Source organism: Streptomyces exfoliatus, assembly GCF_000725545.1.
Lineage (GTDB): Bacteria > Actinomycetota > Actinomycetes > Streptomycetales > Streptomycetaceae > Streptomyces > Streptomyces exfoliatus.
Window position 1 is genome coordinate 1 of record NZ_JNZP01000026.1, and the last position, 82730, is coordinate 82730.

At 73.2% G+C, this 82730-nt stretch carries 75 protein-coding genes, 1 tRNA gene and 2 pseudogenes; 49 read left to right on the forward strand and 29 right to left on the reverse strand.

Features of this window, described 5'->3' with window-relative positions:
• A pseudogene (locus tag IO20_RS39920) lies at positions 1-141 on the reverse strand (mandelate racemase/muconate lactonizing enzyme family protein); the annotation flags it as partial.
• Positions 142-387: 246 nt separating this feature from the next.
• Between IO20_RS39920 and IO20_RS0127055 the strand changes: the two are divergent.
• Entirely contained in the window at positions 388-1158 is a 771-nt protein-coding gene (locus IO20_RS0127055) for an IclR family transcriptional regulator (RefSeq protein ID WP_030552806.1), read from the forward strand.
• Between the two features lie 36 nt (positions 1159-1194).
• Here the strand turns inward: IO20_RS0127055 and IO20_RS0127060 are convergent, their stop codons facing one another.
• A complete protein-coding gene (locus IO20_RS0127060) occupies positions 1195-2472 on the reverse strand; it encodes an ROK family protein (RefSeq protein ID WP_031127719.1) in 1278 nt (425 codons plus the stop codon).
• A gap of 141 nt (positions 2473-2613) precedes the next feature.
• Here IO20_RS0127060 and IO20_RS0127065 point away from each other — a divergent pair, with 141 nt between their 5' ends.
• The 5 genes from IO20_RS0127065 (at position 2614) to dgoD (ending at position 7258) form a co-directional block, all read left to right on the forward strand.
• Entirely contained in the window at positions 2614-3519 is a 906-nt protein-coding gene (locus tag IO20_RS0127065) for an SMP-30/gluconolactonase/LRE family protein (protein ID WP_030552802.1), read from the forward strand.
• A gap of 93 nt (positions 3520-3612) precedes the next feature.
• Positions 3613-4329, forward strand: a complete 717-nt coding sequence (locus IO20_RS0127070; RefSeq protein ID WP_051874603.1) for a bifunctional 4-hydroxy-2-oxoglutarate aldolase/2-dehydro-3-deoxy-phosphogluconate aldolase — start codon at positions 3613-3615, stop codon at positions 4327-4329.
• Positions 4326-5294 carry a sugar kinase gene (locus IO20_RS0127075; RefSeq protein ID WP_030552798.1) on the forward strand — a complete coding sequence of 323 codons (969 nt, stop codon included), beginning with the start codon at positions 4326-4328 and terminating at the stop codon, positions 5292-5294. Before IO20_RS0127070 ends, IO20_RS0127075 begins: the two co-directional genes overlap by 4 nt.
• Positions 5295-5363: 69 nt before the next feature.
• Positions 5364-6116, forward strand: a complete 753-nt coding sequence (locus IO20_RS0127080) for an SDR family NAD(P)-dependent oxidoreductase (protein WP_030552797.1) — start codon at positions 5364-5366, stop codon at positions 6114-6116.
• The gene (dgoD, locus tag IO20_RS0127085; protein WP_030552795.1) at positions 6113-7258 is read left to right on the forward strand and encodes a galactonate dehydratase; all 1146 of its coding nucleotides are present in this window, start codon (positions 6113-6115) and stop codon (positions 7256-7258) included. The genes IO20_RS0127080 and dgoD overlap by 4 nt, the downstream gene beginning before the upstream one ends.
• Positions 7259-7318: 60 nt before the next feature.
• Here the strand turns inward: dgoD and IO20_RS0127090 are convergent, their stop codons facing one another.
• Positions 7319-8926 carry a glycoside hydrolase family 53 protein gene (locus IO20_RS0127090; RefSeq protein WP_078946100.1) on the reverse strand — a complete coding sequence of 536 codons (1608 nt, stop codon included), beginning with the start codon at positions 8924-8926 and terminating at the stop codon, positions 7319-7321.
• A 134-nt stretch (positions 8927-9060) separates the two neighbouring features.
• On the reverse strand, positions 9061-11082 hold the full coding sequence (locus IO20_RS0127095; protein WP_030552791.1) for a beta-galactosidase: 2022 nt from the start codon (positions 11080-11082) through the stop codon (positions 9061-9063).
• Between the two features lie 206 nt (positions 11083-11288).
• On the opposite strand from IO20_RS0127095, the gene IO20_RS0127100 reads away from it, so the two are divergent.
• The 6 genes from IO20_RS0127100 (at position 11289) to IO20_RS0127125 (ending at position 17201) form a co-directional block, all read left to right on the forward strand.
• Entirely contained in the window at positions 11289-12602 is a 1314-nt protein-coding gene (locus IO20_RS0127100; RefSeq protein WP_030552789.1) for an ABC transporter substrate-binding protein, read from the forward strand.
• Positions 12599-13531 (forward strand): carbohydrate ABC transporter permease, encoded by a 933-nt coding sequence (locus tag IO20_RS0127105; RefSeq protein ID WP_030552787.1) that lies wholly within the window; start codon positions 12599-12601, stop codon positions 13529-13531. Before IO20_RS0127100 ends, IO20_RS0127105 begins: the two co-directional genes overlap by 4 nt.
• Positions 13528-14442, forward strand: coding sequence for a carbohydrate ABC transporter permease (locus IO20_RS0127110; protein ID WP_030552785.1), 915 nt, complete (start codon positions 13528-13530; stop codon positions 14440-14442). Before IO20_RS0127105 ends, IO20_RS0127110 begins: the two co-directional genes overlap by 4 nt.
• Before the next feature lie 29 nt (positions 14443-14471).
• Complete coding sequence (locus IO20_RS0127115) at positions 14472-15497, forward strand: LacI family DNA-binding transcriptional regulator (protein WP_030552784.1); 1026 nt, start codon at positions 14472-14474, stop codon at positions 15495-15497.
• Positions 15498-15713: 216 nt separating this feature from the next.
• Positions 15714-16034, forward strand: a complete 321-nt coding sequence (locus IO20_RS0127120) for an L-rhamnose mutarotase (RefSeq protein WP_030552782.1) — start codon at positions 15714-15716, stop codon at positions 16032-16034.
• A 102-nt stretch (positions 16035-16136) separates the two neighbouring features.
• On the forward strand, positions 16137-17201 hold the full coding sequence (locus tag IO20_RS0127125; RefSeq protein WP_051874602.1) for a LacI family DNA-binding transcriptional regulator: 1065 nt from the start codon (positions 16137-16139) through the stop codon (positions 17199-17201).
• Between the two features lie 43 nt (positions 17202-17244).
• On the opposite strand, the gene xylA is transcribed toward IO20_RS0127125, so the two are convergent.
• Positions 17245-18414, reverse strand: coding sequence for a xylose isomerase (gene xylA, locus IO20_RS0127130; RefSeq protein WP_030552778.1), 1170 nt, complete (start codon positions 18412-18414; stop codon positions 17245-17247).
• A 163-nt stretch (positions 18415-18577) separates the two neighbouring features.
• Here xylA and xylB point away from each other — a divergent pair, with 163 nt between their 5' ends.
• On the forward strand, positions 18578-20071 hold the full coding sequence (gene xylB, locus IO20_RS0127135) for a xylulokinase (protein WP_030552776.1): 1494 nt from the start codon (positions 18578-18580) through the stop codon (positions 20069-20071).
• Positions 20072-20077: 6 nt separating this feature from the next.
• On the opposite strand, the gene IO20_RS0127140 is transcribed toward xylB, so the two are convergent.
• Complete coding sequence (locus tag IO20_RS0127140) at positions 20078-20674, reverse strand: DUF1349 domain-containing protein (protein ID WP_245685061.1); 597 nt, start codon at positions 20672-20674, stop codon at positions 20078-20080.
• A 265-nt stretch (positions 20675-20939) separates the two neighbouring features.
• Between IO20_RS0127140 and IO20_RS0127145 the strand changes: the two genes are divergently transcribed.
• Positions 20940-22148: an ROK family transcriptional regulator gene (locus IO20_RS0127145; protein WP_030552772.1), complete on the forward strand. Its 1209-nt coding sequence runs from the start codon at positions 20940-20942 to the stop codon at positions 22146-22148.
• Between the two features lie 16 nt (positions 22149-22164).
• Here the strand turns inward: IO20_RS0127145 and IO20_RS0127150 are convergent, their stop codons facing one another.
• Entirely contained in the window at positions 22165-23001 is an 837-nt protein-coding gene (locus IO20_RS0127150) for an MBL fold metallo-hydrolase (RefSeq protein ID WP_051874601.1), read from the reverse strand.
• A 178-nt stretch (positions 23002-23179) separates the two neighbouring features.
• On the opposite strand from IO20_RS0127150, the gene IO20_RS0127155 reads away from it, so the two are divergent.
• From IO20_RS0127155 to IO20_RS0127170, 4 genes are all read left to right on the forward strand, one after another.
• A complete protein-coding gene (locus tag IO20_RS0127155) occupies positions 23180-24664 on the forward strand; it encodes an ABC transporter permease (protein ID WP_030552768.1) in 1485 nt (494 codons plus the stop codon).
• A gap of 37 nt (positions 24665-24701) precedes the next feature.
• Entirely contained in the window at positions 24702-25427 is a 726-nt protein-coding gene (locus IO20_RS0127160) for an ABC transporter ATP-binding protein (protein ID WP_030552766.1), read from the forward strand.
• A gap of 113 nt (positions 25428-25540) precedes the next feature.
• Entirely contained in the window at positions 25541-26974 is a 1434-nt protein-coding gene (locus IO20_RS0127165) for a WGR domain-containing protein (RefSeq protein ID WP_030552765.1), read from the forward strand.
• Positions 26971-27444 (forward strand): hypothetical protein, encoded by a 474-nt coding sequence (locus IO20_RS0127170; protein ID WP_030552763.1) that lies wholly within the window; start codon positions 26971-26973, stop codon positions 27442-27444. The genes IO20_RS0127165 and IO20_RS0127170 overlap by 4 nt, the downstream gene beginning before the upstream one ends.
• Positions 27445-27495: 51 nt before the next feature.
• Here the strand turns inward: IO20_RS0127170 and IO20_RS0127175 are convergent, their stop codons facing one another.
• The 3 genes from IO20_RS0127175 to IO20_RS0127185 form a co-directional block, all read right to left on the reverse strand.
• A complete protein-coding gene (locus IO20_RS0127175; protein WP_030212520.1) occupies positions 27496-27918 on the reverse strand; it encodes a DUF350 domain-containing protein in 423 nt (140 codons plus the stop codon).
• Between the two features lie 135 nt (positions 27919-28053).
• A complete protein-coding gene (locus IO20_RS0127180; RefSeq protein ID WP_030552761.1) occupies positions 28054-28656 on the reverse strand; it encodes an HdeD family acid-resistance protein in 603 nt (200 codons plus the stop codon).
• Between the two features lie 57 nt (positions 28657-28713).
• The gene (locus IO20_RS0127185) at positions 28714-30093 is read right to left on the reverse strand and encodes a dipeptidase (protein WP_030552759.1); all 1380 of its coding nucleotides are present in this window, start codon (positions 30091-30093) and stop codon (positions 28714-28716) included.
• 223 nt (positions 30094-30316) lie between these two features.
• On the opposite strand from IO20_RS0127185, the gene IO20_RS0127190 reads away from it, so the two are divergent.
• Positions 30317-30859: a DoxX family membrane protein gene (locus tag IO20_RS0127190; RefSeq protein ID WP_030552757.1), complete on the forward strand. Its 543-nt coding sequence runs from the start codon at positions 30317-30319 to the stop codon at positions 30857-30859.
• A gap of 57 nt (positions 30860-30916) precedes the next feature.
• Positions 30917-31828: a glucose-6-phosphate dehydrogenase assembly protein OpcA gene (gene opcA / locus IO20_RS0127195; RefSeq protein ID WP_030552755.1), complete on the forward strand. Its 912-nt coding sequence runs from the start codon at positions 30917-30919 to the stop codon at positions 31826-31828.
• A 58-nt stretch (positions 31829-31886) separates the two neighbouring features.
• On the opposite strand, the gene IO20_RS0127200 is transcribed toward opcA, so the two are convergent.
• Complete coding sequence (locus tag IO20_RS0127200; RefSeq protein WP_030552753.1) at positions 31887-32861, reverse strand: acetylxylan esterase; 975 nt, start codon at positions 32859-32861, stop codon at positions 31887-31889.
• A 247-nt stretch (positions 32862-33108) separates the two neighbouring features.
• Here IO20_RS0127200 and IO20_RS0127205 point away from each other — a divergent pair, with 247 nt between their 5' ends.
• From IO20_RS0127205 to IO20_RS0127225, 5 genes are all read left to right on the forward strand, one after another.
• Entirely contained in the window at positions 33109-33390 is a 282-nt protein-coding gene (locus tag IO20_RS0127205) for a hypothetical protein (protein WP_030552751.1), read from the forward strand.
• 72 nt (positions 33391-33462) lie between these two features.
• Complete coding sequence (locus tag IO20_RS36915; RefSeq protein ID WP_031127722.1) at positions 33463-35187, forward strand: PP2C family protein-serine/threonine phosphatase; 1725 nt, start codon at positions 33463-33465, stop codon at positions 35185-35187.
• 210 nt (positions 35188-35397) lie between these two features.
• A complete protein-coding gene (locus IO20_RS0127215) occupies positions 35398-35940 on the forward strand; it encodes a hypothetical protein (RefSeq protein WP_030552747.1) in 543 nt (180 codons plus the stop codon).
• A 54-nt stretch (positions 35941-35994) separates the two neighbouring features.
• Positions 35995-37530, forward strand: coding sequence for an outer membrane protein assembly factor BamB family protein (locus IO20_RS0127220; protein ID WP_030552745.1), 1536 nt, complete (start codon positions 35995-35997; stop codon positions 37528-37530).
• Between the two features lie 79 nt (positions 37531-37609).
• Positions 37610-38428, forward strand: coding sequence for an isocitrate lyase/PEP mutase family protein (locus IO20_RS0127225; protein ID WP_030552743.1), 819 nt, complete (start codon positions 37610-37612; stop codon positions 38426-38428).
• Between the two features lie 124 nt (positions 38429-38552).
• Here the strand turns inward: IO20_RS0127225 and IO20_RS38925 are convergent, their stop codons facing one another.
• Positions 38553-38972 carry a PIN domain-containing protein gene (locus tag IO20_RS38925; protein WP_078946099.1) on the reverse strand — a complete coding sequence of 140 codons (420 nt, stop codon included), beginning with the start codon at positions 38970-38972 and terminating at the stop codon, positions 38553-38555.
• Positions 38973-39377: 405 nt separating this feature from the next.
• Between IO20_RS38925 and IO20_RS41570 the strand changes: the two are divergent.
• From IO20_RS41570 to IO20_RS37770, 4 genes and pseudogenes are all read left to right on the forward strand, one after another.
• Positions 39378-39532 (forward strand): annotated as a pseudogene (locus IO20_RS41570) (glutathione S-transferase family protein); the annotation flags it as partial.
• Between the two features lie 357 nt (positions 39533-39889).
• The gene (locus IO20_RS0127235) at positions 39890-40150 is read left to right on the forward strand and encodes a GlsB/YeaQ/YmgE family stress response membrane protein (protein ID WP_030552740.1); all 261 of its coding nucleotides are present in this window, start codon (positions 39890-39892) and stop codon (positions 40148-40150) included.
• 319 nt (positions 40151-40469) lie between these two features.
• A complete protein-coding gene (locus IO20_RS0127240; RefSeq protein WP_030552738.1) occupies positions 40470-41024 on the forward strand; it encodes a hypothetical protein in 555 nt (184 codons plus the stop codon).
• A 505-nt stretch (positions 41025-41529) separates the two neighbouring features.
• Entirely contained in the window at positions 41530-41967 is a 438-nt protein-coding gene (locus IO20_RS37770) for a hypothetical protein (protein ID WP_051894195.1), read from the forward strand.
• Positions 41968-42211: 244 nt separating this feature from the next.
• On the opposite strand, the gene IO20_RS40855 is transcribed toward IO20_RS37770, so the two are convergent.
• Entirely contained in the window at positions 42212-42355 is a 144-nt protein-coding gene (locus IO20_RS40855; RefSeq protein WP_169749533.1) for a hypothetical protein, read from the reverse strand.
• A gap of 125 nt (positions 42356-42480) precedes the next feature.
• The gene (locus IO20_RS0127255; RefSeq protein WP_245685062.1) at positions 42481-43551 is read right to left on the reverse strand and encodes a serine/threonine-protein kinase; all 1071 of its coding nucleotides are present in this window, start codon (positions 43549-43551) and stop codon (positions 42481-42483) included.
• A gap of 306 nt (positions 43552-43857) precedes the next feature.
• On the opposite strand from IO20_RS0127255, the gene IO20_RS0127260 reads away from it, so the two are divergent.
• Positions 43858-44082: a DUF6458 family protein gene (locus tag IO20_RS0127260; RefSeq protein ID WP_030552731.1), complete on the forward strand. Its 225-nt coding sequence runs from the start codon at positions 43858-43860 to the stop codon at positions 44080-44082.
• Between the two features lie 60 nt (positions 44083-44142).
• Positions 44143-44517 (forward strand): PRC-barrel domain-containing protein, encoded by a 375-nt coding sequence (locus IO20_RS0127265; protein WP_030552729.1) that lies wholly within the window; start codon positions 44143-44145, stop codon positions 44515-44517.
• Between the two features lie 108 nt (positions 44518-44625).
• Here the strand turns inward: IO20_RS0127265 and IO20_RS0127275 are convergent.
• A tRNA-Trp gene (locus IO20_RS0127275) sits at positions 44626-44702 on the reverse strand.
• Between the two features lie 1227 nt (positions 44703-45929).
• Here IO20_RS0127275 and IO20_RS0127280 point away from each other — a divergent pair.
• Complete coding sequence (locus IO20_RS0127280; RefSeq protein WP_031127723.1) at positions 45930-46508, forward strand: DUF6328 family protein; 579 nt, start codon at positions 45930-45932, stop codon at positions 46506-46508.
• Positions 46509-46621: 113 nt separating this feature from the next.
• Here IO20_RS0127280 and IO20_RS38935 read toward each other — a convergent pair whose 3' ends face one another.
• From IO20_RS38935 to IO20_RS0127295, 3 genes are all read right to left on the reverse strand, one after another.
• Positions 46622-46795: a CsbD family protein gene (locus IO20_RS38935; protein WP_078946097.1), complete on the reverse strand. Its 174-nt coding sequence runs from the start codon at positions 46793-46795 to the stop codon at positions 46622-46624.
• Positions 46796-46890: 95 nt separating this feature from the next.
• Complete coding sequence (locus tag IO20_RS0127290; protein WP_030552725.1) at positions 46891-48621, reverse strand: thiamine pyrophosphate-dependent enzyme; 1731 nt, start codon at positions 48619-48621, stop codon at positions 46891-46893.
• 32 nt (positions 48622-48653) lie between these two features.
• Entirely contained in the window at positions 48654-50246 is a 1593-nt protein-coding gene (locus tag IO20_RS0127295; protein WP_030552723.1) for an FMN-binding glutamate synthase family protein, read from the reverse strand.
• Between the two features lie 117 nt (positions 50247-50363).
• Here IO20_RS0127295 and IO20_RS0127300 point away from each other — a divergent pair, with 117 nt between their 5' ends.
• Together IO20_RS0127300 and IO20_RS0127305 are read left to right on the forward strand one after the other, a co-directional pair.
• Positions 50364-50735 carry a hypothetical protein gene (locus IO20_RS0127300; protein WP_031127724.1) on the forward strand — a complete coding sequence of 124 codons (372 nt, stop codon included), beginning with the start codon at positions 50364-50366 and terminating at the stop codon, positions 50733-50735.
• Positions 50736-50833: 98 nt separating this feature from the next.
• The gene (locus tag IO20_RS0127305) at positions 50834-50995 is read left to right on the forward strand and encodes a DUF5670 family protein (RefSeq protein ID WP_030552721.1); all 162 of its coding nucleotides are present in this window, start codon (positions 50834-50836) and stop codon (positions 50993-50995) included.
• Between the two features lie 135 nt (positions 50996-51130).
• Here IO20_RS0127305 and IO20_RS0127310 read toward each other — a convergent pair whose 3' ends face one another.
• Complete coding sequence (locus tag IO20_RS0127310) at positions 51131-51358, reverse strand: DUF5133 domain-containing protein (protein WP_030552720.1); 228 nt, start codon at positions 51356-51358, stop codon at positions 51131-51133.
• 283 nt (positions 51359-51641) lie between these two features.
• Between IO20_RS0127310 and IO20_RS0127315 the strand changes: the two genes are divergently transcribed.
• From IO20_RS0127315 to IO20_RS0127330, 4 genes are all read left to right on the forward strand, one after another.
• Complete coding sequence (locus IO20_RS0127315) at positions 51642-55394, forward strand: HAMP domain-containing protein (RefSeq protein ID WP_030552719.1); 3753 nt, start codon at positions 51642-51644, stop codon at positions 55392-55394.
• 115 nt (positions 55395-55509) lie between these two features.
• On the forward strand, positions 55510-57990 hold the full coding sequence (locus tag IO20_RS0127320) for a SpoIIE family protein phosphatase (RefSeq protein ID WP_030552718.1): 2481 nt from the start codon (positions 55510-55512) through the stop codon (positions 57988-57990).
• A 52-nt stretch (positions 57991-58042) separates the two neighbouring features.
• Complete coding sequence (locus IO20_RS0127325; RefSeq protein ID WP_030552717.1) at positions 58043-58411, forward strand: STAS domain-containing protein; 369 nt, start codon at positions 58043-58045, stop codon at positions 58409-58411.
• A 58-nt stretch (positions 58412-58469) separates the two neighbouring features.
• Positions 58470-59645 (forward strand): PP2C family protein-serine/threonine phosphatase, encoded by a 1176-nt coding sequence (locus IO20_RS0127330; protein WP_030552716.1) that lies wholly within the window; start codon positions 58470-58472, stop codon positions 59643-59645.
• Positions 59646-59763: 118 nt separating this feature from the next.
• Here IO20_RS0127330 and IO20_RS0127335 read toward each other — a convergent pair whose 3' ends face one another.
• Entirely contained in the window at positions 59764-60276 is a 513-nt protein-coding gene (locus IO20_RS0127335; protein WP_030552715.1) for a MarR family winged helix-turn-helix transcriptional regulator, read from the reverse strand.
• 113 nt (positions 60277-60389) lie between these two features.
• Here IO20_RS0127335 and IO20_RS0127340 point away from each other — a divergent pair, with 113 nt between their 5' ends.
• Entirely contained in the window at positions 60390-61595 is a 1206-nt protein-coding gene (locus IO20_RS0127340) for a PP2C family protein-serine/threonine phosphatase (protein WP_245685063.1), read from the forward strand.
• A 112-nt stretch (positions 61596-61707) separates the two neighbouring features.
• A complete protein-coding gene (locus IO20_RS0127345; protein ID WP_030552713.1) occupies positions 61708-62193 on the forward strand; it encodes an ATP-binding protein in 486 nt (161 codons plus the stop codon).
• 113 nt (positions 62194-62306) lie between these two features.
• Here IO20_RS0127345 and IO20_RS0127350 read toward each other — a convergent pair whose 3' ends face one another.
• Complete coding sequence (locus tag IO20_RS0127350) at positions 62307-62564, reverse strand: WhiB family transcriptional regulator (protein WP_030552711.1); 258 nt, start codon at positions 62562-62564, stop codon at positions 62307-62309.
• 535 nt (positions 62565-63099) lie between these two features.
• Between IO20_RS0127350 and IO20_RS0127360 the strand changes: the two genes are divergently transcribed.
• The 5 genes from IO20_RS0127360 to IO20_RS0127380 all read left to right on the forward strand — a co-directional run bounded on the left by IO20_RS0127360 (position 63100) and on the right by IO20_RS0127380 (position 67849).
• A complete protein-coding gene (locus IO20_RS0127360) occupies positions 63100-64782 on the forward strand; it encodes a PP2C family protein-serine/threonine phosphatase (protein ID WP_030552709.1) in 1683 nt (560 codons plus the stop codon).
• Entirely contained in the window at positions 64779-65882 is a 1104-nt protein-coding gene (locus IO20_RS0127365) for a cobalamin B12-binding domain-containing protein (protein ID WP_030552706.1), read from the forward strand. The genes IO20_RS0127360 and IO20_RS0127365 overlap by 4 nt, the downstream gene beginning before the upstream one ends.
• Positions 65879-66280: an STAS domain-containing protein gene (locus IO20_RS0127370; protein WP_078946095.1), complete on the forward strand. Its 402-nt coding sequence runs from the start codon at positions 65879-65881 to the stop codon at positions 66278-66280. The genes IO20_RS0127365 and IO20_RS0127370 overlap by 4 nt, the downstream gene beginning before the upstream one ends.
• Before the next feature lie 134 nt (positions 66281-66414).
• Positions 66415-66840: an SsgA family sporulation/cell division regulator gene (locus tag IO20_RS0127375; RefSeq protein ID WP_051874598.1), complete on the forward strand. Its 426-nt coding sequence runs from the start codon at positions 66415-66417 to the stop codon at positions 66838-66840.
• A 151-nt stretch (positions 66841-66991) separates the two neighbouring features.
• Positions 66992-67849: an RNA polymerase sigma factor SigF gene (locus tag IO20_RS0127380; RefSeq protein WP_030552701.1), complete on the forward strand. Its 858-nt coding sequence runs from the start codon at positions 66992-66994 to the stop codon at positions 67847-67849.
• A 72-nt stretch (positions 67850-67921) separates the two neighbouring features.
• Here the strand turns inward: IO20_RS0127380 and ppk2 are convergent, their stop codons facing one another.
• The 3 genes from ppk2 to IO20_RS0127395 form a co-directional block, all read right to left on the reverse strand.
• Positions 67922-68905: a polyphosphate kinase 2 gene (gene ppk2 / locus IO20_RS0127385; RefSeq protein WP_030552699.1), complete on the reverse strand. Its 984-nt coding sequence runs from the start codon at positions 68903-68905 to the stop codon at positions 67922-67924.
• Positions 68902-69345 carry a hypothetical protein gene (locus IO20_RS0127390; protein WP_030552697.1) on the reverse strand — a complete coding sequence of 148 codons (444 nt, stop codon included), beginning with the start codon at positions 69343-69345 and terminating at the stop codon, positions 68902-68904. Before IO20_RS0127390 ends, ppk2 begins: the two co-directional genes overlap by 4 nt.
• Before the next feature lie 124 nt (positions 69346-69469).
• Complete coding sequence (locus tag IO20_RS0127395) at positions 69470-70150, reverse strand: DUF4230 domain-containing protein (RefSeq protein ID WP_030552695.1); 681 nt, start codon at positions 70148-70150, stop codon at positions 69470-69472.
• A gap of 271 nt (positions 70151-70421) precedes the next feature.
• Between IO20_RS0127395 and IO20_RS0127400 the strand changes: the two genes are divergently transcribed.
• The 3 genes from IO20_RS0127400 (at position 70422) to IO20_RS0127410 (ending at position 74401) form a co-directional block, all read left to right on the forward strand.
• Positions 70422-70997: a VanZ family protein gene (locus tag IO20_RS0127400; protein ID WP_211270432.1), complete on the forward strand. Its 576-nt coding sequence runs from the start codon at positions 70422-70424 to the stop codon at positions 70995-70997.
• A gap of 632 nt (positions 70998-71629) precedes the next feature.
• The gene (locus tag IO20_RS0127405) at positions 71630-72799 is read left to right on the forward strand and encodes a lycopene cyclase family protein (protein WP_030552691.1); all 1170 of its coding nucleotides are present in this window, start codon (positions 71630-71632) and stop codon (positions 72797-72799) included.
• Between the two features lie 33 nt (positions 72800-72832).
• Positions 72833-74401: an FAD-dependent oxidoreductase gene (locus IO20_RS0127410; RefSeq protein WP_030552689.1), complete on the forward strand. Its 1569-nt coding sequence runs from the start codon at positions 72833-72835 to the stop codon at positions 74399-74401.
• A gap of 55 nt (positions 74402-74456) precedes the next feature.
• On the opposite strand, the gene IO20_RS0127415 is transcribed toward IO20_RS0127410, so the two are convergent.
• From IO20_RS0127415 to IO20_RS0127430, 4 genes are read right to left on the reverse strand one after another with little or no spacing between them, the layout of a single operon-like run.
• Positions 74457-75479, reverse strand: coding sequence for a Rieske (2Fe-2S) protein (locus IO20_RS0127415; protein WP_030552687.1), 1023 nt, complete (start codon positions 75477-75479; stop codon positions 74457-74459).
• Positions 75480-75492: 13 nt separating this feature from the next.
• Entirely contained in the window at positions 75493-76509 is a 1017-nt protein-coding gene (locus IO20_RS39925) for a phytoene/squalene synthase family protein (protein WP_030552686.1), read from the reverse strand.
• Positions 76506-78041 (reverse strand): phytoene desaturase family protein, encoded by a 1536-nt coding sequence (crtI, locus tag IO20_RS0127425; protein ID WP_030552684.1) that lies wholly within the window; start codon positions 78039-78041, stop codon positions 76506-76508. The genes IO20_RS39925 and crtI overlap by 4 nt, the downstream gene beginning before the upstream one ends.
• Positions 78038-79225, reverse strand: coding sequence for a polyprenyl synthetase family protein (locus IO20_RS0127430; RefSeq protein WP_051874597.1), 1188 nt, complete (start codon positions 79223-79225; stop codon positions 78038-78040). Before IO20_RS0127430 ends, crtI begins: the two co-directional genes overlap by 4 nt.
• Positions 79226-79427: 202 nt before the next feature.
• Between IO20_RS0127430 and IO20_RS0127435 the strand changes: the two genes are divergently transcribed.
• Positions 79428-80165, forward strand: coding sequence for a class I SAM-dependent methyltransferase (locus tag IO20_RS0127435; RefSeq protein ID WP_030552680.1), 738 nt, complete (start codon positions 79428-79430; stop codon positions 80163-80165).
• A gap of 252 nt (positions 80166-80417) precedes the next feature.
• Here the strand turns inward: IO20_RS0127435 and IO20_RS37775 are convergent.
• Positions 80418-82730 (reverse strand): FkbM family methyltransferase (locus IO20_RS37775; RefSeq protein WP_157850809.1); only part of this gene is annotated, 2313 nt, incomplete at its 5' end.

The following is an 82730-nucleotide window of genomic DNA, read 5'->3' on the forward strand; positions in this document are numbered from 1 at the left end:
ATAGCCCACCAACGCGTCGGTGTGCCCGAGCATCCGCGTCTCACCGACACCGGTCAGACCCTCGTCGGTATGGACCAGGACATAGGTCAGGTTGCGCCACGGCGTCCCGACGACGTGCGTGCTGATTCCCGTGATGCGCACGGTGGTTGCTCCCGGGGCTCGGAGGGGATGTTCGATATGCCGAATGGCGTTCGGTGGATCGGCGAGACCGTAGGCAGCGGTCCGCCGGGGTGTCAATGGGAGCGCGTCCAGTCGACCCGGCCCCGGCGCTGCCGTCGCTCCGCTCCTGTCGAAGCCGTTGCCCGTCCCGGGGTGCGCCGCTAGTCTCTGTTCGCGATTTCGATCGCGGTACGGGATTTCGAACAGGCGGAAGCGAGGTGGGGACCCATGGGACGACTCGTTCCTGCGGTGACCAGGGCATTCGACATACTGGAGCTCTTCCTTGAGGGCGACGGGACGCTGTCCTCGCCCGAGATCACCCGCAGGCTCCAGCTGCCCCGCACGACCACGCACGAACTGGTCAGCACACTGACCGCCCGCAACTACCTCGTACCGGCCCCGGACCAGCCAGGCCGCTACCGGCTCGGCGTCCGCGCCTACCAGCTCGGCAGCCGGTACGCCGAGCAGCTCGACCTCGCGGCCGAGGGCCACCAGGTCGCCCGCGAACTGGTCGACACCTGCGGCGAGACGGTCCACGTGGCCGTCCTCGAGGACGCGGACGTCATCTACATCGCCAAGGTCGACTCCACCCGCGCCGTACGGATGGTCTCCGCGACCGGGCGCCGACTGCCCGCCCACTGCACCGCCGTCGGCAAGATGCTGCTCGCCGCCCTCCCGGAGTACGAACTCGACGAACGGCTCGAAGGCCGCGAGCTCACCGCCATGACACCCGGCAGCCTCTCCGACCCGGACGCCCTGCGCGCCGCGCTCGCGGAGATCAGGATCCTCGGGGTCGCCGTGGAGCAGCAGGAGTCCAACCCCGACGTCAGCTGTGTCGCCGCGCCCGTCCGCGACCGCTCCGGCCGGGTGGTCGCCGCCCTCTCCGTCTCGGTGCCGGCGCACCGCTGGACGGAGGACCGGGAGAACGAACTCACCGCCCTCGCCGTGAAGGGCGCGAACCAGCTGTCGGTACGCCTCGGCCACCGGTTCGTACGCTGAGCCGGGGCCGCCGATGAGGGGCCGGGTCGCCAAGGGTCAGGACCCCGCGTCGGTGGACCCGACCCGTCCGGCGTCCCTCCGCTCGCGCGGCCGGCGCATCCGGCTGACCGGGCCGAAGACCTCCCGGTCGTCGAGGAAGCCCTCCAGGGCGAAGGCGGCCGCGCCCCGGGTGACCGCGTTGTGCGGCACCGCGCTGCGCCGCAGGGTCGCGGCCCGGTGCGGCAGCGGCAGCGCGTGCCGGGTGACCGCCTCGTAGGTGGCGGTCAGCAGGCGCTCGCCGAGCAGGTCCGCGACCTGGTTGCCGAGGACGAGGACCTGGGGGTTGAGCAGATTGACCAGGTTCGCCACCGCCGCGCCCAGATAGCGCCCCGTCCGGTCGACGGCCTCGGCGGCCACCGGATCCCCGGCCGCCTCGGCGCGGGCGAGCGCGGCGACCGTGACCGCGTCGTCGGGGTCCGTCGCCCGTTCGTCGCCGGGTGCCAGCTCGCGCCAGGTCACGGCGATGCCCCGGGTGCTGACGTACGCCTCCACGCAGCCCCGGTTGCCGCAGGTGCAGAGCCGGCCGTCGATCGCGAGACAGGTGTGGCCCCATTCGCCCGCGCTGTTGGTGAACCCCCGGTAGAGCTGCCCGTCGACGGCGATCCCGGCGCCGACGCCGGCCCGCAGGGTGAGGACCACCAGGTCGTCCACCTCCCGCCCGGCGCCGAACCACAGCTCGGCGACCGTGCTGGCCCGCAGCGGGTTGTCGAGCCAGAGGGGCAGCCCGAGGCGCTCGGCCAGCAGGGCGCGCAGCGGCACCTCGTGCCAGGACCAGTACGGGGAGAAGGAGGAGACCCCGCCCTCGCGCTCCACCATGCCCGGCACGCTGACGCCCACCCCGAGCACGCGCGCGCGGGACACGCCGGAGCCGCGCAGCAGTTCCTCGACGCAGCCGACGAGCCGCTCGACCACGTCGGCGGGCCGGACGTCGCCCGGGGGCAGCGGGCGCTCGACGGAGTGCCGGACGTCGAGGGCCAGATCGAAGAGCTCGGCGTGGACGGAGGTCTCGGCGATGTCGACGCCGATGAGCGCGCCGCGTTCGGCGTTGACCGCGAGCCGCGCGCGGGGCCGGCCGCCGCTGGAGTCCTCGTGGCCCGCCTCGACGAGGACGCCCGCCTCCAGCAGCTCCGCGGTCAGATTGGCGACGGTGGCGAAGGAGAGTCCGGTCGCCGCCGCGAGGTCCTGCCGGCTCATGGCGCCGGAGCCCGAGTAGAAGCGGCGCAGGACCTCGAAGCGGTTGAGGCGGCGAATGTCCTGCGACGTCCGCTTGATCATGACTGCTGTCCTCCGCGCTCGTACGGCCCCGTTCGCGGAATCTTATTCAAAGGGTTGGAAGAAGCGGGCGGCGGGATATTTACAACCGTTAGACGAACCCGTAATTTTTCTTCGACCCACTCGCACGACAGAGGAGGCCGGATGCAGCACCTCAGGGCCGAACCCTGCTCCCCTCAGCCCGGACGCCTGACGGAAGGACCCGTCTGGGACCCCCGGCGCCAGGAACTGCTCTGGGTGGACATACCCGAGGGGCTCGTCCACCGTGCCGCGCTCGCCCACGAGCGGGCCCGCCCCGACCTGACGCCCCTGGCCACCCTCCGGTTCGACCGCCCCGTCGGCGCCGTCCTGCCCTGCGCCTCCGGAGCCCTCCTCGCCGCGGCGGGCACCTCGTTCCTCCGCCTGGAGGAGGACCGGCCGGTCGCCGAGGCCGTCGAGGTCGCCGCGCCCGCGCTCCCCGACGACGGCCGGCCGCGCCGTATGAACGACGCCGCCGTCGACCCCGCGGGCCGGCTGCTCGCCGGGACCATGGCGTACGACGAGAGCCCCGGCGCGGGCGCGCTCTACCGCCTCGACGCGGCGGGCCTCGTCACGCTCCTCGGCTCCGTCACCATCTCCAACGGCCTCGGCTGGAGCCCCGACGGCACCCGCCTCTACTACGCCGACAGCCCCACCGGCCGGGTCGACGTCTTCGCCTACGACCCGCTGACGGGCGCTCTGAGCGACCGCCGCCCCTTCGCCGTCCTGGACAGGGGCGTCGCCGACGGCCTCACCGTCGACAGCGAGGGGCGCGTCTGGGTGGCCGTGTGGGGAGGCGGCGAAGTCCTCGCGTTCACCCCCGAAGGCGCCCTCCACGCGCGCGTGGAGGTGCCCGCCTCGCACGTGACGAGCTGCGCCTTCGCCGGACCGGACCTCGACGTCCTCGTCATCACCACCGCGAGCGAGGGCCTCGACGAGCAGCGCCGCGCGGCCGAGCCCCACGCGGGACGGCTCTTCGTCTGCCGCCCCGGCGCCACCGGTCTGCCCCAGCCCCCGTACGCCGACCGCTGAGCCGTACCGCCGCGCCCTCCCCCCACCCACACCGCGCCCTCCCCGTACCAAGGCCGCGCCCTCCCCGTACCGAGGAAGAAGCAGCAACACGCCATGACCGCCCCGCACCCGACAGCCGCCGCGCCCGACGGACTCCGGGCCGCGCTCGCCGCCGCCCCCGTCATCGCGATCCTCCGCGCCACCTCCGCCACCCGGCTCGCCGAGGTCACCGACACCCTCCTCGCGTCCGGCGTCCGCGCCGCCGAGTTCACCCTCACCACCCCCGGGGTGCTCGACGCGCTCCGCGAGTACGCCGCCGACGCCCCGCCCGGACTCGCCCTCGGCGCCGGCACCGTGACCACGCCCGCCGAGGCACAGGCGGCCGTCGAGGCGGGCGCCACCTACCTCATCACCCCGACCACCTCCGTCGAGGTCATCAAGGAGGCCGTACGCCTGGGCGTCCCGGTGCTCCCCGGCGCGTACACCCCCACCGAGATCCTCACCGCCTGGCGGGCGGGCGCCACCATGGTGAAGCTGTTCCCCGCCGCCACCGGCGGACCGGAGTACCTCCGCGCCGTCCGCGCCCCGCTGCCCGACGTGCCGCTCGTGCCGACCGGCGGCATCGGCGCCGCGGACGCCCCCGCCTACCTCGCCGCCGGAGCCACCGCGCTCGGCATCGGCAGCCCCCTCGTCGGCGACGCCTGCGAGGGCGGCTCCCTCGCGGCCCTCGCCGACCGCGCGGCCGCCTTCCTCGAAGGGATACGCCAGGACGGGATACGCCGCAACGGAACACGCCAGGACGGGATACGCCGAGACGGAGCGGGTCGATGAAGCGCGGGAGCCCGGCGGCCCTCGTCACGCTCGGCGAGGCCATGGCGGTGGCCGCCGCGACCGAGCCCGGTCCGCTCGCCACCGGCACCCCCCTCCGCCTCGGCTGGGCCGGCGCCGAGGCGACCGTCGCCATCGGCGTCAGCCGCCTCGGCCATACGGCCGCCTGGACCGGCCGCGTCGGCGACGACGCCGCCGGAGCCATGATCCTCGCGGGGCTCCGCGCCGAGGGCGTCGACGTGTCCGCCGCCCGTACCGACCCGGCCGCGCCCACCGGCCTGACGCTCCGTGAGCGCCGCACCGCCGACCGGCTCCGCGTCAGCTACTACCGCGCCGGGCTCGCGGGCTCCCGGCTCGCCCCCGAGGACCTCGACGAAGAGCGGATCACCGGCGCGCGGATCCTCCATGTCACCGGCATCACCCCGGCGTTGAGCGCCACCGCGCGTGCCGCCGTCGAGCACGCCGTCTCGCTCGCCCGCGCCGCCGGGGTCACCGTCTCCTTCGACGTCAACCACCGCGAACGCCTCTGGAGCCGCGCCGAGGCCGCCGAGGTGCTCGCCCGCCTCCTCCCGTACACCGACATCGTCTTCGCGGGACCCGAGGAGGCCGCCCTCTTCGTGCCCGACGTGCCCGAGGACGAACCCGGCCGGATGGCCCGCGCCCTCACCCGGCTCGGCCCCGCGCAGGCCGTGCTCAAACTCGGCGGGCGGGGTGCCCTCGTGGCCACCGCCGACGACGCCCTGCACGTCCGGCCCGCCGTCCCCGTCACCGCCGTCGACCCCGTCGGCGCGGGCGACGCCTTCGTCTCCGGCTACCTCGCCGCCCTCCTCGACGGCTCGCCCGTGGAGGAGCGCCTGCGCCTCGCCGCGCTCAGCGGGGCCTTCGCGGTCTCGGTCCCCGGCGACTGGGAAGGCCTCCCGCGCCGCGCCGAACTCGGCCTGCTCACGGCCCAGGACATCACCCGCTGACGCGCGGCCCCCTCCGTCTCCGAACGAAAGACCCCAGTCCGCACCCCGGAAACACCAGGAACCCACACCATGAACCGCTTCTCCGGACAGACCGCCGTCGTCACCGGTGCGGCCTCCGGCATCGGCGCCGCGAGCGCCGCCCGGCTCGCCGCCGAGGGCGCGTCGGTCCTCGTCTCCGACATCGCCGACGAGGCGGGCGAGGCCGTAGCCGCCGCGATCCGCGCCGACGGGGGCCGCGCCGCCTACGTACGCTGTGACGTCTCCTCCGAGGAGGACTGGACAGCCCTGCGCGCCGAGGCCCACGCACGCTTCGGCCCCGTGAGCATCCTCCACAGCAACGCCTTCACCCACACCGCCGCCGCCGCCCACGAACTTCCCGTCGCCGTCTGGGACCGGGAGATGGCCGTCAACCTGCGGGCCCTCTACCTCGCCACCCGCACCTTCCTCGACGACCTGCGCGCCGAGCGCGGCACCCTCGTCGCCACCTCCAGCGTCCACGCCGACTTCGGCCTGCCCGGCTACCCCGCCTACGCCGCCGCGAAGGGCGGCATGTGCGCCCTCGTCCGCCAGTTCGCCGTCGAATACGGGCCCGAGGTGCGCTTCAACTCCGTCCTGCCCGGGCCGATCCTCACCGACGTCTGGAACGACGTCGACGAGGAGGGACGCCGGCTCTCCGCCGACGCCACCGCGCTCGCCCGGCTCGGCCGTCCCGAGGAGGTCGCCTCCGCCGTCGCCTTCCTCGCCTCAGCCGACGCCACCTACATCACCGGAACCAACCTGGTCGTCGACGGCGGCTGGACCGTGAAGAAGGACTCGAAGTGAAGATCACCTCCCTGCGTACCTACCTCGTCGCCCCGCGCTGGTGCTTCCTGCGCGTCGACACCGACGAGGGCGTCACCGGATGGGGCGAGCCCGTCGTCGAGGGCCGCGCGCACACCGTCGCCGCCGCCGTCGAGGAGCTCTCCGACTACCTGGTCGGCCAGGACCCCATGAAGATCGAGGACCACTGGCAGGTCCTCACCAAGGGCGGCTTCTACCGGGGCGGCCCGGTCCTCTCCAGCGCCGTCGCCGGCATCGACCAGGCGCTGTGGGACATCACGGGCAAGGCCCTCGGCGTCCCCGTGTGGCAGCTCCTCGGCGGCAACGTCCGCGACCGCGCCCGCGTCTACAGCTGGATCGGCGGCGACCGCCCCGACGAGGTCGCCTCCGAGGCCCTGGCCCGCAAGGACGAGGGCTTCACCGCGATCAAGATGAACGCCTCGGCGCAGCTGCGGCTCATCGACACCCCCGCCGCCACCCAGGCCATCGTGGACCGGGTCGCCTCGATCCGGGAGGCCGTCGGCGACGAGTTCGACATCGCCGTCGACTTCCACGGCCGACTCACCGCCCCGATGGCCCGCCGGGTCCTGCCGCTCCTGGAGCCGTACCTGCCCTTCTTCGTGGAGGAGCCGGTCGTCCCGGAGATGAGCGACCACATCGGCGACATCGTCCGCTCCACGTCCATCCCCATCGCGACCGGCGAACGCCTCTACTCCCGCTGGGACTTCAAGAAGGTCCTCGCCCAGGGCATCGCCGTCGCCCAGCCGGACCTCTCGCACGCCGGCGGCATCTCGGAGGTGCGCAGGATCGCCGCCATGGCGGAGGCGTACGACGTGTCGCTCGCCCCGCACTGCCCGCTGGGACCGATCGCGCTCGCCTCCTGCCTCCAGGTCGGCTTCGCGGCGCCGAACCTGCTGATCCAGGAACAGAGTCTCGGCATCCACTACAACACCGGCTCCGACCTGCTCGACTATCTGGTCGACCCCTCGGTCTTCCGGTACGAGGACGGGAACGTGGGCCTGCCGACCGGGCCCGGCCTCGGCATCGAGGTCGACGCGAAGGCCGTCGAGCGGGCGGCCGAGGTGGGGCACCGCTGGCGCAACCCGGCCTGGCGGCGGGACGACGGCTCGCTCGCCGAGTGGTAGTCACGACATGAGGAAGGGCGGGCCCGCGAACGGGTCCGCCCCTTCCTCATGTGCGCCGCGTCAGCGGTGGGCGAGCCAGTTCGCCGCCGGGAGCAGCCTGTTGTCGTAGTCGAACAGGGCCTGGTTCTCCCAGGCGTTGCCCGACGAGGGGTCCGTCGGGTCCCAGCCGTTGCCCGTGACGGCGGTCCAGGCCGGCTCCCAGTAGACGACGCCGAGCCCGCGGCCGTTCGGCACGGCCTCGACGACGTTCATGATGTCCCGCAGCCAGGCCGACTGGCCGGCGCTGCTCGCCGGGTAGCCGGGGATGAGCTCGGACGACAGGTCGATGATGTTCTCGTGCGAGTCCTTGCTGTCGAGCCGGAACGGGTACGCGGTCTCGACGACCATGACCTTCTTGCCGTAACGGGCCGAGATGTCGTCCAGGTTGGTCTGGAGCGCGGACAGCGCGCCGTGCCAGTAGCCGTAGAAGGAGAGGGCGATGACGTCGTAACTCACGCCCTGCGCCGTCGCGTTGTCGAACCAGGTCCGGTAGAGGGCGTTGTCGCCGCCGTGGGCGAGGTGCAGCGCGATCTGCGTGGTCGACGAGACCGCCTTGGCCGCCGAGATGCCGGACTTGAGCAGCCCGCCGAGCTGGGACCAGTTGGACGTGGAGCCCTCGGGCCACAGCATGCCGGTGTTGATCTCGTTGCCGATCTGCACCATGTCGGCCGTGGTGCCCTGCGCCTTCAGGGCGTTCAGGACGTCGTACGTGTGGTTGTAGACGTCCGTGGTCAGCTGGGAGTACGAGTGCCCCGCCCACGCGGCGGGCTTGCTCTGGGCGCCCGGGTCGGCCCAGACGTCCGAGTAGTGGAAGTCGACGAGCAGCTTCATGCCCTGGGCCTTGATGCGCTGGGCGGTGGCGAGGACGCGCGCCTTGTCGTTGTAGCCGTCGGCGGGGTTCACCCACACCTTGAGGCGGCCGTAGGTGGCGCCCGCGTTCTTCAGGATCGTGACCGGGTCGCCGGTGACGCCCGCGGCGGTGCGGTAGGTGCCGCCGAGGTCCTCGTTCTTCTTGAGGCCCGAGAGGTCGACGCCCTTGACGGCGAGCCCGGTCGTGCCGGAGGTGAAGGTGAGGTCGTCGACGTTCAGCCAGTTCCCGGCTTTGGCGTCGGAGTTGACGCTGACGGTGCAGCCGCCGCCGGTCACCCTGACGGAGGCGACGAGCCGTATCCAGGCGCCGTTCGAGGTCACGGGCAGGTCGGTGCGCTGTTCGGCCGAGCCGCAGTTCCGCAGGGCCAGGTAGGCCGCGTTCTGCCCGCCGCCCGAGCGGACCCAGGCGCTCAGCGTGTACGTGCCGTCGGTGAGCCCGGAGAGGTACTGGTACGTCTCCACCTTGTACGCGGACGCCGACCAGTGGCTGAGCCGGTAGCCGCCGCTGTGGCCGCCGGCCTCGGTGAACGAGGCGGCGTTCTGTCCCGCCGCGGAGTACGTGGACCAGCCGGCCGGGGTGGCGGTCCCGGCGCCGCCGCTCTCGAACCCCGCGTTGGTGAGGGTGGCGGCGGCCTCGGCCTGCTGCGCGGCGGGCAGCGGGGCCAGGAGCAGGGCGCCGAGCGCGGCGGCGACGGCCGCGGCGCGCAGTCGTACGCGGCTTCTGAGGGTGGGGTGCGTGGTGGGGGTGCGGGGGTGCATCGTCGAGTCCCTTCGACGGTGGCGGACAGGTGAGTGGTGCGTTTCCTTACGGTGGGTGGTACGGCTCGCCCGGGGGCGGCGCAGCGGGTGCGGGCCGCCCCCGGGGAGTTCGAGGGCCCCGGAAGGGGGAGGCGTCAGGGAGTGAGGCGTACGACCCTGACGGCGCCGGCCGGGACGGTGAGCTTGCCGTCGGCGGGAGTGCCGCCGAGCAGCTCGGTGCCGGAGCCGTCGAGCGGCACCTCGGCGTCCTCGGCGGAGTGGTTGAGCGCGAAGAGGTAGAGGCCGTTCTCGCCGGCGCGGCGCACGACCTCCACGTCGTGCGGCAGCGCGGAGCGGGTGGCGACCCCGGCGTCCTCGCAGGCGGCGGCGACGATCGTGTCGAGCGAGGCCGCGTCGAGCCGGGTGGAGACGTACCAGGCGGTGCCCCGGCCGAGCCGGTGCCGGGTGACGGCGGGCCCGCCGGCGGCGGGCCCGTCCGCGTACGTCCACACCGTCTCGGCGCCGCGCGGCCGGACGAACTCCGTCCACACGTCACCGGTGAGGGAGGCGCCGCCGGGGCCGGCGATCGTGACGCGCTGGTCGTCGAGGAGCGGCGACCACTCGTCCACGGTGAGGCCGAGGACGTCGCGCAGGGCGCCGGGGTAGGCGCCGGGGTGGACGGCGTCGTGCTCGTCGACGATCCCGGAGAAGTACGAGACGACGAGCGTGCCGCCGTTCTCGACGTACTCGCGCAGGTTCCGTCCGGCGGCCTCGGTCATGAGGTAGAGGGCGGGGACGACGACCAGCGGATAGGCCGACAGGTCGGACTCGGGGTGGGCGAAGTCGACGGTGAGGTGCCGGTCGTAGAGCGTCTCGTAGAAGCTGTCGGCGCGCTCGCGGGCGTCGTGGGCCTCGTTCGGGCGCCATTCCAGGCCCTGGGCCCACCAGGAGTGCCAGTCCCAGAGCATGGCGACGTCCGGGACGGTCCGGGTGCCGCGGAGTTCGGTCAGGGCCTCCAGGTCGGCGCCGAGGGCGACGACCTCGCGCCAGATCCGGGTGTCGGTGCCGCCGTGCGGGACCATCGCGGAGTGGAACTTCTCGGCGCCGCGCCGGGACTGGCGCCACTGGAAGAACATGGCGCCCTCGGAACCGCGGGCGACGTGGGCGAGGGAGTTGCGGGCCATCTCGCCGGGGCGCTTGGCAGGGTTGCGGGCCTGCCAGTTCACCCCTGACGTGGAGTGCTCCAGGAGCAGCCAGGGGGCGCCGCCGGCGACGGAGCGGGTGAGGTCGGCGGCCATCGCCAGGTTGACGTGGGTGCGGCGGCCGTCGGTGATCAGGTAGTGGTCGTTGGTGACGAGGTCGACCTCGCGGCCCCAGGCCCAGTAGTCGATGGAGTCGCACTGGCTGAGCGCCGTCATGAAGTTGGTGGTGACGGGGATGCCGGGGGCGAGTCCGTGCAGGATGTCCCGTTCCATCCGGAAGTTCTCGAGGATGGTGGCGTCGGCGAAGCGGCGGTAGTCGAGCTGCTGGGCCGGGTTGCCGACGGTCGGGGTGACCCGGGGCGGGTCGATCTCCTCGTACGAGGAGTAGCGCTGGCCCCAGAAGGCGGTGCCCCAGGCCTCGTTCACGGCCTCGACCGAGCCGTACGTCCGGTCCAGCCAGCGGCGGAAGTGGGCGGCGCAGCCGTCGCAGTAGCAGGCGCTGACGGGCACGCCGTACTCGTTGTGGACGTGCCAGAGCGCGAGCGCCGGGTGGGTGCCGTAGCGGCGGGCCAGCTCGGTGGTGATGCCGGCGGCGGCCGCGCGGTAGGCGGAGGAGCTGTGACAGATCGCCCCGCGTGAGCCGTAGGAGTGGCGGACCCCCTCGGCGGTGACGGGCAGGGCCTCCGGGTGGGCGCGGTAGAACCAGGCGGGCGGCGCCACGGTCGGCGTGCCCAGGTCGACGCGGACGCCGTGCTCGTGGAGCAGGTCGAGGAGCCGGTCGAGCCAGCCGAAGTCGTACCGGCCGGGCTCCGGTTCGAGGAGGGCCCAGGAGAAGATCCCGACGCTCACCATGGTGACGCCCGCCTCCTGCATGAGCCGGACGTCCTCCTGCCAGACGCTTTCCGGCCACTGTTCGGGGTTGTAGTCCCCGCCGAACGCGAGCCGGTGCAGGCCCTTGGGAGTGGTCTGCGACATGAGTGTCTCCTGAAACGTCGGGCGATGAAAGCTTTGTTCGGTTGGGAACGTGCACACACTCGATCTCGATGTGGCAACGCAACATAACCGCACAGGAACAACCATTGACAAGTGTCCGGAACGTTTCTCTACTGTGAACGCTCACAGATGCATGGCCGGCCTCTCCGTCCGAGGGAGAGGCCCCTTTCGGTCAGGGAGAAGTACCCATGCCCCACATCACGCGCCGCAGCCTCGCCGCCGCCACCGCCGTCCTCCTGGGCGCCACCGCGCTCACCGCCTGTGGCTCCTCCGACTCCGGCGACGAGGGCGGCGCCGCCTCCGGCCCGGTCTCGCTCACCTACTGGGCCTGGGCGCCCGGCATGGACAAGGTCGCGGCCCTCTGGAACGCCGAACACCCCGACATCCAGGTCACGGTGCAGAAGCAGGCCTCCGGAGACGACCTCGTCACCAAGATCATCACCGCCACGAAGGCACACAAGGGCCCCGACCTGGTGCAGGCCGAGTACCAGGCGCTGCCGACCCTGGTCTCCAACGACGCCCTCGCGGACATCGCCCCCGAGGTCCAGGGCGCCAAGGACAAGTTCGCCCCGGGCATCTGGCAGCAGACCACCTTCGGCGGCGAGGCCGTCTACGCCCTGCCGCAGGACTCCGGCCCGCTGATGTTCTTCTACCGCGAGGACCTCTTCAAGCAGTACGGCCTGACCGTCCCCACCACCTGGGACGAGTTCGCCGAGACCGCCCGCGCCCTCAAGAAGAAGGCACCGAAGAAGGCCCTGACCACCTTCTCCGCCAACGACGCCGGCCTCTTCGCCGGCCTCTCCCAGCAGGCCGGCGCCAAGTGGTGGACCTTCGAGGGCGACACCTGGAAGGTCGGCATCGAGGACGCCGCCACCAAGAAGGTCACCGACTTCTGGGGCGGCCTGGTCGCCGAGGGCGCCGTCGACAACCAGCCGATGTACACGCCCGCCTGGAACAAGGCCCTCAACACCGGCGAACAGCTCGCCTGGGTCAGCGCCGTGTGGGCCCCCGGCACCCTGACCACCGCCGCCCCCGACACCAAGGGCAAGTGGGCCATGGCCCCGCTCCCGCAGTGGAACAAGGGCGAGACCGCCACCGGCAGCTGGGGCGGCTCCTCCACCGCCGTCACCACCGACTCCAAGCACAAGGCGGCCGCCGCGAAGTTCGCCACCTGGCTGAACACCGACCCCAAGGCCCTGGAGGCCCTGGTGAAGGAGAGCGGCATCTACCCGGCCGCCACCGCGGCACAGACCAGCGGCGCCCTCGCGCAGGCCCCCGCGTTCTTCCCGAACCAGGCCGACTTCTACACCCGCGCCGCCGAGATAGCGAAGACCACCGCACCGGCCGCCTGGGGTCCGAACGTGAACGTCGCCTACACGTCCTTCAAGGACGAGTTCGGCAAGGCCGCCAAGGCCAAGTCCGGCTTCGACGCCGCCCTCGCCAAGGTCCAGACGACCACGGTCGCCGACCTGTCGAAGCAGGGCTTCGAGGTCGCCAAGTGACACAGCCCCCCAAGGGCGCACGCAGGTCGTACGGGGTCAAGGCGGCCCCGTACGGCTTCCTCCTCCCCGCCGGCGTCCTCTTCGTCCTCTTCTTCGCCCTGCCCATCGGCTACGCCCTCTGGCTCAGCTTCCACAAGGTCCAGATCAAGGGACTCGGCCTCGGTAAGGGCGCCAAGACCGAGGTGTGGGCCGGCCTGGAGAACTACACCTCCGCCCTCACCGACTCCGAACTCCTCGGCAGCGCCCTGCGCGTCCTCGGCTACGGCGCGATCGTCGTCCCCGTGATGCTCGGCCTGGCCCTGTTCTTCGCGCTCCTGCTCGACTCCGAGCGTGTCAGGGCCCGCTCCTTCGCGCGGCTCGCGATCTTCCTGCCGTACGCCGTGCCCGGCGTCATCGCGGCCGTCCTCTGGGGCTTCCTCTACCTCCCGGACGTCAGCCCGTTCCTCTTCCTCCTGGACAAGTTCGGACTGCCGCAGCCCGACCTCATGGACGGCGGACCGCTCTACCTCGCGATGTCCAACATCGCCGTCTGGGGCGGCACCGGCTTCAACATGATCGTCATCTACACCGCGCTGCGCTCCCTGCCCGCCGAGGTGTACGAGGCCGCCAAGCTCGACGGCTGCTCCGAGCTCCAGATCGCGCTCCGCATCAAGATCCCGATGGTGGTCCCCTCGCTGGTGCTCACCTTCTTCTTCTCGATCATCGCCACCCTCCAGGTCTTCAACGAGCCCATGACGCTCAAGCCGCTCACCAACGGCATCCCCAGCACCTGGAGCCCCCTCATGAAGGTCTACAGCGACGCGTTCACCGGGGGGAACATCTACGCCGCGTCGGCCACCGCCGTCGTGCTCGCCCTCGCCACCTTCGCGCTCTCCTTCGCCCTCCTCAGGATCTCCAACCGCCGCACCACACAAGGAGCAACCCGATGACCGGGCTCGCCTCCCCGGCCGTCCGCAAGGGCGCCCCGGCCGCCGGCACCACCCCCGGCGTCCCGCAGGGCCCTCCCGCCCCGCGCCGCACCGCCCTGCTGCCCACGGCAGCCCTCGTCCTGGGCGCGCTGTACTGCCTGCTGCCGGTCGCCTGGGTCCTGGTCGCCGCCACCAAGCCGGCCTCCGACCTCTTCTCCACCTTCACCTTCCTCCCCGGCGACGGCCTCGGCGACAACGTCTCCGACCTCACCGCCTACCGGGAGGGCATCTACTGGCGCTGGATGGGCAACTCGGTCCTCTACGCGGGGCTCGGCGCCGTCCTGTCCACCGTCGTCTCCGCGTTCGCCGGATACGCCCTCGCCGTCTACCGGTTCCGGGGCCGCGAGGCCTTCTTCAACATCATGCTGACCGGCGTCCTCATGCCCCCGGTCATCCTCGCCATCCCGCAGTACCTGCTCATGGCCGAGGCCGACCTGACGGACACGTACGCCTCCGTGCTGCTGCCGCTGGTCCTCTCCCCGTACGGCGTCTACCTCGGCCGCATCTACGCCGAGGCCGCCATCCCGATGGAGCTCGTCGAGGCGGGCCGCGTGGACGGCGCGGGGGAGTGGCGGATCTTCCTCCGCATCGCCGTCCCGATGATGTCCCCCGGCCTGGTGACGATCTTCCTCTTCCAGTTCGTCGCCATCTGGAACAATTTCCTGCTGCCGTTCATCATGCTCGGCGACGACGAGAAGTTCCCCATGACCGTCGGCCTGTTCACCCTGCTCAAGCAGGGCGCGAGCCAGCCCTCCCTCTACAACCTCGTGATCACCGGCGCGCTGCTCGCCATCGTCCCGCTCATCGCCCTGTTCCTGGTCATCCAGCGCTTCTGGAGCCTCGACCTGCTCTCCGGCGCCGTAAAGTCCTGAACACAGGGGATCGAGGGGAATCACACAGCATGAGCACAGCAGCGAGCAGGCGCCGCCCGGCGACCATCCACGACGTGGCCCGCGAGGCCGGGGTCTCGCGCGGCACCGTCTCCCGAGTCCTCAACGGCGGCCACTACGTCAGCCCGACGGCGAAGGCGGCCGTCGACGCCGCGATCCGAAGAACCGGATACGTGGTCAACCGGCACGCCCGCTCGCTGATCACCGGCAAGTCCGACTCGGTCGCCTTCCTCCTGACCGAACCCCAGGAGCGGTTCTTCGAGGACCCCAACTTCAACGTGCTGCTCCGCGCCTGCACCCAGGCGCTCGCGGCCCAGGACATCCCGCTCCTCCTGATGATCGCCGGCACCGAGGACGAACGCCGCCGCAACCTCCGCTACATCGAGGCCGGTCACGTCGACGGCGTCCTCCTCGTCTCCAGCCACTCCGGCGACCCCGTGGTGGCCCGGCTGCACGAGGCCGGCGTCCCCGTCGTCGCCTGCGGCAAGCCGCTCGGCCAGACCGCCAAGATCGGCTACGTCGCCGCCGACGACCGCGACGGAGCCCGCGACATGGTCCGCCATCTGTACGCCTCCGGACGGCGCCGGATCGCCACGGTCACCGGACCGCTCGACACCCCCGGCGGGGTGGAGCGCCTCGCCGGATACCGCGAGACGCTCGCCGAGTGCGGCCTGCCCGCCGACGAGACGCTGATCGCCCCGGGCGACTACAGCAGGGCCAGCGGCGAGGACGCGGCCCGCGCCCTCCTGGAGCGCGCCCCCGACATCGACGCCGTGTTCGTCGCCTCCGACCTGATGGCGCAGGGCGCCCTCGACGCGTTCGCCCGCGCGGGCCGCAGGGTCCCCGAGGACATCGCCGTCGGCGGATTCGACGACTCCCCGGCGGCCCTGTCCACCCGCCCCTCGCTGACCACCATCCGCCAGCCCTGGGACCGGATCAGCACCGAGATGGTGCGGACGCTGCTCGCCCGGATCGCGGGCGAGGAACCGGCGGCGGTCATCCTGCCGACGGAGCTGGTACGCCGCGAATCGGCGTGACCGCGAGGAAGCGGAGCGGCCGGACCCCGGTGGGTCCGGCCGCTCCTTCGTCGTTCCGGGAGGGCGTTTTCGGGTGCCGTCGTGAATCGATTCATTGCGTGGCGGAAGACCGCCGTTCTCCGAGGTGTCGTCAAGAGTCTTGACCCCAGCCCCGATCCCGTCCTAGCGTCCTGCTCAAGGAAATGAAACATTTCACTGAGGGGCGCCATGGCGAACATGCAGCGGGTCTGTTTCCTGCTGAAGGTCCGGGCCGGGCGCGTGGACGAGTACCGCGCGCGTCACGAGCACGTCTGGGCCGACATGCTCGCGGCGCTCTCCGCCGCCGGCTGGCACAACTACTCCCTGTTCCTCCGCGAGGACGGGCTCCTCGTCGGCTATCTGGAGACGCCGGACTTCGACCGTGCGCGCGCCGCGATGGAGGCCGCAGAGGTCAACGCCCGCTGGCAGGCCGAGATGGCGGAGTTCTTCGAGGAGCTCGACGGGCGGGCGCCCGACGCGGCCATGCGCCCGCTGACCGAGGTCTTCCACCTCGCGTGAGGTGAGGCGGGCGGACGCGTGGGGCCGCTTAGGATGAAACGAGGGGCGGGGACCCCACCCGGACAGGGTGGTGACAGGGGCAGGACGGACCAGGTGGGACGGATGACGGACACCGCGCGGACGGTCGGGAACGGCGGGAGCGGCGGGCCCGTGGGGAACGTCGGCATCAAGGACGTGGCACGGGAGGCGGGAGTCTCCGTCGGCACCGTCTCCAACGTGATCAACCAGCCCGACCGGGTCTCGCCCGCGACGCTGCAGCACGTACGGGGGGTCATCTCCCGCCTCGGCTACGTGCGCAGCGAATCCGCCCGTCAGCTGCGGGCGGGCCGCAGCCGGATCATGGCGCTGCTCGTCCTCGACATGGGCAACCCGTTCTTCGTCGACATCGCCCGGGGCGCCGAGCGCACCGCCAAGGCGGCCGGCCTGGGCGTCATGGTCTGCAACAGCGACCAGAGCGTCCGGGACGAGGCCGACTACCTCGGTCTCTTCGCCGAGCAGCGCGTCCGGGGTGTCCTGCTCACTCCCGCCGACCCCAGCGGCGCCAACCTGCGGGAGTTCCGCCGGCACGGCATCCCCTCGGTGCTCGTCGACCGGGTGGCGGGCGACGACGCCGGCTGCTCGGTCTCCGTCGACGACGTCGTCGGAGGATCCCTGGCGATCCGGCACCTCACCGCGACGGGGCACCGGTCCTTCGCGTACGTCAGCGGACCCTCGCACCTCCAGCAGGTCCGCGACCGGCGCGAGGGTGCCCTGCTCGCGCTCGCCGAGGCGGGGCTGCCCGCGTCGGCGCTCCGCGAACTCCCGGCGGACCGCCTCGACGTCGCCTCCGGGCGTGACGCCGGGTCCCGGCTGCTCGGCCTTCCCGACCGCCCGACCGCCGTCTTCTGCGCGAACGACCTGCTGGCCCTCGGCGTTCTCCAGGCGCTCTACGCGGCGGGAGTGCGGGTCCCGGAGGACATGGCCATCGTCGGCTACGACGACATCGAGTTCGCGGCGGCGGCGACCGTACCCCTGACCTCCGTACGGCAGCCGGCGCTGACGCTCGGGGCGAAGGCCGCCGAACTGCTCCTGGAGGAGACCGGCGAGCAGGCGGCCGACCACCGGCACGAGCACGTCGTGCTCCAGCCGGAACTGGTCGTCCGCCGCTCGACGCTCGCCGGGCACTGACCTCCGTGCGCGCAGCCCGCGTACGGGCCCTCCGTACGCGGGGTCAGCGCACGCCGAGCAGGTGTTCCAGGGCCAGCTGGTCCAGGTGCTCGAAGGCCATCGAGCGCGCGGCCGCCGCGTCCGGGTCGAAGGTCTCGTACGCCGTGGGGTCGGCGAGCAGACCCGCGAGGCCGTCGGCGGCCGTGGGGACGGCGAGTTCGGGCAGCCGGGAGGCGGCGAGGGCCGCGACGACGTCCGGATCGGCGCGGAAGGCGGCGGCGCGCTCCTTGAGGATCAGGTAGTTGCGCATGCAGTTCTTCGCGGACTCCCACACGCCGTCGAAGCCGTCCGTACGCACCGGCTTGAAGTCGAAGTGGCGCGGCCCCGCGTACCCGGCCGTCTCGAGGAGGTCCACCAGCCAGAACGCCTGGCGCAGATCGCCCGCCCCGAAGCGGAAGTCCTGGTCGTACTTGATGCCGGACTGGCCGTTCAGGTCGATGTGGAAGAGCTTGCCCGCCCACAGGGCCTGCGCGATGCCGTGCGGGAAGTTGAGGCCCGCCATCTGCTCGTGGCCCGTCTCCGGGTTCACGCCGACGAGTTCGGGGCGCTCCAGGCGCTCGATGAACGCCAGGGCGTGGCCGATGGTGGGCAGCAGGATGTCGCCGCGCGGCTCGTTCGGCTTGGGCTCGATCGCGAAGCGCAGGTCGTAGCCCTGCTCGGTGACGTACTGGCCGAGCAGGTCGAACGCCTCCTTCATCCGGTCGAGCGCCACCTGTACGTCCTTGGCGGCCCCGGACTCGGCGCCCTCGCGGCCGCCCCAGGCCACGTACACCGTGGCGCCGAGCTCGACGGCCAGGTCGATGTTGCGGAGCGTCTTGCGCAGGGCGAACCGGCGGACGTCCCGGTCGTTGGCGGTGAAGGCGCCGTCCTTGAAGACGGGGTGGCTGAAGAGGTTCGTAGTGGCCATCGGCACCGCGAGACCGGTGCGGTCGAGGGCCGCGCGGAAGCGCTTGACGATCGCGTCGCGCTCGGACTCCGGGGCGCCGAAGGGGATGAGGTCGTCGTCGTGGAACGTGACGCCGTACGCGCCGAGCCCGGCGAGGCGCTCGACCGACTCGACGGGGTCGAGGGCGGGGCGGGTGGCCTCGCCGAAGGGGTCGCGGCCCTGCCACCCGACGGTCCACAGGCCGAAGGTGAAGCGGTCCTCGGGGGTAGGCGACAAGCGGTCCGTCATGGTGTCTCCCTGGTACGGGCAGCCGTACGGGCAGCGGTACTGGCAGCCGGATTTGTTTTCTGAGATAACTAATACGGGACGGACGCCCCCGGGCGCCAGTCCCGGTCGCGAATCGACCCCATGTGAACCAGCCGACGACCCCGCACAGGAATGAGGTGAGGGCGTGCCCACCAGCCGCTCGATCGTGATCGGCGTGGACAGCTCCACGCAGTCCACCAAGGCCGCCGCCGTCGACGCGGACACCGGCGAACTCCTCGGCACCGGCCGCGCCCCGCACACCGTCACCGGAGCCGGCGGGGCCCGTGAGTCCGACCCCGAGGAGTGGTGGACCGCCCTCGTCACGGCGGTCCGCGCCGCCGTACGGGACGCCGGCGTCCCGTACGCCTCCGTCACCGGCATCGCGGTCGCCGGACAGCAGCACGGCCTCGTCACCCTCGGCGCCGACGGCCGCCCCCTGCGCCCCGCGCTGCTCTGGAACGACACCCGCTCCGCGCCCCAGGCGGCCGCCCTCGCCGCCCGCCTCGGCGGCCCCGCCTCCTGGACGGCCCGCACCGGATCCGTCCCCGTAGCCTCCATGACCGCCGCCAAATGGCAGTGGCTGCGGGAGAACGAACCGGAGCGGACCACGGCCGCCACAGGGGTCCGCCTCCCGCACGACTTCCTCACCGAGCGCCTCACCGGTCAGGCCGTGACCGACCCCGGCGACGCCTCGGGAACCTGCTGGTACGGCACCGCCACCGGCGCCTACGACCCCGACGTCCTGGACCTCGTCGGCCTGGACAAGGCCCTGCTGCCCACGGTCGCCCCGAGCGGCGCCACCCGCGTCGGCACCCTCACGGAGGCCGCCGCCGAGGCCCTCGGGCTGCCCCGTACCGTCGCCGTCGCCGCCGGAACCGGCGACAACATGGCCGCCGCCGTCGGCCTCGGCCTGGGCGGCGCGGGACTCCTCGACCACCCGGTCGTCAGCCTCGGCACCTCCGGCACCGTCTTCGCCGCGACCCTCGCCCGCCCCGCCGACCCGGGACTCGCGGGCTTCGCCGCGACCGACGGCACCCACCTCCCGCTCGGCTGCACCCTCAACTGCACCCTCGCCGTCGACCGGTTCGCCACCCTCCTCGGCCTCGACCGTGAGGACGTCATGCCGGGGGGCGAGGTGGTCGTCCTGCCGTACCTCGACGGCGAACGCACCCCCGACCTCCCGCACGCCGCGGGGCTCGTCACCGGCCTCCGGCACGGCACCGACCCCCGGGCGCTGCTCGGCGCCGCCTACGAGGGCGCGGCCTTCACCGTGCTGCACGCCCTCGACCGGCTGCTCGCCGCCTGCGGCCTCGACCCGGCCGATCCCGCCGTACGGGACCGGCCGCTGCGGCTCATCGGGGGCGGCGCGAAGGGCCGGGCCTGGACCGAGACCGTCCGCAGGCTCTCCGGCAGGCCCCTGGTCGTGCCCGCCGCCACCGAACTCGTCGCGCTCGGCGCCGCGGCGCTCGCGGCCGGTGCGGTGACGGGGGCCGACCCGGTGGCCCTGGCCACCGCCTGGGGCACGGGGAAGGGCGACGTCCTGTCTCCGGTCACCCGTGACGAGGCGGCCTGGGACCGGATCGCGGGAGTCCTCTCGGCCGCCACGCCGACCCTGCTGGGCGGTCCGGCACCGTCGTGAGGACGCTCAGCCGCCGTCGAAGAGGTCGGCCAGCCGCGTGGGCGCCAGGCGGAGGGTGTCGAAGTCGACCCGGCACCCCTCGCCGACGGGCGACTGCACCTCGATGCCGACCCGTGGGGCGTCGGCGCAGTCCAGGGCGAACTGCCGCACAAGCCGCCAGGTCGCGCCGTCCTCCGACACGTGGAAGGCGAACGCCCCCTCGATCCGGCTGACGCGCAGCCACAGCGCGTCCGCCGCGACGGGGCCCGCGAGCGCGTCGTCGGACCGTCCGCGGGTCACGACCGAGTAGACGCTCGGGGCCCCGTCGGGTGCCTGCTCGAAGTTGAGCTTGGCCCAGTGGTCGTCGTCTGCCCAGACGATGAGGGCGCCCGCGTCCCAGGCGGACCGGAAGCCGACGCGGAGTCGGGCCGAGAACTGCCAGTCGCCGTCCGGCGGAGTGGTCAGGGCCACGGCGGCGTCGCGTCGCCGGGCCCCGCCGACGGGGGCCGTGAAGATGTCCGTGTGCGGGGCGGCGGTGACGGTCAGGACGCCGTCGGAGAGGGACCACTCCGCCGGGGCGGTCACCCAGCGCAGCGCGAGAGGAAGCGCGATGTCGATGTTCACACCCGTCATGATCGCGAGCCGGCCGGGGGCCCGCCACGGGATCGCGCAAGGATCCACGGACCGGGACGAAAGTCCAAGCCGACGGAGGCCGGCCGCCGCCACGGGCCGTTGCTTCGACCGTGTCGGCGGTCTGACCGCGACGGCGACCCGGCCGCGTCGGCGACCCGGCCGTGTCGGACGAGGACGGCCCCGGGCCACACGCGCACGTCGCCCGCTCGACAGTTTTTTCGGATGAGCGAAAGGGACGACTAGGCTCTGGCCCACCATGAACCAGCCCACGGAACCCAAGGCCGACAAGTCGGGAGTGCGCCGGCACAACCTGAGCCTCGTCCTGCGGACCGTCCACGACGCGGGGGAGACCACGCGGGCCGCCGTCGCCGCCCGCGTCGGCCTCACCCGGCCCGCCGTCTCCTCCCTCGTCGAGCAGCTCCTCGACCTCGGCTTCCTCGTCGAGTCGGGCAAGACGTTCAGCGGGCAGGCGGGACGGCCGGGCACCGTCCTGAAACCCGCGGACACCGGACCGGCCGGGATCGGCGTCGAGATCAACGTCGACTACGTGACGGTCTGCGTCGTCGACCTGACCGGCACCGACCGCGTCCGCCGCACCGAACGCCTCGACAACCGCGCGGCCGGCGCCCCCGAGGTCCTGGCCAGGGCCGCCCGTATCACCGCCGAAGCCCTGGAGGAGGCCGCCGCGCACCGGCTCGCCCCGGCGGCGGCCGGGCTCGCCCTGCCCGGTCTGGTCTCCGGCGGAACCGTCCGGCAGGCCCCCAACCTCGGCTGGCACGAGGCCGACGCGGAGCGCCTCTTCGGCGAGGCCCTCACGGCGCTGCGGCCCGGCACCGCGGGCCTCGCCCTGACCTCCGACAACGAGGCCAACATGGCGGCCCTCGCCGAGCTGTGGTTCGGCACCCACGGCGACCTCCGCACGTTTCTGCACCTGACGGGGGAGATCGGCGTCGGCGGCGCGATCGTCGTCCATGGCGAACTCCTGCGCGGCGCCCACGGATTCGCCGGCGAGATCGGCCACCTCGTCGTCGACGCGGAGGGCCGCCGCTGCCGCTGCGGCTCCCGAGGCTGTCTTGAGCAGTACGCCGGACAGGCCGCCCTTCTGCGGTCGGCGGAGGCGACCGGGGTCCCGGACCTCGCGCGCCGCGCCGGGACGGGTGACCCGCTCGCCCTCGCCGCGCTCGCCGAGGCGGGCCGGATGCTCGGGCGCGCCCTGTCGGGAGCCGTGAACCTGCTCGATCCCGAGGCGGTCGTCCTCGGCGGCATCTACCCGCGGTTGATGCCGTGGCTGGCACCCGCCCTCGCGGAGGAGCTGTCCGCCCGGGTGGTCTCCGGTCTCTGGACCCCGGACGCGGGCCGCCTGCGGGCGGCGTCCGCCGCCACCGACGCGTCCCGGGGCGCGGCGGCGCTCGTCCTCCACGACGTCCTGGCCGACCCGCTGGCGTACGCCGCGTCGGGGAGCTGACGAGGCGCCGGCGGCGTCACCTCCGTCGCGCGGAAGCCCCCGGAGGTTCGACGAACGGCCGGGTGAGATGCGCCGTCGCGAGCAGCGCCCCGCTGTCGACGGCTCGGGCGAGCAGCTCCTCGCGGGAGGCGCGGGCCGCGTCCCGGTCGCGTTCGTGGGAGTAGGCCACGCCCGGAGCGGCGAGCTGGACGGCGTGCACGAGGAGGTCGCCGGTGACGAGGACGTCCCGGCCGTCCGGCCGTTCGACCAGGACGGACTGATGGCCGGGGGTGTGCCCGGGGGTCGGCAGGAGCGTGAGGCCGGGGCGCAGCCGGTGCCGGCCGTCGACCTCGTGCAGCTGTCCCGCGGTACGGAGCGGCTCCACCACCCAGTCCCACACGGGGTCCCGCCGGTCGAGGGCGGCGGTCTCCGCGCGCTGGACGACGTACCGGGCATCGGGGAAGAAGGGCCGCCCGGCGGCGTCGGCGGCCCAGCCGGTGTGGTCCTCGTGCAGATGCGTCAGGACCACGGTGTGGACGTCGGACCGGTCGATCCCGGCCGCCGTGAGCAGTTCGGGCAGCCGGCCGGGCACGGGGCACCAGGGCGCCCCGGGTCCCTCGGCGGGTCCGACGCCCGCGTCGATGAGGGTCCAGCCGCCCGTACCGCCGGGGTCGGCGACGGCGAAGCAGCGGAAGTCGAGCCGCCAGGCGTCGCCGGGGCCGAACGCGTCGGGGTCGAGTGCGGCGGCCTCCGCCCAGTCCGCCGCGCCCGCCCCGGGGAAGGCGTCGCGAGCCGACTTGAAGAACACCCCGGTGGCGTCGAGAAGCGCCGTCACCGGACCCATCCGTGAGATCCCGCCGTCGTTGTCGGACATGACGCCGACTCTGCCATCAGGGGGCTCCCCGGGGCCAGGGCGGCGACCGTTCCCGCGGCCGGGCCGGCCACCGCTCCCGTCCCGCTCTGCCGGGTTTCGGCCAGGACTCCCACCGCTCTCATCCCGCTCTCACGCGGGCCTTATCCCGTCATCACGCACGGCCCCTAGCTTCACGCCCATGTTCTTCACCTACCTCCGGCGCGAACTGCGCCGCCGCCGAAAGGCGGCGCTCGTCGTCGCCTCCGGGCTCGCGCTCGGGATCGCGCTGGTCATCGTCGTCAACTCCGTCTCCTCCGGCATGAACCAGGCCCAGGGCAAGGTCCTCGAGTCCCTCTACGGACTCGGGACGGACCTGACGGTGACCAAGGCCCAGGAACGGCCCGAGGACGGCGCGGCGCCGCAGCGGCCCCGGTTCGAGTTCAAGGGCAAGGAGGAGGGCGAGGAACAGAGCAGCGACCGGCTGATGGTCCAGGGCTTCCAGACCCTCGCGGACTCCACCGTCGCCACGGTCGGCCGACAGCCCGGCGTCGACCGGGCGGTGGGCGGCCTCAGCCTCGTCAACCTGAAGATCAACGGTGAGTTCGCGCGGGGCAAGATCCAGCGCGCCCAGCCCCAGCCGGCCCAGCCGGGCACCGGGAACGGCGGCACCGGGAACGGCGGCAGCGGAGGCGGCTCAGGGCCCGGCGACACCGTCACCGGCGGCGGCGCGGCCTTCGACGTCGACTCCTTCACGCTCTACGGCACCGACGTCACCGCGCCCGACCTCGGCCCCCTCACCACCTCCACGGTCTCCCAGGGCCGTACCTTCAAGACGACGGAGACCGACGCGAAGGTCGCCGTCGTCGACAGCGCCTACGCCCAGAAGCAGGGACTGGCCCTCGGCGACGAACTGACCGTCAAGGGCGTGAAATTCGAGGTCATCGGCATCGCGACCGCCGACCGCGGACAGGCCGCCGCCCAGGTGTACCTGCCGCTGAAGCAGGCGCAGACGCTCTCCGCCTCCGCGGCCGAGATCACCACGATCTATGTGAAGGCGACCGACTCGACGCGCATCGACGCGGTCAAGACCGCCATCCAGAAGAACGTCACCGGCACCACCGTCACCACGTCCGCCGACCTCGCCCAGACGGTCTCCGGCTCCCTCGACACCGCGTCCGACCTCGCCTCCGACGTCGGCAAGTGGCTCTCGTACGCCGTGCTGCTCGCCGCCGTCCTCGTCGCCGGACTCCTCACCTCCTCGGCCGTCACCCGCAGGGTCCGCGAGTTCGGCACGCTCAAGGCGCTCGGCTGGACGAGCGGTCGGGTCACCCGCCAGGTGGTCGGCGAGGCCCTCGTCAACGGCGTCATCGGCGGCGCCCTCGGCATCGCGGTCGGCCTGGCCGGGGCGTACGCGGTGACCGCCGCCAGTCCGACCCTCACGGCCGAACTCGGCTCCTCCGGAGGCGCGTTCGGAGGCGGACGCGGCGGCATGATCTTCGGCGGAGGCCCTGCGGGCACGGCCGCCGGGAAGACCGTCGACATCGCCCTCTCCGCCCCGGTCAGCGTCACCACCGTGGGTCTCGCCGTCCTCCTCGCCCTCGGCGGCGGCCTCGTCGCCGGCGCCTTCGGCGCGTGGCGCGCCTCGCGTCTGCGTCCCGCCGACGCCCTGCGCCGCGTCGAGTAGCCGCCCGAACCCACCCACGTTCCACAGGAGTCGCAGCATGTACGAACTCATCGGCGTCACCAAGCAGTACCGGCGGGGGCAGCAGCGGGTCGACGCGCTCGCCGGGGTCGACCTCACCCTCGCTCAGGGGGACCGGTTGGTCATCCAGGGCCCCACGGGCGGCGGGAAGTCGACCCTCCTCCAGATGCTCGGCGGCCTCGACCGCCCCACGTCCGGGAAGGTCCTGCTCGACGGCATCGACCTGGCCGCGCTCTCCGAGCGCAGACTGACCGCCGTGCGCGGCCAGAACATCGGCTTCGTCTTCCAGAGCTTCAACCTCATCCCCACGCTCACCGCGCAGGAGAACGTGGAGACCGCGCTCGTGCCGCTCGGCGGCCGACCCGCCGAGCGCCGCGATCGCGCTGCCGAGGCGCTCGAATCGGTCGGGCTCGGCGAACGCCGCGGACATCTGCCGTCCGAACTCTCCGGCGGCCAGCAGCAGCGGGTCGCCATCGCCCGCGCGCTGGTGAAGCGACCGAAGGTGCTCCTCGCCGACGAACCCACCGGAAACCTCGACGAGTCGATGCGCGACGAGATCGTCGAGCTGCTCGAAGGGCTCTGGCAGGAGCACGGTCTGACCTTCGTCATGGTCACCCACGACAGCGCGATCGCCCGCCGGGCGCCCCGCCTCGCCACGATCCGCAAGGGCCGGATCACGATCAAGGAGAACCGCGCGGCGGCGGGCGAGAACCGTTCGGCGTCGCCGGACCCGGTCGACGCCTGACGGGCGGTCGGTTCGCCGCGCGGCCGACGTGAGTCCCGGCTGTCCGGGACTCAGTCCCTTGGCCAGGCCTTCACGGAAGGCCGTTGTCAGTGGGTGCCCCTAACGTCTTCCTCATGACGACGACCTATCTGGAGCTGTCGCAGGACGGCGGCGGTGCCCACAAGTTCTACGAAGTGACCGTGGACGACCTCGCGGTGTCGGTCCGTTACGGCCGGATCGGCACGGCGGGCCAGACGCAGCGCTCCACGTTCCCGACGCAGGCGAAGGCGCAGGCCGCCGCGGCGAAGAAGCTGGGCGAGAAGGTCCGCAAGGGATACGCGCCGGCCGTGCGCGGCCAGCGGGCGGCGCGCTCCGTGACACGTCGTGAGGTCACCTCCGCGCCGTCCACCGCGCGCGCCGTCGCCCCCGTGCTCTGGCGCTTCAGGACCGGCTCCGCGGCCTTCGGCATCCACGTCGACGAGGAGCGCTGCTGGGTCGGGAACCAGGCGGGGGACGTGTTCACGCTCGACCGCTCCGGCGAGGTGCAGGCCCGGTTCAGCCTGCCGGACGGCGTCAAGTGCCTGGTCGCCGACGACTTCTGGATCTACGCGGGCTGTGACGACGGCAAGGTGTACGACCTGTCGTCCAAGCTGCCCTTCGCCGCGTACGACATCGCCACCGACGTCGACATCTTCTGGCTCGACATCCACGAGGGCGTCCTGCACGTCGCCGACCGTTCGGGCCGGCTCACCGTCATCGACCACGAGGACGAGCACCAGTGGGCGCGCGGCGGACAGGGCGAGCACGCCTGGATGGTCCGCGCCGACGGCGACGCCGTCTACTACGGGGACACGTCGGGCGTCGCGGCCCACGCGCCGGACGGCGGCGGCGAGCTGTGGCACACGGCCACCGAGGGCGGGGTCCTCTTCGGCTGGCAGGAGGACACCGCGGTCTACGCGGGCACGGCGCGCAAGAAGGTCCAGCGGCTGGCGAAGAAGGACGGACGCGTCGAGGCGGTGTACGCCTGCGACAGCCCGGTGTACTCCTGCGCCACCTCGCCCGGCGGCCGGTTCGTCTTCGCCGCCGACTCGGCCTCCTCCGTCTACTGCTTCGCGGAGGACGGCACCCGGCTGTGGAAGCTCGGCACGGGCGGGGGCTCCGCGCTCTCCATGCAGTACCGCGACGAGCGCCTCTACCTGGTGACCACGGACGGTTCCCTGGTGTGCGTGGACGCGAGCGAGGCGGCGATCCAGGCGGCCCAGGGGGGCACGGTGCCGGTCGCCCGGGACATCAAGCTCGCCGCGGCCCTGCCGGTCTACGAGCCGGCGACGACCGTGACCGCCGTGAGCACGGTCGACGTCGCTCCGGCCGGTTCGATCGTCGTGGAGTGTGTGAACGAGTCGGGCAGGACCCGGGTGCGAGTCGTCTCCCAGGGCTACGACTCCGCGTGGAACGTGCAGTTCCCGCGCGCGATCCGGGAGCCCGGCGCGCGGTACGTGGTCGATGCCCTGCACGCCGCGGCGGGCGGCTTCTACCGGGTCCGCGGCGACATCCGGCGCCTGCTGTGAGCGGCGCCCCGGCCGGTGGCTTCGAGGCGGCGACCGGCGACGGCCAGCCGGTGCCGCCCGCCGAGGCCGAGCAGCGGTCCCGGGAGATCAGGGCCGCCCTCGACGGGCTGCTCCAGATCAGGCGGCTGACCCGGGGCCAGGGCGGCGACCCCAGAGCCGCGCCCGCCGACTGGGAGCGACGGCAGCCGGTCCGCGCGGTGGCCCTCGCCCTGGAGGCCGCCGGGTTCACGCCCTCGTCCGTGGACGGCTCCGGGGCGCGGACCGGAACCGGCTACCGGGTCCGGGCGGGGGACCGGCCGGGAGTCGCCGTGGTCGAGTGGCTGGGTCCGCCCGGCTCGGGCGCCGCTCAGGAGGAGACGGCGGCCCTCGGCGCGTGCGTCCCGGCCCTGGCGCGCCTCGGCTGGGAGGCGCTGCTCTACCGTGGACCGCGCGGCCGCCGCTTCCTCGAGGTGGAACCCGTGGGGGGCTGACCCCCGGAGCTCCTCGCCGTCAGGCGGAGTTCGTACGAGGGCCGGCCGCGGTCAGGCGATCGACGCGGAGACGATCGCGGAGACCGCCAGGTTGCAGGAGGCGGTCACCCAGACCGCCGGGTGCGGTTCGGGGTCGACCAGGGTGGCGCCCAGCTTCCCCGGCGTGACCAGGTCCACGACCAGGAACGCGACGGCCATCATCACCAGGCCGAGGAGTCCGAAGGCGGCCGTGGACACGAGGCCCTTGCCGAAGTTGTCGTACGTCGTCCAGATCGAGGTGAAGACGATGCCGCCGATGCCGAGGAGGGCCGAGCTGAGCAGGGTCGCGGCGTTGCGGTTGCGGTCCTCCCAGATCTGGCGCCCGAGCTTCCCGGGGGTCAGCAGGTCCACGAGCACGATGCCGAGGATCAGCAGGACCACGCCCAGGGCGCCGTAGGCGCCGGCCCGGCCGAGGCCGTTGACGATGTCGCTCATGGTGTGCGGGCTCCGCAAAGGTCACGATCACGGGGGATCGGTGGTCAAGGACCGGCAAAATGTAGCGCACGCGTCAACAGCGCCCGCCGCCCGCCCGGGAATCGGGCGGGCGGCGGGCGCTGTTGAGCCGGTCCGTCAGGCCCCTGGCGGCAAGTCCTTCGCGCGCGAACGCACCCGGAAGGCCGTGACGATCTCGACCGCGCCGACGGCCACGAGCCAGATCCCGCCGAGGAGGGCGAGTACCGCGGCGGACTCCAGCGGGGACACGATGAGCACCACGCCGGCGAGGGCGTTGACGATGCCGAGGAAGACCTGCCAGCCGCGCGCCGGAACCGCGGGGTCGGAGGCCGCCGCGATGGTCTGGGTGATGCCGCGGAACAGCCAGCCGACGCCGATCCAGAGGGCCAGCAGCAGGACCGACTGCATCGCGCCCCGGAAGCAGAGCAGACCGAGCAGGATCGAGAAGGCGCCGCTGATGAAGGCCATGACCCGCAGGGCGGTGCTCGCGTGCGTGCCGAAGGCGGCGATCAGCTGCATCACGCCGCTGAACAGCAGGTAGAGACCGAAGAGCACACCGGCGACGACCAGGGAGGCGCCCGGCCAGACGAGGACGAGCACACCGAGCACCAGCGACGCGATCCCCGCGACGAGCAGCGCCTGCCAGGCGGCGCCCGCGAGTACGCCCAGCGGGCCGGGCGGCACGTCCTGCCGACGCGGGCGGTCATGAGTCTGAGTCATGGACGGTCGACGTCCTTTCGTTCCGGGAGAGGGCGAGGGAGGGAGTGGCCTGAGGGGTCAGCCGGGGTGAGCGAAGCGGCTGAGGAAGAGCGCCTCGGCGAGCGCCATGTGCTCGATCTCGGAGGGGTCGACGCTCTCGTTGGGCGCGTGGATGAGACAGCCGGGCTCCTCGACGCCGATCAGGGCGATCTCCGCGGCGGGGAACCGTTCGGCGAGCACGTTGCACAGCGGGATCGAACCGCCCTGCCCCGAGCGGACCATGTCCTTCCCGTACGCCTCCCGGAGCGCCGATGCGAGCGCCCGGTAGGCGGGGCCGTCGGTGCGCGCCCGGAAGGGCAGGCCCGCGCTCTCCGGCTCCACCTCCACCCGGGCGCCCCACGGGGCGGCCGAGGCCAGATGGTCGGCGAGGGCACGCCGGGCCTCCTCGGCGTCGACGCCCGGCGGGATCCGCAGGCTGACCCGGGCGCTCACCCGCGCCTGTACCGCGGCCGAGGAGCCCACCACCGGCGGGCAGTCGATGCCGAGGACGGTGACGGCGGGCCTGGCCCACAGCTCGTCGGCGACCGTGCCCGTACCGACGAGGGACACGCCGTCGAGGACGCCCGCATCGGCACGGAACTGTTCGGCCGGGTAGTCCACTCCGTCCCAGACGCCGCCGGTGGCCAGTCCCTTGATCGTGGTGCCGCCGTGTTCGTCACGGAGGCTGTCGAGGATCCGGACCAGTGCGGCCAGGGCGTCGGGCGCGGGGCCGCCGAACATGCCGGAGTGCATCGCGCCCTTGAGGGTGGAGACGGTCACGACGACGGTCACGAGACCGCGCAGCGAGGTGGTGGCGGTGGGAAGGCCACGGGCGAAGTTGCCCGTGTCACAGATCAACAGGGCGTCCGCGGCGAAGAGTTCGGGCTGCAGCGGTACGAGTTGCTCCAAGCCTCCGGTCCCCTGCTCCTCCGAACCCTCCGCCACGAACTTGATGTTCACGGGGAAGCCCCGGCCCTCCGCGCCGCCGAGCGCCCGCAGCGCCGTGAGGTGCATGGCGACGTTGCCCTTGCAGTCGGCGGCGCCGCGTCCGAACCAGCGCCCGTCGCGCTCCGTGAGCTCGAAGGGCGGCGTCTCCCAGGCGGCGTCGTCCAGCGGCGGCTGCACGTCGTAGTGGCAGTACAGGAGCACGGTGGGCGCGCCCTCGGGTCCCGGTGCGTGCCCCACGACGGCGTCCGAACCGTCGGGGGTCGTCACCCGCCGCATGTCGCGGAGCCCCGCCTCGGTGAAGGCCCGTACGAGGAAGTCGGCCGCCCTCGCGCACTCCTCGGGCGGGAACTGGCGCGGATCCGCGACGGAGCGCATCGCCACGAGTGCGGTCAGGTCCTCCTTCGCCCGGGGCATCAGCGCCCGGACCTTCTCCCGCAGGGCTGCGGTCGCGGTGGACTCGGCAGCGGTCATGCGTACCCACTTCCCTCGGGCCGCTCGGGGGCGTGGCGCGTGAAGCCCCCGGCGGCTACGGCCCTCCCACTAAAGCAATGGTGGACAAACGTCGCAAAAGGTGACTCGTACGGCGTATCCACTTGGTGCTCCGAGGGGCGCGTCCGGGACAGGGCGACGACAGTGGACGGCGTACGTGCCCCCCGTTCGTCCCGCTCGTCCGCCCTCTGCACTGGAGAAACACATGGGTCACCTCAACCGACGCGATCTCGGGCTCCTCGTGCTGCGGGTCGGCACCGGCGCCGTGCTCGCCGCCCACGGCAGCCAGAAGCTCTTCGGCTGGTTCGGCGGCGGTGGCATCGAGGGCACCACCAAGGCCATGGAGGCCATGGGCTTCCGGCCCGGCCGGGAGAGCGCCGTCGCGGCCGGTCTCGGCGAGGCGGGCGGCGGAGTCCTGCTGGCCCTCGGCCTCGCCACCCCCGCAGCCGGCGCCGCGGCCGCGGGGGCCATGGCCGGCGCCGTCGCCGTCCACGCGCCGGCCGGCTTCTTCGCCCAGAGCGGCGGCTACGAGTACCCGGCGTTCCTCGGCTTCGTCGCAGCCGCGATCGGCGTCGCGGGCGCCGGACGGTACTCCCTCGACCACGCCACCGGACATGTCGTCGACCGCCCCTGGGTGGTGGCGACCGCCTTCGTCGGCACCGCGCTCGCCGCCGCGGCCGTGGTCGGCCGCCGCGCGGAGGAGCAGGCCGCGGCCGCGGACGCGGCACCGGAGCCGGAACCCGCGTAACGCGTCGACCGCCGGGGAGGGTTAGGCTCGCCGCAGAGGAAGGGACGGCCGCCGCGCATGAAGATCGATCTGACGGACACCGACTCCAGCAAGATCAACAAAGCGATCCTTAAGGGCCGCAGGGCCGTCGGCACACCCGCCGTCGGCGCCGTGCTCACCCTCGTCGTCGTCACGGACGAGGAGAACGCCTACGACGCGGTCAGGGCCGCCAACGACGCCTCACGGGAACACCCCTCCCGCACCCTCGTCGTCATCAAGCGCCACGCCCGCTCACCCCGCGAACGCCACGAGACCCGGCTCGACGCCGAGGTCCGGCTCGGCACCGACGCGGGCTCGGGCGAGACGGTCCTGCTCCGGCTCCACGGCGAACTCGGCGCCCGCGCCGACTCCGTGGTCCTGCCGCTGCTGCTGCCCGACGCCCCCGTCGTCGTCTGGTGGCCCGTGGACGCCCCTGAGGTGCCCTCCAAGGACCCGCTGGGCTCGCTGGCGCAGCGCCGCATCACCGACATGTACGCGGTCGAGGACCCCCTCGCCGCCCTGGAGACCCGGGCCGCCTCCTACGCCCCCGGTGACACGGACCTCGCCTGGACCCGGCTCACCCCCTGGCGCTCGATGCTGGCCGCCGCGCTCGACCAGGCACCGCTGGCCGTGACCTCGGCCGCCGTCGAGAGCGAGGCGGAGAACCCCAGCGCCGAACTCCTCGCCCGCTGGATCGAGGTCCGGCTCGGGGTCCCCGTCGACCGGATCGTCACCGACGGCCCCGTCGTCACGGCCGTCCGCATGGGCACGGCGGACGGCGAGATCCGCATCGACCGGCCCGAGGGCCCGGTCGCCAGGCTGGAGATCCCCGGCCAGCCCGGCCGGGTACTCGCCCTGAAGGTGCGCAGCACCGCCGAGCTGATCGCGGAGGAACTGCGCCGCCTCGACCCCGACGACGCCTACGCGGCCGCCCTGCGGGGCCGCGCCTGACCTCGGCGACAGGACCTCGGCGACAGGACCTCGGCGACAGGACCTCGGCGCGGCGGGATCAGCCGCGCCGCAGCCTCCCCGGCAGCCAGCGGAGCTGGGCCGCCTGCTGGAAGGCGCCGCCGCCCTCGTGGTCGTTGAAGTCGTAGACCTCGATGGCCTTGTCGTCCTCGCCGTACGCGTTGAACGCCGCGAACACCGTCGACGGCGGACACGTCAGGTCCTCGAGGGCCGTCGAGAACAGGGCCGGGGCCGTGGCGCGGGCCGCGAAGTGGACCCCGTCGAAGTAGGCCAGCGTCTCCTGGACCTGCCGCACCCGGCCGCGGTGCGTCTTCAGGTAGTTGCCGATCTCGCGGTACGGAGGACGGTCCGTGACCGTCGTCGCCCGCGGGAAGTCGCACAGGAACGGCACGTCCGGCGCCACCGCCACCAGGTTCCGTACCAGCCCCGCCACGGCCAGCGTGATCCCGCCGCCCTGGCTGACACCGGTCACCGCCGTGCGGCTCGCGTCCACCAGCGGGTGCGAGCGGGCGGCCTCCACGGCACGGACCGCGTCGGTGAAGAGCCGCCGGTAGTAGTAGGTGTACGGATCCTCCACGCCGCGCGTCATGAAGCCGGGGAACGACGGCGCGCTGCCCACGGGATCCGGCGTGTCACCGGTCGCCCAGCCACTGCCCTGCCCGCGCGTGTCCATCACGAAGTGGGCGAAACCGGCCGACGCCCAGAGCAGATGGGTGTGCGGAAGCCCGCGCCCACCGCCGTACCCGAGGAACTCCACCACCACGGGCAGCGGCTCGGACGTACCGGCGGGCAGCAGGAACCAGCCCTGCACGGGCTGTCCGTCGAAGCCGGCGAAGGTCACGTCGAACGCGTCGACCGTGGAGAGCCCCGTCGGGACGGGCTCGAAGCGGGCGCCCAACTCGTGCGTCCGTGCCTCGCCGAGGGTCTTCGCCCAGAAGACGTCGAAGTCCTCCGGTTCCACGGACGCGCTGCGGTACGTGCGGAGTTGGTCGAGGGGCATGTCGAACTGGGTCATGAACACCGCCTGGGAAGTCGCCTGGTGAGAGAGTCACGTTCGAAATGTCGACCGGTCGTGCCCGGCCCTCGCCACCCTACGTGGAGCCGCTCGGAGCGCGTCGGTCACATCGGGCACCCCGTCACGCATCCGTCAGACATCGGTCTCCGCCGCGTTGTCGCCGGTCGGAGCGGTCTCCGTGGCATCCTCGGACGAATCGCCCACAGCGCGAACGACTGTGGCGCCTCGTCCTGCGCGGAGGGACACCATGCTCATCAGCCACGCCGTACGTCACCACATCCTTCGGGTGACGCTCCACCGCGACCTGGACGTCACCAACCGGGCCGCCGGCGCCCTCCAGATCCAGGCTCTGGTCCAGGCGCACCGCCCCGTCCGCGTGGTCATCACCGTCCCGACCGCCGACCCCACCCCTGCCACCCTCAGCACCCTCGCCCGCGCCCACCGTATGTGCGCGAGCCTCGGCATCCCCCTCTCGCTCAGCGGCGCGAGCGCACGCACCCGTCGCCTCCTGGACGTGACCGCCGAGTGACCGGGGCCGCTGACCCCGGGAGGTCGTTCGGGTGACGAGTCGCAGCGGACATCCCTCGGAAGGGCGGCGCCCGTGAAGCATCTCCCTCCCGGTCGGGACGGGCACTGGCGGCTGGACCTCCGGGCCGTGGGCGAGCTGTTGGCCTCCCAGAGGGAGCGGATCGCCGCCTACGCCGACGTCCACCGGCCGCCGCCCCGTGCAGCCGCACGCCCGGCCGGCGAACCCCCGGCGCCGGTCCCGGACTCCGTGAGCGACCTCCTGGACGCCATGCCGATGGCGGCGATCCTGGTCAGGCCCGTACTCGCCGACGACGGCCGGATCGAGGACTTCCTGTACGTGGCGCGGAACGCGAGCGCCCGCGCCTACGCCGCCACGCACATCCCGCCCGGCTCCGTGCCGCCCTGGACCGGGCCGGTCGCACTGTTCGAGCCCTTTCCCGTCATGGAGCACACCGGACTTCCCCGCATGCTCGCCGACGCCCACCACGAGCGGGCCCCCCAGGGACCCGAGGCGGTGGAGTGGTTCGTCCCCCGCCCGGACGGTCCTCCCGCCCGGCTGAGCAGCGAGGTCCACGTCGCCCCCTGCGGTGATGACCTCCTCGTCACCTGGGAACCGGGGCACCGCGTCCGTATGGCGAAAGCCGCCCAGAAACTGGTCAGGACCTGCTGGGCGGAGTGGAACCTCGCCGACGGCACCGTCGAGCCGTCCCTCGGCTTCGACTACGTCCTCGGCCTGGGCCGGACGGACCCCGCCCCCGACCTGCGAGGTCTCGCCTCCCTGGTCGCCGCCGACAGCCTGCCCGAGTTCTACGGCCTGCTCTACGACGTACTCCTTCGCAAACGAAGCTCCTCGCGGGAGCTGCGCATGCGCGGTCCCGTCCAGCGGTTCATCCGCATGGTCGCCGAGCCGGTACGCCCCAAGGGCGGACCCGTATGGGCGGTGCGGGCCGTCCTCATCGACGTCAGCGACGACCACCGGCGCCGCGCCCTGGCACGGGCCGCCGACGAGGAGGCCCGCCGCCAGCGCTCACGCGCCGCGGCGCTGACCGAGGTCGCCGACGTGCTCCGCGACGCCGTCCTGCCCCGCTTCCAGGACGAGCTGGCCCCCTACGGTCTCGACGCCGCCGCCGTGTACCGGCCCGACCCCACCGGATCCGGTGTCGGCGGAGACTGGTACAAGGCCCGCAGGCTCCCCGACGGGCGGCTCCTGGTCGCGCTCGGCGACGCCCGCGGCCACGGCCTGGACGCGGTCACCCTCATGGCCAAGCTCCGCTACGCCCTCGCCGGCCTCGCCTATACCGAGGAGCCCGTGGAGGCGCTGACCCGCTGGCTGAACGAAGTCGCCTGCGACGACGGGATCGAGTCGACCGCCACCGCCGTCATCGCCCGCTACCACCCCGAACGGTCCCTGCTCCGCTGGACCTGCGCCGGCCATCCGCTGCCCGTCCTGCTGCGCGGAACGCGGGCCACGCAGCTCTCCGCCCCGCCCGGCGGCACCGGCCTGTCCCTGGGCGTGCTCCCGGGCACCACCTACACAGCGGCCGAGACCGTCCTCGCGGACGGCGACGTGATCCTGCTGTGCTCCGACGGCCTCATCGAACGCAGGGACACCGATCCCGACGAGGACACCGCCCGCCTCCTCGCCGCGGCGGAGCAGTGCGCGCGTGAGACGGCTCCGACGCACGGGCACGACGGGTTGCAGGCGTATGCCGAACGCCTCCTCGACCTGCTCGACGGCCCCCATCGCACCGACGACGCCACCCTTCTCGCCCTGCGCCGCGTCCCTCCGACACGGTGACCCGCGGGCCCGCGCCGTCCGCACCCCGCCACCCCGTACCCGGAAGGGTTCATGGGGATTTCATCGGGCTTGCAGTGGCTCGGGGAAGAGTCGGCGGCGTAGGACCGGGCCCGTGCCGCAAGGCGTCGCGGGCACCCGGCGCACGCAACGTGCGGCCCTGAGGTCGACTCCGGCCGGGGGCCGGACCACACCTGACCCACGGGGAACACCTTGAAGATCCGGCCGAAGCACACCGCCCTGATCGCCCTGGCCGCTGTCGTCCTCACCGCCTGCTCCTCCGAACAGGAGCTCTCGTACGGCGGAAAGGCCACCGGCGACGACCTCGAAGTGACCGTCCTGAGGGTGGAACAGGGCAGTGCCGGCGACCTGTCGGTACTGCAGAACCCCGATCGGTATGCCGGCCGGACGCCCTACTACGTCCACTACCGCGTCACCAAGACCGCGGACGGCGCGGCCAAGTGGCCCGACCTCGACGTCGTGGGCGATGACGGGCGACTCACGTATCTGAGCATCGGGCCCGGTTTCCCCACCCCGACCGTCGACGCGGACGGCGACGTCACGATGGAGACGGCGCCGGAGTTCACGGCGTGCACCGCCGATGACACGGACCAGAAGGTCTTCGACAGCGCCCCGAAGGGCCAGAGTTACACATCGTGCGGCGTCTACCTCACCGATGAGGGCGAGAAGGGACCGTCCCGGGTCGAGTGGCTGCCTGAATCCCGTAAGGGCCACCCGATCGCCGTCTGGAAGTAACGCCGTAGACCCGTTCCACGGGGAGGCCGCTCGCATCGTCGTAGGGGGAACCGCATGTCGCAGTCGCACGAGCCCTGGTACAGGCACCGCCCGCCGCCGTGGCCCGCGCCCGACAACCCGTACGCCCCCGAGGGTTACGGCCCGCCACCGCCCCGCCCGCGCAGGCGACGCGGGCCGGCGGCCGCCGTGGCCCTCGCCCTCCTGCTGCTCGCGGGCGTCGGCGCGTACGTCCTCGGCGAGCGCACGGGCGCGGACCGGGCGGGAACGGACGACGCCCGGTCGAAGAGCCCCGCCCCGCCGACCACGGCGCCGCCGACGGCAAGTGCCCGCCCCACCCCGACACCCTCCCGCATCCCCACCACCGCGGAGATCGCGCAGCGGCGCGAGCCCGGTGAGGCGAGCGCCTGGATCGTCGACGACCGCACCGACCTGCCCCGCCGGAACATCCCGACCGAGGACCTCTGGATCGTCGGCGACACCGTCGTCCAGGCCGTCTACAAGAGGGTCGTCGCCCACCGGCTCAGCGACGGTGTCCAGGTGTGGAGCATCGCGCTGCCGACCCCTGTCTGCGAGACCCCGGTCAACGCGACCCCCGACGGGAAGGTCGTCATCGTCCTGCAGAACGTCGAGGCCTGGACCGGCGCCCGGTGCAACCAGCTCCGGATGATCGACCTGCGCACCGGGAAGGCCAGCTGGCACAAGCGGCTGACCGAGACCGGCGCGGGGGACGACACGATCATCGTGGACAGCGCGATCAGCGGTGGCACCGTCGCGATCGTCCAGAGCATGAAGGCCGCCGCGTACAAGGTCGCCGACGGAAAGAAGCTGTACGACATCCCCATGGAGAACCCCGGCAAGTGCTACCCCCGCAGGGTCGCGGGCGGCAGCCGGCTCCTGGTGCTCGCCGACTGCGCGATCACCGCGCTGGAGAAGGCGTACGACCAGGTCCGGGAGATCGACCCGGCGACGGGCAAGGTCCGCTGGCGCCACCGAACCGAGCCCGGCCGCAGGATCGGCCAGGTGCTCTCCGTCGCCCCGGCCGTGATCACCACCGCGCACCGGGAGACCCACGCCGACGACTGGCGGGTCGTCGCCCTCGCACCCGACGGCCGGGCACGCAGGACCATCGACCCCCGGGGGAAGGGGTTCAAGCACTGCGGTGACTCGGTGGACACCTCCGCCAACGCCCAGGCCTGCCGGGAGGCCGTCGTCGGCGGGGGACTCGTACTCCTGGGCGGCGAAGACCGCGTGGGCGCCTACGACCTCACCACGGGGAAACTGGTCTGGGGCGTGAAGTCGGAGGGGACCTCGTACGGCCATTTCCCCCTGCGCGTCGGAACGGGGAAGACCGGGTTCGTCTATGAGGTGGGCAGGCTCGGCAAGCCCGGGCGCGTCTTCCGGGTCGGTCCGGGCAGCGCCGACTCGATCAAGGACGTGCTGAAGCTCCCCGCGTCCACCGCGAGGGTCGAGTTCGGGATGGGGGTCGTCGGGGAGAACGCCTACGTGGGCGACCGGCTCGTCCTCGCGCCCGCGGGCCTGAGCGGCGACGACGCTCGGCACGAGCCCCGCATGCTCTCCTTCGCTCCCTGACCCCGGGCCGGTCGCGAAGCCGACGTTCGTGTCGGATTCCTGCCAGAAGAGAGGCAGGAACCGATGTTTGACTGCGTCCATGACCATCACGCAGTCGGACAGCGCCCGCCTCTTCCGCTCCCTGCACACCTCAGCCGCACCCCTCGCGCTCGCCAACGCCTGGGACGTCGCGAGCGCCCGCGTCATCGAGGCCGCGGGGGCCCCCGCCATCGCGACCACCAGTGCCGGTACCGCCTGGTCGCTGGGGTCTCCGGACGGCGACATCCTGGCCCGCGACCGGGCGCTGAAGCTGATCGCCCGGATCGTCGCCGCCGTCGCGGTGCCGGTCACCGCCGACATCGAGGGCGGGTACGGGAAGGACGCCGCCGATGTCGCCGAGACCATCGCCGGGGTCATCGCGGCGGGTGCCGTCGGCGTGAACATCGAGGACGGCACCCGGCCCCCGGCGGAGCTCGCGGCGCGGCTGGCCACGGCCCGGCAGAGCGCCGAGCGGGCAGGCGTGGACCTGTTCCTCAACGCCCGTATCGACACCTACCTGTTCGGGCTCGGCGACCCCGACACCCGACTGAAGGAAACCCTGGCCCGGGCGCACCTGTATGTCGGCGCGGGCGCGGACGGCATCTTCGTACCCGGCGTCACCGACACCGCCACCATCGCGGCGCTGGCCAGGGACATCCCCGTGCCGCTGAACGTCATGGCCGGCCCCGGCGCCCCGAGGGCCGCCGAACTCGGCGCGCTCGGTGTGGCCCGCGTCAGTCTCGGCCCGGGCGTGGCCCAGGCCGCCTACGCTGCCGCCCGCCGCGCCGCGGAGGACCTCTTCGGGACCGGCGGATACGACTCCCTCGCCGCAGGCATCCCCTTCGCGGAACTCGACGCGCTGCTCTCCGGAACCCACTGACGCCTGTGGGCGCGCGGGGGAGTGGCTCGCGCCCCAGCCACCGCCGGTCGCCGCCGGACCACTCTCGTTCGGGCGGGTAGCGGACCGCGTGAGCTGCGGCTTCCTCGCAGCCGCAGCACGACGGTCATGCGGTGGTCTGAAGCCCTTGATCGGGCTTCGGGGGGAGACTGCGGGGGCCGGTGCAGCGGGCGCCTTCCTCCTGTACGCGCAGGCGCAGTTCCCGGTCGGCCGTGACCACCAGGCACGGTCGACCGTTCGCGCTCCGGACCAGTTCGACGATCAGGTCGTCGCCGCTGCCGGAAGCCTCCTCGACCCGTACATCAGTAACCGAGGCAACGCCTCGAGCACGGCCCTCGACGACCAGGACGATCTCGTACGGACCAGGGAACGGCCCATCGACCGGACCGCCGACCGCGGCAAGCCGGTCACGCAACCGCTCGGCCGCCCCACGCCGATCGCGCCACCAGCCGTCGGGCACCGACCCCACGACGTTGGCGCCGTCCACCACCAACAGAGGACGAAGGGGCAGATCCTCATCATTCATGGCCCCAGGATGTCAGTCCGGCTGAAGGCCCGAGGACGGGTGCGCCGACCCGCCGTTTCGCGTTCCGGGGAGAGGCGAACCCGCGCGGTCGCCAGGTACTGACGGGGCTGCGCGGGTCGCCGCCGAGGTGACGACACGGCCCCCGGGAAGACGCGTGCGAGCGGGGCGCACGGCGGCAGCGGAAGGGCGGTCGCTTGCTGGTCGCCGGCCGACTGATCCCGCCGGCCTGGACGGGGGTCCGGCCGGTTCCGCAGGCGGGTGGGCGGTGCCGTGACGGTCAGGAGCCCCGCACGACGTAGGGAGCTGGTGCTTCCACTTCGACACCGGAGGCCGGGATCCGGTCCTGGGGATCGACTGGTTGAGGGAGGCGCACGTGGCGCGCGAGCCCGGCTGCACCGGGATCGTCCCCGGGGCCCGGACGCCCGCGGCCTGCTCGCGCCGCACTACCGGGAGGAACTCGGCGGCCGGTCGTTCGGCGACGGCACCCCGCCCGGGCCGCCGCCCCAGCCGAGCGCGTGCCGCCGCCCTGCCCGGAATTCGATAGGGATTTCAACGTTTGAGTGCGCGCCGATGGCGTAGAAGCATCTGCGGAAGACGCTTACAACGGAAATCAACTTTTCGCTACCGCCGCCCGCCGTTCGGTGACCGGGAGGAGATGGCCGTGACATTCGGATCGCGCCGCCACGGTCGCTGGAGAAGGCGTCGGGCGTGGGCCCGATGGACTCCGGGCGCTCTCGCCGGCCGAGGTGCCGTGCGCGTGGCGAAATGGGAGCCCGTCTGACGGCCTGGAGCGTCCGGACGCCGTTCCGGGCGGCATTCCAGGCCCCGCTGCCGGCCGCGGTCCGGCGCAGGCTGTGGGGCTCTGGAGACGGCCGGTACGAATACAGCAGGATTCACGAAACGGGACGGAAGGAATCATGGGAATAATCGCCTGGATAATCCTCGGGCTTCTCGCGGGCATCATCGCCAAGATGTTGATGCCCGGAAAGGACCCGGGCGGCTTCATCATCACCACGCTCATCGGCATCGTCGGAGCCCTGCTCGGCGGTTGGTTGGGCAAGGTCATCTTCGGCGTGGACTCCGTCGACGGGTTCTTCGAGCTGTCCACCTGGATCGCCGCCATCGTCGGATCGTTCATCCTCCTGGCGCTCTACCGGCTCTTCGCCCGGCGCAGGTGACACCCTCCGCGGCCCGGCACCCCTCCGCCCCTCGTCGGCCGCCCCGCTGCTGCCCCCGACCGCTCCTCAGCGGTCGGGGGCAGCAGTGTGCGGAGCGGGCCGAGGTCCGGGTCGAGCTCCTCGAGTCCGCAGCGGTGCACCCCACGGGCAGGGGGCGCGCTGTCATGTCCGCTCGCCTGCGCATGCCGGTCCGGCCCGTCCTGGATGCCCGGTTTGCCTTCCTGGGGCAGGGGCACGCGGACCTCCATGGGTCCCGTGCCTCGAAGGGCCGGGACGGAAGAGCGTGACTCCGAGAGAGAACGCGAAAGGGTGAGAACCGATGTCGATCGGAATCGTCCTGGTCGTCGTCGCGGCCGTCGTCGTGGTCGGGTTCGCCGCCGGTGTGGCGGTGGACCGCCGACGGCGATCGCGACTGCGCGACCGCTTCGGGCCCGAGTACGACCGGGCCGTGGAGGCGACCGGCAGCAGACAGGCCGCGGAGCGGGAACTGGACGCCCGCGAACGCCGCTTCGCCGACCTGGAGATCAAGCCGGTGCCCGGTGAGGTGCGGGAGCAGTACGCGCGGCGGTGGGTGCGCGTCCAGGAGGAGTTCGTGGACCGGCCGGAGGCCGCAGTCCATGACGCCGACGAACTGGTGGCGGCCCTGATACGAGACCGGGGTTACCCCGACGAGGGCTACGAGCAGCGGCTGCGTGACCTGTCGGTGCGGCACGGCCGCGCCCTTGAGTGCTACCGGGCGGCCCTCGACGTCCACGCGATGAGTACCCACAACGCCGCCACCACCGAACAGCTGAGGGGCGCGATGATGCACTACCGCACCCTCTTCGACGACCTGCTCGCCGACGGCGAGCCGACCGGCACCCGCCGGTCCTGACGCGGAGGCAGGAGAGATGCGACACCACGAGACGTCCGAGCGCACGACCCGGGCGCCGGGTCGACGACACCACGCGGACCCGACGGGCGAGCACCCAGAGCGGTCGGAGGGGCGCCCCGAGTCGGCGGACCGCCCCGAGCCGCGGACCGGACAGGGCGGGGACGGCCCCGGCCGTCCCGGGCCCGCGACGACCGGAGGCGACGCGGCGCACCCGCCGGAGCACAGCCCGACGGTCGCGCCGACCCCGCCCCAGCACGACCAGGCTCAGCAGGGCGGGCCGCAGCCCGACCAGCCTCAGCAGGGTACGGCGCGGCCGGGTGGGCCCCAGCAGGGCCGGCCCCGGTACGACGAGTTCCGACAGGGCGGGCCGCAGCGTGATCAACCGCAGCCCGGTCGGCCCAGGCACGATGAGTCCCGGCCCGGCGGCCCCGGCGGCCCGCCGCCCCCGTCCGCGGAGTCCCCGCAGGTACCGGCTCAGAGGACACCTCCCGCGTACCCGCAGGCCATGCCCCAGACCCCGCCCCTGCCCTCCGCGCTCCCGGGCATGGGCCCGGCGCCCACGGCCCACGGCGGTCACCCCCGGCACGCCGGCCCCACCCCGCAGGAGCGGTCGCAGGGGCCGGACGACGGACGCGCCGCGCGACCCGGCGCCGCCGGAGCGGACGCGGAGGGGATCCCCGATCTGCTCGGCCCGGCCGAGGAAGGGGAGTTCCGCCGCCGCTGGCACGAGGTCCAGGGCCAGTTCGTCGACGACCCCCGCCAGGCGGTCCACGCCGCCGACGTCCTCGTCGGGGACGTGATGAGGACCCTCGCGGACACCTTCGCCCGGCACCGGCACACCCTGGAGGGGCAGTGGAGCCAGGGGATGGAGGCCGACACCGAGAGCCTGCGCCTCGCGCTCCGCCAGTACCGCGCCCTGTTCCAGCGCATGTTGTCCACCTGACACCCGGGGGTGCCCCCCGTTACCGTGCCCGGCGGTGCGATCGGCCTCGCGGCCCGCACCGCCGGGCCGGCGGCATTCCGGCAGCGCTTCCCACAGGCGCTCCTCCACGGTGATCCTGGCCGTACAGTGCTCGCGCGCGGCGGTGGTGCACGCGCCGCGCACGCGCCGTACGCACACCGACGCCCCGCGCGGTACCTCGCGCGGGGCGTCGGCGGTCCGGCTGTGAGGGCCGGGCGAGCAGGCGTCAGCGGTGGCGCAGCCTGCCGAACAGGCGGCGTGCCTGGGCGCGCCTGCGCGGGTCGGCCGTGGCGCGGCGAAGGGACGCCGCGGCGCCGCGGCCCTGAGGGCTGCGGGCGAATCGCTTGATGCGGTCCAGCAGTGCGGTCATGGGATTCTCCTCCGATATCGAACGCGCGGGACGGTCCGCCTTCCTTCCATGTCCTGGCACTCCGTCTTGCCCCAAGCGGCCGTCTCACACCTGATGGACGCTGATTGACCGTCAGGCAAGGTGTCTCAGAAGGTCGTTCGCGTGGGGAGTGGCGACGCCGGTGCGCTCGTCCGGGTTCCGTCCGCCGCCCCGTCCCGGGGCGGGGGCGCCGCCTCGCCGGCGGGCGCGCTGCCCAGCGAGCCGGTCAGCGTGAGCCCGAGCGTGACGAGGGTCGCCGCCACGGCCCGCCCGGCGGGCCGCCCCGGCCGGGCGGCGGAGAACCGGCGCGGGCGGGGCGACCGGTGCGAGCGGTGTGCCCCCGCCTCCCGGGACCCGGGTGCGGTGGAGGGCGCGGAGGGGCCTCCCGCGGTCCGCGGGTCGGCGAGGATCCGGGCGCAGGCGGCGGCGTCCGGGCGGGCACCGGGGGACCGGTCGGTCATCGCCGTGAGCAGGCGGGCGAGTTCCGCCGGGAGACCGGACGGCAGCACCGGAGGGCGGTGCAGGTGCGCCAGCGCCGCCTCCAGCGGCGCTCCGGCGTACTCCGCCTCGCCCTTGAGGGTTTCGAGCAGCACCAGGCCGAGGCTGTACACGTCGGCCGCGGGCCCCGTCCTGCGGCCCAGGGCCTGCTCGGGCGCCATGTAGGAGGCGGTGCCGACGAGGGTGCCCGCGCCCTCGGGGGCGTCGTCCGCGGCCTCGACGCGGCGGGAGATGCCGAAGTCCGTGAGGTACGGGGTGTCCGACCGGTCCAGCAGGATGTTCGACGGCTTGACGTCACGGTGGACGACGCCGTGGGCGTGCGCGTGGGCGAGGGCAGAGGCCAGGGCGGCCCCGGTCCGGCAGGTCTCGGCGGGCGTGAGGACCCCGCAGGCGATCCGCCGCCGCAGCGTCGTCCCCCGGACGAGCCGCATCACCAGGAACGGCCGGTCCTCGTCGCGGCCCGCGTCGTAGAGGGTCACCAGGCAGGGATGGTGCATCCGGGCCAGCAACCGGGCCTCCTCGCCGCACTGGGCGTCGGTCCGGCGGGCGCCCGCGGGCCGGTACACCTTCACCGCCACGGGGCGCCGCAACCGCAGGTCCAGCGCCTCGTACACGTCCGCCGTGCCGCCCCGGCCCAGGAGGCGGTCGAGGCGGTAGCGCCCGGCGACGGTACGGGCCATCCATGTGACGTCCGGATGTACGGCCCTCGTTCGAACCTGCATCGGGGGCTCCCTGGGGGTGTGGCCGGCCCTCTGCCGAAGGGCCGGGAGTCGGGTGCGTCGCCCGCCGGTGCGTGCGCGGGCCCGCGGCTGAACGCGTGCCCCGTCCGTCCATGAACATCCCCTGAATGAGGGCGAATCGACGGTTCCGGCGTGCCAACGGGGCCAGGAACGACCCGATCCGAACGTCCCCGAGGGCAGCGGAATGATCCCGGGAGACCCGGGTACGCGGACGTTGTCCAACCCTCAGGGGAGGAGCAACCAACCATGGGTCTGGGACTGTTCATCATCATGATCGCCGTCGGCGCCATTCTCACGTTCGCGACCGACTGGGAGCTCGAAGCGGTGGACCTCGATCTGGTCGGCCTGATCCTGATGGGCGTCGGCCTGCTCGGGACCGCCGTCTACACCAGCGTTCTGCGCCGCCGTCGGATGGTGGTCCCGCCGGTGGCGACCACGGTCTCCGACGAAGACCGTCGTGACCTGCTCTGAGGCGGCGCGCACGTCCGGCGCCGCGCCCTGCACGAACACAGCGACAGAGGAGTGACAGCGATGACCGACCATCTGTGGTCCTTCAGCACCGAGTCCGGCCACCTGGCGGGTACCGACCTCACCGGGTGGCGCGTCGAGGCCACCGACGGCCACATCGGCAAGGTGGACAAACACTCCGACGAGGTGGACGCCTCCTATCTGGTCGTCGACACGGGCGTCTGGATCTTCGGCAAGGAGGTGCTCATCCCGGCGCGGGCGGTGACCCGCGTCGACCTGGAGGAGCAGACCCTCCACCTCGCCCTGTCGAAGGAACAGGTGAAGGACTCGCCCGAGTTCGTCTCCGACAAGCACCTGGCGGACCGCCAGTACCGCGAGGAGATCGGGCAGTACTACCGCACGTCCTGGCCCTTCCCGGGAGGCATGGGCGGCTTCTGAGGGTGGCCGGCGACCTCAAGCGGTTCGAGTCGTTCATCGTGGAGCGCGGCGGCCCGCGGACAGGCGGCCGGCGCGGATCGGACTGAGGATCCGGCGCCGGCGCGCCCTTGGCAGGGGTGACAGGAGTCGAACCTGCGGCATCCGGTTTTGGAGACCGGCGCTCTGGCCATCTGAGCTACACCCCTCTGGTGTGCGGGAAGCGTGTCACGCCGACGGGAGCCGGCGCCACCGGATATCGCGGTGAGGAACGGACGACACCGCGCACCCGTACCTGCCGGCTCGACCGTCGTTCGCCCCGCGCCGACGGCCACACGACCGCCCCGCTCGGGCCCCTCCCGACGCGGGGCGGAGCCCGTGTCGAGGTCCTTGGGGCCCGCCCCGTGAGAAACCGGATCGGGTGGCATGGATCCCGGTCGGCGGGGCAGGCGGGTGTCGAGCGATGGGACGCTCACGCCGGACGATCCACGGTTCCCCCCCTTGCCGTGGGTCGGCGGCACCCGCGAGCGGCCCGCACCCCGTAGAGGTGCGGGCCGCTCGCATGCCGTCCCGAGCCGGCGCCCCGAGCCCGCTCCCCGGAGGGCCGGACCGCCGAGCGGTCTCCTCGCATCCACGGGGTTTGGCTCCGGGGAGAGCGGCAAGCCGAACTGGTAGGCACCGGAAGCGGGGTGACGGACAGTCGCCCGCGGAACCCACCCAGGAGGCGCTCATGTCGAACCCGACCCGAGCCCTCGTCCGTGGGGCGCCGTGGGCCGCGCCGGTGGGACCGACCCGGCCTCACCGCCTCGCCCACCCCGCCGGTGACCCGTCGGGACCGGGGACGGTCCTCCGGCTCCACGGGCATCGGCGCGAGCCGCCGTACCCGGGGGGCCCCGCGGGAACGCTTCCCACGCCCGCGCACTCCGGTCGGACCGCCGCGGCGGAGCCCTCCGCACCGGTCCGCCCGCCCCGTCGCCCGACCCGCTCTCCGGTGACGCCGCCGTCGCGGCCGCCGGAGGCCGCAGTCCCGTCCGAGAACCCCAGTGCCTCGGGCCGGAGCGGGGAGTACCGCACGTACGCTCCCGCCGTGACCCCCGACGCGCCGCGCGGACGGGACGGGAAGGAGGGGCGGGAGGGGCTGAACGGGCGGGCCGGCGGTCCCGCCGCCGGTGACCGCGGGCGGCCGCCCGGCGACGACGGGAACGCCCGTCGCGGACGGTGGCGTCACCACGCGCCCCCACGAACGGCCGGTACGCCGCGGACCTGACTCCGCACCGTGCCGCGCCGGACGGAAGCCCCCACGCTCGACGGGGGCTTCCGCCGTGCCGACCCCGATCCAGGACGCCACACGCCCGCGCCGTGCCCCCGAGGCCCGCCCCGGGCTCCGTATCGCCCCGCGACTCTTCGAGCCGCCCGTGACGCAGAGGAGGATCTTCATGAACGAACGAGACGGCGGTACGCCGGAGGAACAGCCGAGGGAGGCTGGGCGCGGCGGGAACGCAGAAGTGGAGGACGGCGGCGGCACCGGTGCCCGTACCGGCAGGCACGACGGGCGCGGCGAGACGGAGGAGGAGCGCGCGGACCGGCGCTGGCAGGAGCTCCTCCAGGAGATCCGGGTCGCCCAGACCGGCGTCCAGATCCTCCTCGGCTTCCTCCTCACCGTGGTCTTCACCCCGCTCTTCCACGACCTGGAGCAGACCGACAAGACGATCTACCTGGTCACGGTCGTCCTCGGGTCGCTGGCGACGGGCGCGCTGATAGGCCCCGTCTCCTTCCACCGGATCGTGTCGGGGCGGCGGGTCAAGCCCCAGGCCGTCGCCTGGGCCTCCCGGCTCACCTTCACCGGCATCCTGCTGCTGCTCGCGACGCTGACGGCCGCCCTGTTCCTCATCCTGCGGGTGGCGACGCACGACCCGTACGTGCCCTGGCTGGTCTCCGGCGTCCTCGCCTGGTACCTGAGCTGCTGGTTCGCCCTGCCCCTGTGGGTCCGCACCCACTACGCCGACAGAAGCTGACCGGAGCACGCCACCGGGAACCGCCGATGGGGGAGGACGACGACGGAGAGGGGCGGCCCGCCGTATGGCGGGCCGCCCCTCTCCGTGCCGGACGAGGTCCGTCGTCCGTCGGATCAGTGCTTGAAGGCGTCCTTCGCCTTCTCCTTCGCGCTGCGCGCGTCGCCCTTGGCCTGCTCGGCCCGGCCTTCCGCCTCGAGACGCTCGTCGTCGGTCATCCGGCCGACCGCCTCCTTGACCTTGCCCTTGACCTGCTCGCCCTTGGCCTTGCTCTTCTGCTGACCGGACACGAGGGATCACTCCTTCTCCGTGCGACACATCTGACAACAGAACGCCTCGCCGGAATCGCCGAGAACAAACCCATGGAAATCAGGCGCTCCACCGCTCAGCCCGCACCGGAGGGGAGGTTCTCCTTGATCTTGGCGATGGCGAAGCCCCACCCCTGCGACACCGTCGGCTTCCCCGGCACGGCCACCTCCGAGGGGTTGGTCAGCACGTCGAGGAGGACCGGGCCGGGGAGGGCGAGCGCCTTGCGCACGGCCTCGTCCAGCTCGCCCGGCGCGGTGACGCGGATGCCGGTCAGCCCGAGCGCCTCGGCCACCGCGGCGAAGTCGGGATTGTCCAGTACCGTCCCGAACTCGGGAAGCCCCGCCTGCTCCTGCTCCAGCTTGACCATGCCGAGGCGGCGGTTGTCGAAGACGACGAGCTTCACCGGCAGCCGTTCGGAGCGGATGGTCATCAGGTCGCCGAGCAGCATGCCGAGTCCGCCGTCGCCGCAGAAGGCCACGACCTGCCGGTCCGGGGCCCACAGCTGGGCCCCGATGGCCTGGGGCATGGCGTTGGCCATGGAGCCGAGGTTGTAGGAGCCGATCAGCCGGCGGGCGCCGCGCATCCGCACGAGCCGCGAGAGCCACACGGTGGCCATCCCGGTGTCCGAGGTGAAGATCGCGTCGTCGGCGGCGTGGCGGTCGACGGCCACCGCGAGAGCCTCGGGACGGATGTCCGCCTCCCGGTTGTCGAACATGGCCCGCACCCGTCCCAGCAGCCGCCTGTCGTGGGCGGGGTCGGCGAGGTCGGCCTGGTCCTTCTGCCAGTCCGCGTAGCGCTCGCGGGCCTCGTCGAGGTGGGAGCGCGACGGGACGGGCGTCAGCAGCGGCAGCAGGGCCCGCAGCGTCGCGCCCACGTCACCGGCGAGCCCGACGTCCACCGGAACGCGGCGCCCGAGGTGCTCCTCGCGGGTGTCGATCTGCACGATCCGGCAGTCCTCCGGATACCAGTCCCGATAGGGGAAGTCCGTCCCGAGCATGATCAGCGTGTCGCAGGAGTCCATGGCGTGGGCCGCGGCCGGATTGCCGATGAGGCCTGTCTGGCCGACCTCGTACGGGTTGTCGTCCTCGAAGCCCTCCTTGCCCTTCAGGGTCAGCACCATCGGTGCCGACAGCAGCTCGGCGGCGCGCAACACCTCCTCACGGGCCTGCCGGGCGCCGCGCCCCACCAGGAGGGTGACCCGCGAGCCCCGGGTGATCGCCTCGGCCGCCTCGGCGAGCGCCGGGTCGTCGGGACGCGTGACGGCCGGGCGCGGCAGAGCGAACCGCGTCGGCCGGTCCTCCTCGACCTCCTGGTCGCCGAGGTCGCCGGGGACGGTCAGCACCGCCACGCCCCGCCCGGTCACGGCCGCCCGCACCGCGGACTCCAGCAGCCGTGGCATCTGGGAGGGGGAGGTCACGGTGGCGCGGTACACGGCCACGTCCCGGAAGAGGAGGTCGTTGTCGACCTCCTGGAAGTAGTCCCCGCCCATCTCCGACAGCGGCACCTGGCCGCAGATCGCCAGGACCGGCGCCCCGCTCTTGGCCGCGTCGTAGAGTCCGTTCAGCAGGTGCACCGAGCCCGGTCCCACCGTGCCCATGCAGACGGCCAGCTCTCCGGAGAGCTGGGCGCGTGCTCCGGCGGCGAAGGCCGCCGCCTCCTCGTGGCGGAAGCCGGTCCAGTCGATGCCCTCGGTGGTCCGGATGGCGTCGGTGAGCGGGTTGAGCGCGTCGCCGACCACGCCGAAGACACGGCCGACACCGAGGTCCGCGAGCCCGTCGATGATCACCTGTGCGACGGTACGAGTCATGGGGTCTCCCTTCACTGTGGATGTCGACCGGTTCACCGGAGGGTGAACCGGTCGGGATGAGCTGCCTTCCAGTCGCCTGCCCACGTGTCCGGAACCGATGCGGGCGACAGGAGCTGACCGGGTTCGAGGGGTTCGTACAGCTCGGCGTGGGACCGCACGGCGTCCGGTCCGACCAGGCGCAGCAGCATGCCGGGCCCCAGCTCCCGGGGGCCGTCGGCACCCAGGGCGGCCATGAGCGCGAGGGCGCTCCGGACGGTCGCCTCCTGGAAGCGCCGGACCCGCTCCGCCTTGTCCTGGACGTCGAGGGCGCGGGCGCGCCGGGGGTCCTGCGTGGCGACCCCGACGGGACAGGTGTTGGTGTGGCAGCGCTGGGCCTGGATGCACCCGAGGGCGAACATCATGGCCCGGGCGGAGTTGGTGTAGTCGGCGCCCTGGATCAGCCGCTTGACGATGTCGCTCCCGGTGGCGATCTTGCCGGAGGCACCGATCCGGATCCGGTCGCGCAGCCCCGTGCCGACGAGGGCCCGGTGCACCGTGGTCAGGCCCTCGGTGAGGGGCAGGCCGACGGTGTCCGCGAACTCCAGTGGGGCGGCGCCCGTGCCGCCCTCCGCCCCGTCGACGACGATGAAGTCGGGCGTGAGGTTCTCCTCCAGCATCGCCTTGCAGACGGCGAGGAAGTCGCGGCGCGCGCCCACGCACAGCTTGAAGCCGACCGGCTTGCCGCCGGAGAGCTCCCGCATCCGGCCGAGGAAGCGCACCAGTTCCCGGGGGGTCCGGTAGACGCGGTGGTACGGCGGGGAGATCACCGTGCGGCCCTCGGGGACGCCGCGGACGGCGGCGATCTCCCGGCCGACCTTGGAGCCGGGCAGTACGCCCCCGATGCCGGGCTTCGCGCCCTGGCTGATCTTCAGCAGGACGCAGGCGACCTGGTCGAGCGCGGCCTTCTCCGCGAACCGCCGTGAGTCGAAGCCGCCGTCCTCGGCACGGCAGCCGAAGTACCCGGTCCCGATCTCCCAGACGAGGTCGCCGCCGGGGGCGAGGTGGTGCTCCGATATTCCGCCCTCGCCGGTGTCGTGGGCGAAGCCACCGCGCCGGGCGCCCTCGTTCAGGGCGCGGATCGCCCGGGCCGACAGGGAGCCGAAGCTCATCGCCGACACGTTGAGCAGGGCCATGTCGTAGGGCCGGGCGCAGTCGGGGCCGCCGATCCGGACCCGGGGCGGCTCGTCCGGCACCGGGCGCGGGGCCATGGAGGGGACCAGGTACTCGGTGCCGGTCCGGCCCAGCTCCAGCTCGGTGCCGAAGGGGTCCTCGGCGTCCGTCCCCTTCGCCCGCTCGTACACGATGGACCGGGTGTCCCGGTCGAAGGGCACGCCGTCGACGTTCCCCTCGACGAAGTACTGCTGCACCTCGGGGCGGATCGCCTCCATCGCGAACCGCAGGTGCCCGAGGAGCGGGTAGTTGCGCAGGATCGAGTGGCGCCGCTGGACGACGTCGTACGACGCGACCGCGGCGAGCAACAGGGCGGGGCCGGCCGCGCACCACCACCACGGGGACACCCAGGCGGCCGCGAGGCCGGTGGCGAGCGCGGTGAGGACGGGGCAGACCACGAGCAGTGACGTCACCATGGACGGCCGTCTGTCCCGGACCGGCGCGGTCAAGCGCGCGAGGGGAACGGGCGGGGCGGGACCGGTGGGCCCGCGTCCACCAGGTTTAGCGTGCGGGAGTCGGGCGAGACGATGCCCATGAGTGCTTCGGAGAACAGCGAACGGAACCAGTTCCCCTGGACCGGCCCCTACGCCGTCCCGGACTACCCCGACCTGACGCGGGTGGACGACCCCGACGTGGACGAGAGGTACGAGCCGGCCGCTCTCGGGGAGCCGCGCGTCCTGTCCGCGCCGTTCGCGCAGAAGGCCCGCACGGCCTCGTACGTGGCACGCGGCGCCGGCAGCGACCTGTGGGCCGCCGCGCGTGCGCACCCGACCGTGACGGCCGGTGCCGCCGTAGGCACGGCGGCCGCGCTCGCACTCGTGTACGGGTGGGGGCACCGGGCCGGGCGCCTGGCCGCGCGGCGCGACCTCGGCCCGGTGGCCCTCTTCCTGGAACGCCGCGGCTGAGCGGGCGCGCTTCCAGCCCTCGTACGAGGCCGGTGCGTGTGTACGCCGTCCGGCCGTCCCTCTACTTTCCGTCACCGTCCTTACGGAGGTCGATCCGCATGGTCCCCCTGCTTCTCGTACTGCTGCTCGCCCTGCTCCTCTTCGGCGCCGGCTTCGCCGTCAAGGCGCTCTGGTGGATCGCCGTCATCGTGCTCGTCGTGTGGCTGCTGGGCTTCGTGGCCCGGCCGAAGGGCGGCACGGGCCGCTGGTACCGCTGGTAGGCGGCCCCGCGGCGCGCGCCCGCCCGTCGGCGTGACCGAGCCCGGCACCTCCGCATGGAGAGTGCCGGGCTCAGCCGTGTGCTCAGCACCGAGCCCGGCACCTCCGCATGGAGAGTGCCGGGCTCAGCCGTGTGCTCAGGCGCTCAGCACCGAGTCGTCCTCGGGGCGCGCGCCCGGCAGGCGATGGCGGGCCGCGATCAGCGCCGCGTCCACGTCACGCGTACCGGTGGAGACGCACAGCGTGTAGGCGAGGTCGTCCATGCGCCGCCGTACTTCTTCGCGGCCGTTCTCGGCCTGGAGCACCTTGAGCGTCTCGTACTGCTCGATGAGATTGCGCAGGACCGCGGGATGGGCCATCAGCACGTACTGCTCCCCTCGTCGTCGGGGCGGGGGACCGCCCGGTTCGACGCCCGTGTACCCCGGTCGCGGCGTCGTATGCCCTCCGTCCCGGGGCCGGAGAGGGCGGGTTCCGGCCGGATGACTCGGCACCGCCCTCCTCTTGTCGATCACGGAGGGGTAGTGTCGTCATGATTGCCGTACGGCAACGATCGCGGCAGCCGGAGCCTCCCGGGGGAGCGGGCGTCCGGCGCGCGGCGCGGGCCGCACGGTCCATGTGCGCAAGCTTGGTGGGGAACGAGGATGGGGCATGTCTGAGACGACGACCAGGGGCTCCTCCGGCCGGGAGAACCCCGGACCGGCCGCGGTGGTCGAGCCTGAACTCCGGCAGCTGCTGGCGGGGCTCACGGCCGTGCGGGACGGCGACTTCGGCACCCGTCTGCCGGACGAGGCGGACGGGCTGATGGGCGAGATCTCGCGGGTGTTCAACGGGATGGTCGACCAGCTGTCCCTGTTCACCTCCGAGGTGACGCGGGTGGCGCGCGAGGTCGGCACGGAAGGGACGCTCGGCGGGCAGGCCGCCGTGCCCGGTGTCTCCGGCACCTGGGCCGACCTGACCGACTCGGTCAACGCGATGGCCGGCAACCTCACCACCCAGGTCCGTGACATCGCTCACGTGGCGACGGCCGTCGCGAAGGGTGACCTCTCCCAGAAGATCGACGTGGACGCGCGCGGCGAGATCCTGGAGCTGAAGAACACCATCAACACGATGGTCGACCAGCTCTCGGCCTTCGCCGACGAGGTCACGCGCATGGCCCGTGACGTGGGCACCGAGGGCATCCTCGGGGGACAGGCCGACGTGAAGGGCGTCTCCGGCACCTGGCGAGACCTGACCGACTCCGTCAACTCGATGGCGGGGAACCTCACCGCGCAGGTGCGGGCGATCGCCCACGTCGCCACCGCCGTCGCGGGCGGCGACCTGTCGAAGAAGGTCGACGTGGACGCCCGGGGCGAGATCCTGGAGCTGAAGACGACCATCAACACCATGGTCGACCAGCTCTCGGCCTTCGCCGACGAGGTGACCCGCGTCGCCCGCGAGGTCGGCACCGAGGGCCGGCTCGGCGGCCAGGCCAGGGTGCCGAACGTGGCGGGCACCTGGAAGGACCTCACCGACAACGTCAACTCCATGGCGAGCAACCTGACCGGACAGGTCCGGAACATCGCCCAGGTCACGACCGCCGTCGCCAACGGCGACCTGTCGAAGAAGATCGACGTGGACGCCCGGGGCGAGATCCTGGCGCTGAAGACGACCATCAACACGATGGTCGACCAGCTGTCCTCGTTCGCGGCCGAGGTGACCCGCGTGGCCCGCGAGGTCGGCAGCGAGGGCCGCCTCGGCGGCCAGGCCGAGGTCGAGGGGGTCTCCGGTACCTGGAAGCGGCTGACCGAGAACGTCAACGAGCTGGCGGGCAACCTCACCCGCCAGGTTCGCGCCATCGCCGAGGTCGCGAGCGCCGTCGCCGAGGGCGACCTCACCCGCTCGATCACCGTCGAGGCGTCGGGCGAGGTGGCCGAGCTCAAGGACAACATCAACGCCATGGTCGGCTCGCTGCGCGAGACGACGCGGGCCAACCAGGAGCAGGACTGGCTCAAGTCCAGTCTGGCCCGGATGTCCGCACTGATGCAGGGCCACCGCGACCTGGCCGTCGTCGCCGAACTCGTCATGGACGAGCTGACCCCGCTCGTCGCCGCCCAGTACGGCGCGTTCTACCTCGCGGAGGAGGGCGCCGACGGCGTCGAGCTGGGCCTCGTCGGCTCCTACGGACGCCCCGCCGGCGACCAGGACCGGGTCCGCTTCCGGCTGGGCGAGTCGCTCGTCGGACAGGCCGCCCGCAGCCGCCGCACCATCGCCGCCGAGAACGTCCCCGCCGACTACGTCACGATCTCCTCGGGTCTCGGCAGCACGTCCAAGGGCAGCCTCGTGGTGCTGCCGGTCGTCGTCGAGGAGCAGGTGCTCGGCGTCATCGAGCTGATGTCCTTCAGCCCCTTCACCTCCGTGCACCGGGACTTCCTGGAACAGCTCATGGAGACCGTCGGCGTCAACCTGAGCACCATCGTCGCCAACGCCCGCACCGACGAACTCCTGGACGAGTCCCAGCGCCTGGCCGGCGAACTCCGCTCCCGCACCGAGGAACTCCAGGTGCGGCAGGAGGAACTCCAGCGTTCCAACGCCGAGCTGGAGGAGAAGGCGGCCCTGCTCGCCACGCAGAACCGCGACATCGAGGCCAAGAACCTCCAGATCGAGCAGGCCCGGCAGGAGCTGGAGGACCGCGCCCAGCAGCTCGCCCTGGCCTCCACGTACAAGTCGGAGTTCCTGGCCAACATGAGCCACGAACTGCGCACCCCGCTCAACAGCCTGCTGATCCTGGCCCAGCTGCTCGCCCAGAACTCGCCCCGGAACCTCACGGCCAAGCAGGTCGAGTACGCAGGCATCATCCACTCGGCCGGATCCGACCTGCTCCAGCTGATCAACGACATCCTCGACCTCTCCAAGGTGGAGGCCGGGAAGATGGACCTCAACCCGGAGCGCGTCCCCCTGCGCAGGCTCCTCGACTACGTCGAGGCCACGTTCCGACCCCTCACCTCGCAGAAGAGCCTCGCCTTCACGGTCTCCACGGCCGCCGGCGTCCCCGTCGAGCTCGTCACCGACGACACGCGGCTCCGGCAGGTGCTGCGCAACCTGCTGTCGAACGCCGTCAAGTTCACCGAGCACGGCAGCGTCGAGCTGCGCATCGAACCGGCCTCGGAGGCCGAGTTGCCCGCGTCCGTGGACCGCGGCGGCCCCATCGTCGCCCTCCGTGTCACCGACACCGGCATCGGCATCGCCCCCGAGAACCTGGAGGCCATCTTCGGCGCCTTCCAGCAGGCCGACGGGACGACCAACCGCAAGTACGGCGGCACCGGACTGGGCCTCTCCATCAGCCGCGAGATCGCGCATCTGCTCGGCGGCGCCCTCACCGTCACGAGCGTGCCCGGCGAGGGCAGCACCTTCACCCTCTACCTCCCCGTCACCCGTACCGACTTCACCGAGCAGCCCGCCCCCGCCGCCCCGCCGACGGACCCCTTGGCGGCGGTCACCGTCCCGGCCCAGGCCCGGAGCGGCGCGATCGCGCTGCCCGGCGCTCCGACCGCCCGGCCGACCCGGCGCCTCCTCGTCATCGAGGAGCGTCCGCGCGGACTCCTCGCCGTCGTCGCCGAGAACGCGGTCACCCAACTCGCGGCCGACGGCGGGCACACGGGCCGGGCGGACATCGAACTGATCGCGGTCGTCGGCCCCCAGGAGGCCGCCTCCGCGCTCGCCACCCAGCCGTTCCACTGCGTCGTGCTCGACGTCGACATGGCGGACGGCGACGCCCTGCGCTTCCTGGACGCCATGGACGGCGACGAGGCGCTGCGCACCGTCCCCGTCCTCGCCCACAACAACCGCCGGCTCCCCGCCGACGAGGAGGGCGCCCTCCAGACCCTCGCCCGCCGCCGTCCGCTGGAACTGCTCTCCAGCCTGGACGAGCTGCGCGAGCGGATCGCCCTCCACCTGTCCGCGGAGCAGCCCGGCGACGTCGTGCCCCTGGTGCGCGGCGACCACTGGGCGCCCGCGCCCCTGGCCATCGACACCACCCTGCGCGGCAGGACCGTCCTCGCCGTCGACGACGACGCCCGCAACCTGTACGCCCTCAGCGGCATCCTGGAGCTGCACGGCATGACCGTGCTGCACGCCGAGAACGGGCGGAAGGGGATCGAGACGCTCCTGGCGAACCCGTCCGTCGCCCTGGTCCTGATGGACGTGATGATGCCGGAGATGGACGGCTACACCGCGACCGCGCGGATCAGGGAGCTGCCGCAGTACGCGGACCTGCCCGTGATCGCCGTCACCGCGAAGGCCATGCCCGGCGACCGGGAGAAGAGCCTCGCGTCCGGGGCCAGCGACTACGTCACCAAGCCCGTCGACGCCGACGAACTCATCGCCTGCGTCCACCGCTGGCTCGACGGCGGGGCGGCCTCGTGACCGTCCCCGCGGGACCGCCCCGCGCTCCCCGCCCGGCCCCGGAGCGCCGGACCGGCGCCCCCCGGCCCCGTCCGCACGGCGGCCCCGGGGCTGCCCCGACCGAGGAGTCGCCGACGTGAGTGGCCCCAGCTACCCGGGCGGAGACCCGTCCGCCGGCCTCTCCGAGGCAGGCGCCGCCGCGCCCCCGACGCCCGGCGCCGCCGTCCCGTACCCCGCCGACGGCACGTCGGCCGTCGCGTCCGTCGACGGCCGGCTGGCCGCCACGGTGGAACGGCTGCGCGGCGAGGTGCGCGCCGCGCAAGCGGCGGCCGAGGGCCGCGCCCTCATCGAACTCGCCAAGGGGGTCATCGTCGAGCGCCTGGGCTGCGGCCCCGCCCAGGCGGCCCGCCAGCTCGCGGAGCTCGCCGACCGGGTCGGACTGTCCCGGCTGGAGCTGGCCGCCGACATCATCAACCAGGCGGCCCGGGACCGGATGGCCGAGGCGGCGGACGAGTTCGTGCGGACGGCCGTCGGCGAGCCCGGCGCCCCCGCCCCCGCCGCCCCCGACGCCTCGGTCGCCGTGCGGCTGCGCACGGCGGAGAGCGCGGCGCTCAGCGCCGGCGACACCCAGGCCGTCGCCGAGTCGCTGCTCCGGCACGCCCTCGAACCCCTGGGCGCCGTCGCCGTGGCGATCTGGACCACCGGCCCCGACACCTCGCTGAGCCTGCGCGGCCACGCCGGCTTCGGCCTCGACGAGGCGGCCCGCTGGCACTACGTGCCGCCGGGGGTGACCACCGCGGCCCGGCAGGCGCTCATCGGGCGCCGCACCGTCCGGTACGCCTCCCTGGCCGCCGCGGGCATCCCCTCGATCGGCCGCGCGCGCCATCCCGACGGCGGCCGGGTCGTCGTCCCCGCCGGGACCGGCGGCCGCATCCACGGCGTCCTGGAGATCTGCTGGGCCCGTCCGCTCGACCCGCTGCCGCAGGCCGTGGAGCGCCAGATCGAGGCGCTCGCCGAGCTCTGCGCCCACACCTTGGAGGCGCTGCCCGAGGCGTCCCCCGGAGGCTCCCCCCTCTCCGGGGGCTTCCCGGTCCCCGGCGGGCACGGGGCGCCGGCGCTGGCCGAACTCTCGGACGGGCTCTACGACCCCGCCCTCGTCCTCACCCCCCACCTGGACGAGGCGGGGAAGCTCGTCGACTTCCGCATTCGGCACGCCAACGCGCACTTCCGCGATCCGGCCGGACGGCCCCGCGGCTCCGTCGACGGGGCCCTGCTCCTGGAGGCGTACCCGGCGACGGCGGACGGCAGCGAACTCTTCGAACGGATCGAGCGGGTCTATGCCACGGGGGAGCCGTTCCGCGCCCGCCGGACCCGTCTCACGGCCCTGGTGGACCAGGTGCCGCTCGCCTCGCTCGCCGACATCAGCATCAGCCGGTACGGCGCGAGCGTGCTGCTCATCTGGCGCGTCGAGGACGAGTCGGCACGCCTCGCCAGCCTCCTCCAGCACGCCCAGCGCCTCGGCCGGGTCGGCGCCTTCGAGGAGGACGTCGTCGCCGGGGACATCACCTGGAACGGCCAGCTGTACGAGCTCTTCGGCCGCATGCCGACGGAGCCGCCGGTCCCCCTGCGCGACCTCGCCGCCCACGTCCACCCCGACGACGTCGACACCATCCGCCGCTTCCTCCAGCAGGTGCTGCACCAGCGGCGGGTGGGCTCCGCCGCCTTCCGCATGCTCCGCCACGACGGCGTCACGCGGCACATCCGGGTGACCGCCGAACCCGCAGTCCGCACCGGCGGCGGTCTCCAGGCGGTCCGGGGCGCCTACCAGGACATCTCGGCGCAGCACTGGACCGAGGTCGCCCTCACGGCCACCCGCGACCGGTTGGCGGCGACGGAGGAGGCGGCAGAGGAACGCAACCGGCTCACCCTCCAGCTCCAGCACGCCATCATGCCGCCGGCCAAGCCGCCGCTCGACGCGCCGGGACTCGACGTCGCCGTGCGCTACCGTCCCGCCGAGTCCGAGTCCCTGGTCGGCGGCGACTGGTACGACGCGGTCGTGCTGCCGTCCAAGAAGGTGCTCCTGTGTGTCGGTGACGTCGCCGGCCACGGCGTGGAGGCCGCCACCGGCATGGTGGTGCTGCGCAACGCCCTCCGCGGCCTCGCCGTCACGGGCGCGGGCCCGGGACAGCTGCTGTCCTGGCTCAACGGCGTCGCCCACCACCTCACCGCCCAGGTGACGGCCACCGCCGTGTGCGGCATCTACGACCCGGGGAGCCGCACGCTGCGCTGGGCCCGCGCGGGCCACCTCCCGCCGGTGCTGGTCCGCGGGGACGAGGCGTTCGACCTGCCGCTCGTGCGTGGGCTGCTGCTGGGGGCCCTCGCGGAGGCCGAGTACGAGGAGACGGAGCTGCGGCTCGAACCCGGCGACACGCTCCTGATGTACACCGACGGGCTCGTCGAGCGGCGGGACACCGCCGTCCACGACTCCGTCGCCCAGCTGCTCACCGTCGCCCGGGAGCCGTCCGACAGCCTCGAACGCCTGCTGGACCAGCTGTTGGCGCGCAGCAAGTCGGACACGGACGACGACACGTGCGTGGTCGGTGTCCAGGTGTCATGACCCCCTTAGTCCGCCCCGAGACCGACCCCACCCCCCATGGAAAGCAGGGAACATGTCCGAGCGAGAACCGAACCTGGATGTCGACGTCGAGATCCGCGACGACCGCACGGCGGTGCTGACCGTCGAGGGTGAGCTGGACATGGAGACCGCCGGCCGGCTGCAGGACCTTCTGACGGAACAGTTCGGCGAGGGTCGGCGCCGTATCGTGCTGGACCTGTCCGCCCTCGGCTTCATGGACTCCTCGGGGCTGAACGTCCTGATCAGGGCGGTCAACAGGGCGCGGGAGACCGGCGGCGACCTGTATCTCGCCGCGCCGACCCCGGCCGTGCGCCGCATTCTGGAGATCACCGGCGTGACGACGACGATCCCGCCGCACGACGGCGTGGCGGACGCGCTGGCCGCGGCCGGCGGCGCGAGATAGCGGACGGGTGGCCGGTCCCGTGCACGGGACCGGCCCAGGGAAGAGGAAGAGGAGGACCGTGCACGAGATCGCCGAGCTGGAGCAGGCGCTCCGCCGGGCGGCCCCGCACCGGCTCGTGGAGGTCGTCGAGGACGCCTTGAGGGAGCACTGCGGGGCGTTGCGGGTGGAACTCCGCCTGGCCGACTACGGTTTGCGGACGCTCCAGCCCGTCGGGCACGTCTCCGGGGCGGATCAGTCGGTGCCGATCCACGACAGTCCCCAGGGGCGCGCTTTCGGCGCCCAGGAGCCGCACGTGGTCCGGGAGCCCGGGGCGCTCCGGCTCCACCTGCCCGTCACCGTCCGAGGGGACCGGCTGGGGGTGCTGACGGCCGAGCTGCCCCCGGAGGCCGACCTCACGCCGCTGCTGCCGGGGCTCGCCCAGGTCTGCGAGGCGCTCGGCCACGAGATCCTGGTGGCGGAGCGCGACACGGACCTGTACGTCCTGGCGCGGCGTGCGACTCGGCTCACGCTCGCGGCGGAGATGCAGTGGCAGCTGCTGCCCGGCCGTTCCTGCGCCCGTCCCGAGTTCGCCCTCGCCGCCCATCTGGAGCCCGCCTACGCCATCTTCGGCGACAACTACGACTGGTCGGTCTCGGACGGCCGGCTGACCCTGACGGTCACCAACGGCATGGGGGAGGGCATCGAGGCCGCCCTGCTGACGAACCTCGCGATCAACGCGCTCCGCAACGCCCGCCGGGCCGGCCTCCCGCTGCCTGACCAGGCGGCGCTGGCGGACCAGGCGGTGTACGCCCATTACCGGGGCGAGGCCTTCGTGTCGGTCCTGCTGCTCTGCTTCGACCTGGCCACGGGCGAGGTGGAGGCCGTGGACGCCGGATCGCCCCGTCTCTGGCGGCAGCGGGGGCAGGCGGTGGAGTCCGTCGACTTCGAGGCGCAGCTGCCCCTCGGCATGTTCGAGGACACCGTGTACGTGCCCGAGCGGTTCGTGGTGCGGCCCGGCGACCGGCTGCTGTTCGGCAGCGACGGCGTGTACGCGGCCGTCTCGCCCGCGGGGGAGAGCTACGGGGACCGGGCGCTGGCCCGCGCGCTGCGAGGGACACGGCTGTTGCCGCCCACGCACGTGCCCCAGGCGGTGCTCCGGGAGCTCGCCGCCCACCACGGCGGCAGCCCGCTGGAGGACGACGCCCTGGTCGTGTGCCTCGACTGGCACGGCTCCGTGTCAACAGTTGCTGTGTGACAACTGTATCCTTGGGGCAACACCTGGCGGCTGCCCGGAAGAACGCCGTCAAGGACGACCAGAGGTGGCAATGAGGACATGGGGTGTGCGTACGGCCGGAGCCGGCGTCGCGCGGGGATCAGGCCGAACTGACGTCCTTCAGCGGCGTGCGGGCGGGTGACGAGACTGCCTCTCCGCCCCCTCCCACGGCCTCGTGGAAGCCGGTGAGCCCCCGCAGCAGCGCCTTGCGACTCGTCGGCGACATGTTCGCGATGACCGCGAGCAGGGCCTCCTCGCGCTGGGTCCTGAGGTCCCGCAGGTACGCCTTGCCGTGCACGGTCAGGTGTAGCTCCAGCTGCCGACGGCTCACGGGGCTGGGCAGCCGCTGCACGAAGCCCAGCGCCTCCAGCCGGTCGCACATGCGGCTCACGGAGGGCGGTGCGGAGCCGAGCAGCTCGCCCAGGGTGCGCAGGCTGATGCCCTCCTCGCGGTCCAGGCTGTACAGCACGCGCAGCTGACTCGCCGAGACGGGTGTCGACGACACCATGTCCCGGCCGCGCTCCCACAGCACCTCCAGCAGCTCGATGAGCTCCCGGGCGGACTCGGCCGTCCGCTGCGGTTCCCGCGGCGGCGGGGCGGGGTTGCTGTTCATGCCTGCCGATCCTCCTCGGACGTCCCGGGCCGGGTACGGCGGCCTTGCGACGGACCGGTCATCTCCACATCTCTCCAGAAGGCGGTACGGATCCATTGGATCGACACGCGACAGTGGGTGGCGCACTGCGCGGGGCGGCACCACACCTCCTCCTGGACTCCCTCCGTACCAGTCTCGCGCACCTGCACGCCGCGACCTCCGCCGACCTGCTGCTCGTCGACTACGGCTTCACGACCCTGCGCCCCGTGGAGCCCGTCCAGACACCTGCCGGGATGGCGCACACGCCCGTGGACGCGGGCCCCGCCGGCCGCGTCTTCCGCACCCAGCAACCATATCTTTTCCGTGATGTCGGGCCCACAGCGACCGTTTACCTGCCCGTCACGGTCCGCGGCGACCGATTCGGCGTCCTGGTCGTCGTCCTGCCCGCGGACCGGTCCACCTCGGAGACCACCGCGAGCCTCGCCCGGGTCGCGGAGACCCTCGGACACGCCCTGCGCGTCGCCGACCGCCACACCGACCTGTACCGCCGCACCCGCAGGACGCACGCCCTCAGCGTCGCCGGGGAGATGCAGTGGGACACCCTGCCGGGCCGTGCCTGCGCCGGACCGGCCTTCGACCTCCACGCCCACTGGGAGCCCGCCTACACCTCCGGAGGACACCTCCTGGACTGGAGCGCCACCGAGCGGGACCTGGTGATCGTCGTCGCCGACGGCGCCGGCCCCGGAACCCCGGCCGCCCTGGCGAGCACTCTCGCCCTGACGGCGATCCGCAACGCCCGGCGGGCCGGGCTCGACCTGGTGACCCAGGCCAGCCTCACCGACCAGGCGCTCTACGGGCAGTACCGCGGCGAGCACCCGCTCTCCGCCCTGCTGCTCCGACTCGACCTGACCACCGGCGAGGCCGAGGTGGTGGACGCCGGGTCGCCGACGCTCTGGCGTGTCCGCTCCACCGTGACCGAGCGCATCGAACTGGACCGCCAGCTGCCCCTGGGCATGTTCGAGGACACCGTCTACACCCCCCAGCGCCTGCGCCTCCTGCGCGGCGACCGGCTGGTCTTCGTCGCCCACGGCACCGGAGAGCCGACGGCCGGCGACGGGCACGAGGCGCCGGACGGTCCCGTCGTCCGCGCCCTCACCGGCGCACGCCGGCGGAAGGGCGCGGACGTCCCCCGGGCCGTCGTACGGGCACTGCGCGGGACGCCCCGTGGCGCGCCGGACGCCGTCCTCGTACTCTGCCTGGACTGGCGCGGCCACGAGGCCGGGACCCCGGACGAGGGACGGCACGGGGCGCCCACGCCGACCGTGCCGGCGTCCCCTTGACACGCTGTCGGCGGGTGTGATCCGCGTGCGGGCGGTGTGGGAACCATGAAGAGGGGAAAAGCGGGTACGAGGAGCCCAGCCGCCGACCCAGGACGAGGGGAGTGCCAGCGTCATGACGGACGCGATCACCGCGGAGCGCGCGGTCCCGGAGCCCCTGCTGTCCGCGGGCGCCGTCTACGACGACGCCTCCGGCGGCGGGGCCATCGCCTCAGCCCGCGCCTTCACGGCCGACTTCCTCGCGGCCGCCCCGATCGTGCTGCCCGGACCGGTCGCTCAGGAGCGCGTCGATCTCGCGCAGCTGGTGGTCAGTGAGCTGGTCACCAACGCGATCCGGCACACGGCGGGCCCCTGCCGGCTGCTCCTCGAACTGGGCCGCGACACCTTGGAGATCTCGGTCTTCGACCAGGAGGCCGCCGCCCCCGTGCCCCGCGGCCACGACCCCCGCCGCATCGGTCAGCACGGCGTCGAGATCGTCGTCGCCGTCTGCGAGAGCGTGACCGTGGAGCCCGCCCCGGAGGGGAAGCGGGTCCGCGCCCGCCTCTCCCTCCTGCCGGAGTACGCCGACACGGCGAACCCGCCGGGCCGGCGATCGAGCTGACGCCGCCGCGTCGGCGCCGACGCCGCGCCGACGCACCGTCATCTCACCTGCCCGCCGGACGCACCACGGCCCCCGGGGACGCCGGGGGCCGTGGGCCGTGATCCGGCGGCCGGTCACCGGTGCTCGTTCGCCCTGCGGCGGGCCCGGCGTTCCAGCGCATGCCGCTCGGTCTCGGTCAGGCCGCCCCACACGCCCGACGGCGGGTGCGGCTGCGCCAGGGCCGAGCGCAGGCACGGTTCGCGTACCGGGCAGCGCCCGCAGACTCTCTTGGCCTCCTCCGCCTGGGCGAGGGCGGGGGAGCCGGTCCCCACCGGGAAGAACAGATCGGGGTCGACCTCCTGGCAGGCCGCTGCCGCACGCCAGCCGTCCATGTGAGCCTCCTGGCACATGAGTAGGGATTCGTTCCCCGTTCGCCTGACCGCTCGTCTGTTTGTGAAACCCGGGCGGGACCGCTCCGGCGCGTCACCGGGGCGCTCGCCGCGGACCGCGGGGGACGGGGGCGACGCCCCACCACGTCATCGCCACACCGACACCGAACACCAGGACCAGCATGACCGGCACGACGTCATCCTTCCGGGAGCGGACCGCGTTCGAGGTTCCGACTGACCGCGAACACCACGCCGAAACGCCTTCCGCCGTCATCGGTCGGGCTCAGCCGGGCGGTGCGCGACTTCACGGGCGGTCACGAGACCGGCGACGGCCGGGCGGTCCTCGTCCTCACCGCCACCCGAGGACCGCCTCCGGTGAAACTCCTGTGCCGGAACCGTGGGGATACTGCGGGGAAGCGCCGGATGCGTACCGGAAGAGGGGGGTTCACTTGTTGTGCGGCGCTCACTCCGCAAGGGTGGACGGACGAGCTGTCGTCGAGTGGGGAAGGTGGCGGGCCACTACGCGAGGGCCACGCTTATGACTGTTTTCGAAGACGAGTACGGCCGCTCCCGGGAAACCCCGGGAGCGGAGGGCACCTCCTGGCTCGGCTCTCCGTATCCGGCCGTGGTGGCCGACCGGGAGGGCGGGGTCGTGGAGTTCAACGCCGCCGCGGCCGACCTCTTCCCGCGGATGGGGGTCGGCAAGTGGCTGGACGAGGTCGTCCCGGGATGGCTCGCCGACGCACACCGGAGGCTGTCCCGCCCGGCACGCACACCGGCCGCCGCGGCCCCGACGCGGGCGGGGCCCGCCCCGCTGCGCGGCAGCCACGACGGCCGGCTCCTGAGAGCCCACCCCACCGATTCCGGCCACGGCGACGTGGCCTGGTGGCTCGTCGACGACTCCGACCTGACGGCCGCACAGGACGCCCTGCGCGCCGAACGGGAGCGCACCGCGCTCCTGGCCGAGGCGTCCACGCAGCTGCTGGCCTCGCTCAACCCCGACCGCTGCCTGGAGAAGACGGCCCTCCTCGCCGCCGCTCACCTCGGCGACGCGGCCCTCGTGATCTCCCCGCCCGTGCGGAACCGCTGCGCCGTGGTCACCGCCCTGGGCGGGGGATGCAAGCGGACCCAGCTCACCCTGGACCCGGCCCTCGTGCCCGGTCTCGCCGAGGCACTGCAGGGCTTCCCGCCGGTGCCCGCCCGCTGGATCGACCCGGCCGAACTGCCGTCCTGGGCCGTGCCCGAGGGCTTCGGAGGAACCCCCGGAGCCGTCTCCATCACCCCGCTGCCCGGCCACGGCGTGCCCGCCGGAGCCCTGATCCTGCTGCGGCGCGGCGGGCGACGGGCCTTCGACACGTCCGAAGAGCTCTTCGCCCGGCTGTTCGCCGCCCGCGCCGGCGCCGCCCTCTCGGCCGCCCGCCTCTACGCGGAGCAGGCCCGTGTCACCCGTGCGCTGATCGCCGAACTCCTCCCGCCGCAGCTCCACCACGTCGGGGGAGTCGACTTCGCCGGCGGCTACCGCACGTCCCAGGACACCGAGCGGATCGGCGGCGACTTCTACGACGTGCACGCCGGCACCGAGGACGGCCAGGAGACGCTCGCCGTCCTCGGTGACGTGTGCGGGAAGGGGCTGGACGCCGCCGTGCTCACGGGCAGGATCCGCAGCACCGTGCAGGCCCTGCTGCCCCTCGCGGGCGACCACCAGGACGTCCTGCGGCTGCTCAACGGCGCCCTGCTGACCGCCCGTCACACCCGTTTCGCCACCCTGGTCCTGGCCTCGGTGCGGCGCACGGGCGGCCGGGTGCGGCTCCGGCTCACCAGCGCCGGCCACCCCCGCCCGCTCATCCTGCGCGCCACGGGAGAGGTGGAGGAGGCGGACACCGGCGGAACCCTGGTGGGCGCCCTCCCCGTGGTCACCAGCAGGTCGGCGACCGTGGACCTGTCGCCCGGCGAGACCTGCCTGCTCTACACGGACGGGATCACGGAGGCCCGCGGGGGGCCGCTCGGCTCGGCCATGTTCGGCGAGGACCGGCTGCGCTCCGCGCTCGCCGAGTGCGTGGGGCTCCCGGCCGAAGCCGTCGTCGAGCGCGTGCAGATGGTCGCCGGGGACTGGGTGGGCCGCGGTCCTCACGACGACATGGCCGTCGTCGCCATCACCGCGCCGCACACCACCCATCTGTCCGCGGTGAACGGCCACACCCGGGGCAGGTACACCGCATGAGCACGCAGACCACCACCTCGACCGCCGATCTCGCCGCCACCCGCCGACAGCTGTGGGCGGCCCTGGAGGCGAGGGACGAGCCGGCGGCCACCGCCGCCGTCCTCGGTGCCCACGACGCCGGGGTCCCGGTCGAGGACCTCCTCCTCGACGTGATCGGCCCCGTCCAGGCCAAGGTCGGCGCCGAATGGGCCGCCGGCCGCATCGGGGTCGCCCAGGAGCACGCCGCCACGGCCATCCAGGACCGTGTCGTCGCCGCCCTCGCCCACCGCACGCCGGACGGGACCGGACCCCGGCCGGAGACCGGGGAGGCACCCCGGCGCGTCACCGTCGCCTGCGTCGACGGCGAGTGGCACGCCCTGCCCGCCCGCCTCCTCGCGGAGGTCCTGCGCGGCCGGGGCTTCCTCGTCGACTACCTCGGGGCGCACGTCCCGACCCCTCACCTCATCGCCCACCTGCACCAGACCGGCGCGGACGTCGTCGCCCTCTCGTCCTCTCTGCCGGTCCGGCTCCCTGCCGCCCACGCCGCGGTCACCGCCATCCAGGCCATCGGGCTCCCCGTCCTCGTCGGTGGAGCCGCCTTCGGCCCCGACGGCCGGTACGCCCGCCTGCTGGGCGCCGACGGGTGGGCGCAGGACGCCCGGGCCGCCGCCCGTCTCCTCGCCGCCGGCCCGCCGCGTGCGGACGCGGCCCGGCCCGCCGCCGGCGACCTGCCCCATCTCGCCGACCAGGAGTACACCCTGGTCACGCGCGCCCGGACCCAGCTGGTCCGCCAGGTCCTCCAGGGCCTCGAGGACGCGGTCCCGGCGATGGCCTCCTACACCGACCGGCAGCGGGAGCGGACCGCCGAGGACGTCGCCCACATCGTCGACTTCCTCGGAGCGTCCCTCTACGCGGACGACGCCGAGCTGTTCACCGGCTTCGTCACCTGGACCGCCGGGATCCTCCGGGCCCGTGGTGTCCCGGGCGACGCCCTGATCGCCGCCCTCGACCTGCTCGCCGACGCCCAGCACGACTTCCCCCGCGCGCGGGGGCACCTCGCCGCCGGGCGCCGGGCCCTCCTCCGCGTACCCGCCCCACCGGCCCCAGGACCCCGCTCGTGAACACCCCCGACCACACCTTCGACGTCAAGGCCGCCGCCGCGCCCGACAGCGTCCTGTACGTGACGCTCGCCGGCGACCTGGCCTGGGACAGCGCCGAGGAGCTGCTGGACGCGGCCCGGGCCCATCTCGATCCGGCCTCCGCGCCGACGGACCTCCGCGTCGACTGCGCCGGCCTGACCCTGTGCGACTCGACGGGCCTCTCCGCCCTGCTGGCCCTCCACCGGCTCGCCCGGGCCGCGGGCGTCTCGCTGCATTTCGACCGCAGACCGCCCTTCCTCGACCGGCTGCTCCTCCTCACCGGCACGTACGAGCACCTGACGAGCCGGTCCGAGACCGCCGGGCCCGACGGCGGCATCCCGAGCGGCGCGGCGGAGGGCCCTCGTCCCGCCGGTCCCTGACGGCCCTTCACGACCTTCACCCGATCTCGACATCATCGGCACATCCACCAGGGCGGCACGAGGTGTAACAGGGGCGGGACGGGTCAAGCGGACACCGCACCCGCTCGCTGACAGCCTCTCAGCCGGAGGACCCCATGCCCCAGCACCCCGTCGCGCCGCTCCCCGCACCGCGCGTCCTCACCCAGCCCATCACCATGGAACTGCTCACCCCGGACGCGGCGGCCCCGATCGACACGACCGTCGGCTACGACTCCCGCGACCCCCACGCCCTGAGCATCGCCTTCCACCTTCCCGGTGAGGACCCGGTGGTGTGGCGCGTCGACCGCGAGATGGTCCTCACCGGATCGCTCCAGCCCACCGGCGACGGCGAGATCCGGCTCCGTCCCGCCCCCCACGGCGGACTTCTCCTGCGGCTCGGGCCGGCGGGCCGGCGCGCCGTCGTCAGGTGCGAGCAGGAGGCGCTGGTCCGCTTCGTGCGCGACACCTTCGTCCTGGTGCCGCAGGGCACGGAGGAACGGCACATCGACTGGGGACCGCTGCTCGCGTCCCTGAGGCGCTGAAGTGCGGTGCGCCGCCCGCCCGTCGACCGGAGGGAAGGAACCGACCGCGAACACGGGAGAAGTTGGTGGGAGTGGACGTGAGAAGTCCGGGTAGGCGAGCATTCTCAGGGCCACGCATCCCGATGAGGAATACACGCGAAAGGGGAATGGTGTGACGGTCACCACGATGTCGACCACGGGAGTCGAGTCCGGAGCGGGGACGCTGCCGCAGATCCCGGACACGTTGGCGGTCGCGCCCAAGGACGCGAGGGTTCTGTCGAAGGTCTTCTTCCAGGAGCTCGCGACGCTGGAGGAGGGGACGCACGAGTACCAGTACGCGCGCAACACCCTCATCGAGATGAACATGAGCCTGGTCCGCTACGCCGCCGGGCGGTTCCGCCACCGCGCCGACGAGATGGAGGACATCGTCCAGGTCGGCATGATCGGTCTGATCAAGGCGATCGACCGGTTCGAGCTGTCGCGGGAGGTCGAGTTCACCACCTTCGCCGTCCCCTACATCGTCGGCGAGATGAAGCGGTTCTTCCGGGACACCTCCTGGGCGGTGCACGTACCCCGCCGGCTCCAGGAGGCGCGGGTGGAGCTGGCCAAGGCGACCGACGAACTCAGCACCCGCCTCGGCCGGATGCCGACGGTCAAGGAGCTGGCCGACCTGATGAGCCTCACCGAGGAGGAGGTCACCGAGGCGCGGCTGGCCTCCAACGGCTACAACTCCTCGTCGCTGGACGCCGCCCTCGGCGGCGAGGACGAGGACGGCGACGCCTCGCTGGCCGACTTCATCGGCAGCGAGGACCCCGCCATGGCGCTGGTGGAGGACTTCCACTCGCTGGCCCCGCTCATCGCCGACCTCGACGAGCGCGACCGCCGGATCATCCATCTGCGGTTCGTCGAGGAACTGACCCAGGCTCAGATCGGTGAGGAGCTGGGCTGCTCGCAGATGCACGTCTCGCGGCTGCTCGCGCGCACCGTGAAGCGCCTGCGCGAGGGTCTGCTGGGCACCGGCGCCGGCTGATCCGGCCGGCCCGCACGGCTCCAGGGTTCCCGCACCGGAAACGCGCCCGGTGCGGGAACCCTGGAGCCGTTCTCATGCGGGCGGGTGCTGGCCCCGGCCCACCGGAGGGCCGGCCAGCGGCGTGGGGGAGAGCGTCGACGGCTCCTCACCCGGTTCCAGGAGGGTGTCGGCGGCGCCCACGATCAGGGGATCGGGCCGGCCCACTGCCTCGGTGTCCTTGTTGGCGTAGTCGATCCGCCACAGCAGATAGCGCATCGCCTCCAGCCGCCCCCGGCGCTTGTCGTTGCTCTTGACGACCGTCCACGGCGCGTCGGCGGTGTCGGTCGCGCGGAACATCTCGATCTTCGCGGCGGTGTACGCGTCCCACAGGTCCAGCGAGGCCAGGTCCGTCGGCGACAGCTTCCACTGGCGGACGGGGTCCACCTGCCGGATCGCGAACCGGGTGCGCTGCTCCGCGCGGGAGACCGAGAACCAGTACTTGACCAGGATGATGCCGTCCTCGACCAGCATCGACTCGAAGGCCGGGCACTGCCGGAGGAAGAGCGCGTGCTCCTCCTCCGTGCAGAAGCCCATGACCTTCTCGACACCCGCGCGGTTGTGCCAGGAACGGTCGAAGAACACGATCTCGCCGCGCGCCGGCAGGTGCGGGACGTACCGCTGGAAGTACCACTGACCCGCCTCCCGCTCGGTCGGTTTGTCCAGGGCGACGATCCGCGCCCCACGAGGGTTCAGCCGCTCCGTGAAGCGCTGGATCGTGCCGCCCTTCCCCGCGGCGTCCCGCCCCTCGCAGATCACGACGAGCCGGGCCCCCGTCTCCTTGACCCAGCGCTGCAGCTTCAGCAGCTCGATCTGCAGGACCCGCTTGGTCCGTTCGTACTCCTGGCGGCGGATCTTCCGGTCGTAGGGGTGGTTCTCGCGCCAGGTCCGGATGGGTCCCCCCTGCGCGTCCAGCAGGACGGGCTGCTCCGGCTGGCTGGTGTCCACGCTCAGCCCGGCCAGCAGATCGTCGGCGGGGTCGTCGCCGGGGTCGTTGGCGGGGTCGTCGGCGTCGCTCATGTGTCGGCTCCTTCGGCCGGGGTGTGGTCGGGGTGGCCGGGAGTGCGGCGCTCCCTCTGGAGCCGGGCCTCGAAGCGGTGCTCGTGGCCGTCGGCCAGGGCCGAGACCACGGTGCGCTCCAGTGCCCGGAACGGCTCGTAGTAGGTCTCGCTGTAGGCGTCGACGATCTGGTACGTCCAGCGGCCCGGCATGACGTTGCGCCCCAGGATCTCGGTCGCCACCCGGTCGGCCCAGGTGTGGTGCCCCGCCTTCCGCAGCAGCCCGACCGTCCGGTCGAGCTCGAAGTCCGCGGTGCCGGTCAGCTGGTGGAAGCCGTACAGATGGCCCCGGGCGCGCTCCACGGTCTCCAGGGCCTTGGACAGCGAACCGAGGGCCTCGACCGTGGTGGCGTCCGGGGCGGCGGGGCCGGGGCCGTCCCGGTCGTCGTCGTGAGTGCTCATAGGGGCCCCTTGCCCCGTCGGCGGACCTCCACGAGCGTGACTGGCGACACATCACCCGTACGGCGCGATCGGGTCGGAGGGCGCCCCGGCCCCGCGGAACGCCCTCCGGGCCGGCGGATCCCGCTCAGACGAAGGTCACGGTCACCCGCTCGAAGCCCAGGCCCCGCAGCAGTTCCCGCAGCATCGCGGCGGTGTTCCGTTCCGCCCGGGACGTCAGGTCGGACTCCCGGGCAGCGTCGCCGATGCGCTGGGCGGCGAGGACGTGGACGGCCTGCTCGCTCGCGGGGTTGTCCGAGAAGAGGTCGCCGATCCGGTCGAGCAGACCGCGCTGCTTCGACACGGCGTACGACCGCTCCGGATCGAGCGCCGGGTCGGCCTGCCGGGCGTGCGGCAGCCGGAGGGTGGCCTCGGTCCGGTCGGCGTCGACGGTCACGGCGTCCTCCCCGAGGCCGCCGAACTCGACGTAGGAGGCGACGCTGCCGATCGCCACGTACAGGGTGCGGGTGCCGCGGATCGCGTCCGGCAGGAACCGCGCGTCGTGCTCCAGGTCGACCACCACCTGGTAGGTCCCCGCCGCCCCCTCGTACCGGCTCAGGTCCTGGACGGACTTCAGGACGGCGGGGCCGGAGCGGTCCTTCACGTCCGTCCCGAAGACGTCCAGGCCGGGGACCCGGAGGAACTGGCCGATCAGCATGAGGGCGACGGCGAGCACGAGCAGGACGACGGCGGCGAGGGGCCACCTCCCTCCGGGGCGCTTCCACGAACGGCGGGCCGGCTCGGGTCTGTTCTCGGTCTCTTCTCCCATGCGGGCCGGATGCCCGAGCCCGCCGCTCCCACACCCAACTCGGCCGGAAACGGGCTCTGTTGGGGCCCGTGGGGAGAGTGGTTCCGAGGTGAGTGCCCCGGGGGACCGCAGGGCGTGCGGTCCCCCGGCGGGGGTACGCGGGATCCGTCCGCGTGAAAACCCCAAGGGGAGGAGACGGCTCATGTTCGGTCGTAGAGCGTCGAAGGGACGGGGCGGTGCGCCCGCCGGAGGGGACGGGAGTGACGGGGAAGACGCGGGGGGTGCGGGCCGTGTGACACCGGCCGGCGGGAGCCCGAAGCGGAAGGAGCCGGAGCCGGACACCGCGGCGCCTCGGGCCGCGGTCCCGGTCCGGCGCGGCCCGGGCCGGTTCGTGCGGGCGCTCGTCGCCCTCACGGCCCTCGCGGGCATGGTGGCGTTCGCCGTGGTCCTGGCCCGGCTGACGCTGGAGGCCTCGCCGGCCTCCGTGCCCCTGACCCACAGCAACCTGACGCCCGGGCGCTCGATCGAGGCCTACCTCGGCCGGCCCGCGTTCGTGGACACGGTCAAGCAGCTCGGGGGCAACATCCTCCTCGGCGTCCCCTTCGGGATCCTGCTGCCGCTGCTGTCCCGCAAGGCCCGCGGCTTCCTCCGCGTCGCGCTCCTCACCGCGGCCACCATGCTGCTCGTGGAGCTGGTGCAGGGGGCGCTCGTCACGGGCCGCGCCTTCGACATCGACGACGTCCTCCTCAACACGACGGGAGCGCTGCTCGGCTACGTGACCGTCGGCCGACGGCTGGGCCGGGCCGTGCACCCCCGCACCCGCCCCCGCTGGTGGCAGCGCCGACGCCAGGCCCGCACCTCGGCATGACAGCCGGAACGGCGGGCTCCGGCGCAGGCCGGCCGCGGGCGTACCCACCGGGTCATGGCCGCACGGAACCTCCCCGAACAGCGGACGGAAGGGTGAACGGCGCACACCTTTCGAGGGCGGACCGCATCCGGACACCGATCGGTCGAGGAAGCCTGGCTGAAGCACCACCAACGGTGCCGCAAGGGGTGTCGGTTCGCCCGGGACCCTCTTCTCGCACGGGAACCAGTGGACACCGGAAGGCAAGGGGATCGACTGTGCGACTCATGGACGAACCTCCCCTGGATCACCACCTCGCCACGGTGTACCGCTGGGGCGCCGCCCTGTGCGTGCCTCGGCTTCTCCGACGTTCCCCGGAACGTCGCCGTGACCGGCGCGGTCGTCGGCGCGCCCCCGCGGGGGAGTCGGTTCCGTGGATCTCGCCCGCCACGGCGGACTCCGCACCACCCGGCAGGACGGCGGAGTCCGCGGCCGGCTCCTGGCACCCTGACACTCCGCGCCGACGCCCGTACGTCGGCCCGTTGGTCCCCCTGGAGCAGCGAGGGATACCCCGAAGTCGCTCCGGGGAACCCTGACCGCGGCATCGGTCCCACCGGCCGGGCCGCTCGGCGAGCCGACGAGAGGAGACGTGGCCCGTGCACTGCGATGTCGTCGTCATCGGCGCCGGGGCCGCCGGGCTGTCGCTCGCGTGGCGGCTGCTCCGGCCTCCGCCCGGGTTCGACGTCCCTTCCGTCGTCCTGATCGACGCGCCCCCGGGTCCCCTTCGTCCGCCGCCGCGCACGTGGTGCTACTGGGAGCAGGGCCCCGGTGACTACGACGCCTGGCTCGAGGCCTCGTGGAACAGCCTGCGGCTCCGGACGCCCGGCGGGCCACCGGTCCGGCGGGACTTGGGCCGGCTGAGCTACAAGATGCTCACCTCGGAGTCGTTCAGCCGCGCCGTGCGGCCGCGGCTGACCGGGCTGCGCGTGATCGAGGCGGTCGCGGACGGCATCGCGGACCGAACCGACGGCGTCACCGTCTCCTGCCGCGCCGCCGACGGCACCGAGCAGCGCGTCCAGGCGCGCTGGGCCTTCGACAGCCGCCCGCCGGCTTCCCGGCCGCGCGCCCGTGTCCGCCTCCTCCAGCACTTCCAGGGGTGGTTCCTCCGCACCGAGCGGCCCGTCTTCGACCCTCACACCGTCGACCTCATGGACTTCCGCACCCCGCAGCCCCCGCACGGACTCTCCTTCGGGTACGTGCTTCCGCTGTCCAGCAGAGAAGCGCTCGTCGAGTACACCGAGTTCGGGAGGGAGCCGCTGACCGACGACGAGTACGACGACGCCCTGCGGCACTACACGGGAGCCGTCCTCGGCCTCGGAGCGTTCGACGTACGCGCGGTGGAACGTGGACGCATTCCGATGACCGACGCCCGGCACGACCGTCGTGCGGGCATGAGCACCTTCCGGATCGGCACGGCCGGCGGAGCCGTACGCCCTTCCACCGGCTACGCGTTCGCCGCGATCCAGCGGCAGACCCGCGCCGTGGCGACCCTCGTCCACTCGGGCCGGGTGCCGCTGCCCCCGGCGGCGTACCCGGGGCGCTCCCTCGCGATGGACGCCGTGCTCCTGCGCGGCATCGACACCGGCAGGCTCTCCGGACCCGAGTTCTTCACCCGCCTCTTCGAGAGCGTCCCGGCCGAACGCCTCCTCAGGTTCCTCGACGGCGGGACGAAGCCGTACGAGGAGTTCCGCATCGGACTGCACACCCCCCTCGTCCCCATGCTCCGCACCACAGCGGAGATCCCCTTCCTCGCCCGCCGCGCCTGAGCCGGCGAGCCTGCCACGAGAGCGAGCCCAGCGATGCGCTTCACCCGGTACGGCACCGCAGAGCGAGGCCGTGACCGCAACGCGGTCGTCATCCCCGCGGCCGACGGATCGCACCGAGCGGACGCCCGCCTTCGGCCCACGTGCTCCGTCGTGGGCGGCGGGATCGCGGGAATCGCCGCGGCCACGATCCTCGCCGAGCGTGGCGTCGACGTCACCCTCCACGAACGCGAGCCCACCCTCGGCGGACGGCTCGCCGGCTGGCAGGACCGGCTGAGTGACGGATCCGAGGTGACCATGAGCCGGGGGTTCCACGCCTTCTTCCGTCAGTACTACAACCTCCGCGGTCTCCTCCGCCGGGTCGACCCCGGACTGGAGCGGCTCACCGGGCTCCCGGACTATCCGCTCCGGCACAGCTCCGGCCTCTGCGACAGCTTCGCCAGGGTGCCCCGTACCCCGCCCCTGAGCGCCCTCGGATTCGTGGCGCTCAGCCCGAGCTTCGGCTGGCGGGATCTGGGCCGCATGAACGCCCGGGCGGCACTGCCCCTGCTCGACGTCCGGGTCCCCGACGTGTACCGGCGTTACGACGGAGTCAGCGCCCGCGACTTCCTCGACGCCATCGGCTTCCCGCCGGCGGCGCAGCACCTGGCTTTCGAGGTGTTCTCCCGCAGCTTCTTCGCCGATCCCGGTGAACTGTCCGCCGCCGAGCTCGTCCTCATGTTCCACATCTACTTCCTCGGATCCTCCGAGGGGCTTCTGTTCGACGTACCGGACGAGCCGTACCCGCAGGCACTGTGGGACCCACTGGCCTCCTACCTGCAGGGCCACGGCGTCCGCATCCTGACCGGGACCGGGGTCGAGGAGATCGCCCCGGCCCCCCACGGCGGGCACATCGTCTCCTCGTCGGCGGGTGCGCGGCACGCGGACGCCCTCGTGCTCGCCACCGACACCCAGGGGCTCCGGATGATCGCCGAAGCATCCCCGGCCCTGTGCGACCCGCCGTGGCGTGCCATGGTCCGCGCACTGCGCACGGCCCCGCCCTTCCTCGTCTCCCGCCTGTGGCTCGACCGGCCCGTGGGCGCGCGGCGTCCCGGCTTCCTCGGGACCAGCGGATACGGCCCCCTCGACAACATCAGCGTCCTCGACCGCTGGGAGGGAGAAGCCTCCCGCTGGGCCCGCCGAACAGGCGGCTCCGTGGTCGAGCTGCACGCCTACGCGGTGCCCTCCGGAGCCGACCCCCGCGTCGTCTCCCACGAGCTCGTCGCCCAGCTGCACCGCGTCTGGCCCGAGACGCGCGGCGCCGTGATCCTCGACCAGCGGCACGAACTGCGCTCCGACTGCCCGCTCTTCGAGGTGGGAGGGCACCTGAACCGTCCCACCGTCCACACACCTGATCCCACCGTCACGGTCGCCGGGGACCTCGTCCGTACGGAGTACCCCGTCGCGCTCATGGAGCGGGCCGCCACCACCGGGTTCCTCGCGGCCAACGCCCACCTGCGCCGGTGGGGGCTCCGCGGCCAGACCCTGTGGACCGTTCCCGCGGCAGGGCGCTCGGCCGCCCTGAGGCTCCTCGCCCGGGCGGGCACGTCAGCGGCGGACGGGTGAGGGGAAGCGGCCGCGACAGAAGGGACGCCGAGCCACCGATGTACAGCGGTGCGGCTCACGAGCCCGGGAACCTCCCCGTGCTCCGCAGCTGCCAGCGCCGCTCCGCGTACGCCAGGTCGTCACGCCACAGGCGCCCGGACGCCGAGCGCATCGCCGGCCGCAACAGAGGTGCCAACGCCTTGGCCACCGCGAATCCCGGCCGGTCCGACGTCGCCATGACCGCCTCGACCACGGCCGTACGCGGGCGTGCCGTTCCGACGGGGGTCAGCGGGGTGGCGTGTGTCTCGACCACGGAGCCGGCGCCTTCGCCCTCCGCGATCCGCATGGTGACGGTGCGGGGCTCCGGCGCGGTGAAGACCGCCGTCACCGGCACCACGACGCGCCCGGAGACCTTGAAGGAGACCCGGACGACCAGGGCGTCCTCCTCGTCGGGGACACCGCCCACCGGGGCCGACAGGACCTCCAGGTCCACGAAGGAGTACGGATGCAGCCAGGCGCCGTGCCAGGGATCGAGACGGTTGGCGACGACATCCTCCGCCTCGCAGATGCCGACGCCGGTGTAGACGGCCGTGACGGCCCGGTCCACCGGCGGCCGCGACGGCACCACAGGCCGTTGCGTGGGCTCCTCCCCGCCGACGCGGTCCAGCCGCACCCACACCAGTACGCCGTCGTCGTGCACCGGCCAGGGGTCCCACCCCGCGAACGGGGAGCCGTCCAGGGCAAGACCGTGCCAGCGGCAGATCAGGGTCCCGCACCGCACCACCCCGTCCTTCAGTGCGGCCCCGAGGTGGGGGCAGACACCCGGACCCGCGTGGAGAGCGCCGTGGGCGTCCCGCCACAGCACCGTCTCGGTGCCCGCGACGGTCCTGCCGGTGGGCCGGTCCGCGCGAATCCCACGGCTCGCCCCCACGACGTACCAGTTCCCGGAGGGCCGGGACGACGCCCGCTCGAGTCCGGCGGCGATCTCCGAAGCGCGGGCCTGCCGCCACGTCGCCCGCTGCTCCTCCCAGGCCCCCGCGTGGCGCCGGAAGCTCAGCGGCAGACGGGGCCGGTCGTCCTCGGGCCGTGGATCCGTCACACCAGGTCCCCTCTCATGCGCTCGTTCCCTTCTGCCCGGCCGACGGACGCGCGCGGCGCTCCTCCGGTGGGCGCCCCCGGGAGAGGGCGGGGCGCCCCGTGCGCAGACCGACGCGTGCTTCCAGCGCCCGCACGAGACCGGGCAGGGCGATCGACGCCCGCCGGCGAGCACCCACCACGGCCCGTCGGTGCACCACCGCGTACCCCTCCCTCTCGATCACCGCCAGGATCTCCCGGTACAGCACGAATGCGGTGCGCACACACGGGGCCGACACAGGATCGAGGAGAGCGATGCCGGGCTCCGCCTGACGGTAGACGCCCTGCGTGAGGGCGGCGGCGTCACCCAGGGCGGCCGTGATGCGCCGGTCGCGGCACCCCGTCCTCCGGCTCCACCGCAGCAGGTCCCGGTCGACGCCGGACGCGGCCAGCAGGTCGGCCGGGAGGTACACCCGGCCCCGGTCCAGGTCCTCTCCGACATCGCGGAGGAAGTTCGTCAGCTGGAACGCGACGCCCAGCGCGGCCGCGTACGGCTCGGCTTCCTCCCGGGGGACGACGGTCCCGAGGACCGGCACCATCTGGAGGCCGATGACGGCGGCCGACCCGTGCATGTACTCGCGTAGATCGGCGTACGTCGCGTACTCCCGCACGAACAGGTCGCTGCGCATGGACGCGAGGAAGTCGTCGAAGTGACGCGCGGGGATGTCCAGGCGTTCGCGGGTGTGCGCGGCCGCCGCCACCGCGGGATCCGTCGTCGATCCGCCGCGCAGCGCACGGCGCCATTCGGCCTCCAGTGCGTCCAGTGCCGCCGCCCGCTCCGCGGGCGACGTGGAGGCCGTCTCGTCCACGATGTCGTCCGCGCGCCGGGCGAAACCGTAGAGGGCGTGGACAGCGCTGCGGCGTTCGAGCGGCAGAAGGCGCGTGGCGAGGAAGTACGTCCTCCCGTGGCGGGCGTTCAGCCTCCTGCACTCCGCGTACGCCACCCGCAGTGCCCGGTCGTGGATCCGGGCCGCGTCGAGCTCCCGGGCCGTCACGAGACCTCCCGTCGACCGGCCGCGACGGGCGCCCGGCGACGTGGAGCCCTGCCGGGAGGTCCCGTGATCCGCTGCGCGGCCAACTTTCCCGAGATGAGCACGGGGGGCACGCCGACACCCGGTGTGGTTCCGCAGCCGGCGAGGACGACGTTCTCCGTTCCGCGGACCAGGTTACGGGGACGGAACGGGCCGGTCTGGGCGAAGGTGTGCGACACCGAGAAGGGGGTGCCCGCGGTGTGCCCCCGGGCGGTCCAGTCCGCGGGCGTCACAAGGCACTCCGCGTCGATCGCGTCACCGAACCCGTCGAGTCCCCGCCGTTCGAGTTCGGCGACGATGGAGTGGCGGTAGGAGGGGCCGAGTTCACCCCAGTGGCGCCGGCCGGGGCCGATCTCGGTGTTCGGGCAGGGGGCCAGGACGTAGTGGAGATGACGGCCGTCCGGGGCCAGTGTCGGATCGGTGGCCGTGGGCCGGGAGACGAGGAGCGACGGGTCGGTCATCAGCTCCCCGTTCCGGGTGATCTCCTCGAACGTGCGTGACCAGGCCGAGCCGAACAGGAGCGTGTGATGCGCGAGTTCGGGCCACGTACGCGTCGTGCCCGCGTGCAGGATCACCGCGCTCGGCGAGTGTCTGGTCCGGACAGGCCGCCTGGGCGTGCGGCCCAGGAGGCGGTAGGCGAGGGGGAGCTCCGTGGTGAGCACGACGCTGTCGCACCGGATCCGCCCGTGCTCCGTCAGGACGGCGGTCACGCGTGCCCCCGACCGCTCCAGGCCGGTGACGCGCTCCCCGTACCGGATCCGGGCGCCGGCCCGACGGGCCGCGTCCGCCATCGCGGCGGGCACCGCGTGCATCCCGCCCCGGGGGAAGTGCACCCCGGCCACGGTGTCCATGTAGGCGATGACCGCGTAGGCCGCGAGCGCTCGTGAGGGCGGCACCCCCGCGTAGAGGGCCTGGAAGGAGAACACGCGCTGCAGCCGCTCGTCCTTCAGGAAGGAACCGATCGCCCGGTCGAGTCTTCCCAGTCCGCCGAGCGCCGCGAGACGGGCGAGGTCGGGATGGAGAAGCTGTGCGGGCGAGTCGAAGTTCGCGCCGATGAAGCGGTGCTCCTGAACCGCGTAGAGCCTGCTCAGCCAGGCACGCATCCGGAGGTATCCGTCCGCCTCCCGGGCACCGGCGAAGCGCTCGACCTCCGCGGCCATGGCGCCGGCCTCCGTGTGGACGTCGACCCGGCTGCCGTCCCAGAACAGGGCACGGTACGCAGGGTGCAGCGGAACGAGCTCCACCCGTTCGCGGAGGGACTCACCGACGGCGGCGAACGCCTCGTCCAGCAGGGCGGGCATCGTCAGGACCGTGGGCCCGGTGTCGACCTGGAAACCCTCCAGATCCATCCTCCCGGCCCGCCCGCCGGGCCCCGCCTCCCGCTCGACGAGGGTGACCTCCCGCCCGGCGCCGAGCAGATGGAGGGCCGCGGACAGGCCGGCGAAGCCCGCCCCCACGACGACCACGTGGTCCGTCCTCCCCGGAACCCGCCTCAACGGACTCCTCCCGTCACTGTCTCGCACTGCGGAAGCGCCGGTCCGGCGCGGCTCACGTCGTCCGCGGCCTGCTCAGGACCGGCGACGTCGGCGGGGGAGAGGCCGGCGGCGTCGATGAGGAGCCGGACCAGCCGCTCGGTCGGCTCCGCGGCCAGGTCCGCCTGCCGGAGCGCGTCCACCGCACGCGCGGAGAGTTCCGCCACGCGCGCCGCGACGTGCGCGCGGGCGCCGTGCGCCACGAGGAGGTCGAGGACGCGGCTCAGCTCGGCATCCGTGGCCGAGGAGCGGCCGACCACCGTCTCCAGCAGCTCCAGCCCTTCGGTGTCGCCCCGCCGCACGCACCGGGCGTGCGCCACGGCCAGGAGGTAGGTGGCCTTGCCCTCGCGGAGGTCCTCTCCGGCGGGTTTGCCGGTGTGCTCCGGGCTGCCGAAGGCTCCTTGGAGGTCGTTCTGCAGCTGAAAGGCGATGCCCGCGCAGAGTCCGGCCTTGCGCAGTCCCCGCACCGTCCGCTCGGAGGCCCCCGCCAACAGGGCACCGAGGACCAGGGGGTACGCCGACGAGTACCCCGCCGTCTTCAGGACCGCCGTGCGCATGGCCCGCCCGGGTGACCGCGAGCCGGTCACCTGTGTGTGCAGGTCCAGGTACTGCCCGGCGGCCATCTCGTTCCTCATCGCGCGCCACTGAACACCCAGCGCGGCCGAGTGCGGGGTGCGCAGCAACGCCTCCATGAACACGTCGTCCGCCCAGGCCAGGGCCAGGTCACCTGCCAGAACGGCAGCCGACCTGCCGAAGTCCGCTCTGGTGTCGTCGCGTCCCCGCGTCCCGTTCTGGCGGGAGAGAGCGACGTGGACGGCGGGCTCACCCCTGCGGAGTCGGGAGCCGTCCATGACGTCGTCGTGGATGAGGGCGCAGGTCTGGATCAGCTCCACGGCCGCGGCCGTACGCAGGGCGACACCGGCCTCGTCCCGCCCGCCGCCCGCTGCTCGCATGGCCCACCACAGCAGCTGGGATCTGCGGCGCCGACCACCCGCCGTGAACGAGATCACTCGCCGCGCGATATCCGTGGCGAAAGCCGCCTCGACGGCCTGGACCTCGGCGAGACGCTTGCGCAGCAGGTCGTCGAGCACGATGTCCAAGGCCGCGGGGACATCCGCGTCGACGGTCGGTGGGTCGAGAGTGTGCATAGGGGTTTCCTTGCTGCCGTGGGTCGGGCAGTGCGGTGTCTCTGGGTGTTCAGTACCGCCCTGACGCGCGGATGCAGCAGGTCTTCGGCCATACGGACTCATTCCATCGGGGCGTGGGGGCCACCGGTGGTCACATCGGCGTGCCCCGTGGTTCACGCGCATTCGATGCGACAACCTGTGGGCTTCTGTCGAAGGGGTGCCCATGACCACGCTCCGTGACGGCGATCTCGCCGCCGCGTTCGACCACGCGTCGCCGACCTACGACCTCATGACCTCGGCGAGCCCGGGGTACGTCGCGCACCTCCGCCGGTCCGCCCGCCGTCTGGGGCTTCCCGGCGGGGGCGCCGGGCTCACCGTGCTGGACCTGGGATGCGGAACCGGAGCTTCCACGAAGGCGCTCCTGCACGCGGCGCCGCTGGCGACCGTCATCGGCGTCGACGCCTCGGCGGGGATGCTCGCCCGCGCCCGCGCCAAGACCTGGCCGGAGGGGGTCTCCTTCGTCCACGCCCCGGTCGAGAGCATGGACGAGGTCGAGGCGAACGGCCCGTACGACGCCGTGTTCGCCGCCTATCTCCTGCGGAACGTCGCCGATCCCGACGCCGTGCTGCGTGACGTCCAGGGGCTTCTCCGACCCGGTGGCCGGCTCTCCGTCCATGAGTACACTCTCGGCCGGCGGCTGTCCGACCGACTCGTCTGGAAGGCCGTGGTGAACGGCTTCGTGCGTCCCTGGGCGTGGATGAACAAAGACGCCGCGCTCTACCGGCACCTCTACCGCAGCGTGATGGAGTTCGACACGGCGGACGCCTTCACCGACCGGATGCGTCGCGCGGGGTTCGAGCGCGTGCGCTGTCTGCCGATGCCCGGCTGGCAGACGGGCATCACCCACACCTTCGTCGCGGAGCGCCCCCGGAACCAGGGCGCTCCCTTTCATCAGCGGTAGCCCGCAGGGCCGCAGTCGCCGCTTCCGGCCGCGGTGGGAAACGGCCACCGCACGACGGAACCCGGAGATCTTCCCTGGCGGCCGGCCGAGGCGGCGGGGCCGCTCCTGGGGGAGATCCGCCTTTCGGTGATGCTGAGCGCCGAGCGGGCCGATGTGTCCGCGCGCCGGCACGCTCGACGTGCCCATGTGAAGGAAGCCGGTGTGCCGGCTCTCCCGGGAGAGCCGGCACACCGGTTGGGCCCCGTCAGCCCTTCAGCACCGGGCCGTCGGCGGCCAGTCGCCGGCCTCTGCGAGCAACCTGCCTATCTCGGCGATCGGCGCGGGTGCGGTCATCTCCAGATGTCGGCTCTGGATCCGGTGCTCCTCGATCCGTCCGGTCACATGACCGCGCCAGCCCTCCACCGGCCCCGCGCCACCCGTGTCGTCCAGCGCCGCCGTGAAGTACAGCAGATCGCCGTCGAACTTCCGGGTCGCGAACCGGTTCATGAGGTTCGCATGAGCGAGACAGACGTCGATCACCGAAGACAGCTGCCCGGCGTCGAGCGCGGCCAGATAGCCGTCCGCCAGGCGCAGCCGCTCGATCACCGCGGACCGGTCCGGAGTCCCGGGGACGGTTGCCCCGGAGGCTTCGAGCAGGACGCGGAGCACCTCCGCCTCCGTGACCTCAGGCCCGAACCCGTCACCGCTGTAGCTGTCCATCAGCGCCAGCAACGCGACCTCCTGCCCCTGCTCCTGGAGCTGTACGGCCATCTCGTGCGCGACGACACCACCGAAGGACCACCCCAGCAGCTGATACGGCCCTTCGGGCTGCACCGAGCGGATCAGTCGTACGTAGTCGGCAGCCATCTCCCCGATCGTCGCGGGCACGGACCCGCCCGCGTCGAGGCCCTTGGCCTGGAGGCCGTACACGGGATGGTCCCCCCGCAGATGGGGGAGCAGGCCCGCATAGCCCAGGCTGGTGCCCTCCACGGGGTGGACGCAGAAGAGCGGGGTCCCGGTGCCCGCGGTGCGCAGCGGCAGCAGCCCCGACGCGGGCCAGCCGACCTGCTCCGCGCCGCCGTCGAGGAGCGCGGCGAGCGCGGCGGGCGTGGGCGCCGCGAACAGCGACCGCACGGGCACCTCGGTCCCGAGCTCCGTACGGATCCGGTTGACCAGCCGGATGCCGAGCAGCGAATGCCCGCCCGCCGAGAAGAAGTCCTCCTCGACGCCGAACCCCGCACCGTCCTCGCGGCCCAGGACTTCGGCGAAGAGCGCGCACAGCGCACGCTCGGTCTCCGTACGCGGTGCTCGGGCCGGGCCCGTCCGCTCCGTCTCCGGGGCCGGCAGCGCCCGCCGGTCCAGTTTTCCGTTGGACGTCACGGGGAGTTCGTCGAGGAACACGAGCGAGGACGGGACCATGTACTCGGGGAGTTGTCGGCCCAGCTCGGCGCGGAGCTCCGCCGCGAGCTCCGCCGCATCGCACCACCGGCCCGCCGCCCTCGCGGACGCCACCGACGCCCAGCCCTCGGGTCGCGGGACGACCGGGTTGTCCGGACGCACGGCGAAGACGTTCACCAGATGCGTGTCGGCCAGCACCGGGGGTCGGTCGACGGAGACCTGGAAGCCCTGCTCGGAGAGCAGCCCGGTGACCTCCGCCAGGCGTCCCTCCACATCGTGCACCTCGGCCACGACCTGCCGGATCAGTGGCCAGTGCGCGGGCAGCACACCGCGCAGGATCTCCAGCTCGCTCTTCTCGGCGTCGACCTTCAGGAGGTCGATCCGCGGTACCCGCTGCTCGGAGATCAGCCCCGAGACCGTCCGCAGCGCACAGTCCACCTGCACGCTGCGCAGCCGCTCGGTCAACAGCTCGTCGAAGGCGGTGTCGAGCTCCGGCTCCGCGCCGCCGAGCGCCGCCAGGTCGTTGCGTACGTACGCCTCGACCACGGCACGTTCCTCCTCTTCCGCGCCGAACCGACCGGAGAGGATGGACAGATGCGGGTAGTAGGTGAAGGTGGACGTACCCGGCAGCTCCGCCATTCCGTTGTTGAACGGCCGGATGTCGGCGCCGTGCAGCCGCGCATTGTGCGACAGCATCCCGAACAGCTCCGGGATCGGTTCGAAGGCGTAGACGGTCGACCGCGGGCAGGTCCGCGCCACGAACAGCGAGAAGAAGCCGATGTGCGCGCCGACGTCGAAGACGATCGCGTCGTCCGGCAGGGTGATCCCGTACCGGATGTACTCCTCCCGCTCGAAGACCTCCTGGTAGAGGAACTCCACCTCCGACGGGTTGTTGCCGAAGACGGTCATGCCGTTGGGCAGCCGGTGCAGTTCGAGGCCCTCGGTCTCACCGGCTGCGGTCATCCGCGCGAGCTCCCTCACGGGACCCGCGTGCCGGGCGTCCGGCACCACGTATCCGGTCAGCCGCCGATCTCCCGGCCTGTCCTCCCGTACGACCACGACGGACTGCTCGACCGCGGCATGGTTGCCGAGCGCGGACTCGATCTCGCCCGGTTCGATGCGGAAGCCGCGGATCTTGACCTGGTCGTCGGCGCGTCCGAGGTATTCGAGGGCGCCGTCGCTGCGGTG

Excerpts from the sequence above, each read along its gene's own strand:
- IO20_RS0127055 (WP_030552806.1), top strand. The coding sequence starts at position 388 with ATGGGACGACTCGTTCCTGCGGTGACCAGGGCATTCGACATACTGGAG.
- IO20_RS0127060 (WP_031127719.1), bottom strand. The coding sequence starts at position 2,472 with ATGATCAAGCGGACGTCGCAGGACATTCGCCGCCTCAACCGCTTCGAG.
- IO20_RS0127065 (WP_030552802.1), top strand. The coding sequence starts at position 2,614 with ATGCAGCACCTCAGGGCCGAACCCTGCTCCCCTCAGCCCGGACGCCTG.
- IO20_RS0127070 (WP_051874603.1), top strand. The coding sequence starts at position 3,613 with ATGACCGCCCCGCACCCGACAGCCGCCGCGCCCGACGGACTCCGGGCC.
- IO20_RS0127075 (WP_030552798.1), top strand. The coding sequence starts at position 4,326 with ATGAAGCGCGGGAGCCCGGCGGCCCTCGTCACGCTCGGCGAGGCCATG.
- IO20_RS0127080 (WP_030552797.1), top strand. The coding sequence starts at position 5,364 with ATGAACCGCTTCTCCGGACAGACCGCCGTCGTCACCGGTGCGGCCTCC.
- IO20_RS0127090 (WP_078946100.1), bottom strand. The coding sequence starts at position 8,926 with ATGCACCCCCGCACCCCCACCACGCACCCCACCCTCAGAAGCCGCGTA.
- IO20_RS0127095 (WP_030552791.1), bottom strand. The coding sequence starts at position 11,082 with ATGTCGCAGACCACTCCCAAGGGCCTGCACCGGCTCGCGTTCGGCGGG.
- IO20_RS0127100 (WP_030552789.1), top strand. The coding sequence starts at position 11,289 with ATGCCCCACATCACGCGCCGCAGCCTCGCCGCCGCCACCGCCGTCCTC.
- IO20_RS0127110 (WP_030552785.1), top strand. The coding sequence starts at position 13,528 with ATGACCGGGCTCGCCTCCCCGGCCGTCCGCAAGGGCGCCCCGGCCGCC.
- IO20_RS0127115 (WP_030552784.1), top strand. The coding sequence starts at position 14,472 with ATGAGCACAGCAGCGAGCAGGCGCCGCCCGGCGACCATCCACGACGTG.
- IO20_RS0127120 (WP_030552782.1), top strand. The coding sequence starts at position 15,714 with ATGCAGCGGGTCTGTTTCCTGCTGAAGGTCCGGGCCGGGCGCGTGGAC.
- IO20_RS0127125 (WP_051874602.1), top strand. The coding sequence starts at position 16,137 with ATGACGGACACCGCGCGGACGGTCGGGAACGGCGGGAGCGGCGGGCCC.
- xylA (WP_030552778.1), bottom strand. The coding sequence starts at position 18,414 with ATGACGGACCGCTTGTCGCCTACCCCCGAGGACCGCTTCACCTTCGGC.
- IO20_RS0127145 (WP_030552772.1), top strand. The coding sequence starts at position 20,940 with ATGAACCAGCCCACGGAACCCAAGGCCGACAAGTCGGGAGTGCGCCGG.
- IO20_RS0127150 (WP_051874601.1), bottom strand. The coding sequence starts at position 23,001 with ATGTCCGACAACGACGGCGGGATCTCACGGATGGGTCCGGTGACGGCG.
- IO20_RS0127155 (WP_030552768.1), top strand. The coding sequence starts at position 23,180 with ATGTTCTTCACCTACCTCCGGCGCGAACTGCGCCGCCGCCGAAAGGCG.
- IO20_RS0127160 (WP_030552766.1), top strand. The coding sequence starts at position 24,702 with ATGTACGAACTCATCGGCGTCACCAAGCAGTACCGGCGGGGGCAGCAG.
- IO20_RS0127165 (WP_030552765.1), top strand. The coding sequence starts at position 25,541 with ATGACGACGACCTATCTGGAGCTGTCGCAGGACGGCGGCGGTGCCCAC.
- IO20_RS0127175 (WP_030212520.1), bottom strand. The coding sequence starts at position 27,918 with ATGAGCGACATCGTCAACGGCCTCGGCCGGGCCGGCGCCTACGGCGCC.
- IO20_RS0127180 (WP_030552761.1), bottom strand. The coding sequence starts at position 28,656 with ATGACTCAGACTCATGACCGCCCGCGTCGGCAGGACGTGCCGCCCGGC.
- IO20_RS0127185 (WP_030552759.1), bottom strand. The coding sequence starts at position 30,093 with ATGACCGCTGCCGAGTCCACCGCGACCGCAGCCCTGCGGGAGAAGGTC.
- IO20_RS0127190 (WP_030552757.1), top strand. The coding sequence starts at position 30,317 with ATGGGTCACCTCAACCGACGCGATCTCGGGCTCCTCGTGCTGCGGGTC.
- opcA (WP_030552755.1), top strand. The coding sequence starts at position 30,917 with ATGAAGATCGATCTGACGGACACCGACTCCAGCAAGATCAACAAAGCG.
- IO20_RS0127200 (WP_030552753.1), bottom strand. The coding sequence starts at position 32,861 with ATGACCCAGTTCGACATGCCCCTCGACCAACTCCGCACGTACCGCAGC.
- IO20_RS0127205 (WP_030552751.1), top strand. The coding sequence starts at position 33,109 with ATGCTCATCAGCCACGCCGTACGTCACCACATCCTTCGGGTGACGCTC.
- IO20_RS0127220 (WP_030552745.1), top strand. The coding sequence starts at position 35,995 with ATGTCGCAGTCGCACGAGCCCTGGTACAGGCACCGCCCGCCGCCGTGG.
- IO20_RS0127225 (WP_030552743.1), top strand. The coding sequence starts at position 37,610 with ATGACCATCACGCAGTCGGACAGCGCCCGCCTCTTCCGCTCCCTGCAC.
- IO20_RS38925 (WP_078946099.1), bottom strand. The coding sequence starts at position 38,972 with ATGAATGATGAGGATCTGCCCCTTCGTCCTCTGTTGGTGGTGGACGGC.
- IO20_RS0127235 (WP_030552740.1), top strand. The coding sequence starts at position 39,890 with ATGGGAATAATCGCCTGGATAATCCTCGGGCTTCTCGCGGGCATCATC.
- IO20_RS0127240 (WP_030552738.1), top strand. The coding sequence starts at position 40,470 with ATGTCGATCGGAATCGTCCTGGTCGTCGTCGCGGCCGTCGTCGTGGTC.
- IO20_RS37770 (WP_051894195.1), top strand. The coding sequence starts at position 41,530 with ATGCCCCAGACCCCGCCCCTGCCCTCCGCGCTCCCGGGCATGGGCCCG.
- IO20_RS40855 (WP_169749533.1), bottom strand. The coding sequence starts at position 42,355 with ATGACCGCACTGCTGGACCGCATCAAGCGATTCGCCCGCAGCCCTCAG.
- IO20_RS0127255 (WP_245685062.1), bottom strand. The coding sequence starts at position 43,551 with ATGGCCCGTACCGTCGCCGGGCGCTACCGCCTCGACCGCCTCCTGGGC.
- IO20_RS0127260 (WP_030552731.1), top strand. The coding sequence starts at position 43,858 with ATGGGTCTGGGACTGTTCATCATCATGATCGCCGTCGGCGCCATTCTC.
- IO20_RS0127265 (WP_030552729.1), top strand. The coding sequence starts at position 44,143 with ATGACCGACCATCTGTGGTCCTTCAGCACCGAGTCCGGCCACCTGGCG.
- IO20_RS0127280 (WP_031127723.1), top strand. The coding sequence starts at position 45,930 with ATGAACGAACGAGACGGCGGTACGCCGGAGGAACAGCCGAGGGAGGCT.
- IO20_RS0127290 (WP_030552725.1), bottom strand. The coding sequence starts at position 48,621 with ATGACTCGTACCGTCGCACAGGTGATCATCGACGGGCTCGCGGACCTC.
- IO20_RS0127295 (WP_030552723.1), bottom strand. The coding sequence starts at position 50,246 with ATGGTGACGTCACTGCTCGTGGTCTGCCCCGTCCTCACCGCGCTCGCC.
- IO20_RS0127300 (WP_031127724.1), top strand. The coding sequence starts at position 50,364 with ATGAGTGCTTCGGAGAACAGCGAACGGAACCAGTTCCCCTGGACCGGC.
- IO20_RS0127305 (WP_030552721.1), top strand. The coding sequence starts at position 50,834 with ATGGTCCCCCTGCTTCTCGTACTGCTGCTCGCCCTGCTCCTCTTCGGC.
- IO20_RS0127315 (WP_030552719.1), top strand. The coding sequence starts at position 51,642 with ATGTCTGAGACGACGACCAGGGGCTCCTCCGGCCGGGAGAACCCCGGA.
- IO20_RS0127325 (WP_030552717.1), top strand. The coding sequence starts at position 58,043 with ATGTCCGAGCGAGAACCGAACCTGGATGTCGACGTCGAGATCCGCGAC.
- IO20_RS0127335 (WP_030552715.1), bottom strand. The coding sequence starts at position 60,276 with ATGAACAGCAACCCCGCCCCGCCGCCGCGGGAACCGCAGCGGACGGCC.
- IO20_RS0127345 (WP_030552713.1), top strand. The coding sequence starts at position 61,708 with ATGACGGACGCGATCACCGCGGAGCGCGCGGTCCCGGAGCCCCTGCTG.
- IO20_RS0127350 (WP_030552711.1), bottom strand. The coding sequence starts at position 62,564 with ATGGACGGCTGGCGTGCGGCAGCGGCCTGCCAGGAGGTCGACCCCGAT.
- IO20_RS0127360 (WP_030552709.1), top strand. The coding sequence starts at position 63,100 with ATGACTGTTTTCGAAGACGAGTACGGCCGCTCCCGGGAAACCCCGGGA.
- IO20_RS0127365 (WP_030552706.1), top strand. The coding sequence starts at position 64,779 with ATGAGCACGCAGACCACCACCTCGACCGCCGATCTCGCCGCCACCCGC.
- IO20_RS0127375 (WP_051874598.1), top strand. The coding sequence starts at position 66,415 with ATGCCCCAGCACCCCGTCGCGCCGCTCCCCGCACCGCGCGTCCTCACC.
- ppk2 (WP_030552699.1), bottom strand. The coding sequence starts at position 68,905 with ATGAGCGACGCCGACGACCCCGCCAACGACCCCGGCGACGACCCCGCC.
- IO20_RS0127390 (WP_030552697.1), bottom strand. The coding sequence starts at position 69,345 with ATGAGCACTCACGACGACGACCGGGACGGCCCCGGCCCCGCCGCCCCG.
- IO20_RS0127395 (WP_030552695.1), bottom strand. The coding sequence starts at position 70,150 with ATGGGAGAAGAGACCGAGAACAGACCCGAGCCGGCCCGCCGTTCGTGG.
- IO20_RS0127410 (WP_030552689.1), top strand. The coding sequence starts at position 72,833 with ATGCGCTTCACCCGGTACGGCACCGCAGAGCGAGGCCGTGACCGCAAC.
- IO20_RS0127430 (WP_051874597.1), bottom strand. The coding sequence starts at position 79,225 with ATGCACACTCTCGACCCACCGACCGTCGACGCGGATGTCCCCGCGGCC.
- IO20_RS0127435 (WP_030552680.1), top strand. The coding sequence starts at position 79,428 with ATGACCACGCTCCGTGACGGCGATCTCGCCGCCGCGTTCGACCACGCG.